At 48.6% G+C, this 115,343-nt stretch carries 112 protein-coding genes and 4 pseudogenes (2 of these 116 cut by a window edge); 96 read left to right on the forward strand and 20 right to left on the reverse strand.

Features of this window, described 5'->3' with window-relative positions:
- From L3D05_RS01220 to spo0A, 6 genes are all read left to right on the forward strand, one after another.
- Positions 1-321, forward strand: partial view of a TlyA family RNA methyltransferase gene (locus L3D05_RS01220; RefSeq protein WP_239613875.1) — the 3' portion only. It extends 537 nt beyond the left edge of the window; the window shows 321 of its 858 coding nt (coding positions 538-858); its start codon lies off the left edge, out of view; the stop codon is at positions 319-321.
- A 183-nt stretch (positions 322-504) separates the two neighbouring features.
- Positions 505-978: a hypothetical protein gene (locus tag L3D05_RS01225; protein WP_239613877.1), complete on the forward strand. Its 474-nt coding sequence runs from the start codon at positions 505-507 to the stop codon at positions 976-978.
- Positions 975-1,424 (forward strand): transcriptional regulator AhrC/ArgR, encoded by a 450-nt coding sequence (gene ahrC, locus L3D05_RS01230; protein WP_239613879.1) that lies wholly within the window; start codon positions 975-977, stop codon positions 1,422-1,424. Before L3D05_RS01225 ends, ahrC begins: the two co-directional genes overlap by 4 nt.
- A gap of 56 nt (positions 1,425-1,480) precedes the next feature.
- Complete coding sequence (gene recN, locus L3D05_RS01235) at positions 1,481-3,166, forward strand: DNA repair protein RecN (protein ID WP_239613881.1); 1,686 nt, start codon at positions 1,481-1,483, stop codon at positions 3,164-3,166.
- Between the two features lie 127 nt (positions 3,167-3,293).
- The gene (spoIVB, locus tag L3D05_RS01240) at positions 3,294-4,622 is read left to right on the forward strand and encodes a SpoIVB peptidase (RefSeq protein ID WP_255807143.1); all 1,329 of its coding nucleotides are present in this window, start codon (positions 3,294-3,296) and stop codon (positions 4,620-4,622) included.
- Positions 4,623-4,862: 240 nt separating this feature from the next.
- Positions 4,863-5,675, forward strand: coding sequence for a sporulation transcription factor Spo0A (spo0A, locus tag L3D05_RS01245; RefSeq protein ID WP_239613883.1), 813 nt, complete (start codon positions 4,863-4,865; stop codon positions 5,673-5,675).
- Positions 5,676-6,066: 391 nt separating this feature from the next.
- Here the strand turns inward: spo0A and L3D05_RS01250 are convergent.
- Positions 6,067-6,315 (reverse strand): annotated as a pseudogene (locus L3D05_RS01250) (tyrosine-type recombinase/integrase); the annotation flags it as partial.
- Here L3D05_RS01250 and L3D05_RS26590 point away from each other — a divergent pair.
- The 4 genes from L3D05_RS26590 to L3D05_RS01275 all read left to right on the forward strand — a co-directional run bounded on the left by L3D05_RS26590 (position 6,202) and on the right by L3D05_RS01275 (position 11,058).
- Entirely contained in the window at positions 6,202-6,696 is a 495-nt protein-coding gene (locus L3D05_RS26590; RefSeq protein ID WP_305037400.1) for a hypothetical protein, read from the forward strand. The pseudogene L3D05_RS01250 and the gene L3D05_RS26590 overlap by 114 nt on opposite strands.
- 2,413 nt (positions 6,697-9,109) lie before the next feature.
- Positions 9,110-9,961: an ATP-dependent DNA ligase gene (locus L3D05_RS01265; RefSeq protein WP_239613886.1), complete on the forward strand. Its 852-nt coding sequence runs from the start codon at positions 9,110-9,112 to the stop codon at positions 9,959-9,961.
- A 79-nt stretch (positions 9,962-10,040) separates the two neighbouring features.
- Entirely contained in the window at positions 10,041-10,628 is a 588-nt protein-coding gene (locus L3D05_RS01270) for a hypothetical protein (RefSeq protein ID WP_239613888.1), read from the forward strand.
- 103 nt (positions 10,629-10,731) lie between these two features.
- Positions 10,732-11,058, forward strand: coding sequence for a YolD-like family protein (locus L3D05_RS01275; RefSeq protein WP_239613890.1), 327 nt, complete (start codon positions 10,732-10,734; stop codon positions 11,056-11,058).
- Here L3D05_RS01275 and L3D05_RS01280 read toward each other — a convergent pair.
- Positions 11,055-11,258, reverse strand: coding sequence for a hypothetical protein (locus tag L3D05_RS01280; protein WP_239613892.1), 204 nt, complete (start codon positions 11,256-11,258; stop codon positions 11,055-11,057). The two genes, L3D05_RS01275 and L3D05_RS01280, sit on opposite strands and share 4 nt — an antisense overlap.
- A 135-nt stretch (positions 11,259-11,393) precedes the next feature.
- On the opposite strand from L3D05_RS01280, the gene L3D05_RS01285 reads away from it, so the two are divergent.
- Positions 11,394-12,260, forward strand: coding sequence for a hypothetical protein (locus L3D05_RS01285; protein WP_239613893.1), 867 nt, complete (start codon positions 11,394-11,396; stop codon positions 12,258-12,260).
- Positions 12,261-12,416: 156 nt separating this feature from the next.
- On the opposite strand, the gene L3D05_RS01290 is transcribed toward L3D05_RS01285, so the two are convergent.
- A complete protein-coding gene (locus L3D05_RS01290) occupies positions 12,417-13,460 on the reverse strand; it encodes a tyrosine-type recombinase/integrase (RefSeq protein ID WP_239613895.1) in 1,044 nt (347 codons plus the stop codon).
- 140 nt (positions 13,461-13,600) lie between these two features.
- Entirely contained in the window at positions 13,601-13,843 is a 243-nt protein-coding gene (locus L3D05_RS01295; RefSeq protein WP_369417938.1) for a type II toxin-antitoxin system HicB family antitoxin, read from the reverse strand.
- Between the two features lie 409 nt (positions 13,844-14,252).
- Here L3D05_RS01295 and L3D05_RS01300 point away from each other — a divergent pair, with 409 nt between their 5' ends.
- The gene (locus L3D05_RS01300; protein WP_239613896.1) at positions 14,253-14,858 is read left to right on the forward strand and encodes a DUF6338 family protein; all 606 of its coding nucleotides are present in this window, start codon (positions 14,253-14,255) and stop codon (positions 14,856-14,858) included.
- Between the two features lie 462 nt (positions 14,859-15,320).
- Here the strand turns inward: L3D05_RS01300 and L3D05_RS01305 are convergent, their stop codons facing one another.
- From L3D05_RS01305 to L3D05_RS01315, 3 genes are all read right to left on the reverse strand, one after another.
- Positions 15,321-15,575, reverse strand: a complete 255-nt coding sequence (locus L3D05_RS01305; protein ID WP_239613898.1) for a hypothetical protein — start codon at positions 15,573-15,575, stop codon at positions 15,321-15,323.
- 639 nt (positions 15,576-16,214) lie between these two features.
- Positions 16,215-17,003: a toll/interleukin-1 receptor domain-containing protein gene (locus tag L3D05_RS01310; RefSeq protein WP_239613900.1), complete on the reverse strand. Its 789-nt coding sequence runs from the start codon at positions 17,001-17,003 to the stop codon at positions 16,215-16,217.
- Positions 17,004-17,053: 50 nt separating this feature from the next.
- Complete coding sequence (locus L3D05_RS01315; protein ID WP_239613901.1) at positions 17,054-17,290, reverse strand: helix-turn-helix domain-containing protein; 237 nt, start codon at positions 17,288-17,290, stop codon at positions 17,054-17,056.
- 165 nt (positions 17,291-17,455) lie between these two features.
- Between L3D05_RS01315 and L3D05_RS01320 the strand changes: the two genes are divergently transcribed.
- From L3D05_RS01320 to L3D05_RS01370, 11 genes are all read left to right on the forward strand, one after another.
- Complete coding sequence (locus tag L3D05_RS01320) at positions 17,456-17,707, forward strand: hypothetical protein (protein WP_239613903.1); 252 nt, start codon at positions 17,456-17,458, stop codon at positions 17,705-17,707.
- A gap of 63 nt (positions 17,708-17,770) precedes the next feature.
- A complete protein-coding gene (locus L3D05_RS01325; protein WP_239613905.1) occupies positions 17,771-18,082 on the forward strand; it encodes a hypothetical protein in 312 nt (103 codons plus the stop codon).
- 319 nt (positions 18,083-18,401) lie between these two features.
- On the forward strand, positions 18,402-18,746 hold the full coding sequence (locus L3D05_RS01330; protein ID WP_239613906.1) for a hypothetical protein: 345 nt from the start codon (positions 18,402-18,404) through the stop codon (positions 18,744-18,746).
- Positions 18,747-18,814: 68 nt separating this feature from the next.
- Positions 18,815-19,102, forward strand: coding sequence for a hypothetical protein (locus L3D05_RS01335; protein ID WP_239613908.1), 288 nt, complete (start codon positions 18,815-18,817; stop codon positions 19,100-19,102).
- 769 nt (positions 19,103-19,871) lie between these two features.
- Entirely contained in the window at positions 19,872-20,726 is an 855-nt protein-coding gene (locus L3D05_RS01340; protein ID WP_239613909.1) for a phage antirepressor, read from the forward strand.
- Positions 20,727-20,757: 31 nt separating this feature from the next.
- Positions 20,758-21,096 carry a hypothetical protein gene (locus L3D05_RS01345; protein WP_239613911.1) on the forward strand — a complete coding sequence of 113 codons (339 nt, stop codon included), beginning with the start codon at positions 20,758-20,760 and terminating at the stop codon, positions 21,094-21,096.
- Positions 21,093-22,004, forward strand: a complete 912-nt coding sequence (locus L3D05_RS01350; protein WP_239613912.1) for a hypothetical protein — start codon at positions 21,093-21,095, stop codon at positions 22,002-22,004. Before L3D05_RS01345 ends, L3D05_RS01350 begins: the two co-directional genes overlap by 4 nt.
- 60 nt (positions 22,005-22,064) lie before the next feature.
- Entirely contained in the window at positions 22,065-22,556 is a 492-nt protein-coding gene (locus tag L3D05_RS01355) for a hypothetical protein (RefSeq protein WP_239613914.1), read from the forward strand.
- A gap of 97 nt (positions 22,557-22,653) precedes the next feature.
- Positions 22,654-22,824 carry a hypothetical protein gene (locus L3D05_RS01360; protein ID WP_239613915.1) on the forward strand — a complete coding sequence of 57 codons (171 nt, stop codon included), beginning with the start codon at positions 22,654-22,656 and terminating at the stop codon, positions 22,822-22,824.
- Between the two features lie 211 nt (positions 22,825-23,035).
- A complete protein-coding gene (locus L3D05_RS01365) occupies positions 23,036-23,671 on the forward strand; it encodes a hypothetical protein (protein WP_239613917.1) in 636 nt (211 codons plus the stop codon).
- A 425-nt stretch (positions 23,672-24,096) separates the two neighbouring features.
- Complete coding sequence (locus tag L3D05_RS01370) at positions 24,097-24,480, forward strand: phBC6A51 family helix-turn-helix protein (RefSeq protein WP_239613919.1); 384 nt, start codon at positions 24,097-24,099, stop codon at positions 24,478-24,480.
- Positions 24,481-24,852: 372 nt separating this feature from the next.
- Here the strand turns inward: L3D05_RS01370 and L3D05_RS01375 are convergent, their stop codons facing one another.
- The gene (locus L3D05_RS01375) at positions 24,853-25,155 is read right to left on the reverse strand and encodes a hypothetical protein (protein WP_239613920.1); all 303 of its coding nucleotides are present in this window, start codon (positions 25,153-25,155) and stop codon (positions 24,853-24,855) included.
- Positions 25,156-25,349: 194 nt separating this feature from the next.
- Here L3D05_RS01375 and terL point away from each other — a divergent pair, with 194 nt between their 5' ends.
- The gene (gene terL / locus L3D05_RS01380) at positions 25,350-27,074 is read left to right on the forward strand and encodes a phage terminase large subunit (RefSeq protein ID WP_369417926.1); all 1,725 of its coding nucleotides are present in this window, start codon (positions 25,350-25,352) and stop codon (positions 27,072-27,074) included.
- Between the two features lie 3 nt (positions 27,075-27,077).
- On the opposite strand, the gene L3D05_RS01385 is transcribed toward terL, so the two are convergent.
- Entirely contained in the window at positions 27,078-27,431 is a 354-nt protein-coding gene (locus L3D05_RS01385) for a hypothetical protein (protein ID WP_239613922.1), read from the reverse strand.
- A gap of 74 nt (positions 27,432-27,505) precedes the next feature.
- Between L3D05_RS01385 and L3D05_RS01390 the strand changes: the two genes are divergently transcribed.
- From L3D05_RS01390 to L3D05_RS01510, 25 genes are all read left to right on the forward strand, one after another.
- Positions 27,506-29,080, forward strand: a complete 1,575-nt coding sequence (locus L3D05_RS01390; RefSeq protein WP_239613923.1) for a phage portal protein — start codon at positions 27,506-27,508, stop codon at positions 29,078-29,080.
- The gene (locus L3D05_RS01395; RefSeq protein WP_239613925.1) at positions 29,077-29,871 is read left to right on the forward strand and encodes a phage minor capsid protein; all 795 of its coding nucleotides are present in this window, start codon (positions 29,077-29,079) and stop codon (positions 29,869-29,871) included. The genes L3D05_RS01390 and L3D05_RS01395 overlap by 4 nt, the downstream gene beginning before the upstream one ends.
- Before the next feature lie 94 nt (positions 29,872-29,965).
- Positions 29,966-30,679, forward strand: coding sequence for a phage scaffolding protein (locus L3D05_RS01400; RefSeq protein WP_239613927.1), 714 nt, complete (start codon positions 29,966-29,968; stop codon positions 30,677-30,679).
- Positions 30,680-30,750: 71 nt separating this feature from the next.
- On the forward strand, positions 30,751-31,839 hold the full coding sequence (locus tag L3D05_RS01405) for an SU10 major capsid protein (RefSeq protein ID WP_239613929.1): 1,089 nt from the start codon (positions 30,751-30,753) through the stop codon (positions 31,837-31,839).
- 58 nt (positions 31,840-31,897) lie between these two features.
- Positions 31,898-32,128: a hypothetical protein gene (locus L3D05_RS01410; RefSeq protein ID WP_239613930.1), complete on the forward strand. Its 231-nt coding sequence runs from the start codon at positions 31,898-31,900 to the stop codon at positions 32,126-32,128.
- A gap of 14 nt (positions 32,129-32,142) precedes the next feature.
- Positions 32,143-32,541 carry a hypothetical protein gene (locus L3D05_RS01415; protein WP_239613932.1) on the forward strand — a complete coding sequence of 133 codons (399 nt, stop codon included), beginning with the start codon at positions 32,143-32,145 and terminating at the stop codon, positions 32,539-32,541.
- The gene (locus L3D05_RS01420; protein ID WP_239613934.1) at positions 32,541-32,858 is read left to right on the forward strand and encodes a hypothetical protein; all 318 of its coding nucleotides are present in this window, start codon (positions 32,541-32,543) and stop codon (positions 32,856-32,858) included. Before L3D05_RS01415 ends, L3D05_RS01420 begins: the two co-directional genes overlap by 1 nt.
- The gene (locus L3D05_RS01425) at positions 32,855-33,283 is read left to right on the forward strand and encodes an HK97 gp10 family phage protein (protein ID WP_239613935.1); all 429 of its coding nucleotides are present in this window, start codon (positions 32,855-32,857) and stop codon (positions 33,281-33,283) included. The genes L3D05_RS01420 and L3D05_RS01425 overlap by 4 nt, the downstream gene beginning before the upstream one ends.
- Before the next feature lies 1 nt (position 33,284).
- Positions 33,285-33,713: a hypothetical protein gene (locus L3D05_RS01430; RefSeq protein ID WP_239613937.1), complete on the forward strand. Its 429-nt coding sequence runs from the start codon at positions 33,285-33,287 to the stop codon at positions 33,711-33,713.
- A 45-nt stretch (positions 33,714-33,758) separates the two neighbouring features.
- Complete coding sequence (locus tag L3D05_RS01435) at positions 33,759-34,805, forward strand: phage tail sheath subtilisin-like domain-containing protein (protein ID WP_239613939.1); 1,047 nt, start codon at positions 33,759-33,761, stop codon at positions 34,803-34,805.
- 20 nt (positions 34,806-34,825) lie between these two features.
- Positions 34,826-35,272, forward strand: coding sequence for a phage tail tube protein (locus tag L3D05_RS01440; protein ID WP_239613941.1), 447 nt, complete (start codon positions 34,826-34,828; stop codon positions 35,270-35,272).
- Positions 35,273-35,341: 69 nt separating this feature from the next.
- Entirely contained in the window at positions 35,342-35,734 is a 393-nt protein-coding gene (locus L3D05_RS01445) for a phage tail assembly chaperone (protein ID WP_239613943.1), read from the forward strand.
- A gap of 173 nt (positions 35,735-35,907) precedes the next feature.
- A complete protein-coding gene (locus L3D05_RS01450; RefSeq protein WP_239613944.1) occupies positions 35,908-37,851 on the forward strand; it encodes a phage tail tape measure protein in 1,944 nt (647 codons plus the stop codon).
- Positions 37,852-37,862: 11 nt separating this feature from the next.
- Entirely contained in the window at positions 37,863-38,549 is a 687-nt protein-coding gene (locus L3D05_RS01455) for a LysM peptidoglycan-binding domain-containing protein (protein WP_239613946.1), read from the forward strand.
- Positions 38,521-39,624 (forward strand): XkdQ/YqbQ family protein, encoded by a 1,104-nt coding sequence (locus L3D05_RS01460; protein ID WP_239613949.1) that lies wholly within the window; start codon positions 38,521-38,523, stop codon positions 39,622-39,624. Before L3D05_RS01455 ends, L3D05_RS01460 begins: the two co-directional genes overlap by 29 nt.
- A gap of 3 nt (positions 39,625-39,627) precedes the next feature.
- Complete coding sequence (locus tag L3D05_RS01465) at positions 39,628-39,966, forward strand: DUF2577 domain-containing protein (RefSeq protein ID WP_239613951.1); 339 nt, start codon at positions 39,628-39,630, stop codon at positions 39,964-39,966.
- A gap of 1 nt (position 39,967) precedes the next feature.
- Complete coding sequence (locus tag L3D05_RS01470) at positions 39,968-40,357, forward strand: DUF2634 domain-containing protein (RefSeq protein ID WP_239613953.1); 390 nt, start codon at positions 39,968-39,970, stop codon at positions 40,355-40,357.
- Between the two features lie 12 nt (positions 40,358-40,369).
- Complete coding sequence (locus L3D05_RS01475; protein WP_239613954.1) at positions 40,370-41,422, forward strand: baseplate J/gp47 family protein; 1,053 nt, start codon at positions 40,370-40,372, stop codon at positions 41,420-41,422.
- Complete coding sequence (locus L3D05_RS01480; RefSeq protein ID WP_239613956.1) at positions 41,422-41,988, forward strand: YmfQ family protein; 567 nt, start codon at positions 41,422-41,424, stop codon at positions 41,986-41,988. The genes L3D05_RS01475 and L3D05_RS01480 overlap by 1 nt, the downstream gene beginning before the upstream one ends.
- Positions 41,988-43,064, forward strand: coding sequence for a hypothetical protein (locus L3D05_RS01485; RefSeq protein ID WP_239613957.1), 1,077 nt, complete (start codon positions 41,988-41,990; stop codon positions 43,062-43,064). The genes L3D05_RS01480 and L3D05_RS01485 overlap by 1 nt, the downstream gene beginning before the upstream one ends.
- Positions 43,065-43,080: 16 nt before the next feature.
- A complete protein-coding gene (locus tag L3D05_RS01490; RefSeq protein ID WP_239613959.1) occupies positions 43,081-43,458 on the forward strand; it encodes a hypothetical protein in 378 nt (125 codons plus the stop codon).
- 18 nt (positions 43,459-43,476) lie between these two features.
- On the forward strand, positions 43,477-43,668 hold the full coding sequence (locus L3D05_RS01495) for a hypothetical protein (RefSeq protein ID WP_239613960.1): 192 nt from the start codon (positions 43,477-43,479) through the stop codon (positions 43,666-43,668).
- A complete protein-coding gene (locus L3D05_RS01500; protein WP_239613962.1) occupies positions 43,668-44,090 on the forward strand; it encodes a phage holin family protein in 423 nt (140 codons plus the stop codon). Before L3D05_RS01495 ends, L3D05_RS01500 begins: the two co-directional genes overlap by 1 nt.
- The gene (locus L3D05_RS01505; protein WP_239613964.1) at positions 44,074-44,688 is read left to right on the forward strand and encodes a glycoside hydrolase family 73 protein; all 615 of its coding nucleotides are present in this window, start codon (positions 44,074-44,076) and stop codon (positions 44,686-44,688) included. Before L3D05_RS01500 ends, L3D05_RS01505 begins: the two co-directional genes overlap by 17 nt.
- Positions 44,689-44,842: 154 nt before the next feature.
- On the forward strand, positions 44,843-45,325 hold the full coding sequence (locus L3D05_RS01510; RefSeq protein ID WP_239613966.1) for a hypothetical protein: 483 nt from the start codon (positions 44,843-44,845) through the stop codon (positions 45,323-45,325).
- 286 nt (positions 45,326-45,611) lie between these two features.
- Here the strand turns inward: L3D05_RS01510 and L3D05_RS01515 are convergent, their stop codons facing one another.
- Both L3D05_RS01515 and L3D05_RS01520 read right to left on the reverse strand, forming a co-directional pair.
- Positions 45,612-46,643 (reverse strand): tyrosine-type recombinase/integrase, encoded by a 1,032-nt coding sequence (locus L3D05_RS01515; protein ID WP_239613968.1) that lies wholly within the window; start codon positions 46,641-46,643, stop codon positions 45,612-45,614.
- Entirely contained in the window at positions 46,630-46,833 is a 204-nt protein-coding gene (locus L3D05_RS01520; protein ID WP_239613969.1) for a hypothetical protein, read from the reverse strand. The genes L3D05_RS01515 and L3D05_RS01520 overlap by 14 nt, the downstream gene beginning before the upstream one ends.
- Here L3D05_RS01520 and L3D05_RS01525 point away from each other — a divergent pair.
- The 9 genes and pseudogenes from L3D05_RS01525 to L3D05_RS26915 all read left to right on the forward strand — a co-directional run.
- A pseudogene (locus L3D05_RS01525) lies at positions 46,765-46,935 on the forward strand (sporulation initiation factor Spo0A C-terminal domain-containing protein); the annotation flags it as partial. The gene L3D05_RS01520 and the pseudogene L3D05_RS01525 overlap by 69 nt on opposite strands.
- A gap of 556 nt (positions 46,936-47,491) precedes the next feature.
- Positions 47,492-48,451, forward strand: a complete 960-nt coding sequence (locus L3D05_RS01530) for an ABC transporter permease (protein ID WP_239613971.1) — start codon at positions 47,492-47,494, stop codon at positions 48,449-48,451.
- Between the two features lie 19 nt (positions 48,452-48,470).
- The gene (locus L3D05_RS01535; RefSeq protein WP_239613973.1) at positions 48,471-49,370 is read left to right on the forward strand and encodes a carbohydrate ABC transporter permease; all 900 of its coding nucleotides are present in this window, start codon (positions 48,471-48,473) and stop codon (positions 49,368-49,370) included.
- Positions 49,371-49,460: 90 nt separating this feature from the next.
- Positions 49,461-51,296 carry a type 2 periplasmic-binding domain-containing protein gene (locus L3D05_RS01540; protein WP_239613974.1) on the forward strand — a complete coding sequence of 612 codons (1,836 nt, stop codon included), beginning with the start codon at positions 49,461-49,463 and terminating at the stop codon, positions 51,294-51,296.
- Between the two features lie 132 nt (positions 51,297-51,428).
- The gene (locus L3D05_RS01545; RefSeq protein ID WP_239613976.1) at positions 51,429-53,189 is read left to right on the forward strand and encodes a sensor histidine kinase; all 1,761 of its coding nucleotides are present in this window, start codon (positions 51,429-51,431) and stop codon (positions 53,187-53,189) included.
- Positions 53,182-54,585, forward strand: a complete 1,404-nt coding sequence (locus L3D05_RS01550) for a response regulator transcription factor (RefSeq protein ID WP_239613978.1) — start codon at positions 53,182-53,184, stop codon at positions 54,583-54,585. Before L3D05_RS01545 ends, L3D05_RS01550 begins: the two co-directional genes overlap by 8 nt.
- A 133-nt stretch (positions 54,586-54,718) precedes the next feature.
- A complete protein-coding gene (locus L3D05_RS01555) occupies positions 54,719-56,416 on the forward strand; it encodes an extracellular solute-binding protein (RefSeq protein ID WP_239613980.1) in 1,698 nt (565 codons plus the stop codon).
- Between the two features lie 149 nt (positions 56,417-56,565).
- Positions 56,566-59,745, forward strand: a pseudogene (locus L3D05_RS01560) (X2-like carbohydrate binding domain-containing protein); the annotation flags it as partial.
- A 36-nt stretch (positions 59,746-59,781) separates the two neighbouring features.
- Positions 59,782-60,501 (forward strand): annotated as a pseudogene (locus L3D05_RS26915) (cellulose binding domain-containing protein); the annotation flags it as partial.
- 77 nt (positions 60,502-60,578) lie between these two features.
- On the opposite strand, the gene yicI reads toward L3D05_RS26915, so the two are convergent.
- The gene (gene yicI / locus L3D05_RS01570; protein ID WP_239613983.1) at positions 60,579-62,903 is read right to left on the reverse strand and encodes an alpha-xylosidase; all 2,325 of its coding nucleotides are present in this window, start codon (positions 62,901-62,903) and stop codon (positions 60,579-60,581) included.
- 127 nt (positions 62,904-63,030) lie between these two features.
- On the opposite strand from yicI, the gene L3D05_RS01575 reads away from it, so the two are divergent.
- From L3D05_RS01575 to L3D05_RS01605, 7 genes are all read left to right on the forward strand, one after another.
- Entirely contained in the window at positions 63,031-63,912 is an 882-nt protein-coding gene (locus tag L3D05_RS01575; RefSeq protein WP_239613985.1) for an AraC family transcriptional regulator, read from the forward strand.
- Between the two features lie 65 nt (positions 63,913-63,977).
- Positions 63,978-65,153 carry a peptidylprolyl isomerase gene (locus L3D05_RS01580; RefSeq protein ID WP_239613987.1) on the forward strand — a complete coding sequence of 392 codons (1,176 nt, stop codon included), beginning with the start codon at positions 63,978-63,980 and terminating at the stop codon, positions 65,151-65,153.
- Between the two features lie 212 nt (positions 65,154-65,365).
- A complete protein-coding gene (locus tag L3D05_RS01585) occupies positions 65,366-66,064 on the forward strand; it encodes a response regulator transcription factor (protein WP_239613989.1) in 699 nt (232 codons plus the stop codon).
- A complete protein-coding gene (locus L3D05_RS01590) occupies positions 66,054-67,142 on the forward strand; it encodes a sensor histidine kinase (RefSeq protein WP_239613991.1) in 1,089 nt (362 codons plus the stop codon). The genes L3D05_RS01585 and L3D05_RS01590 overlap by 11 nt, the downstream gene beginning before the upstream one ends.
- 103 nt (positions 67,143-67,245) lie before the next feature.
- Positions 67,246-68,148, forward strand: a complete 903-nt coding sequence (locus L3D05_RS01595) for a D-alanyl-D-alanine carboxypeptidase family protein (protein WP_239613993.1) — start codon at positions 67,246-67,248, stop codon at positions 68,146-68,148.
- Complete coding sequence (locus tag L3D05_RS01600; protein ID WP_239613994.1) at positions 68,145-68,378, forward strand: hypothetical protein; 234 nt, start codon at positions 68,145-68,147, stop codon at positions 68,376-68,378. The genes L3D05_RS01595 and L3D05_RS01600 overlap by 4 nt, the downstream gene beginning before the upstream one ends.
- Positions 68,379-68,548: 170 nt before the next feature.
- A complete protein-coding gene (locus tag L3D05_RS01605) occupies positions 68,549-70,510 on the forward strand; it encodes a stalk domain-containing protein (protein ID WP_239613996.1) in 1,962 nt (653 codons plus the stop codon).
- A gap of 69 nt (positions 70,511-70,579) precedes the next feature.
- Here the strand turns inward: L3D05_RS01605 and L3D05_RS01610 are convergent, their stop codons facing one another.
- Positions 70,580-70,912, reverse strand: coding sequence for a DUF2627 domain-containing protein (locus L3D05_RS01610; protein ID WP_239613998.1), 333 nt, complete (start codon positions 70,910-70,912; stop codon positions 70,580-70,582).
- Between the two features lie 156 nt (positions 70,913-71,068).
- Here L3D05_RS01610 and L3D05_RS01615 point away from each other — a divergent pair, with 156 nt between their 5' ends.
- The 7 genes from L3D05_RS01615 (at position 71,069) to lipB (ending at position 79,785) form a co-directional block, all read left to right on the forward strand.
- Complete coding sequence (locus tag L3D05_RS01615) at positions 71,069-72,478, forward strand: MBOAT family O-acyltransferase (RefSeq protein WP_239614000.1); 1,410 nt, start codon at positions 71,069-71,071, stop codon at positions 72,476-72,478.
- A gap of 14 nt (positions 72,479-72,492) precedes the next feature.
- Positions 72,493-73,716: a DHHW family protein gene (locus L3D05_RS01620; protein WP_239614002.1), complete on the forward strand. Its 1,224-nt coding sequence runs from the start codon at positions 72,493-72,495 to the stop codon at positions 73,714-73,716.
- Between the two features lie 149 nt (positions 73,717-73,865).
- Entirely contained in the window at positions 73,866-75,296 is a 1,431-nt protein-coding gene (gene lpdA, locus L3D05_RS01625; RefSeq protein ID WP_239614004.1) for a dihydrolipoyl dehydrogenase, read from the forward strand.
- Positions 75,297-75,490: 194 nt separating this feature from the next.
- Positions 75,491-76,519: a thiamine pyrophosphate-dependent dehydrogenase E1 component subunit alpha gene (locus L3D05_RS01630; RefSeq protein WP_239614006.1), complete on the forward strand. Its 1,029-nt coding sequence runs from the start codon at positions 75,491-75,493 to the stop codon at positions 76,517-76,519.
- Positions 76,519-77,505: an alpha-ketoacid dehydrogenase subunit beta gene (locus L3D05_RS01635; RefSeq protein ID WP_239614007.1), complete on the forward strand. Its 987-nt coding sequence runs from the start codon at positions 76,519-76,521 to the stop codon at positions 77,503-77,505. The genes L3D05_RS01630 and L3D05_RS01635 overlap by 1 nt, the downstream gene beginning before the upstream one ends.
- Positions 77,506-77,539: 34 nt before the next feature.
- Positions 77,540-78,931, forward strand: a complete 1,392-nt coding sequence (locus L3D05_RS01640) for a dihydrolipoamide acetyltransferase family protein (protein WP_239614009.1) — start codon at positions 77,540-77,542, stop codon at positions 78,929-78,931.
- A gap of 155 nt (positions 78,932-79,086) precedes the next feature.
- The gene (lipB, locus tag L3D05_RS01645) at positions 79,087-79,785 is read left to right on the forward strand and encodes a lipoyl(octanoyl) transferase LipB (RefSeq protein WP_239614010.1); all 699 of its coding nucleotides are present in this window, start codon (positions 79,087-79,089) and stop codon (positions 79,783-79,785) included.
- Here the strand turns inward: lipB and prli42 are convergent.
- Complete coding sequence (gene prli42, locus L3D05_RS26640; protein WP_369417927.1) at positions 79,757-79,852, reverse strand: stressosome-associated protein Prli42; 96 nt, start codon at positions 79,850-79,852, stop codon at positions 79,757-79,759. The two genes, lipB and prli42, sit on opposite strands and share 29 nt — an antisense overlap.
- A gap of 72 nt (positions 79,853-79,924) precedes the next feature.
- Between prli42 and L3D05_RS01650 the strand changes: the two genes are divergently transcribed.
- Positions 79,925-81,055: a M20/M25/M40 family metallo-hydrolase gene (locus L3D05_RS01650; protein ID WP_239614012.1), complete on the forward strand. Its 1,131-nt coding sequence runs from the start codon at positions 79,925-79,927 to the stop codon at positions 81,053-81,055.
- A 136-nt stretch (positions 81,056-81,191) separates the two neighbouring features.
- Here the strand turns inward: L3D05_RS01650 and mciZ are convergent, their stop codons facing one another.
- Entirely contained in the window at positions 81,192-81,344 is a 153-nt protein-coding gene (gene mciZ / locus L3D05_RS01655) for a Z-ring formation inhibitor MciZ (RefSeq protein WP_239614014.1), read from the reverse strand.
- A gap of 115 nt (positions 81,345-81,459) precedes the next feature.
- On the opposite strand from mciZ, the gene L3D05_RS01660 reads away from it, so the two are divergent.
- The 4 genes from L3D05_RS01660 (at position 81,460) to fur (ending at position 84,497) form a co-directional block, all read left to right on the forward strand.
- A complete protein-coding gene (locus L3D05_RS01660; RefSeq protein WP_239614015.1) occupies positions 81,460-82,029 on the forward strand; it encodes an NUDIX domain-containing protein in 570 nt (189 codons plus the stop codon).
- Between the two features lie 2 nt (positions 82,030-82,031).
- Positions 82,032-83,231 carry an endonuclease Q family protein gene (locus L3D05_RS01665; RefSeq protein WP_239614017.1) on the forward strand — a complete coding sequence of 400 codons (1,200 nt, stop codon included), beginning with the start codon at positions 82,032-82,034 and terminating at the stop codon, positions 83,229-83,231.
- Positions 83,232-83,299: 68 nt separating this feature from the next.
- A complete protein-coding gene (gene spoIIM / locus L3D05_RS01670; protein ID WP_239614019.1) occupies positions 83,300-83,959 on the forward strand; it encodes a stage II sporulation protein M in 660 nt (219 codons plus the stop codon).
- A gap of 73 nt (positions 83,960-84,032) precedes the next feature.
- Positions 84,033-84,497 carry a ferric iron uptake transcriptional regulator gene (fur, locus tag L3D05_RS01675; protein WP_239614021.1) on the forward strand — a complete coding sequence of 155 codons (465 nt, stop codon included), beginning with the start codon at positions 84,033-84,035 and terminating at the stop codon, positions 84,495-84,497.
- Positions 84,498-84,576: 79 nt separating this feature from the next.
- On the opposite strand, the gene L3D05_RS01680 is transcribed toward fur, so the two are convergent.
- Positions 84,577-85,062, reverse strand: coding sequence for a glutathione peroxidase (locus L3D05_RS01680; RefSeq protein WP_239614023.1), 486 nt, complete (start codon positions 85,060-85,062; stop codon positions 84,577-84,579).
- A 175-nt stretch (positions 85,063-85,237) separates the two neighbouring features.
- Between L3D05_RS01680 and L3D05_RS01685 the strand changes: the two genes are divergently transcribed.
- Positions 85,238-85,687 (forward strand): MarR family winged helix-turn-helix transcriptional regulator, encoded by a 450-nt coding sequence (locus L3D05_RS01685; protein WP_239614025.1) that lies wholly within the window; start codon positions 85,238-85,240, stop codon positions 85,685-85,687.
- A 27-nt stretch (positions 85,688-85,714) separates the two neighbouring features.
- Positions 85,715-86,182, forward strand: coding sequence for a glutathione peroxidase (locus L3D05_RS01690; protein WP_239614027.1), 468 nt, complete (start codon positions 85,715-85,717; stop codon positions 86,180-86,182).
- A 32-nt stretch (positions 86,183-86,214) separates the two neighbouring features.
- Here L3D05_RS01690 and L3D05_RS01695 read toward each other — a convergent pair whose 3' ends face one another.
- A complete protein-coding gene (locus L3D05_RS01695; RefSeq protein ID WP_239614029.1) occupies positions 86,215-87,327 on the reverse strand; it encodes a response regulator in 1,113 nt (370 codons plus the stop codon).
- A gap of 167 nt (positions 87,328-87,494) precedes the next feature.
- Between L3D05_RS01695 and ald the strand changes: the two genes are divergently transcribed.
- From ald to L3D05_RS01720, 5 genes are all read left to right on the forward strand, one after another.
- Positions 87,495-88,610 carry an alanine dehydrogenase gene (gene ald / locus L3D05_RS01700; RefSeq protein WP_239614732.1) on the forward strand — a complete coding sequence of 372 codons (1,116 nt, stop codon included), beginning with the start codon at positions 87,495-87,497 and terminating at the stop codon, positions 88,608-88,610.
- 65 nt (positions 88,611-88,675) lie between these two features.
- Positions 88,676-88,909: a DUF4227 family protein gene (locus tag L3D05_RS01705; RefSeq protein ID WP_239614031.1), complete on the forward strand. Its 234-nt coding sequence runs from the start codon at positions 88,676-88,678 to the stop codon at positions 88,907-88,909.
- An 83-nt stretch (positions 88,910-88,992) separates the two neighbouring features.
- Positions 88,993-89,889 (forward strand): site-specific tyrosine recombinase XerD, encoded by an 897-nt coding sequence (gene xerD, locus L3D05_RS01710; RefSeq protein WP_239614033.1) that lies wholly within the window; start codon positions 88,993-88,995, stop codon positions 89,887-89,889.
- A 26-nt stretch (positions 89,890-89,915) separates the two neighbouring features.
- Complete coding sequence (locus L3D05_RS01715) at positions 89,916-91,091, forward strand: phosphopentomutase (protein WP_239614035.1); 1,176 nt, start codon at positions 89,916-89,918, stop codon at positions 91,089-91,091.
- A gap of 23 nt (positions 91,092-91,114) precedes the next feature.
- The gene (locus tag L3D05_RS01720; RefSeq protein WP_239614037.1) at positions 91,115-91,942 is read left to right on the forward strand and encodes a purine-nucleoside phosphorylase; all 828 of its coding nucleotides are present in this window, start codon (positions 91,115-91,117) and stop codon (positions 91,940-91,942) included.
- Positions 91,943-91,970: 28 nt separating this feature from the next.
- On the opposite strand, the gene L3D05_RS01725 is transcribed toward L3D05_RS01720, so the two are convergent.
- The 3 genes from L3D05_RS01725 to L3D05_RS01735 are packed head-to-tail and all read right to left on the reverse strand — an operon-like array spanning position 91,971 to position 101,500.
- A complete protein-coding gene (locus tag L3D05_RS01725) occupies positions 91,971-92,924 on the reverse strand; it encodes a hypothetical protein (protein ID WP_239614039.1) in 954 nt (317 codons plus the stop codon).
- Between the two features lie 49 nt (positions 92,925-92,973).
- A complete protein-coding gene (locus tag L3D05_RS01730) occupies positions 92,974-100,842 on the reverse strand; it encodes an SdrD B-like domain-containing protein (protein ID WP_239614042.1) in 7,869 nt (2,622 codons plus the stop codon).
- Between the two features lie 22 nt (positions 100,843-100,864).
- Complete coding sequence (locus L3D05_RS01735) at positions 100,865-101,500, reverse strand: class D sortase (RefSeq protein ID WP_239614043.1); 636 nt, start codon at positions 101,498-101,500, stop codon at positions 100,865-100,867.
- A gap of 361 nt (positions 101,501-101,861) precedes the next feature.
- Here L3D05_RS01735 and L3D05_RS01740 point away from each other — a divergent pair, with 361 nt between their 5' ends.
- The 12 genes from L3D05_RS01740 to L3D05_RS01795 form a co-directional block, all read left to right on the forward strand.
- On the forward strand, positions 101,862-103,322 hold the full coding sequence (locus L3D05_RS01740; protein ID WP_239614045.1) for a polysaccharide deacetylase family protein: 1,461 nt from the start codon (positions 101,862-101,864) through the stop codon (positions 103,320-103,322).
- Positions 103,323-103,346: 24 nt separating this feature from the next.
- Positions 103,347-104,660 (forward strand): nucleotide sugar dehydrogenase, encoded by a 1,314-nt coding sequence (locus L3D05_RS01745; protein ID WP_239614047.1) that lies wholly within the window; start codon positions 103,347-103,349, stop codon positions 104,658-104,660.
- Positions 104,661-104,691: 31 nt separating this feature from the next.
- Positions 104,692-106,563, forward strand: coding sequence for a glycosyltransferase (locus L3D05_RS01750; RefSeq protein ID WP_239614049.1), 1,872 nt, complete (start codon positions 104,692-104,694; stop codon positions 106,561-106,563).
- Between the two features lie 27 nt (positions 106,564-106,590).
- Positions 106,591-108,354 carry a polysaccharide deacetylase family protein gene (locus L3D05_RS01755; RefSeq protein WP_239614051.1) on the forward strand — a complete coding sequence of 588 codons (1,764 nt, stop codon included), beginning with the start codon at positions 106,591-106,593 and terminating at the stop codon, positions 108,352-108,354.
- A gap of 27 nt (positions 108,355-108,381) precedes the next feature.
- The gene (locus L3D05_RS01760; protein ID WP_239614052.1) at positions 108,382-109,455 is read left to right on the forward strand and encodes a glycosyl hydrolase family 18 protein; all 1,074 of its coding nucleotides are present in this window, start codon (positions 108,382-108,384) and stop codon (positions 109,453-109,455) included.
- A gap of 188 nt (positions 109,456-109,643) precedes the next feature.
- Positions 109,644-110,774: a D-alanyl-D-alanine carboxypeptidase family protein gene (locus tag L3D05_RS01765; protein ID WP_239614733.1), complete on the forward strand. Its 1,131-nt coding sequence runs from the start codon at positions 109,644-109,646 to the stop codon at positions 110,772-110,774.
- 227 nt (positions 110,775-111,001) lie between these two features.
- On the forward strand, positions 111,002-111,355 hold the full coding sequence (gene spoIIAA / locus L3D05_RS01770; RefSeq protein ID WP_239614054.1) for an anti-sigma F factor antagonist: 354 nt from the start codon (positions 111,002-111,004) through the stop codon (positions 111,353-111,355).
- Positions 111,352-111,798, forward strand: a complete 447-nt coding sequence (spoIIAB, locus tag L3D05_RS01775; RefSeq protein WP_239614055.1) for an anti-sigma F factor — start codon at positions 111,352-111,354, stop codon at positions 111,796-111,798. Before spoIIAA ends, spoIIAB begins: the two co-directional genes overlap by 4 nt.
- Before the next feature lie 25 nt (positions 111,799-111,823).
- Positions 111,824-112,582 carry an RNA polymerase sporulation sigma factor SigF gene (gene sigF, locus L3D05_RS01780; protein ID WP_239614057.1) on the forward strand — a complete coding sequence of 253 codons (759 nt, stop codon included), beginning with the start codon at positions 111,824-111,826 and terminating at the stop codon, positions 112,580-112,582.
- Between the two features lie 113 nt (positions 112,583-112,695).
- Positions 112,696-113,346 (forward strand): stage V sporulation protein AA, encoded by a 651-nt coding sequence (locus L3D05_RS01785; RefSeq protein WP_369417928.1) that lies wholly within the window; start codon positions 112,696-112,698, stop codon positions 113,344-113,346.
- On the forward strand, positions 113,339-113,764 hold the full coding sequence (locus tag L3D05_RS01790; RefSeq protein ID WP_239614058.1) for a stage V sporulation protein AB: 426 nt from the start codon (positions 113,339-113,341) through the stop codon (positions 113,762-113,764). Before L3D05_RS01785 ends, L3D05_RS01790 begins: the two co-directional genes overlap by 8 nt.
- Before the next feature lie 65 nt (positions 113,765-113,829).
- Positions 113,830-115,343 carry the 5' portion of a spore germination protein gene (locus L3D05_RS01795; protein ID WP_239614060.1) on the forward strand. 106 nt of this gene lie beyond the right edge of the window, so only the first 1,514 of its 1,620 coding nucleotides appear in the window; its start codon is at positions 113,830-113,832; its stop codon lies off the right edge, out of view.

Raw genomic sequence — 115,343 nt, forward strand, 5'->3', positions numbered from 1 at the left:
CAAACCGTGGCGCTTATCAAACCGCAGTTCGAGGCGGGCAGAGAACAGGTCAGCAAGTCAGCCGGAGTCATTCGAGATCCGGCAGTGCATGCGAGCGTTCTTAGAGAAGTGCTTACGATGGCGCATGATTCAGGCTTCGAGCTTAATGGCCTTACTTTCTCGCCGATTACCGGAGGAGAAGGCAATATCGAGTTTTTGGCCTACTGGCGCTTGTCCAAACCGGATGAGTCGCTGCCTGAGCTTGTAGACGAAGCCTTAACCCAACGAATTAAGATGATCGTCGATGAAGCCAATACGACTTTTAAGCGCAATTCCACATAGTCCGGTTTACCCGGAGCTGCCGAAGAACGGCCGGAGCATAATAAACCGGGTCGTCCGGCATGCTTCGGGTTTTGTTGCGAAAGAGGATAATCAGGGGTCCATCTCGAAAGAAAAGAGAGCACTAGAACATCATGTCCAGACAGCCTATTTTCCTCCGTTATGGAAACTTGGGGAGGTCAGCGTTTGGATAAGCTCGGTGATTGGGTAATTATGCTGGTTGCTGCCGGCTTAATGGTGTGGTGGTGTTTCAGACGGTTCGATCGCTGGCTTCACGAGCCCCCAGGCTCACGGCTTCGCAAGCTTGCGCTAGAAGGAGGCGTAGAACCGGATGAAACTGTTCAGCTTCTGCAAGAGCATGATTACGAGGTGTTGTCCGGAAAGCATCGCGTTCCGCTCGGGGTCGTGTTAGATGACGGCCCGACAATGCCGACTCGCCTATATTTCGATTATTTAGCATTTAAAGAGGATAAGTACTACCTGGTTAAAGTAGAGCGGACAAGACAACCGATCGATTGGACGGCTAGCGGTTTGCGAGAGCGCTTCCTCGTGTACGCTTTGTTGTTCCCGGATTGTGACGGAATCGTCATCGTCCTTGCTCAGGCTCAAGATAGACAAATAAAAACAGTAAGATTCAAGGTGGAGGCTGGCGAGGAATGAAAGGACCACGACAACGTAAAATCCGCGAGTTAATCGGATCAAGGGAAATCGAGACGCAGGAAGAACTCGTAGAAGTGCTTAGCTTGGAAGGCATGCAAGTGACGCAAGCGACCGTGTCGCGCGATATTAAAGAAATGCAACTCATTAAAGTACCGCTGGAAGACGGCCGGTACAAATATTCGATGCCGCAAGATCAGCGATTTAATCCGGCACATAAGCTTAAACGCGCTTTGCTCGATCATTTCGTAAGCGCTGACGCTGCCGAGAACTTGACGGTATTAAAGTGTTTGCCCGGTACGGCCGGAACGATCGCGGCACTGATCGACGGAATGGATTGGCCTGAAATTATCGGTACGATAGGCGGGGACGACACGACGCTCCTTATCTGCAAAACGAAAGCCCACGGGGAAGAAGTACTGAGACGTATTGACGAAATGATGCAATAATTACAACCCCTTTCTTACTCACATTCGTTATGATCAACGATCAAGGGAGGCTATTCATGCTTCGGGAATTATCCATCCACAACTTGGCAGTTATTGAGAATGTATCCGTAACGTTTCACCCTGGATTCCATGTGTTAACCGGAGAAACAGGGGCCGGTAAATCGATCGTCATCGACGCATTAACCTTAACTGCCGGAGGCAGAGGTTCCGCGGAAATGATTCGTCATGGATGCGACAGATCGATAATTGAAGCTGTATTCGATTTGCCGCGGCAACACCCGGTCTGGGAGACGCTTCAGCGACTCGGAATCGAAGCCGATTCAGAAGAAACATTGTTAATTCGCCGTGAACTTCTTACCCATGGGAAATCTTCCGCACGGATTAACGGTCAGAGCGTTACGTTAACGATGCTGAGAGAAGTGGGGGAGCATCTGGTCAATATCCATGGCCAGCATGAACATCAGTCTTTGCTGAGGACGGAGAAGCACTTGGAGTGGCTTGATCTGTTCGCCGGGGAAGAAATTCAACAGAAGAAATCGGAATATCGCACGTTATTCCAGCAGTATCAAGCTATACATAAAGAGCGGCGCGAACTGGACGAGAAATCTCGCCAAGGCATGCAAATGCTCGATTTGTACCGTTATCAATTGGAAGAAATCGCGGCAGCCCGGCTCAAGGCGGGCGAGGATGAATCCCTAGCGGATGAACGACGCAAACTAGCCCATGCGGAGAAATTAGCGGATTCCGTCACCGAAGCTTATGACCTCTTGTACGGCGCGAAAGGGCTAGCGGCGCTCTCGCGGGCTTTATCTAAGCTACAGGACATCGTGAAAGTCGATCCGGTCATCCTTCAGCCGCTAGTCGAGCAATTACAGTCGGCTTATTACGGCGTGGAAGATAGCGCATTTCAATTGCGGGATTATAAAGAAGGAATTGAATTCAATCCGGCACGGCTAGCCCAAATTGAGCAGCGTCTAGACGTTATTCATGGCTTGAAGCGCAAATACGGCGAGACGGTTGAAGATATACTGGCTTATCAAGCTCGAATCAAAGCGGAAACCGATCAGCTTGATAATCGCGACGAATTGCTTAAAGAACTGACCTTACGCGAAGAAGCGTTATTATCGGAACTTCAAACAAGAGCGTCTAACTTAACGGAGATTAGAAAATCAGCCTCGCGTGACCTGTCCCGCCAGATCGAGCAAGAGCTCGCGCACCTTCAGATGGATCGTTCACAATTCGAAGTTAAACTCGGGTCAGCAGCTTTGACGAGCTCTGGCGCGGATACCGCCGAATTCGTTCTTTCGACGAATCCCGGCGAACCGCCTAAACCGCTTGCCAAGATCGCTTCCGGAGGCGAAATGTCTCGGGTCATGCTTGCCCTTAAAGCGATTTTTGCTCAAATCGACGAAATCCCGGTACTTGTTTTCGACGAAGTCGATACGGGCGTCAGTGGCAGGGCGGCGCAAGCGATCGCCGAGAAGCTTTCTTTGCTGTCCAGACACTGCCAAGTATTCGCAATTACCCACTTGCCGCAGGTCGCCTGCATGGCAGATCATCAGTATGAAATTTATAAGCAGGTCACGTCCCAAGACCGAACTCAGACATCCGTGACGGAATTAGCGGATTCACAAAGAGTGGAGGAATTGGCGCGGATGCTGGGCGGTGTGGAAGTAACGGAAAAAACCCGCCATCATGCACAAGAAATGCTTAGTTTGGCTCAGCAACAGAAAAACGCGTAATGACGCGAAAAAACAAACGAAAAGGAAGCTTTTTGGGAACATAAAAGAAGCAAGGCACGGTTACCTTATAGGTACGTTATCGGCGACAAAGAAATAGCCGATTCAGACTGTAGGGGAGCGTGAGAACTTGTACCAGAAGCACTCCAGGAAACGTCGCATTGGACTTGTTGTCGTTCTTATGCTATGTATCGCCGTTTGTTCCGCACCTTTTCAACATTTTGCGAAGTTCCCTAATCAATTGAGGATGTTTCAAGGTCAGGCTGTGTCGCTACATTACGCTATGCCCGTTCATGCCCAGGGTAGCTTGAATACGCAAGTAGCGGAAATCAACGGCAGCAATCACTCTTCGGTACGCGTCGATCTTAGTCAGCCTTTATCCATTCAACCAAAGCATAGCGGCGTTACGGATTTGAAGCTGAAGCTGTTCGGTAAAATTCCGTTCAAGACGGTACGTTTACAAGTCGTTCCCGATCTAAGGGTTATCCCCGGCGGGCAGACGATTGGCGTTAAAGTCAAATCGGCGGGCATTATGGTCGTTGGGCATCATTTGGTCAAAACAAGAGTGAATACGAAGGTTTCTCCCGGAGAAGAAGCGAAGTTGCGTCTCGGCGATCTGATCGTTGAGATCAACGGAGAAGTATGCAACGATATTTCCAAAATAGCTCCATATGCCGAAACGGCTGGACGAAACGGAGCGCCTCTAAAGTTATTGGTCCAGAGAGGCAAAGAAAGATTCCGCACTTCATTAAATCCGGCCTATGACGAGGAAGACAAAGCTTGGCGCTTGGGATTGTACATTCGCGATTCGGCGGCGGGCGTCGGCACGTTAACGTTCTATGCTCCTGATCAAGGCGTATACGGTGCATTAGGACACGTCATTACCGATATGGATACCCAAACTCCGATCGTCGTAGGAAGCGGAGAAATTTTGCAATCGAGCGTCAACTCGATTTCCAAAAGCCAGAACGGTGAACCAGGAGAGAAAAGAGCGAGTTTTCTCAAGGGCGGTCGCATTTTAGGCAGCGTTGAGCGAAATACGCCTTTCGGGATCTTCGGTCAAATGAAGGAAACTCCGGATCATGCGTATCACGCTGAGCCGATGCCGGTTGCTTTCGCGGAAGAGGTAAAAGAAGGGCCTGCGCAAATTCTGACCGTTGTCGAGAAGCAAAAGGTCGAACGGTTCAATATCGAGATCGTGCATGTATCCAAGCAATCTTCCCCGGCGACGAAGGGGATGGTCATCAAAATAACAGATCCGAAGCTCATTGAGCGTACGGGGGGAATCGTCCAAGGGATGAGTGGCAGCCCGATTATTCAGAACGGTAAGTTGGTCGGAGCAGTCACACATGTATTCGTAAACGATCCTTCGTCCGGCTATGGCTGCTTTATTGAGTGGATGCTGCAGGATGCCGGCATAATGCTAAACCCGGAGCAATCGACGTCTAAGGCGGTTTAACGCCTTAGATTTTGCTCATTCACGGAAAGACGAACATTTGTCGAAAATGTACGAAACATATCGGCATTTGACCTATTGTGACGCAAATGAATAATTATATTCGATTTTGCACAATAAATAAAGAAATATTTTTAAAATCGAGAAGGAATACAGAATAGCAATGTCGAAAACGGATAAACAGAGAAACGGTGAGCGTTTTTCGTCAATTAATTCTCGCGTAGAGAAAGGGAGGACCAGACATTGCCACGTATTGAAGTGTTCCTAGCAGACGACAACCGAGAATTTACGAATTTATTATCAGAGTACATCCAAGAGCAGGATGATATGACGGTCATCGGAGTGGCGTACAACGGAGAAGAGGTCATCCGTCAACTGGAAGAAACACGTAGGGTACCGGATGTCATGATCCTCGATATTATTATGCCGCATTTGGATGGACTTGGCGTCCTGGAGAAATTGCGGGATTTAAATTTATCGCCTATGCCCAAGATCATTATGCTCACAGCTTTCGGACAAGAGAACATTACTCAGCGTGCGGTACAACTAGGCGCTTCTTACTACATACTCAAACCGTTCGATATGGATGTTCTGGCTAACCGGATTCGCCAATTGGCCGGCAACTCCGTCGTCAATTCGGTTACATCGTCTTCCGTTCCGAGCAGCAGCAATCGTTCGAACATCGTACAAATCGGTAAACCTAAAAATTTGGATGCCAATATCACGAGTATCATTCACGAGATCGGCGTGCCGGCGCATATTAAAGGCTACCAGTATTTACGCGAAGCGATTACGATGGTGTACAACAACATCGAAATTCTCGGCGCGATTACGAAGACGCTGTATCCCGCGATCGCAGAGAAATTCAAGACGACGCCTTCCCGCGTCGAACGCGCGATCCGTCACGCGATCGAAGTCGCTTGGACTCGCGGCAACATCGATTCGATTAGCCATCTATTCGGCTACACGATCAACATCGCGAAGTCGAAGCCGACCAATAGCGAATTCATCGCGATGGTTGCGGACAAGCTGCGGATCGAGCATAAGGTTTCGTAAATGGCGTAGTGATGCGGGATTTACGGTTCGGTTCCGGTCGCTATAGCGATGAATTATCGGATGCTTTGCGTAGCCGTTCCGATAAACTTTACGTAGCGATTCGGATAAACTAGATCGGATTTCACCTCGATTTCGACGCGAGTTTGTCGGACGTTAACTTGCGCATAGTGTACCGTATGTGTACGTAAAACTCAATAGATTACGAGGAAAAGGGCGCCTTCGGGCGTTCTTTTTCGTTTTAAAGATAAAGGGTCGAACACACGGTGAAGTGATCAGGTGTTAGTGACTTTATGCTGATAAGTTGTAACCGATACGAACTGAAGAGATAATGGTAGTGATGAAATAAAGCGGCCCATGGAATTAAATCCGCGATAGGCCGCATTTTTCACTTCTATATGTGCAGTTTATTATGATCCGGTCCGAAGTTCTGTAACGGTGAAAATTTCTTATGTTCGTTCTTTATCTCATCGGAGAAGAGGTTAACATAAGTTAATACTTGATTTAATGTGGAGTGACCGAGCATACTCTGCAACGCGAAGAGTCCGGCCTTGTTTATTACACTCATACGCGCAAACGTGTGCCTCAAAGTGTGGGGCGAAACTCGAACGTTTGTTGTACCGGCAGATCTACCGTATTCTTTGAGACGGAATTGAACGTCTCTGCGCGTCATAGGAGTATCCGTCCAAGTTGGGATAAACAGTCTATTTACGTGAGGTCGTCCGGGCTGAGGATAACCGTAAGCAAATCGTTAACTGGTGTTGTTACCCGAGGCGGATATGATCGCGACGAGAGGAAGATCGCTATGTGTGCGGAAGGTGGAAAAGGAGCCAGCATAGTATATATCGATGTGAGAGACAACCGAGGTGCCGGAAGCTGGGACGGAAATCAACTGGAAGATTACGCGGACGGCATGCGAGTTCTGTTTGTCGTTGAGAAACCGGAAATTACGGTTCCTAACCAGTTCGCGGAGGAATCGCAGAAACCGTCGAAAGAATCGTCGAAGTCTAGTCAAACCAAGTAGGAGCCAAGTTCGAAATTTTCGGAAGAGAAAGAATACGTGTATTACGCGAACTGTAAGGCGGTGCGCGAGGCGGTGTAGACCCGCTATACGAAGGCGATCCGGGGGTATTCAACGAAACTGGATCGAGACAGAGACGGAGTAGCTTGAGAATAAGCAGTAGGGGTTATCCCTTCTGCTTTTTTCTTTGCAAAATATCAAAAAAATAGAATTTTACAGATAGAAATAATTGTTATATAGTAATAGATGGATGGGCTATAAGTTGGGTTGCAGTGCCTAGCTTACGAAGACTTAACAACCAAAACCTAAAACAACCAAAACCTAAAACAACTAAAACCTCTAAAACAACCAAAACCTAAAACAACTAAAACCTAAAACAACTAAAACAACTAAAACCTCTAAAACAACCAAAACCTAAAACAACTAAAACCTCTAAAACAACCAAAACCTAAAACAACCAAAACCTAAAACAACTAAAACCTCTAAAACAACCAAAACCTAAAACAACTAAAACCTAAAACTCTATAGAGAAGTTAAGTCGAAGTAAAGCTTTCAATCAACTCTCCAATTAGCCCATTTAGATGCATTAAAATGGAGGGTTTATATGTTTAAGTTTATTGGTTTAGTTAAGAGGCGTACTAATTCACCGCACTTCTGGCTGGCGCTCTTTACCAGGGTGTTTGCAGCAATAATCGCTAGTTTTCTTGGATGGTTACTGCACCTGTTCATAAACTAGTAAAATAGTAAGAAGCCCCTTATGTTTGTTGTAAGGGGCTTTTGTAAGTCATAGTAGAACCGGCTTTCAAAATCTATTTAGTGTGTCTGTAAGTAACCAAAATAATTGAATTACCCGCTTTAATGTTGTTCCGCGAGGTGGACTTACTACCGAGCGATAGTATCACCTCCACAATCACCATTTATTTTAATTTATCTTACCGGGATATCTCGTTATTCTCCGATGTTACAATTAACGGGTGAGGGGTCTCGTTGCTAAAAAGAAGACGAGTAATACGTCTGTCGGGGCGAGGAGTATGAGACTTCACAATAGGATTTAAGGCTGCAAATTGGAATGTTGATGGGTGACTTAGAGCGGAGTTTGAATTACTAAGCAATGAAGGGATGAACACAATGGCTCATAAGCTTGAGGGAAATGGATTGTGGGAGTCGTCGCGAATGATACTACTGGAGCATAAAGAACGGATTATCCGCGAATAATTCGAGTTTAAGAATAAGCGCACGCTGACGTTAATCAAGCGGCACTCGATCGATGGGAAACCGGAGGTTGTCGCGGTGAACGGCCGGCTTCACTTCCGCTAGATTGCTCCTTACTTGAGCGACTAGCCGACGCAGTACTAAACGAGGAATTATCCGATACACACCCGGACAAGGTAGCACGCGCCGAGTATCCGTTTTTTAGCGCACATCAATTGGATCTCCGCCGTGACCGGGAGACATCGCTCAAAGCAGCGGAAGAAACCGGTACTGACGGACGAGATTATCGCGTACCTAAACGGAGGAGACGTTCGCGCTACGATAATAACTTCGTTGATGCTAACGCAAAAATACGCAACGCGGCGAGAGCGGTACAGTATAAACGGGATACAGCGGCGGGTCCGATCGTTTCGCATATGACGGCGCCATTCGTTGCGGCAGCGAGCGTGGGGCAAACGCGGCGTGTCCGATTGAGTTGCGTGTACGAAGTTAGTTAACGAAAAAAATCGCGCGGATAACGTTCCTTTTCGTTGGTGTACGAAGGGAGGCGGTATCAAGCGCGATTTCTCGTATAGATACACCGTGGACGTTGAGCGTGTACTGTCGTGGATTTACGCAGATAATCAATAAAATAAAATTATAAATTACTTCAAAATGTATTTACAATTGTAAATACTAATGATATTATTAAATTTTGTTTTAAAATAGTTGAAATTAGGAAATGGAAAATGTTATTATATATTTGTAAGACAGTATAGTATTTTTAACAAAATAATTATTAGGAGGTGTGCTATAAGGGTGGGGGTGAACAATGAACAATGAAAAAGCTTATTAAGAGTACGATTATTTTAGCGATAGTATTAGTTAATATTATTGAGATTTCTTACTTATTTAACATTACGATTAATATTTATCTTTAATTATAGGATCATTTTTGGCAATACATAATGTTTCAACCTAATTATCGAGATCTCAAAACTAATCAGTTAGCCACTGTTAAACATATATGAATGCCCTATTATTGAAATCAACCTCTCTTGGTTTGGCCGACCGAGAGGGGTTTTTAGTTTTATTCGAACTTGATAATTCTGACAGGGACGTTGTTCCCCAAATCAACCTAATATTCAATAACTTACCGGGGTTTACTTATCATTATCAGTGTTACAATCGGTATATCAACTAAGATATACGGATGGTGTACGCAATGTTTCTTTCCCCGATGTTACTCGAAAAACGCGAATCTCCGTTCGACGACGATCGCTACATATTCGAGCCTAAGATCGACGGTCACCGTTTGATCCTTTCGATGGAGAACGGAGTCGCCCGGCTATTCACGCGCCATAATAACGATGTAACACCTCAATATCCCGAGCTCCATAACGTACCGATCGCGGATAACTCTGACGTCGTACTGGACGGAGAGGTAGCATGCTTAAACCCGGAGACGGGTACAATCGAGTTTGAGCTAGTTATGGAACGTTTTATGAAAAAAAAGCCGCTAGCAATTACGGAAGCATCCGTACGACAACCGGTTGTGTTTTTCGTGTTCGATATATTACGGTATCGCGGCGAAGATTTGCGAGGTCGAACGTTGATGGAACGTAAATCGCTACTTACGGAAGTGTTGACGGAGAATAGGCATTTCAGCCGCGTGATTAACGTAGAAGGCGCGGGTAATTCGATGTTCAACGCAATCCGCGAGAAAAAACTCGAAGGTATCGTCGCTAAAAAGAAGACGAGTAAATATGTCGGACGACGCGATGCGAATTGGATAAAGATCATCAACTATACGGATGCCGTCGTTCAGATAACGGGATACCGTAAGAACCAATTCGGATGGCTGACGCAGTACCGGAATAAGCCGACGGGGATACTTGAGCTCGCGGTACCGGTAGCGCATAAAAAGGCGCTATATGGCGTCGCGAAGGCGCTAGTAACCGGTGAGGATCGCGATTACGTCTACTTGGAACCGAAGATAAGTGCGCGGGTAAGGTTCCGGAATTGGACGCGGGCAGGTATGCTGCGGACACCGGAGTTTGTGGATTTTGTTATGTGAGTCCTTATTGACGTACTTACATCGCTAGGATAAGCTATTTTTATTATGGATGAAAAGTAAATTGTTGGGGGTGTATTATTTGAGTTTTGTATCGGTTCTGGCTCGCGAGTCCTTTTTATGCGTAATGTCTGATGGACAAGTTACGAATCTTGACGGTGTAACTATTATTCAAGAAGACTTTCAGAAGTTTACTTCGTTAATGGACGGCCGTGCATTTATTGCATTTGCGGGAACAAAGGATTTATGCGAGATGATAATTAGGGACACTCAACTAAAAGACAGAAACTTTAGCGCGTGGAAAGATTTATTTTTACTAGTTTTTAAAGCTCTGAATCTCACAGAGTTACATAAAACTCATAACTATAAGGTAATGTTAGCCTTTGGTGGAATAAATGAAAGTGATGAAATTGAGGTCTATTCGATCAGTTCTATAGATAAAAATATACTTCACCAAAAACCCAAGGGAGATAATACAGACTACTCGTTTCTAAACAATACTTCACACAGTAATGAATTTTGGGAAAAAAAGCTTATAGAGTTATTTAGAGAAACTGGCTATAATACCCCTTCTGAATTAGTCAGCGCCCAAAAACTATTAAACAACTTTGTTGCGGATAATGAGAATTCAGTTAATAAAAAAACGTTTAAGTTGGTAATTAAAAAATGAATGAAAGCTTTCTGTTAGTGGATTGTTTATTTTAGCCCTTGAATATGATCGTTAGTTCTCGCTATAATGAGAACAAACGTTCTTATATCGGAGGGCTTTTTATATGAAGAATAAACTCGATGCGAACGGTCTATGGCAGACGAAGTTTCTTTTACCGGAGCATAAAGAAGCGCTAATCCGCGACTCGCATCACGTTGAGAATTGGCGCGGTAACCGTCCGGAGATCGATCCGCAGGAGCGCGAATTAATCATGCGTGTGTTAATGGAGTCGCTCGGTCAGCAAACGGTCGCCCAATTCCGCTTATACGATCCGTACGAGGAATGCGCGGTTATAGGCATTGTCGAACGCGTTGATCCGTACACCCGGACGTTTATGGTCGATGGCGAGCGCTTTAAGATGGCGGATATTATCGGCGCGACTGCGGTCTAGAGCATGCCCTTTGCGCAGTAGAACGAACAATTGGCGCGGACAAAGTTGTTCAGAACGCTATCTATCCGCAGTTTTACGTGAAAATCCGTTAACTCTTCGATCGGAGCCGGCCCGTACACCACATCGTCAAAGTAGACGTATATCGGCGTACGGTTAGCGGCGGCTTCGTATAGGTCGCGCGTTGTGATTAACGGCTTCATTGCGGTGTTCACCGTCCATAATTGTTAATATACGTAAATTCTACGAAAGATGTCGTAAATCCTGCGGTTTTTGGATGAAATTTCTTATTTCTTATGTATAATAAATACATTAGAGAACGACTGTGAGGAGAAAGAATGGAACCAGCAGTAATTGCAGCAATAATAACTGGCATCATAGCTTTATTTGGTTTAGTAGTCCAATCATTTATTAGTACATCCAAGAACAAGGTAGATAAGACAAATAACTTTGAAAAAACACTTACGAATAAGCTTGAAAATTTCTATACACCCATCTGTATGTATATCGATCGAAATGTGGATGAGGAAACTTTGGTTTCTGATGATATGGTTGTGATTCTAAATAAATTTAGCCATCTAATTTCGCCGGATCTTCTTCAAGATTATAGGGAATTAATTAGATTTGAGAAGAAACAAAGAAGTAGAAAATCTCTTAATCAGAAAATTGAGATTGAAGAAATAAATGAATATAAAGCACTGAGAAAAAAAGTAATAAAACTTACCAATAATGACTACTTAGAATTGCAATCGCTTTATAATAAAAATTTCCAAGCTGAGAAGAATAAACTTTTTGTAACGAAATCAAGCCGATTATTTAGTATTTTTTGGACGGCAGGCAACTCAATTCTTATTCTGATGACTGTGTTTCTTGTTTCATTATTCATAGTTACAGAAAATAAAACAGATGATTTGATACAGCCAACAATACTCATATTGATAGTTATTTCTGCTTTCTTTGTAGTATTAAACTTCACTAAATACATGAGTATACTATCGACTAAGATATCAAACTACAAGGGAAGAAAACAATTTAAAAGCAAAGATTTCGTACCAAATACTGATACCTACAAATGTAAAAGCTGTGGAGAGGTTACCCGCAAATATCAGTACTCGGAATTTGGTACGTGTCCAATTAAGCATAATAGAAGACAAGCGTGGAAGGAATTTCTTGTATTCCCGTTTTGTTGGGAGAGATCAAAATAACAAAAGAGCTCGCCATAATCGGTGAGCTTTTTTTTATTTCATCGTTATTTTCTTCACTCAGTTACTCCGAGATGCATCATTATACTTTCGTGAAAGGTGGCTGTCTTGTAGTGAAGAAATGCGTTGATTTACGCTAGGCCGCGTCTTTTGCGTTTATTACTTACGTTTGGTTTTACGGTTCAATTGTAACTTTGGAATAATCTGATTCAGCGGTGAGTATAAGTCGTGTTGAAATCTTAGCGCTTGGTCAGAAAGATGCGTGTATTGGAGAACGGAGCGCAGGTCATTGTGACCGAGTAGAGACGCTAAGTGACGCAACTCTCCTCCGTTCTCTAAGAACATTGTCGCACCTGTATGCCTTAATAAATGAGGATGAATGCGAACTCCATCTAAGTTAGCAGATTTCGCATGTTGTTTTAATCTGTTTCTAAATTGATCATGTGTAATATTCATTCCATAGTTAGCTAGGAAGATAAAGTCAGTATCAAACTCTTTGTTTTCGTTAATAAGTTCCTTAAGGAGTCGCGATGTTCTCTTAGTAATCGGTACTCGTCTTCCTACTCGTGTTTTGACTATCTCTTCACGAAAATATACTGTTCCAGCCTTAAAGTCTATATCTGATTCCTTTAACGCTATAACCTCACTGATTCTTCCCATCGTGTCCAAAATTAAATTAATCGCGGTATAATCACGAAAGCCAGCATAGGATTTTCTATTTGGAGCAGCCATAAGTGCTTGTAGCTCATTAACAGTTAGTACCCGTTTTGGTTTAACAGATTCCTTTAATTGACCGACATTAGCAAGCGGATTTGTTGTTATATGTCCTTCATTTAATAAAAATTGAAACATTGTGCGTAGACGGTTTACCTTTGAATTTATCGTTGCAGGAGAGAGACCAACGGTCATATTAGCTTCTACTTTATGTGCATGTCCATCCCATTTGCGTTTCTCGTGACGCATCCAGTTCATATAATTGCGCACAACCACTGGCGTTACGCAGGTCATTGTCGGTTCAAGATTTGCGTCTTTCAAGTACAAACAAAAATATCTAAAATATTCTCGATACTTCTCCAATGTATTTGGGGAACGTCCCTCAGCAGCTTTTGCACTATAGAAAATATCAAATAAATCGTGAAGGGACTTGTCTATATTTCGAGTGCTACGGTCGAACTTGTACCGTTTGCCTATCCGCTTATCCACGTAACATCCTCCTGTTAAATAACAAAAGCCCCCATCGCAAAATTGCGTGAGAGCTTCGTTAATTCTTCGTTATTTTTTTGTTGTTCCGTTTAACCTCGTTATAGTGTAAATTTCGATCTGGCGGTAGCTTCATCGCGGTGTCACCTCCTTACCATCAATACGATTACCTCAACGTGCTCATCCGCTTCCAATATGATACGATCGGCCGCTGTTGGCGCAGGTATCACGTCACCATCGCGTACCATCCCCAATATGTGTAGCGAAAGGCACTCCGCAGCCATACGAAGCGCCTCTTCCGGATCATATCCGCAGGATAACGCGCCTGGTAAGTCCCGAAATGAAATCGTGATACCGTCCGGCGCCGTATGGAATTTTACTGAGATTTAGCCTTGCAGTTGTCCTAGAGACAGAAGAAAGACATTTTTTCCCACGAGGAATACTCCCGCCGAAGACGCATGATTCAAAAAGAACCGCGCATCAGTACGGTTCTATAACATTTGAAAAACTGGCGGCCCCGACAGGAATTGAACCTGTGACCTGCGGTTTAGGAAACCGTAAATTACCCGGTATCGTTCCGCTTGCCTTAGGCTACTTAATTCCGTTCATTCAACGTTGACGGACGGTTTACGTGAAGTCCTACGTTGCTGATAGTTTAACGTATCTTTCATGATGACACAAGTGATTTGTATCTCAGGGATTATTTCTAATTAGCGAATTGTGTAATTCTATTTATATAAATATTGACAATATCTCCTATAATATATAGGTTAGTAGATATAGGTAGGTGGTTCTATGGAACTAAATGGAGATACGTTCTTCTACATAACTTTCTTTATTGTGCCAGGCTTTGTTATGAATGCGGCATATTCAAGCATCATTCCGCAGAGAATCTTAGATCAACAAGTAGCTCTACTTAGATTTTTGACGTTTAGTTTTATAAATTTTATTGTATGGTACTGGTTAATTGTGAAATTAATTAGTGAAAAGTTTTGGAAAGATGAGCCTGTTTATTGGTTGCTTATTTTATTCGGACTGCTTGTTCTAAGTCCATATATCTTAGGGTTTATATCGGGAGTCATTACTTCAAAATCTTGGTTAAGAAATGTATTAACGAAATTAGGGATAAATCCAATGCACTCGGTTCCAACGGCTTGGGATTATGTATTAAAGGAAGGTAACTGGGTAATAGTCACTTTTAAGGATGGAACTTTAGTCTATGGGCTCTACAATGATCAATCTTTCGCATCATCAATTCATGATGAGAGGGACGTCTACATTCAAGCTGTATATGATCGAGATTCAGTAACGGGGGACTGGGAAATAAGGCCAAGAACTAAAGGAATGTGGATAGCAAAGGAAGAAATTAAATCGATTGAGTTTATTAAATTTGAAAACTAGGAGGATTTGAATGGAAAAGCGACCTGCTATAACTAATGGTTATGAACAGAGGGGACACCAACCGTCCAGCGTTCAAAAGGGAATTCAGCCAACTCCAATAAGCAATGTGGGAAAGCCACCATCAACCGGTACGAGTATACATAAACCAAGCAATAATTCTTAAATAAATGGGGAATTAACGTGTACACGAAAAAACCACTACCATTACCCGACAACGGTCATCAACCGAAACCGGGAAGTCCCGGAGTCCCACCAAAAACTCGCTAAAGATGCGAAAGCAGTTAATCGCTCTTATCCGCTGTATAGTACGCAAAGAGCCCGGCAGTTCGGTCCGAAATACACCGGCTAGCGGAAAAGTTGTGGAAAGCGGCAGGTAACATAGTAACGAATAGGCGCGGTTTGGCGTCCGTTTAGTAGCGTGAGGATGCGCTATTTACGGGGCTGAACCGCGCCTTTTTTCGTTTATTTGTTACTGATTTTATGCAGATAACGTAAGATCTCGCCTATACCCATCGTAATAAATCCGAGTGGGATCGCTAAGGCTGCGTAATATAATGTAGTAGTTAACGCGATGATTGCGCCGAGTATTGCGGTAATCATTCCGGATATACCGTAAAAGTTTATAGCAGACTTCTCGTTAATTTGCGCGATTTCCTCTTCGTTTCGTTTCCGCCAATCCGCTAACCGGTCGTTATCTTTTACTTCGGTTTCATTCACGGTATGAACGCCTCCTATACTTATGGTTTGACTCGCCGAGTGTGTTCAATTTACGCTTTCTCCTTCCAATCTATCTAAATGCACTTGTATACTCCTTTTAAACGCCGCCCAACCAACGAATGACCCATCGTCAAATGAGATTTCGGCTCTAAGCTCGGGGCATGGTAATTTCATCAATCTCTGATTACATTCACGCCGGAGCTTCCCGAGGTCTAGCTTACCGTCGAGTAACAGTTTCGCATAATACCCTGCAGTAAGTTGTTCAGGACAATCTGTTTCATTATTGAAATGAACACGCTTATTACCACCACTTATAGCAAAACACATTTCGCCCTCACGGATATCACCATGACAGTAAGCGCATATGTCGTTTGCTATCGCTGTAGCTGATTTAAGCTGGAGACATTTGTACATTGAGCGTACCCCCATGAATTTTCGATGTACGGTATGAAAACGATTTCGACATTCTCCATTAAATTCCTTTTAATAAAAATAAAAGCCGAGCGGATATCGTCCGACATACGTATGGTTTTTACCGTGATAATACACACGTTTTAGGCGCGCTAGGTTCCGCCGAGGGGTAACGGTGCGGGGCGGAGTTGGGGGCGTTAATTCTACGGATGAAATTGTATTGAGTCTTTAATACTCAAGAAGTTTTCGAAATTTTTTCATTATGTCCGTATCAATTAACAACTCTACTTCACAAAGATTTCTTGTGCCGAATGAATCGACTTGTAAACGGGATGGCGAGGCATTAACAGAGATATAATCAGGAATTAGCTTTGCTCCCTCAATTAATTTTTTCGCATTATCTAGTTCAACAGTTCCTAATCCTAAAATAACTTTTGGGGTATGAGGATTATCGTCGATCAACTGGTAAACTTGATTCGTGCTCTTAGCGAACATACGAAAAAAATTGGAAAGCTTATCACCAACTGTGTAATTATCTTCGAAGGCTTGTACTTTGCTTGCTAAATCGGTGAAATTAGTTTTGAGGGAACCTTTTCCTCCAACAGCTTTCTGTATACTATTAAAAGCAAATTCCAATTGTGATGCTATGTTTCCCTGTATTGCATTTAGTTGATTTATTGGCTGGGGCATGGCGTTTAGGGTCATTCCGGAATGACAAAAAGGGATAACAGGAATAGTTTCACTACTTAGTTTGTTTCGAATCCAAACGGAACCGAGCTCGAAGTTTATCCAACTCCTACTTACCGAGTGAGGACTTAATAAAACGATTGCTGCATTGCAGTTCATTAAGCCATCCTCTATTTTGTTTAAAAAGTTAGATCCTGCCGGTATAGATATACCATCGGAGGAAACGAATACATCAACGAACCCACTAAACTCTTCCTCAATTGTACTTTTTATTAGTAAGGCTAGATCTCTTTCCTCGTGAATATGAGATAAAAAAATGATTTTCGCCATATAGCTCATCCCCCATAAATAAATTAAACCGCAAAACTGGCGCGTTGCCGTTAGCGATTCTCTTCGTTGTTGTCCGGTATATACTCGATTATGTCTTCGACGGAGCAGTCGAGCGCTTTACATAACGCGTTCAAAGTGTCGAATTTTATCCCGTCTGTTTTTTCATTATAAAGCTTCGTAATCCCATTTCTATGAAGCCCGTTTCCGTGTTCGTTTGTTATTCTTTCAACATCTGCTATCTTAAGACGACGCTCACCCATTAACCGCGATAAATGTACCTTTATCAATTAAATCCGCCTCCATAAAGCGATTATAACTGTGAGTGTATATAACTTCAATTAGAGTGTTGACAATGCACACTGTAGAGTGTATTCTGTGAATAGCAAAATAAACACTGCAGTATTCATAATCAACACTATACATTACGAAAAAAATCTTAGGAGGTTTCGTTTATGCAAATCCGCTATGTCCGCGATCCCCACACGTTATCCTTTATCGTTAGCCTTCCCGCTCTTGGTCAAAAAATCGCAGTTCTCGCTCCGGTCATGCAACGTATAGTCGGCGTTAGTCCACGCGCGGTTCTCGGTTCTTGGTCGATTAACACGTATCAAGCCGCTAAGCTCGGTTTTCTCGTCAACGGTAGTCATCCGGTCATAACCGCTGACCAATCGGAGGTGAGCGAACGTGAACTTATCCTTGCGTAGGCGTATGATTGTCCGTTTTATCGGCGTTCTATTGGGCGAACTTCTTCGCGGAATGGTGGCGCGATGACCAAGTTAATCCCGATCCAAATCCGTATTGACCACGCTGATGCACTAACTCCGTTCGACCACGGTTTTCTATTACCGGATGGCGAGCATGCAATTTACGCAGCGGACGGCGGCGCGTTCATCGTCGTGGTCAAACCGTTCGCCTTCGATGGCCTATACGCACAGGCCGGTATGTCTACGATGATCGCGCACTGTGATAACGGGGACGAGCGGTCTATGGTGCGACTGTACCGGCGACTGAAACGAATGAACGCCTATGATTTATTGACGCACCATTTCGACGACGATGCGAACTCTTACCTTGTGTAATTCCGCCTGATGAGTCCGAAAAAGGACGAAACGTTGGGGCCGCAGCCTCCGCGTCGCGGATAATCCGTTCTAATTACGCCAATAGTTGGAGCGTGCTTATTCCGTATGTGTTTTTATCCGTACTTGCTCTACGCCAGTGACCACTCGTAGCTCATCGCGAAAGCTATGGAATGGTTCTAGGGGACTGGCGGCTTTAAACCGTTGATTCGTTGCAGCGATTTGATGGTCTTGCTTCACCGCCGTCGGTTTGTGTAACGGAATAGCGCCAACTACTCCGCACACTCCGGCGGCATTACTATTTTATGGGGAGATGGTGGAAATGAAAATCGTTAAGCTTTTCGGCTTTATCTACGATGATGTTATGAAGAGTTGGGACAGATGGGAAACTGATGCGCTCATGTTGGCACCGGATGTATTTGCCACTGTAGAACCTAGACATTCAGAAGTTGAATTACTTCTCGCTAGACCTTCTGACACTTCCTCTAACGGCTATCTCGCATTAAGTCACTTATGTGTCATTACTGTCGCATCCGAAACTATCAACGATGTATCGGAGATTCCTAGCGAAGCGATGCCGTTTCTACTGTGGTCGGCGGAAAGGAAACGGGACCTTGCGCATCTTTACGCGATACCGGAGGAACTGAATATCGCGATACCGGCGTAATTGTGTTACCGCCGTCAATTCGCGGGGAACGTTTCAACGGCGTAATTATTTGAAGAGGTGATGCGGGGATGACAACGGATATCAAAATACTTGGGTATGACGAGGATGGTCGGTACGAGGAAGATGCGGTTTTACTTGCGCCGAGCATCGCGATAATTGCAGACTACGTAGGCAGCACGTTTTACTTCATCCGCGTTGAGCCGTCTAGTGAGACCGGATTCTATGAACAGACGGAATCCATATGCGATATCAACGTGCTCTCGGAGTGTTCCGCTACGATCGACGATATTCCGCCGGAGTCGTTAGCGTTCGCGCTGTGGGCTGCCGGGGTTAAATCACTCGCCGTCGCGGTGTGAAACGTTTTAGTGAGGGGCGCTCGATCGCGGTTCAAAACGTGGTCAAGCGCTTTTGTTATATCTTATAATACGAACTCTTGTTCCCTTGGTTTCAAATACTTTCAATTAAATTTACGGTAAAGTGTGAGAACAACCTCGCAGCATAAGCTTAACTTAATGGGCGGATATATTTGCGCGAAAGTGTACGGGCACGTCATTTTTCGGGATTAACTAATTATGAAACTATGTCCCAATTTGTCCGCAATATGCGGGTATTACTTATGAGAGGCGGTGGTGGGTGATAAATAAAAATGCGCCAAAGTGTGCGAATCGCTATATTTCGTTCGTCAACAAGGTAGGCGGAGTTAATTCGCGCGGAAGTGTACAACCCGACGTTTCCCCTTCGGTTAAATAAATATGAACGCTATGACTCGGTGGAGGCAGGTTTAAAAATATAACTGCTCAAAAATGTGACGCTACCTTTATAGGAGGGGATTACGTGTGTAGGAACGGAAAAAGAGAAAAAGCCCCTTAAAAGCGGAGAAGTTTAATGCGTAGAAGCGCGAAGACATCAGAATAATCCGGTATCCTCTTCCTACCGTTCCGACTACTTTCAGTAGAACCTAGCGCCGTGCGCATCTAAATTTTACCCCAACGTATGGAGGTTAGAAACCTATTACGCCAAGAAACCGAGTTATTAACGTAAGTTAATGAATTTACGTATCCGTTAAATCTTGCGGGATACTCCGCTTAATATAGATAACACGAATTAATGAAAGGGAGGGCTCGAATGGAACAGTTAGCGAGAGTTTTTAATTACGAAGGTGCCGTATTCAGGACGGTTAGTATCGAGGGCGAACCGTGGTTTGTGGCGAAGGATATTTGTAAGATTCTCGAAGTTGGTAATCCAAGTCAAGCGCTATCGAGGCTCGACAATGACGAAAAGAATACTATCACTTTAAATGAGGGTATTCGAGGCAATCCGAATTCCACGGTGGTAAATGAATCCGGTCTGTACTCACTAATACTCGGCAGCCGTAAACCGGAAGCCCGCGCATTTAAACGTTGGGTAACGCATGATGTCCTACCGTCGATCCGTAAAACCGGCGCGTATCAAGCGCCAGTCGCAACGCCATCTTACTCTATTGAAGATCCTATAGCGCGCGCCAAACGGTGGATAGTGGAGGAAGAACAACGCCAGTTACTGTTATCGGAGACTACTCGCCAAGCTGCGATAATCGAGGAACAGGCGCCGAAGATTTCGTATTATGATACCATACTCCGGTCGCCGGACGCAGTAAATATCACGCAAATAGCGAGCGACTACGGAATTACTCCACAAACCCTTAATGAGTTTCTACGTGTGCATGGCGTCCAGCGTAAAACGGGCGGGCAGTGGGTGTTACGGGCGAGTTACGCAAATAGCGGCTTCACTAAATCGGAGACATTCACCGTCGGCGAACAAGGTACTCGCGTGTATACGAAGTGGACGCAGAAAGGCCGGTTGTTCATTCACGATTTAATAACGGAACACGGGACTCCAGCGCTGATAGAGCGGAAGAAAGGCCGCAGAAACCCGCGTAAGCGCACGCCACCCACGCAAAAGCCGCTCTCAGCCACGTTAACTTTAACCTTTAATCGCTAGGCGCTTTACTACATCAAACGGAGGCGATACGGTGGGCGTATGTAAGATCGACCGCTTGAGTAAACTGCGCGAACTCGATGCTAGGTACAGGATGGAGACGGCGGATGGCGTTAAATCTGCGATTTCCGAGGCACAGCAACTTGAGTCAGGCGCCCTTAAAGGTACCTATGAGAACGTTAATCTACTCGTCGACATCCAATCCGCGATAGAAGAGTGTGAGTTTAACCCGGAGGAAATCCACGCGATACAGGTAGCGATGGGAAGTGGAGTAATCAGGTGGGAAAATAACGTTGCGTTTGATTCTGCGGCGGAGAAGCTGGCGGCGGTATTCCGGGGATGGAGGTATGACAGCGGGGAGGTGGCCGCTTGACACGGGATAACGATAGATTCCGCGAGTTAGTATTGAGGTTCCAACAGGAAGGCGATCGGTCTATCATCGAGAAGATTCGAGATTACATGCGGATTAAGTTTCACGTACTCCGTCGCGGTACGGTCTATCCGGAGCACGCAATGTATATCGCGTTCGCGATTAACGTTCTCATAGGAGGTAAGCTAAAGACCGCCAAATACTTCCGTACGCCCGCGAATGCTTACGCCAAGGACGATTTACATTATTTCCGTAAAGGGATAATGGACGGACTTGGCGTAGATATCTTCGAGAAGCCCGCTTTCGGTACGGTACTAGACCACTGCAAGGAAATCGCGGAGTATCTCGGTTCTGACGTATACGAGAGTTTAATCTGCTCAATGGTCCGCCACCGATCACACAATAATGCCTGGGCGGACGAGACATACGAGAGAGTAATAGCGGAAATAGAGTCGACTCTGATTATTCCGGCGCTAGAGTACGCCCTTTTCCGAGTAGATACTTCGAAAAGTGAGCGCGAGATTGTTCGTTATACTAATCGCGCCTTCCGCTCGGAGTATATCCGATTGCAAATGGCAGAATCCGGGACAAGGCGCTTAGGTCGCAAGGACGCGGACGGGCGCTACAGGGCGCTTTACGTACAGCCGCGCACTACCGACATCGCGCGAATCGTATTCGGTAGGCAGGCGGATTTAGGCGGTGTGGCGCTCCGAAGTAGCCAGCGTAGGTTTGTCGACCGTATCTATGAAACCGTAGGTACTGACGTCGTGGCCGGTAATATGAGCGCATATCGATTGGGAGAAGACGGAGGATATAGAATAAAAAACCGCTATATTGCGGACAAGCTCGATATGGAGGAGTCCGTTTTCTCTAGGGGACTCGGTCGAATTGCGCAGAAATTACGAATTTAAATCTTATCGAACGTACAAGTTTTTGCATATTGATTAGATACATGAGGAGGACGAAACAATATGACAGCAGTTCTTCAATTAAGTTCACAAAAAACACCATTTAAGCAAGGTACCCGAACGGTTAGGGATATATGGAGAAACGGTTATGCGTGGCGCGGGCAATTTTACTCGTACGTAGATAACCGGATCGTTTTACGCAGGGTAATCGACCAAGTCGTTCAAGTATCCGCAACAATGGCGGAGAAGCAGACGGCAGCTGCCGACCTAGTTCGGTATTACGAACACGTATCGGGTCAAACGGTCAAAACGGCGCAGTTAGAACGCCTTAACGACTGGGTACGCGGTGACTACGATATCGCCGATTATCCGGTGTATACGGAGAAGCAACTCGATAGAATGTCGTTCGAATTTGAGAAGCAGACGGACGACTACGGTCTCAATATGGCGGGTCAAGCTTCGGACGGTTCCTTGATTCATGGTAGGGTTACGTCGTCAGAACCGTTCGATATTGACGCCGAGTTCGAACGTAAGAACATAAAAGTTCGCTATTAATCTACGCAGGGCAACTCACGTACGGGTAAACTCCGTCGGCCCCGCGTTATTTTTTTTTGTCTTTTTAACGTTTTAAATACGAAAGGGGACGTTGTGAATGGCGCAAGATAAGCGCGTATTAGACGGTATAACGGTAAAAGTTAGCGTAGACGTATCGGAAGCTCTAACGGGGCTTAAGGCGCTTCAGCGTGAGGCGAAGAAAGCTACGCAGGCTATAGCGGAACTAAATGCCGCACAGGAAGCGGTGAATATGACTGAACTCAACTAACCGCAAGTACACGCCAGAACACATATCATTTACCGGTACAGGCTCCGCATATCATCCAGAAACAGGCGAGGCCCTTGTTTACGCACCGGCTGAGACGCACTACCTACGCTCGAAGGCACAGGCTACGGCGTACGAGCGACGCGCGACATTTCACGGACGACAGGCGGAATTTACTTTCGCCGCAATGGAAGCGTTAGGAGAAGTTACCGCGGTGCTATCAACGGCACAATGCGGTTTCTTGACAGTACTACAGTGTTACGTGGACTACGATTCTAACATGCTCATTAACTCGAACAGTACGCCAATGAAGACGGCGGACATGATAAGTACACTTCGCCTGGAGCGTAAGCGATCGACCTTCTATGCGTTTCTAACTGCTTGCATAAAGCACGGCATCATTACCGAATCCGACGGCAAGCACGCGGTTAATCCTCGTTATCATTTTCGTGGAGCTGCGCGAAACAATTCCGTCATCCGAATGTACTCTGCGCGAATCAAGCAGTCATATGATAGCGCGGCAAAGGCCGCTGATCTCGGGTTAGTCTATCGAATGTTACCGTTCGTTAACTACGAGTTGAACGCGCTATGCTCTAACCCGACGGAACGTGATCCTTACGAGATTAACTGGCTTAGCGGAAAGGAACTTGCGGAGGCAATCGGCATAGGTGAAACGGAACTATCGCGGCGCATCCGACGCATTACCGTAGGTGAGGAATACGTAATCGCGCGTATATCCATTGGCGGGATTACCCGGTATATGTTTAACCCGCTCGTCTTCAAGCGCAATAGTCGCCCAGTAGATGAGACAGCACAGGCGATGTTTAACGTAAAATACCGCAAACGGTGACGTCAGAGTTGCGCTTATTTGGACAAAACGACGAAAAAGTTGCGCTTATTTGGACAATGGAAAACGCCGAAGTCGCACGTAGGAGTAAGTGAATCGGCGTTTATGTGCGTAAATTATATCTTAGTCTTCTTCTCTACGTCTCATTACGTTGAGTGAGCGAGCGTTAGGATACGGAGTTATAACGTTACTTCGGGGGAGAACGCCCCGACACTTCGGGACAGAAACCGCGTCCCTTGTGTATCGACTCATTTATCGCGTTGCTTTTTAAGGTTATAAGATCTCGCGGTACCAATATAGTCTAGACGCGCACGGTTTTGGCGCGGATAGGACGAGGGGCGGTTTTCCCCGAAGTCAGCACTTAAGCTCTAGCGGAATGTCCACATTCCCCGTGAGCAAACGTAATAGAAACGGAGGTTTACGTAGATATGGCGAACTTAACCGCTGAACAAACGATCGCGATCGAATGGTTATCGTTACCGCGTAAAGGCGGTAAGACGTACGAAGAGATTGCGGCACTATGCGGAGTAACAGCGCGTACACTCGAAAACTGGCGTAAGAAACCGGAGTTCGAAACGGAGTATAAGCGCGCGATTAAACGGAACAATGACGCAAGGTTACCGGAGCTAGTCGAATCGTTAACGGATATTGCGATTACGGATCGTAACGCGGCAATGGCGAAACTAGCGCTACAAGTTAGCGGCATGTTAACGGATAGAGTCGAAGTGGATGCGAAAGTAAGCGAGGGAACGGATATCGAAGCGCTGAAAAACCGTATCATGGCGCTGCGGAAGGGCAATACGGAGGGGTAACGGACATGCGCGCATTTAGATGAAGCGAGAGATAACGTAGGGAGTTCGGATACTTTCGGATGGGGTACGATTATCCTGCACGGAGCTCCTGGCGCGCACCCTTCCGGAAACTTTTCGAAAATAAACGTTATTTAACGTGAAACCAATCGCTGTTTATGCGGAATAGTACAAATAGCGGATGGGCCGCGGATCGGGACGGAACAAGAACCGCATAGCGGCACGGTTTCTACGTGGTGTCAACGTATAGTACTTTACGTCAAAATACGCCTTTTGCGAGGTAGTACCGGGGATATCCGCTTACCCCCAAGGCGGGGTACGAGGGAGACCGTTTTAGGTCGGAAACAAATCCGCGTATCAAAAATAACGTTTAGACTATACGAACGCGGTTAGGATTTTTAACCATTCGTGGTTTTCGATCGATTGGTAAATCCGTTCTTTAAGCGCATTCACTTTTCCTAATACGCTTTGGTAACGTGGGGTTTCTTTTCCGGACGGATACGTAAAGGATACGTAGAGTGGTACGGGCTGTGCTAGCAGACACTCGACGTGAAGGGTATACGATATACCATCGTAGTCGAATAGTATTGCGTAGCCCGCAACGTCTAGATAAACGTTCTCGATCGTGTTTGGTTGGCTTAACGCATCAACCGTAATTTTATTCGCAAAATATTTCAACGCTCATCACCTCGTAATCACTATACCATTAATTTCCGTAGTTTCTCCGTGAAATTACGGTTATTTGCGTTGTCCGGTAGTTTTACCCTAGCGGACTCCTAGCGCGCTAATTAGACGGGAAAATCACGGAAAGGAGACGGTCACTTATCGCATGGATTAATGGCGCGTGGGTTAGTCGTGATATTCGAGCGGAAATGATCGCCCCTTTACGTGAGTTACGCGATGTTGCTGCGGAGTCGTTCGATTGGTATTCCGTTGGTGACGAAGATATCACGGAGATCGAGCGCAGTATAAGCGAGCTTGAGCGGTTGGAGCGGATACACGCCGGCGAAACGGATCTTATCGCGTTCGCACTCGAATACTTTTCGGAAGCCAAGAATCCGGGTAACGCCGGTAACTGGGACGGCTTCGACATCGAAGATATTGCGGATGCGCCCGAGTTTCACCGCGAGATTAGCACGATTATGGACGATGTCTCGAACGTTGAGGTTAACGCAAAGGTCGCAGTCGCGGCGCCCCGTTCACACGCGAAATCAACGTACTTATCAAAGGCGTTCCCTTTACGCGAGATCGTTTATCGCAAGCGTAAATACGAGATTATCATATCGGAGACGCCGGCGGTCTCGTCCGGTAACCTCGACTGGATCGCTATGCAACTGAAACATAACGAGAAGCTCCGGCGCGACTTCGGTCCGCTATTATCGCCGAAACAGCAAGAGAACCCGAAGGATAACTCTACGGAGTTTATCGCGTGGGAGCCGCGGGAGAACGGTATACCTCGCCTAATCGCGAAAGTGGAGGCGGCAAGTACCGGACAAGCGCTCCGCGGACGTAACTGGAACGGTGTGCGGCCGGATCTCATCGTGTGTGACGATCTCGAAGATATCAAATCGAACGCAGCCACACCGGAACTCCGCCAAAAGATGCGCGACTGGTTCGCTCAGACCGTTGTACCGCTCGGTGATCCGAAAGGCAAAAAGACCGCGATGGTCTACATGGGAACAACGGTACATCACGAAGCGCTGCTCGTTAACGTGCTGCATAAGCGGTCGGACTTCAAGAGCCGAGTTTATCGCGCAATCATACAGTGGCCGGAACGGATGGACTTATGGGAAGCGTGCCGACTCGTATATGTTGACCGCGATAATCCGAACCGGGCAGCGGAAGCGCGCGCCTTGTACGAACTCAACCGAGCGGAAATGGAGCGCGGGTCAATCGTATTGTGGCCGGATGCGCAGCCGTTGTGGAAGTTGATGGCGTGGAAATGGGATAACGGTTCGAAGGCGTTTAACACGGAGTACATGAACAATCCGGTCGACGAGGAATCGATGATATTCAATCCGGAGACGTTCACGTATTGGGACGGTAAGCTTTCGGGCGTCTTAGACTGTTATCCGCTGACTAATCCGGGCTACGACGTCTACATGGGCGTTGACTTCGCGATGGGGAAAACGCGGGGCGACTATAGCGCCATCGTAACCGTAGCTCGGCACCGACAAAGTGGCGCCATTTACGTAATCGATGCGTTCGGTGAGCGTGTGCATCCTGACGTATTTCTACGCGAGATTGTTGACCGTGTGTTACGTTTCCAGCCGGCAGGGATCGCGGCAGAAGCGCAGGCGGCGCAAGAATTCTTCGTACACAAACTAAAAGAAGCGCTACGAGCCGCGAGGTATCCCGCTAATAACCGTGTGAAAGAGATTCACCAACGGTCGCGGAAAGACTTACGGATCGAAGCGCTTCTTCCGGATATCGAGAACGGAACTATACAGTTTACGCGGAAACATGCGCTACTTCTCGAACAATTTGAGCTATACGGATCAGGCGCACATGACGACCTTCCGGACGCGCTCGAAATGGCGGTAAGCATATCGAAAAAGGGACGACGGGTGCTCCGGAATAAACCTACGTGGATGTAAAATTTAAATATTTGCCTTTAGCTTTTCAATAATAAGATTTTTTATAACGTCTCTATAATCATTGTCCACTAAGCTTTGAAGGAGCGCATCTTCTGGGTTTCCACCAATTGTCGCGTAAACTAATTCGTCTCGAGTTAATTTAACAGGGTGTCCGTTTACTTCAAAAGACCACGCATCAGTGCCAGAACGGTCGTACTTTGTAAGTTTAAACTTACCTTGTAGGTTATTTATTACACTGATAATATCGTCCGACATTTTATCCATGATAAATACCCTTAGTTGTTTTGCTCGACTTTCCTGAATTTCTTTGTCTCTTAATTGCTGTAGAACACTACTAAGCTCTTGTTCAAACTCCACCCAATCACCGCCTAAAGTTAATATATTCCATTCTACCATAATTAGGTCTAATCAACTAGGAAGGAGGACGAAATTTGACGAAACTATTCTTTCCCGGCGCTCAGTACCCACCAGCCGCCGACATTCCCCGCTTAGCGAAGTATAAACGCGGCAAGGCGGTATTCGACGGTCGCCATCCGGAAATCTACGATCGCGCATCCGCACTTTTGAAAGATACGCCGCACGCCGCGCAACTTAAGACGCTGTTTATCGCGGTTAACTTGATGGACGTGTTGTTAACGAAGCCGGCGGACTTAATGGTCGGCGATCCGCCTACGTTTGATAGTGGGAAGCCGGATGATACAACGGAACAGTCCGCGCTAAGTCGGATCGTTGAAGAGAACGACGTAACTCAGCTCATCCATGAATCGGTTATCGGTGCAGGCATCCGAGGTGACTCGTTTATTAAGACGGCTTATGCACCGCGGGCAGACGTAAGTGAAACGGAAGCGATCGGGCTTGACGCGATTAGCGACCCGGAACCGATTATCGAATCCGTTGACGCGCGTTTCGTATTTCCGGAGCTATCCCGCGGATCACGTAAACGGTTCAAGGCCGTGAACATTGCTTGGATCGAATGGATCGAAGAACCGTATAGCCGTTTCATTGCGAAAGTGGCACGGTCGGTTTCGACGGAGGTTCCGTACCTTAACGTTGAACGGCACATTCCCGGTTACATCATCTACGAAAAGTACCGCTTATCGGAAAACGGCGTCGACACTTCGGAAGGCGTACCGATCGAAACGTATATCGTCGGAGAACAAGTCGCAACCGAACGTGTGGAGAACGTAGTCGAAACGGGAACATCGCGATTCCTCGTTCATCACATTCCGTATAAGTCAGTCGATAACGATTGGCGCGGTATCTCCGGAGTTGAGAAGATCGAGTCCGTACTGGCCGCGATTAATGACCGTCTCGTACAGATCGATTATATTCTGTGGAAGCACGCGGACCCGACGGCATACGGGCCGGATATTACGGAAGATAACGGCGAGGGCGCGCAAGTCCGATTCGGCGGTAAATACATACCGGTCGGAAAGGAAGACCAAACGCCGGGTTACATGGTATGGGAATCGCAATTAGAGGGCGCGTTTAAGGAACTCGATATCCTAATCGGACTTATCTTCCAAATGAGCGAGACGCCGCAATGGTTATTCGGTACAACGCTCGCTTCCGATAAGGGCGGTACTGGTACTTCACATACGGATGCTGGCGCAATCAAAGCGCGCTTCATGCCGATTCTATCGAAAGTCAAACGTATCCGCGTACACGTCGATAAGGCGATTCGGGATGCGTTATGGACGGCAATGGAGCTCGAAAACTTCGCGAATAAAGGCGTTGAGGGTTTCGTTCCGTATACGCCGATTTATCCGAAGATTACGTGGCAAGACGGCATCCCGCGCGATGAGAAATATGACGCAGAAGTTGCGCAGATTCGTACCGGCAACAAACCGACGCTCGATGTACATTCCGCGATTAAACGGTTGGATAACGTTGACGACTCGCACGTTTCCGAGATTATTACGCGGATTGACGGTGATGAGATTCGCGCTAACGGCACCGTCGACGGTTCGGTTTTTAACGCGAGCCCCGGCGGTGAGGCTGCGTGAGTCAAGTCGATAAGTTAACGCTAGCTTACAAGACGGCAGTGGCGAGAATCTTAGCGGAACTTGAACGGATTGACCTTACGGATATGTCTCGCGCATCCTCCATCGCTGTGCTGGCGGAAGTATCGAAGATACTCGTGGGTCTTAACGAAGAGTCAGCGGCTTGGGTCGCGGAGAACGTACCGCTTGCCGCTAGAGATGGCGTACTTACCGCGCTCACATCGCTCGGGATTAGGAATCCGGAACAAGTCGTCAGATTAACGCGATTGAATCAAGAAATGGTCAAAGCGGTAATCGAAGATACTCAAGCGGATTTACTCGCGGTTACACAAAACGTTGAACGCCGCGTTAGAGCCGCCGTCCGCCAAGTAACCGGAGATGCACTGCGTACGAACATGGCGGCGGGCATCAACGGAAGGCGAACGAATACGCACGATATTATGGCGGGACTCCGGAAGAAACTCGGAGACTCGGTAAATACCGGAATTATTGACGCATCGGGGCGGCGATGGCGTCCGGAAGTTTACGTCGACATGGTCGTGCGTACGAAGATGGCTTCAGCTCACCGTGAGTCAACGATTAACGAGGCGGTTGGTCGCGGCGCATATTACGGCCGGATATCCCGCCATGGTGCGAAAGATGCGTGCGCAAGTTGGGAAGGTAAGATCGTGAAGTTAGTGCCGGATGCGCCCGGTCCGTTTCCGTATATCGGGGACTTACCGCGGCGCGAGATTTTTCACCCTTGCTGCCGCCACCTCGTAAGTCCTATACGTGTTCCACCTACCGACGTTTAATCGCGTCGGTTTTTCTATGTCCGAACGTACACGACATTAAACTGCTACGGCTCGCTATACGACAGTCGACGGACTTTAACCGGAGGTAACGAAAATGAAACGATTTATTAACGCTTTATATGGATATACGCCAAGCACTCCGATGTTCGAAGCAGATGACGGAAGCGGCGGCGGTGGAAGTAACGATGACGGTGACGAAGAAAGCACGGACAAGCGTACCGTTACCATGACCCAAGCGGAACTCGATGCGTTGATTGGACGTGAAAAAGGACGCGCAACCAAAAAATACGCAGATTATGACGATTTGAAAGCCGAGCGCGACCGTCTGAGAGCGGAAGAGGAAGCCCGCAAACAAGCGGAATTAACGGATAAAGAACGAGCTGACGCGGAGAAAACCGAAGCATTACAACGGGCAGCCGACGCGGAAGCAGCGAGCGCAAAAACAATTGAAGCCGCTAACCAACGCCTCATTAAAGCGGAGTTCCGGGCAGTTGCTCGCGAATTGAACGTACGTCCGGATGCGCTAGACGATGCGCTTAAACTCGCCGACCTTACAGCGGTTACGGTTGACGAAGAGGGCAACGTTGTCGGCGTGAAGAATGCGGTTCAGGCGTTGATTACAAATAAACCGTACCTCGTCGAGAAAACGAAACCGCGCAACATCGGCGGAGGGGGAACGGAAGATCAGCAAAAACCGGACAAGACGAAGGAACAACTTCTGGCGGAAGCCGCCGAGAAAGCGCGGAAGTCCGGACGGATTGAAGACCGAATCGCTTACGCGGACTTAAAAGAAGAACTAAGCAAGTAAGAGCAAGCAGACGCGAGGGCTCCGAAAATCGGGGTCTTTTTTAGTTTTAAAAACCAAGGAGGAATTACCTAGTGGCAAAAATTTATAACGCATCTCTTATCGGTAAACGTGAATCGGTTGTCGACGAAATCCTATTGCTTAATCCGCATCAAACACCGTTGATTAACGCGCTCGGCTTTAGTACGCCAGTCTCGCAAGTCGAACACGTATGGTTTGAGGACGAAATGATCGGCGATGAGTCTACGGTTAGTGGTGCAGTAACTAACGCTGCTACTTCCGTAGTAGTTGCGGACGCAGAACCCTTCCGCTCCGGTCACGTTGTTAAAGTTGGCGATGAGTTGTTGAAAGTAACCGCGGTAGATACTGGTACTAAAACGTTGACTGTATCGCGTGGTTACGCAAGCACTACGGCAGCGGCGATTACTGACGGCACGAAAATCGAAGTGTTGTTCGTTGAGGGTGCGGAAGGTGCGGATGCTCGAGCATCTCGTTTCAAACAGCGTGTACGTAAATCGAACTTGACGCAAATCTTTGACGACACGGTTGAAGTCAGTGGTACGGCGAAGGCTGTTACACAATACGGCATCGAAAACCTTTATGAGTATGAGAAGCAAAAGAAACTTCTCGAACTTGCACTTCAGTTAGAGAAAGCTGTTATAAACGGTATTTCATACGAGTCAGGCCAGGTCCGTCAAATGAAAGGGATTCGCCAGTGGATTACAACAAATGTGACTAATGTAAACGGCGGGGTTACAGTCGGTGCAATCAACACACTTGCACAAAAGATTTACGATGCTGGCGGTTTCTCTACAGGCGGAGACTATAAAATCATGGTCGCAGCTAAACAAAAGATCGCTCTATCCGGAACTGACGCGAATAAAGTGGCATTGACCCGCGGAGATAACAAGCGGGGCCAACGAGTTGACTACCTAGTAACTGATTTTGGCGAGTTCGAAGTCGTACTTAGCCAAAACCTCGCATCGGACGAGTTGTTCTTGGTTGACGCCAACCGCATCGCTATTAAACCGCTGAATACGCGCGAGTTCGGTCATACGTACCTCGGCGTTAAGGGTGACTACGATACCGGAATGGTTGTCGGTGAGTACACGCTGCAATTCGAGCAAGAGAAGGCGCACGGTCGCTTGAAAGGCTTGAACTAAGGAATAATTACGGAGCTCGCGGCGTAACTGTCGCGGGTTCTCTTTACGAGGTGTTGACGTGGAATATACATCGCGATACCCGGCGCTCGGTTTTTACGTTAACGATGAGGTTCACTACTTTAGCACCGGCCGCTACGTAACCGATGACCCGGAGACTATAGCGGTACTTGATTCGATTCCCGACGCAATCCGCGTTGAATCGGAAGTAACGAATGTACAAACGGAGGCAAGCGAAGCGCCCACGGACGAAAAGCCCGTAGCAAAACCGCGCAAATCCTCCGCTAAATAACGGAGGTGGCGCATATGGCGCAAAACGTAACGCTTGCGGACTATTACATTAACGTGAACTGTATCGATATCGAGGACTGGGCGGACAGCGACGCGGCGAAAAAACAACGATTGTTAACGGTCGCCGAGCGAACGCTAAACGTGACTTATCCGAAATATACGATACCTGACACGGCGGTGTACGAGTTTGCGAACGTGCTGGCGATTGTCTTTAACGATACGAACCGGCTGGCTCAACACGGGCTAACCGGTTTTTCCGTTGATAAGGTCGGATCGTTCAACTTCAAGGACGCACGCGTCGGAAGTCCGAGCGATGATTTACGGAAGTTTATTCCGCAAGTTGCTCGTGACATTATCGGGGCTGAAAACGGCGTTAATCTTGCGGCTCGGCGCGTCGGATGGACGGTGCTGTAATGGCGATTATTCCGTTAAAACAAAAAGTCGTTATTACGAAGCCTGGCGCGGATACCGGTTGGGGACACGCAGTTCCCGACGTTGAGATTACGCTTAAGGCGCGCGTTGTCGAGGAGACCCGCATCGTTAAGAACGCGGTAGGCGACGAAGCAGTATCGAGTATGAGCGCTATTTTCGGCGGGCTCCCGAATGTTGCGTATGACGATATTCTAACGTTTACGAACGAACTCGGCGTCATCATATCGCGGAAGCCGCTATCGATCGAACCTCGGCGTGGTATCGGTGGGAAGACGCTTCTTACGGAGGTGTACGTGTGACATCGCGCGGATTAGATATCGACTTATCGCGGTTTCGACGCGCTATACGAGCGATGCCGACCGCGTTGTTAGCGGGCGCTAAACGTGGAATGCACGATGTTCTTGACGATTGGGAGGCGGAAGCGTTTGACGTAGCGCCAATCGATAAGAGTACGTTACGGCAGTCGATCAATGCGGGAGAAATTAAGCGGCGACGCGGTATGAATCTCGAAGGCGAACTCTCCGCCAATGCGATTGAAACGTATAGCGGCGGACGTTTTAACTACGCCTACTATATTCACGAAGAGGATGCGGGCGGTAAGAATCTCCGAACGGGAGGCACCGAAAAGCAATTCCTTGATGTACCGCTTGAGCGGAATAAGCACGAATGGGTGCGGCATATCGAGAGCGAGATTCATTCGGAGTTGAGGCGGAGGGGATGGTAGTTTGTCGGTAATAAACGAGATTATCGCGATTGAATCGTATATCAAATCGTTCTCTCCAGCGTCGACGACCGGTAAACAGATCGTACCGGAGAAACCTCCGAATGACTCGTTCTACGTCCGCTTAATTGGCGATGGTCGCGAAACCGAGACGCTTTACCATTTCCGAGCAACGCGCGAATACCAAGTCGTTTATTATGCGGAATGGCCCGAAAGTGTGATCGCGAAAATGGACGCGTTATCGACGGCTCTCTATCAAACGGAAGTCGTTACGCCGGGAATGCGGATGAACTCGTTTGGGTACTCGCAACCGGTGAAAATGAGAAACGGCGAAATATATGCTTCAGTCGGAGTACTGGAGGTAAGCGTGCGTGAGGCGCGGAATCAAACGATGTGGCCGAAAATCAATCATGTAGGCATTAAGCAAAACTAGGCGCTCCATTCGGGGCGCTTTTTCTATTTTAAAGGAGGTTTCCGCATGGCAGGAGGTTCATGGGATGGTACGTCCCTGCCGATACAACCGGGTTTGTACATTAACTTCGTCCAAGCAGCGGCAGCGCAGATTCGCGGAGGTGCTCGCGGTACGGTCGCTATTCCGCTTCTGACTTACGCGAATACTGCGACAGCTAAGACGTTTTATACGGTCGAAACGGAGAAACAGGCGGTAGATTTATTCGGCGCGGCAAATATCCAATCGATTCTATTCGCTTTACAGGGCGGCGCCAAAGAAGTGCTCGTCTACACGATGCCAGATACGCCAGCCACGAAGGATTATACGGATATGCGCGATGCGTTCGATGCGCGTCCGTTTAATGTATTCGTGTTTGACGGTGAATTTAGTGCGGTACAACAAGCCGCTACTAAAACGTGGGTGGTCGCTAATCGTAACGCAGGCAAACACTTCGCAGTCGTTATCGGTGGGGACGCGACAACTGACGCAACGCCAACGCAAGGGGATACGCGCTCAACGTTAAACAGCGACGACTATATCGTCAACTTGATTAACGGCGTAACTATTCGCGGCGATTCGTTCACTTCTTCGGAGTTTAGTCCGTGGGTTGCGGGCCTTATCGCAGGCACCGCAATTAACCGTTCGATTACGTACACAGTGGCGCCAGTTGACGACGTGACGAAACGGCTGACTAACACGCAGATCAATACGTCACTCGCGGCGGGATCGCTAATTCTCGTTAACGACGGTGAAAAGGTGAAAATCGTCCAAGGCGTCACCACTGCGAAAAGTAAGATCCGTTCAATTCGCGCACGCCAAGCGATCGCGACCGACGTTTCCCGTACAGCCGAGGACAACTATATCGGCAAGCTGAACAACAACGCTGACGGACAAGCAACTCTCATTGTCGCAATTAAAGCGTATCTCGAAAACCTCGCAACTAACGGAGTACTCACGGCACCAGTCGTCGGACTTGATCCGCAACGACCAAGCGTAGGGGACTCCGTTTTTCTTTCGATTAGCTACGTCGAAGTCGATAGCATCGAGCGGATCTTTATCACGGTGAACATCTAACGGAAGGAGTGAGCGCATAAATGGCAACGGCACTTGACGCACGGAAAGTAATTAGCGGCACATTCGGTCAGCTATACGACGAAAATGGCGAATGGTTATCGAATGTAACCGGAGTCGACGCGTCCATCGAAATTGGACTCGAAGAGATTAAGCTGGCCGGTACGCGGTGGCTCGGAAATAAGACGACCACACTTAAGGGCTCCGGGACGATTAACAGTTATATGGTGACATCGGAGTTCGTCGAAAAAATGCTTCAGGTTACGGACGATCGGAGCTCCCCGTATACAACGGAACTCGTCGTTAAACTGGACGATCCAGAATCATTCGGCGCTTATCGTGTTCGATTGAAAAACGTTACCTTTGACAAAATCCCGATCGTTAACTACGAGGTCGGCGCGATTGTCGAACAGGAATTAACGTTCGTTTTTAGCGGCTCCGATGTCTTGGACAAGATTCGACCGATCTAATTACGCAGGAGCCTTCGGGCTCCTTTTTATTTTCGAAAATTACGCTCAATTAAACGGAGGTTTTTATAAATGGGAAACACAACTAGCGGACTTGACGCACTACTCGGCGCAACGATCGATCAAACAGCGCAAGTGTATATCGCGCGGCTTAAGGCGAATTTTACGGTGCGTGCGCTAAGTAACGAAGATTTACGCAAAGCAAACGAACGGGCAACGGTGCCGGGTGCGAAGGGTACGAAGACACTCGATAACCAGTTGTTTAACGCGGCCGTGATTACGAAGGGTTGCGTTGATCCGGATTTCTCCGATAAGCGGCTACTCGAAAAATACGAAGCGAGTGACGCCAGCGATTGTATTGCGAAGGCACTGCTACCGGGCGAACTCGCGAAGGTGATTCAGGCGATTCTCGACCTTTCCGGCTTCGGCGATGAGGACGCGTTAATCGAAGACGCAAAAAACTAATACGGGCGGGCGGTGTCCCGTATCTAATGCACGCGATATTTACGCGGCACCATATCCCGCCCCACGAAGTTTACGCGATGGATCAGCGCCATCGCTTATTTATGTTTGCGTCCGTACTCGTCACGTTAGAGGACGAAGCGAAAGCACGGAAGGCAGCGGAAAGGAAGTAAGTTATGGCGTTTGACTTAACGGCACGACTTCGGTTAATCGACGGTATGTCCGGACAGTTGCGGAATGCTACGTCTAGTTTAGCGGGATTCGGCGCCAGAGTTGCGAAGACCTCGCTTATAGTTGGCGGGCTAAGCGCCGCTATCGCATCGACTGCGGTGGCGGTGTCATCCGTTAAGAAGGCGATGAACTTCGATTCACAAATGGCGTCTATCGGAGCACTCGATAAAAGCCTCGCTAAAGGTACGCAGGGATATGAGAAGATGCGCGATCTTGCGCTTGAGATGGGTCAGTCGACTGCGTTCGGAGCTACGGAAGCTGCTTCCGGGATAGAGGCTTTGTTGAAGGCTGGACTATCCCCTGCGGCGGTGCAAGCTGGCGGACTTGCGGCTGCGCTGAACCTCGCTACAGCAGGTGAACTAGACCTTACATCCGCTGCGGAAATTATGTCGACCGCATTGAACGCTTTTAGTAAGGACGGAATGACCGCCGCACGAGCATCGGATATACTCGCAGGTACCGCTAACGCGTCCGCAGTAGACGTCGATGAGCTACGCCAATCACTTGCGGCTGTATCAGCGGTTGCGGCTGGCGTAGGGCTAACGTTTGAGGACACGAATATCGCGTTAGGACTATTCGGTAATAAAGGCGTTAAGAGTTCGGATGCGGGTACGTCGCTTAAAACGATGTTACAACGGTTACAGCCGACGACGAAAGAGCAGACGAAACTATTCCGCGCGCTCGGCCTCGTCACGAAAGATGGAGCCAACGAATTTTACGATGCAAACGGGAACATCAAGTCGATGCAGTCTATAGCGGGGTCTTTACGTAAGTCTCTCGGCAAGTTGACGAATCAGCAACGATCTTTAGCGTTAGAGACGATGTTCGGGACGGACGCGATTCGTGCGGCGAATGTCCTTTACGAATCAGGTGCAGAAGGCGTCGCTGACTTCCGGGAGGAAATGCTGAAAGTATCTGCGTTAGACGTAGCCGTAGATAAGATGAATTCCGCCGAGGGAGCGACGCAGAAGTTCAGCCGCGCAATCGAAACGTTGCAGATATCCGCGTTATCACCGACTATGCCTCTCATACAGAAGTTTGCTACGAAGGCTGCGAATATGGTTAAGGAGTATACTCCGCAAATCACCGCGGCTATGCAACGAATGACGGATAAAGCGACCCAATACTTAAAAAACCACTTCACCAATAACCCGGAGTTTCAGAAAATCACTACACTTGAAGGCAAAATCAAGTTCGTATACGAAGATATTATGCAGTCATTTAACAGATGGCTGGATGATGGTGGTCGTGCAAAGATATCAATAATTTCCTCAGATATAGTAGACTTCATGTCCGAAACGCTAAAAGCCTCTCAACCGCTGATTGACGCTGCTGTTGAAATCGGGAAGTCTATCGGGGCAGGAATGTTAAAAGGTTTAAAAGAGTTCGCAAAAGAAAATCCGGAGCTATCCGCACTCTTAGCGTTCGTTGCTACGCCTGGACCAATTCAGGTAAAGTTGGCCGCAGCAGCCGCAACAGCAGCACTGCCGTCGATCGATAAGGAAGTGGAGTATTGGAATAACCCTGATAAATCGATTGGAAATAAGATGCTTGAGTGGCCTGGACACAGTCTCGATGGGCTACATGAAATGGCTCGTGTGGAGATTCCCGAGAATGATGTTATTAGTAAGATGTTAAAAGAAAGAGGTACTGTTAAGCCTGACGGTTCACATGCTTCCGGACTCGACCGCGTTCCATACAACGGTTACGTAGCGCGACTTCACGAAGGCGAAGAGGTTCTTACGAAAACGCAGGCGGCGGATAATCGCGAGAATGGTGGTAACGGTTCGAAGCATTCCGTACTCGTAACGGGTAATACGTTCCACGTCCGTAACGATAGCGATATCGACGCGATTGCCGGTAAATTAGCGCACTTGATTGCGCAGTAAGGAGGCGTTATATGGAGTTTTGGCTTAAGTACAATAACGGCGCGGAGACGTTGCAACTTCCGGTTAATCCCGCAGAGATCACGATTAACTCTCCGTTCGGATTCGAAGATGTTTCCGTTTCGAACCTCGGAGAACGGGCGATAATCGGAAACAATCAGTTAAATACGCTCTCCATCGCGTCGTTTTTTCCTCGCGACTATAACGGCTCCTACTGTGCATATTCCGGCTTACCCGACCCTTGGGGCGCGGCGCGTACGATTGAGCGGTGGCAAAAATCCGGTAAGCCTGTCCGATTCGTCGTAACGGGTAGCGCCGGCATTAATCTCGCGGTAACTATCCGTAATTTTACGTTTGGTGAACGCGGAGGTCAGCCGGGCGACGTTTATTTTACGTTGGAATTAAAGGAGCACGTATTCGCCGGCTTATCCCGTAAATCAAATACCGTCGCGAAGAATAAAGGGCCGGAGGTTCGGATCTCGTCAGTATCCCGCCCATCAACGAAAGAGACTCCGTCGTCATACGTAGTTAAGCGCGGTGATTCTCTATGGCGGATTTCGGCGCGGGTTTACGGTAGCGGTGACCAGTGGCGGACGATCTACGAAAAGAATAAAGCGGTGGTCGGCGCTAATCCAAACCTGATTTATCCGGGACAGAAGTTGGTGATACCGAGTGTCGGTAAAAATAAAGCTACTATATAATAACGATATTTTCATCGAGGCATTGGCGAAGTCTGTAACGTGGTCAGGCGAAGACGGATTGCCACATCGTACCCTTATGGTCACGTTGTCCAATACGTTTAATGCGGATGATCAGGCGGTTTACTTCGAACTCGGTAAGGAGCTCCGGTTCTACGCGGAGGAAAACGGTGCTTATGTCGGATTATTCCGCGGAACAATTTTTTCATATGATATCGACTCGTCGGGTAACGGGATGATCACCGCTTACGACGAAAACGTATATCTCACGAAAAACGCAGATACGCGCAAATTTACCGCAATGACAGCGGCGGCGATTATCCGCGATATTTGCAAGTCGTACGATATTCCGATCGGTACGATAGCGGATACCGGTTACGTGATCCCCCGCGTTATCTTCCGGGAAGCAGACGTCTGGGCGATGGTAAGCGCGTGCCTTACGGAGACTCGTAAGCAGAACGGAAGAAAGTTCCGCCTATGGACGTCGAATGGCGCGCTTCATCTAACGGAGAAAAAGGACACAGTTGTCCGTTGGATGCTCGAAGACGGCGTTAATATTCTGAGCGCTAACCGGTCGCGGTCGATCGAGGACACGCGCACATCCGTTAAGATTATCGGCGGGGACGAAGAAAAGAACCCGATAACAGCTCTCGCGAGGGATAGTGGACTTGCGGCGAAGTACGGAACGATGCAGTACGTCGAACGCGCGGATATGTCGCTCAATAAATCGCAAATTGACCAACTCGCGAAACAGCGTCTTAAGGAGCTCGGTAAAGTAGCGGAAGAGGTCAGCGTTGAGGCGCTCGGCATATCGGAAGTTATCGCGGGAGTCTCAGTTTACGCGTTCGAGTCTATGACGGAAATCGTCGGCGGCTATTACGTAACGGCGGATTCACATACGTTTGAAGACGGCGTACACCGGATGGAAGTTACGCTTTCGCGTACGGACGACTTACCGAAACTTGGGTACGAGGACGCGTTCGATGAAGTGAAGGCCGCGAAGAAAAAGAAGAAGATAAAAGAAGAGAGTGTAGTCGACCAACTAGTAAGGCAGATTAATGCGGCGAACGGAGGTTAGCGGATGGCTATCGAAATACCGGAAGGAAGCGGTCGGGCAAAGTTGCGCGGCGTATTAGATGCGCTTGGCAAGCTCGGAGGTATGCGTTTTGAGTTCGCCACCGTTACCGCGCCCCTGCCGTCAATCCGCGTTAAAGTCGATAACTGCCCGATCGAGCTCGACGCGGACGACCTCGTTATCTGCGAACACTTGACGCAACATAAACGGACGGCATCGATAAACGGCGGCGCTCCGGTTGAAATCGAATACGAGGCGTCATTGAGCGCAGGCGATCGCGTTGTCGTAGCGTCTATAAATGACGGACAACTTTACGTAGTAATTGATCGAATAGGGGGCGGATAAATTGGCGTTTAGTCCGCTTGAACCGGAAGACGATAACGGCGAGATTACCGCAGTCCTTCCGTTAAAAACATACGCGCTTGATCTCAGCGGGACGATTGACGGACGCGATGCGATACTCCAACTCGTAGATAAGGCGGTACGTACAGCACGCTACCGATTTCCGATCTACGACTGGGACTACGGGTGTGAGCTCGAAGATATCATCGGTCAGGACGTCTCAGTCGCGTTACTTGAATCGGAGATACCGCGGGTGATCCGCGAGGCACTAATTTATGATGACCGGATTGATAGCGTAGGCGGTTTCGATATACGGAGAGAGGCGGACGCATTGTACGTCTCTTTTTTTGTGACCGTCGATGGCGAAAACATACCGGTTGAAATTTCGATATAGGGCGGTGATTTAATGTACGAAAACCAAACGATGGGCGCGATATTAGAACGGATGCTCGACGCGTCGCCGGCGGATATTGATAAGCGCCAAGGGAGCGTAACCACAGACCTACTCTCGCCGGCATCGATCGAGTTAGCGCAGGCTTACGTTGCTCTCGACAATGTTCTCGCCGCAGGATTCGCTCCTACATCTTACGGCCAATATCTCGAGATGCGCGCAGACGAATACGGACTAACCCGTAAGCCTGCGGTTAAATCGATCGGCGCGCTTACGTTTAGCGGTCCTGTCGGAACGGTTATACCTGCGGGTACAGTTGCGTCAACCGGCGGTTCGGCTCCGACTTATTTCGTCACAGATGTAGTAACAACGGTAATCGGCGGTTCGGTTACGGTGGTGGCGAAGTCACAAGAGGCGGGCGCTTCCGGTAACGTATCGATGGGCGCGATTAACGTTTTACTCGGTGACCTTGTCGGAGTCGTAACGGTGACGAACGCCGTTAACTTCGATGGGGGCGCGGACGAGGAATCGGAAGCAGCGCTATTGGCGCGCTATTTAGAGAGAGCGAGGCGGCCGGCTACGTCAGGAAACGCGAATCAGTACCGCCAATGGGCGCTTGAGGTTCCGGGCATATCCGACGCGAAAGTGTATCCGGTTTGGGCGGGTGGCGGCACCGTTAAAGTTGTATTGCTTGATGATGAGAAAACCGCGCCCGCACCGTCGGCCGTAACGGAAGCCGCCGCTTATATCGAGAGCCAGCGTCCGATTGGCGCAACGGTAACGGTAATAGGTGCGATAGAGGTACCGATTAACGTCAGCGTAGACGTAACGCTCGCACCTGGCGCCACAATTCCGGAAGTAAAGGCGCAGATTGAGGCGGGCGTTTCCGCGTATTTAGCCGGTCTTGCATTCACTGATCCGCTAGTACGTTGGACGCGCGTATCTAACGTAATCCTCGATATACCACCCGTTGTGGATTTCGCGACGCTTACGGTAAATGGCGGCACATCAAACATCGTGATCGCGGATGGTAGCGTGGCGGTACTCGGGACGGTGACGGTTACTTAATGAGGACACAGGCGGATATACAACGCGCGATGCACGATTACTTACCGCTTTATTACACGGACGTGACGCCGGCTAATAACGTAATCGACCGCGAGGCGGAAGAGATCGCCGCGCTAAATATCGCTATTAACGATGTACTCGCGCAGTTTTTCATCGTGACGGCTACGTGGGGACTGGCGCGATGGGAGCAGATTTTCGGTATTCCGACGGACGAGGCGAAACCGATCGAGCAGCGTCGCTCCGTCATAAAGTCCAAGTTACGCGGAGTCGGTACGGTTACACCGGCACTCATCGAACAGGTCGCGGAAGCTTACGACAATGGTGACGTAACAGTGACGGAGGATAACGCGAGTTACAACGTGACGATTACGTTTGTGAGCACGCTCGGGATTCCGCCTAACCTTGGTGATATCAAGGCGGCGATTCGCGATATTCTACCCGCACATTTAACGGTTAATTTCGTGTTCCGCTACTACTTATACGCGAACTTAATAGCGATTGGGAAGAAATACGCGGAGATTGCAGCGATAACATATGACGATTTATATAACGGGAGGGGCGTATAATGGCTACGACAAATAACGGATTTCCGACGATTAGCCCGTCCGATACGGCGAACGTACCGCGCGACTTTAACGCGTTGGCTACCGCGATTGATACGGTGGTTGGCGATATGAGTGCGGTACCCACTACGGCAAAGAACGCGGCCGGGGCGATCGCGGAGTTGCATGCGGAGGTATTAGCGGCAAAGCAATCAGCCAGTAACGGTAAAATAGCGGTGGCCGCCGCGATTACTGGCAAAGGCGTACCAACGGCGGCAGGCGATACCTTTGCGAAGATGGCTACGAATATCGGAGCGATTCCAGTCGGCCCGGATACGAGCGATGCAACTGCGGTTGCAGGGGATTTGCGGGCTGGTAAAACGGCTTATGGACCAAGCGGCAAAGTGATGGGTAATGTTCCTGTGCAAGCGGGAGGTAACGTTGTTCCAGGTGCATCCGATATCGTCAAACCAGCGGGGATATACGATACGGCGATAACCGTTAAAGGCGTTCCGGTTGATCCGTCTAAGGTATTAGCGGGGACGACGATTGCGGGTACGGCAGGAACGATGCCCCTCGGAGTTACAGCACCTATCGGCGTCAGGGCACAGAAAAATTATGTTATTTATAAGCCAAAGCGTGGGTATTACGATGAACAGCAAGAGATTTTCAGTTATGACGGTAATTTTATCGCGGAGAATATACCTGAAGATATTATTATGTATGGTTTGCAAGGGGCTCTAAAGCGCGGCAAGAAGTTTGCATCTGGAGTCGTTACGACAGGTAGCAGTTCTTCCAATTTTACTGTTGACGAGAGTGGTGGCACATTTAGCGCATACCCGTTTACTGTAAACAGCTTGGCGTTTGAGCCCAAAACGATTGCTATTTATTATCAATTATCGAGTACACAGAGTAGTCCAGCGTGTTTAATTAGTGCTGAGGCTCCAGTGAGTGCTAGCGGTTTTAAGACTGGTTTGTATCGCCAGGTAAGCTATTATAATGTCTTTAGATTGTCTGGTAATGCATGGATTAATGCCTCTGGATTTACGTTGCCTGTTGGGCATTCAAACACATCTTACTTTTGGTACGCCATTGGATAATTGAGAGGAGTCTACTATGCAAATCGGGCGCAAGATTTATTATGATTTAGCAACCGGGAACATCATACAAGATATAGGCGATTGCTCTGACGACGTTATCGAAACAACAGTTGAGCAAGACTTTGCTGCTTACGCATCTCTCGCAGAACGCGTTCCCGAAACAGTTGGATGCCTACAGCTCGCATACCGCGAGAAGGAACAAGATTTCGAAGCCTGTAGTGGTTATAGGGTAGACGTGAGCGGCGAAACTCCTTCGCTTCTTTTTTTATACCACGATCCGAACGCGCCGGAGGAACCGCCAGTCTACCGTAAACCATTGTCGGAAGTTATCGCGGAACAAGACGCGCGGATTGCGGACGTTGAGCTCGCACTAGCGGAATTATTTACGGTTTAAATATAAGGAGGCGCTACTATGGCGATGGCAATGTATAAAATCCGAATTATCTCGAACGCATGTATCACGCGCTACAATTCCGGCGAGGGCGCAGTTAATACGATAGTTTCTTCGTACAATATGGCGCAGGATGATCACGACTTAGTTCTCGCGGAAATCTACGCAAAGCGACCGGACATCGCGGCAACAACGGAGGGAGTGGCGGCATAATGAACGGTCAAACTATAATCAACGCAGGCGCCGGGCTCTCGGGCGCTTTTTTAACGTTCGCATTCGGAGGTTGGAGCGAAGCGATGACGTTTCTTCTCGTACTATTTGTCGTCGATATCGTTTCCGGCGTTAACGCGTCGATACGTGAGGGGCGCGGTCTTAGTTCCGCAGTAGCGTCGATAGGTGCCGCGAAGAAAGGGCTTATGCTTCTCGTTATCATTATCGCTCATAGGGCGGACATACTACTCGGATTAGATTCGGTAATAGCGGCAGGCGCAACCTTCTTTTATATCGCGAACGAGTTACTTTCTGTCATCGAAAACTACGGACGCGCCGGATTACCTATACCGGACAGGCTTAAGCAGCTTGTTACGGTGCTACGCGATAGGGCGGGTGATACCTTAGATGACAATGTTAAGTAAAGCGCAATTCATCACTAAGTTGGCGCCGGATGTCGTAAGGGCCCGCCGCGAGGGGAGTCCGCTATTTCCCTCCGTTAGGCTCGCGCAGAATCTACTCGAAACGGGCGGCGTTATTCATTCGTGGTTTAACCTCGGCGGAATCAAAGTAGGCTCCGGCAAGCCTAACGAATGGTGGGACGGTTCGAGCGTTAATAAAGGCACATGGGAAGTAATCGGAGGCCAGACCGTTAATACGTCCGCTAACTTCCGCGCGTATAAGTCCGTGTACCACTTTTACCGCGACCAAGACCGCTTTTTCACGGTCGACCGATACACGCGCGTTAGATCCGCTAAGACACCGGAAGCACAGGCGGAGGCGTTACGTTTATGCGGCTACGCGACTGATCCGAAATACGGGGCGAAGATAATCGCGTTGATAGATTCGTACGGGTTGCGGAAATATGACGTAGAGGAGAAACCGAAAATGAACGTTAAGGATGCGGAAAAGGTGATCGCGCATTTATCTGCGGCTTGGGCAGCGGCGAGTAAAGCGGATAGACCGGAGATACACCGGTTGGCGAATGAGGTGCGGAAAGCGGCGGGAATTAAAGAAACGTAAAGTGGCGCGGTTTGATTACGGTAAGATTACGTAGTCAGGCCGCATCTTTTTGCGTTTACTATAATATGTTGGTATAAAGGTTAACATTATGTAATAATAAAGCCAAATATATCAAGCGACTCTAAGATTGGGTGCTTTAGGAGATTTAACTAGAGTGAAAAAAATAGTGCTTTTTTTGTTCATTGTTCTCACTTTTTTAACAGCTTGTAGGAATGACCCTGTTCGAGATGACCTGTTGAATTATTTAAACGATATGAACCCTTACTTTAAGGAATGGAAACGACTGAGTGAGGCCCAACTTAATGCGACCGGTGATAAGCATTTAAATATTGAAGACAAACACAGAGCGATGGATGAAGCGGAGGTAGTACCGGGGTTTAAAAAATATTCTGAGAAGATTAATAAAATCAGACCTAAAACAAAGGAAGTAAGAGAGTTGCATGAGTTACATATTCGCGCGGTTGACCTTCAATACAAATTTATGAATCTGTTATTTTTATCTCTCGATGATCAAGATAACAAGCTCTTAACAGAAGCAACAGAAAAACTCATAGAGGCTCAAAAATACATAGAAGATTATGAAATTAAATTATATGATATGGCGGAAGATCATGGTATTAAGATAGAGAGAAAATAGTGATATGAATCAAGGAACCTGTTCTAAAGTACGGATTTATTAATGCGGTATGACGCGAAGGATGCCAGAAGTGGCCCAGCTAAAAACAAATTCGTTAAAACGTGGAACAAGGGACCGTTCAAATCCCGTATAGAATACGTTATCTTCGATAAGATATTAACGTTTGACGTCGATGAGTACGACGTTGTAACGCCATAAAATAGCAACGAAAAGGCGCGGTTTGGCATCCGGATGGTAGCGTTGGGTTACGCTATTATTACGGGGTCAGACCGCGCCTTTTTTTCGTTTACTTAAACTTTAATTTACCACGTTTCTTTTCGTTACCTTCATCTAATAAACTCGTAACCGGGGAGGCCCTATCGTGTTGATCGCGCAAATCAGCTCCGGAGAATTTAACATACACTTGCGTCATATTTAACGATGAGTGTCCAAGTATGCGCGCCAAGGCAATCGGATCGCCTCCGCCGCGTAAGAACTTAACCGCGAAGTAATGGCGAAAGGTGTGCGGACTAACTCGCGCGTCCGTTACACCGACTCGTTTAGCGTAAAGCTTCAGCATCTTTGCAAACGTATCGCCGAAATATCGGTTTCCAAATTGCGTGAGCCAAAGGTAGTCATTATCCTGAACGTTCATATAGTTGATTAGCGTTTCTAATTCCTTAACAGTTCGTTGACTAATCGGAACAATCCGCGTTGTCCTCGTTTTAGCAACCTCTGCACGTACCGTAATTTGCCGCAGCTTAAAATCAATATCGCTAATCCGCAAGCTTGTCATTTCTTTGATTCGGAGTCCCCCGTCACAAAGGACGAGCATCATACAGTAATCTCGTTGACCGGTGTACACACGTCTATTCGGCGCACTCAATAGTTTTAATACGTCATCATCCGTAAATAATTCGAACGTTTCTTTGTCCTCCGTTTGGTATCCGATCGCGTCCATCGGAGATCGACTAATTATCCGTTCCCGTACGAGATCATTGAAAAATATTTTCATATTACGTATCACGTTATTTACCGTTCGCGTAGAGAGGCCAGCCGCTCCATTAGGGCTCGTCGGGTGATCGTCCCATTGCGTCTTATCGAACGTAAGATATCGAATGTAATCGCGCATAACTTCGGTTGTTATCGGCGGACGCGATTTCTCATCGTGCCATTTACGGAATTGCGCCAAAACTTGAAGGTATGCGGAGATTGTTCGGGGCGATCGTTTTTCGATCCGCTTCGTTTCTAGAAACCGGAGTGTCTGCGCTTCAAGGTTAATATCAGCGGAACCGCTCCGTTTAGATAGGAACGTAAACTTCGGACTATTTCGCTGCATTTGTTGGCTTTCCCCTTCGCGATAAATTTACGCTAAGCATTCCGACAAACTTTCGCGTGTTTTCTTTATCGCTATAGCGAGTGCTTGCGCCTGAATTTTCGTATGCTTTCGTAGTAAATCCGTCGAACGCGCGATCCGTCACGCGATCGAAGTCGCTTGGACTCGCGGCAACATCGATTCGATTAGCCATCTATTCGGCTACACGATCAACATCGCGAAGTCGAAGCCGACCAATAGCGAATTCATCGCGATGGTTGCGGACAAGCTGCGGATCGAGCATAAGGTAAGCTGAGGAAACGGGGAGACATAACGTATCGATTAACTAACTTTCTAGCGAAAACCACACCACTATTGGGTTCCAATAGCGGTGTGGTTTTTTTATGTCCGGGCTAAATTTGTGCTGACGGACATGAGAGCCGTTATTCGCGACAATTTGTAAGTTTTCGGAGTTACGCGGACATGAGAGCCGTTATTTGAGCAAAAACGTCGCTTCTTCCTCGGATTTATTGCAAATAAAGGCTCTCATGTCCATAACCCTCCTAAATACGTGGTCAATCATGCAAATAAAGGCTCTCATGTCCGCAGGAGTCAGGAATCCGTCGTCGCAGCAGTTAGGTAACCATAACCACACCAGCCAGCTAACCATAGCCGCAGCAAACAACTAACCAAAAGCCCCAAATGCCTCGCTCGCCAAAAGTATAGAGAGAAAACGGTTCGATGAGGTATGAATTTCGTTTGTTGATTGCCAACCATTGTCCACCGCGAGGGGGCTCTTTTCGCTCTCGGTATCGAACAATTATCTCTTACAATGAAAGCGTGAACAATTCGATCGACAGGAGACGACAGCCATGGCCTTACCAACCACACCCATCGAGAACCCTAAGAGCTTCGGAGCGAGCAAACGCTGGACGCTGCCCAACAAGTACAAGCTTTTTCTGATGGCGCTCCCTTTTCTCGTAACGACTTTTATTTTCTATTATTTGCCGATTAGCGGGTGGATTTACGCCTTCTATGATTTCACGCCAGGTATTCCGTTGTCCGATACGCCTTACGTCGGGTTGAAGTGGTTCAAGTCGATCGCGCAAAATCAGACGCAGATGGAAGAGGTATTGCGGGTGTTGAAAAATACGGTCGCCATGAGCACGCTCGGCATTATCACCTCCGTATTTCCCGTAGCATTCGCGATCTTGTTGTCGGAAATCAAATCTTCATGGTTTCGCAAAATCGTCCAAACGTTAACGACGATTCCGAACTTTATTAGCTGGATTCTAGTTTACGCGTTAGCTTTCACTCTATTCTCCGTAGATAACGGGGTTGTCAATACGATTCTGATCAAACTCGGCTTCATTGATGAGGGCATTAACTTCCTAGCAACGAATTCGAACATATGGCTAACGATGATTGCTTGGTATTGGTGGAAATCGCTAGGCTGGGGCGCGATTCTGTATCTGGCTGCCATTACCGGGATCGACCAGGAGTTATATGAGGCGGCAGAAGTGGACGGAGCTAACCGGTTCCGGAAAATATGGCACATTACGGTGCCCGGCATTATCCCGACGTTCTTCGTTCTTCTCGTCCTGTCTATCGGTAATTTCATCAACAACGGCGTCGATCAGTATTTCGCCTTCCAGAACGCGATGAACAAAGATTCGATCGAGGTGTTGGACTTGTACGTGTACAATATCGCGTTCGCTAACAACTTCCCGTTCGCAACGGCGGTCAGCATGCTGAAGTCGGTAGTCAGCGTTATGCTGCTGTTCATGGCCAACACGTTGTCCAAGGTCGTGCGGGGCGAATCTATCATTTAACGGAGGGACGAGGGACCGTATGCGAAAGAAATCAAAACATAGCACGAGCGGGATCGCGTTTCAAGCGATTAACTATACGCTGTTCGGATTGTTTACGCTGACGTGCATTTATCCTTTTTACTATTTGTTTATCAACACGATCAGCTCCAACGATCTAAGCGCTGCTGGGTATATTACCTTCTACCCCAGGGAAATTCATTTCGACAACTATGCGAATGTGCTGAAGATCAACGGATTGGCCCAAGCTGCATACGTCTCTATTTATAGAACGGTAGTCGGAACGTTGCTTACGGTAGGGGCATCCGCTTTCCTTGGTTACTTGTTTACGAAGAAAGAAATGTGGCTGCGCAAGGTTTGGTATCGGATGCTCATCGTAACGATGTATTTCAGCGCGGGGCTTATCCCGTGGTATATCACGATGAACAATCTGGGCTTGACGAACAATTATTTGGCCTACATTCTTCCTACGATTATTACGCCTTTTAATATCATTCTAGTCAAAACGTTCATAGAAGCGCTTCCTCCATCGTTGGAAGAATCCGCCGCGATTGATGGCGCGGGATACTTGAAAATTTTTGGCAGCATTATCGTTCCGTTAATTACGCCGATCTTGGCTACGATTACGATATTCTCCGCGGTAACCCAATGGAACTCCTTCATCGATACCGCGTTCCTAATGACGGATACGAAGTATTACACGTTGCAATTTTTACTCTGGCGCTACTTGAATGAATCGGCGTCCTTGGCCGCCCTCATCCGCAACTCGCAGGATATGGCTGCCAGCATGCAGCATATGCAAACGCCGGGCTCCGTCCGAATGACCGTCACGATGATCGTCGTGTTCCCGATTCTCATCATCTATCCGTTCTTCCAGCGTTTCTTCGTTAAAGGCATACTGATAGGCGCTGTTAAAGGATAAGGAGATAGGCCGATGATCGCAACAACGGGTTTACACCCTTACCGGGGGTTGAACTAATACAGCACTTAAATAAAGGGAGGCACTTCCGAAATGAGATTAAAAAAAGCGCTTATTGTCATGCTTTCGATCATGATCGTTGTTGTCATGGCCGCATGCAGCAAAAGTAACGACAAATCGAACTCCTCGCCCTCCAGCTCGGCTCCCGCATCGAGTTCATCGTCCACGGAGCCATCAGCGTCTGAGTCGGCTAGTCCGTCGGACACCGGCCTCGATCACTCCAAGACGCTGAAGCTGACCGTATTCTCAACGACGGCAAATTACGCCGGGCCGCAAATCGGATGGTTCGCGAAAGCGATCAAGGACAAATTCAACATCGAATTGGACATCGTAGCTTCTAACCTTACAGGCGGCGATACGAAAATCGCGGCGATGATGGCTTCCGGGGATATGGGAGATATCGTCATCTGGGGCGACGACAAAAACAATTACCCGAACGCGATCAAAGGCGGTTTACTGCTTGATCTAACGAAAGACGGGCTTCTCGATACGTATGGCAAAGATATCGTAGGCAAATATCCTAAGGCGATCGAGAAAGCGAAAATCGCTTTCGGCAGCGGGAATGCCGTCTATGGGATCGGTAACAACGTAGCCAGCAACCCGAGCGGTCCTTCCGAAGGGAAAGACATGACATGGGGACCTGACTTGCGCTGGGATTTGTACCAGCAAGTAGGCGCGCCGGAAATCAACACGCCATCGGATTATCTTCCTGTGCTTAAGAAAATGCAGGAACTCGAACCTAAGAACGCGAACGGTAAGAAAACATATGCGTTCTCGTTATGGTCCGACTGGGATGGCAACTACAAGATGACGCTAGCGAAGCAATTCGCGAACATGTATGGCTATGACGAGATCGTAGATACAGCGCTGTACACGAAAGCGGATGAAGAGAAATATTACGATTTCCTCTCCGACGAGAGCTGGTACATGAAATCCCTTAAGCTCTATTTCGACGCTAATCAAATGGGTCTGCTCGATCCCGATTCTTTGACCCAGAAGTTCGATGACGTTGTAGCGAAATATAAAGACGGACGCTTGTTGTTCTCTTGGTTCCCGTGGTTAGGCGCTGCCAACTACAATACCGAGGAAAACAAAGCTGCAGGAAAAGGATTCCAAACGGTTCCGTTCAATGAAGAAGTCATGTATTCTACCGGATTTAACGTCTATGGCGGTAACGGAATTATTTCCATCGGCGCGAAAGCGAAAGATCCTAAACGGGTTATGGAATTCATTAACTGGATGTACACGCCGGAAGGCGCGATGTTATCGGCAGGTAGCGGTACGGCTGTTCCGAACGGTCCTAAAGGCTTGACTTGGGATATCGGCGCGGATGGCAAACCAATGATTACAGATTTCGGAATTAAAGCTTTCGCTGATCAACAAAATACGAAAATACCTGAAGAATTCGGTGGCGGCGACTTCTATTACGGGCAAAACCAAATGAACTTCTCTTTCGTTGTACCTGCCGAAGTAAATCCTGAAACAAATGAGCCATACGACCACAACCTGTGGGAAACATCGCTCAAACTGAACCCGAGCAAGCTGGAAAGCAGCTGGCGCGAGAAGTACGGCGTACTGACGGCTAAAGAATATTTCGTAAAGAACAACAAAATCGCGGTCGCTCCTCAAGGCTTTACGGGCAAAGAGCCGCTCGTTATGGACAAAACGCTTGAACAGAAAAACAAATTGATCGGTACCGTCATTCAACAATATTCTTGGAAGATGGTATACGCGAAAAACGAAGATCAATACAACAAAATTAAGCAGGAGATGCTCGACAAAGTTAAGGGCTTAGGCTATGACGAAGTCATCGCGTTCTCCATTAAGAAAGCCGAAGAATTGTACGAAGCGCGTAAGAGCGTAAAATAATACGCTAACGTGAGATGACAAACGGATCTGGCAGAGGGGGGAATGCCCTTCTGCCAGATTGTTGTCTAAGCATCCATAAGCTAGGGAATATGATATAATTACGAGCATTATGGAGCTATCGAGAGGAAGAAGATGCGCGGGATGCTACGACAACTCGTATCGCGGAATCGCTTTGCCGCCCGTTCCTTAAGGCAAAAGCTAGTAATCTATTTAATGATCGGATGCTTGCTGCCTCTTCTATTGGTAGGCATCGTTACTTACTCTTCCATTTATTCCATCCTCACCGGTAAAATTCAAAGCGGGATCAGCGCTAGCTTGCAACAAGAATCGGCAAGCCTGGAAAATACGATCAACAACCTCGACTTCGCGTCCAAGCAATTTGCTCTCGACGGTCAGATCGTGCAGGAGGTTTCTTCGTTCCTGCAGGAAAAGCAAATCTACAAGAAATCGCAAATTATGGCCTCCATTAACGAGAAGATGAATCTCGTCAATTTCACGAACCCTTACCTCGGTCTAACGGCTTATTTGCTTCCTGGAACCGAGGACCAAATCTTATTCACGAATCTCAGCATGGAATCCGACTTCGATAGCAATAAGCTTCCTTCTTTTATTACGTATAACGGAGCGAAGTATTTCGGCCCGCACAAGACGATGTACAAGGACAGCACGAATATCGTCTTCTCGGGTCTAAGAGTCGTGCGCGTCTCCGGCAAACAAGAGGTTTATATTTATTTAGAGACGAACTACAATCTGTTCCGCAATATTCTTAGCCAACAATCTTACGGCATGAAAGTCAATCATCTTCTGGTGAACGAGCAGGGGAACATCACCTACATGGAAGATAAAGACCTTCCGGAAGGGATCGAGAAGTTAACTTGGGATCACTCCGCAAGCGATCATAGGGAATACAAAGGGTACCATTTGTTTCGGTACGACAGTCCGCAAGGGTGGCAATTAATCGCAGCGGTGAAGAAATCGACCTTCAATAGCGAGATTTATTCCTGGATTACGAAAATGATCGTTCTAGCTTTATCCACTTTACTGTTTGCCGGATTATTAGCGTATCTCATATGGAGGCAGGTGTATCGGCCTCTTCGCAAGGTTAATGTGGAAATCGTCCGCATGGCGGAAAATCGCATGACCCCGGTATCGTTCACGAACGTAGAGGAGTTCGACCTCGTTCTGAACAACTTTCAGATGATGAAAACCCAAGTCAATGATTTGATCGACGCCGTTGCGCATAACGAGAAGCAGAAAAGCCAATTCGAGATCGAGAAACTGCTTAGCCAGATCAATCCTCATTTTCTTCACAATACGTTGAATACCGTCCAATGGCTGGCGCGTCTGAACGGCCAGAAGGAAATAGATAGATTAGTTACGTTGCTCGTAAAAGTGCTCCATTACAACTTAGGTAAACAAAGCCTTATCGTAACAATAGGCGATGAGATAGAAGCGCTTCATCATTATATGGAGCTTCAGAGAATCCGATATGACTACGAGTTCGAATTTACGGTCGATGTCGATAACAGTGCATTATCCGTCGCCGTTCCGAGATTCCTTCTGCAGCCGATCGTGGAAAATGCCATCTATCACGGCGTAAGCGAGAGGAATGGAAGGGTGACAATCCAGATTCGTACCGTCGATGGAGATAACGTTTCGCTCAGCGTAGAAGATAACGGAGCAGGAATCGAACCGGAGGCCGTCGAGAAGTTGCTCAACGACGATGAAGGCTCTAAGCGAAGAGGGTTAGGTATAGGGCTGTCCTACGTGAATCGGATGTTAAGAAGATATTATGGAGATAACGTCCAGTTTACTATCCAAAGCGAACTGGGTTCGGGGACGAAAGTATCTATCGTCATCCCTAGGAAAGGAAAGGAGGAGTTCGATGATTAGGGCGGTTGTCGTAGACGATGAGAAACTGGTCCGCAAAGGCTTCATTTCCCTGATCGATTGGGCTCGCTTCGGAATCGTAATGGTCGGGGAAGCAGCCGATGGCAAGTCGGCTCTGGAATTGCTGGAGCGGGTAGAAGCGGATTTGATGTTCACGGATATTACGATGCCTGTCATGTCAGGATTTGATCTGATCAAGCAGGTCAGGCAACGATTCCCAAGGGTGAAGTCGGTAGTCTTGACTTGCCACCATGAGTTCGATTTCGTGCAAGAGGCTCTTCGTCTCGGAGCAATCGATTACATCGTTAAAACTTTATTGGAAATGGACAACGCGGACGACGTGATATTACGTATCGTTGAACGTTTTGAGTGGGAAGCCGGTAATCGCGCGACTTTCATGGCCGACGTGAATCCAAAGCGATTAGCCGCTCCGTCTGCGATCGTGTTTGTTCCGCAAACACAGGGAATGGATAACGGCCCCTTATTCCAACTTGGCGTTGTCCGTCGCAATCCTCTGGACCAGCTTGATCGAATGTGGATGGCGCAACTCGTTCATCCTCCTACTCAAGATGAACTGAACCGGGAATTAGGCGGTGAACATCTTTCGAAATGGCAGATTGCGATTGTATCCGGGCTTGTTAATCAGTCGATTGATGAAGTCAGATCAACACTGAACGATAAGCTGCCGAAATGGCTGTTCTACAATGCGGTGAAGGGGGAACCGTCGCGTCTGAGTTATGACGAGCTTACGTACAGGGAGTTGAACACATCTAAGCCGGCCGAAGATTGGTTGCTTGTAGCATACGAGATGAAATGGACGCTCTATGCGACTGGATGGGATTACTTCTTGGGCAAGATTAGCGAGCTGATGCCAGCACCGGAGAAATTGATTGCTTTCGCCGAGTCGTTATGCCGAGATTGGAGCGGTATGATCGTGAAGGCTGCCGATGCTGACGTTCTGTTGTCAGGTATGGCGAGAAATCGCAATTGGTCCGATTGGCGAACCTGGCTGAAGAGATTCTCGGATTTCGTCCAACTCCGCATGGTTGAATTGTCTTTGTCCAAAGAAGTGATGTTGTGCTTAATCCGAGCCATTCGGTATATGAAGGAAAGCACGGGAGATAAGATTAACCAAGCGGACGTGGCAAGTTATGTGAACATGAGCCGAAGCTATTTCAGCCAATGCTTCGCGAAGCTGGCCGGAGAAGCGTTCGGAGTCGTGCTTCGGAATATTCGAATCGACAAAGCTAAATCATTGCTCGTGGAATCGAAGCTACCGATCTATGAGATTGCTTCCATGGCTGGTTTCGAGGACGATAAGTATTTCAGCAAGCTGTTTCGCGAGCGAGTCGGGAAGCTGCCGACGGAATATCGGATCGAGGGTGGGAAATCGGTTTGAACGGGATTGAAATCGGTTTGCAAAGGGAAGACGATTGTCCGGCAATCGGAGTTCGTTTTCTCTCTATGAAAACCGAATCTAGCGTATAAAATGAAAGCGTGAATGAGTCGCTTTCCGAAATGAGGGTCCATTCATGAATGCGAGATTAGCATTGGTCTTACTCTCGATTTTACTGTTGTTTAGCGCGTGTTCTAGCAATAGCCAACGAGACAAAGGCAATAAAGTAAGAGAGGCCAAGGAGGAGCTGAAGTTCGCCACCATCCCCTCGATTGAAGAAGATCCGGCATATGGAAAATACAATGAACCCGTTACCGTTAGGATCGGCTTCAAAATCCCGGACGAGAAGAGCGCGACGGGTGAAACGAATGATAACAATCCGGTATCTCGTTACTTCGAGAACATTACCAATATTAAAGTCGTACATTCATGGGAGGCGAAAAGAGACGATCCTTTTAAGCAAAAGGTAGATTTGGCTATCAATAGCAGCGATCTCCCGGACGCCATGGTTGTCGACCGCAATCAATTAAGGAAGCTCATCGAGAATGACATGATCGAGGATCTCACAGACGTCTATAACAAATACGGTTCAAGCTTAGTTAAGGCAATGTACGACTCGACAAAAGGAATTGCCCTGCAAGATGCCTCATCTGGCGGAAAGTTATATGGTTTGCCGAATGTGGCGATCGAAGCGGATGCCCCTTCGTTGTTATGGATCCGCCAGGATTGGCTGGACAAATTGAATTTGCAGCCTCCGAAAACTTTCGCAGACCTTGAACGGATTGCCCTGGCTTTCATCGAGCGGGATCCCGATCGTAACGGCAAGAGAGATACGATCGGACTTCCCGGAGACAAGAAGGTCGTGCATGGTCAAGACAAAGCGGGACTTAACGATTTCGATGCGTTATTCAGCGCGTTTCACGCGTTTCCGAAAAACTGGATAAAGGATAATGACGGACAAGTCGTATATGGCTCGATCACTGCCGAAAACAAGGAAGTATTAGCGATGCTTTCCGATTGGTACAAGCGTGGAATCATCGATAACGAATTCGTTCTTTACAAGGAAGCCGAAGAACCGATCAGCACGAATAAGGCAGGAATGTTCTTCGGTCCATGGTGGGCTCCGTATTGGCCGCTAGCGGGTGCCGTATCCAACGATATGAAGTCCGAATGGCGGGCGTACGCCGCACCGTTAGATAAGGATAGTAAATTCATAACCCACATGTCTCCGACAACAGATCGTTTTCTCGTCGTACGCAAAGGCTATGAACACCCCGAAGCCGTCGTGAAAATGCTGAATATTTTTACCCGGCTTGAACGTAGACAGGATCCGAATACGACGGAAGTCACGAAACTAGATGAATTTTCCGCTCAAACCGGAATACAACTACGAAGCTATTATCCATTCGATTTGTTGCTAGACTATGCGGATGCCATTACCCAGAGATATGTGAATGTCCAGAAGGCGATGCGCGGAGAGATCGATCCTGTTTCTCTTGATCCGGATACGAAACAAGTGTATGAGCAATCGGTTGCGGAGAAAGAAAACCCTAAGAAAAACATGGATGGCTGGAAAGCGGCTAAAGCTTCCGAGTATGGCGGAGGGGTGCTTTACACGACGGATATGGTTCAAGTAAGAGGGATTTTCTATGGGACGACCAAGACGATGGAGACGAAGTGGACGGAGCTTCAGAAGCTGGAGAACGAAACGTTCCTCAAAATTATCGTGGGGGATTTGCCGGTTAGCGCTTTCGATGATTTTGTCCAACATTGGAAAAGTTCGGGAGGGGATCAAATTACAACTGAAGTGTCGCAGATCGTTAACGGCAAATAATGCATCTAACCTATGAAAGGGGGTGAGTTTGATGAGCTGGTGAAAATGCGTCCGTAGCGACAACATGAATCGACTCGCTGCTGAGCTTTTTCCCTTGTTTTATGTAAGCGGATACAAAATTCTTTGAAACCTGAATAGGAGGCTTATTTATGTCAAGAAGGTTGATACGCACCGCTTATGCATGCATTCTATCCTTTTCGTTAGTAGGCAGCTCCCTCATTGGAATGCCCTCGAAAGCCGCGGCGGCGGGCAGCGAGGCCTATAACTGGGCCAACGTTGCCACCGGTGCCGGGGGTGGATTCGTACCAGGTATTATTTATAATGAGACCCAACCCAATCTCATCTATGCACGTACCGATATCGGAGGGGCTTACCGCTGGAATCAAGCGACGAGCAGTTGGGTATCCATTTCGGATTCGGTAGGTTGGGTGGATTGGAACAAGAACGGCGTCGATGCGCTGGCAACCGACCCCGTAGACCCTAACAAAGTGTACATGGCTACCGGAACGTATACGAACAGTTGGGACACGAATGGTCAGATTATGCGCTCTAGCAATCAAGGAGCAACATGGCAGACGACTCCGCTGCCGTTTAAAGTCGGAGGAAATATGCCGGGCCGTTCCATGGGAGAACGCCTTGTCATTGATCCGAACAAGAACAGCATTCTTTACTTCGGAGCACGTAACGGCAACGGTTTATGGAAAAGTATAGATTCCGGGGTTACTTGGAATAAGGTAACTAGCTTTACGAATACCGGAACCTATATTCAAGATCCGACGAACGATTACGCGAACGGAATCGTGGGCTTGGCTTGGATCACGTTCGATAAATCGACGGGTACGGCGGGAAACGCGACGCAGACGATCTATGTTGGAGTAGCGGATTTAGGCAATAGCGTTTACCGCAGCAAGGACGGCGGAGCAACCTGGTCGGCCGTTCCCGGCCAACCGACGGGAATGCTGCCGCATCATGGCGTGCTTGCCTCCACTGGAAAGCTATATATTTCCTATAGCAATGGAGTCGGTCCTTATGACGGTTCCAAAGGGGATGTATGGAAGCTGGATACGGCTACGGGAGTTTGGACGAAAATCAGCCCTTTCCCTAGCACCAGCTCGGACAATTACTTCGGCTATGGAGGGTTAGCGGTGGATGCCCAGCATCCGGATACGCTCATGGTTGCGACCTTGAACTCTTGGTGGCCGGACGCGAACATCTACCGCAGCACCGACGGAGGGGTAACCTGGTCGGGCATATGGGAATGGAACGGTTATCCGACCCGGAACTTGAAATACACCCAAGATATTACCGCGGCGCCATGGCTCAATTCGGGCGGCGTCGATATCCCTCCGGTCCCGGCTCTGAAGCTAGGCTGGATGATCGGCGACTTAGAGATCGATCCGTTTAACTCCAACAGGATGATGTACGGGACGGGCGCAACGATCTACGGAACGAACAATCTTACCGCCTGGGGGACAAGCAGTAAGGTCAATATTTCGGTTATGGCCAAAGGGATCGAAGAGATGGCTGTGTTAGGCTTGATCAGTCCGCCATCCGGCGCGCATCTGCTCAGCGCGGTAGGCGATGTAACCGGGTTCCGGCACAATGACATCACGCAGCCGCCGACAACGACTTTTACCAGTCCGACTTATGCGACGACTTATGGAATTGATTTCGCTCAATCGAATCCAAGTCAAATGGTAAGGGTGGGTATGGCTGATTATGAGGCGGATGCATCGGCGAAGTCGGTAGGCATTTCCAACGACGGCGGATCCAATTGGTATAAAGCAAATGCCGAGCCGCCTGCTACGAAAGGCGGGGGAACGGTAGCTGTCGCGGCTAACGGCAGCTCATACGTATGGAGCACATCGGATGTAGGTGTGTATTACTCCAAATCGAACGGCAATACATGGACGGCCAGCGCGGGCGTTCCGGCCAAAGCGGTCGTCGCGTCGGACCGCGTGAACTCGAACAAGTTCTATGCCGTATTCGAAGGCAAGTTCTACTTGAGCACGGACGGCGGCGCATCGTTCGCCCAAACCGCTGCAACCGGGCTGCCTACGAATGTCGTTTCGTCGTTGCTGCCGAACGAAGCTTCGATCAGCTTTAAAGCCGTACCGGGAATCGAGGGCGATATTTGGTTCGCCGGGGGCAATAGCTCTGAAGGGAAGTACGGGATCTGGCATTCCACCGATTCCGGCGCCAGCTTCACGAAGCTGACCAACGTGCAGGAAGCCGATTTAATCGGTTACGGTATGGCGGCTCCCGGCCAAACCTATGTGGCATTGTATACCGTCGCTAAAATCGACGGCGTACGCGGTGTTTTCCGTTCGGATAACGCGGGAGCGACCTGGGTAAGAATTAACGATGACCAACATCAATATGCGCGGATTAACATGGCGATTACGGGAGATCCTCGCATCTACGGACGCGTCTACTTAGGATCTAACGGAAGAGGGATCTTGTACGGCGATCCTGTGAGCGTCTCAAGTAATTCTTCCATCACGCCGACAAGCGCAACGTTCGACAAGAAAACGGCAAACCAAGCGGATGTGACCGTTACGTTAACGCTAAACGGAAACACGCTTAGCGCGATCAAGAACGGAGCGGCGACGCTCGTGTCGGGAACGGATTATACGGTCTCGGGAAGCACGGTCACCATTAAGAAAGCGTATTTGGCAGCGCAGGCTATCTGAACGACAAGCTTGATGTTCGACTTCAGCGCGGGAAGCGATCCGGCGTTGGCGATCAGCGTCGTAGATACGAGTAGCGTCTCCAATTCCTCCATTACGCCGACAAGCGCAACGTTCGACAAGAAAACGGCAAACCAAGCGGTTGTGACCGTTACGTTACCGCTAAACGGAAACACGCTTAGCGCGATCAAGAACGGAGCGGCGACGCTCGTGTCGGGAACGGATTATACGGTCTCGGGAAGCACGGTCACCATTAAGAAAGCGTATTTGGCAGCGCAGGCAATCGGAACGACAAGCTTGCTGTTCGACTTCAGCGCGGGAATCGATCCGGCGTTGGCGATCAGCGTCGTAGATACGACTAGCGTCGCCAATTCCGCCATTACGCCGACAAGCGCAACGTTCGATAAGAAAACGGCAAACCAAGCGGATGTGACCGTTACGTTAACGCTGAACGGAAACACGCTTAGCGCGATCAAGAACGGAGCGGCGACGCTCGTGTCGGGAACGGATTATACGGTCTCGGGAAGCACGGTCACCATTAAGAAAGCGTATTTGGCAGCGCAGGCAATCGGAACGACAAGCTTGCTGTTCGACTTCAGCGCGGGAATCGATCCGGCGTTGGCGATCAGCGTCGTAGATACGACTAGCGTCGCCAATTCCGCCATTACGCCGACAAGCGCAACGTTCGATAAGAAAACGGCAAACCAAGCGGATGTGACCGTTACGTTAACGCTGAACGGAAACACGCTTAGCGCGATCAAGAACGGAGCGGCGACACTCGTGTCCGGGACGGACTATACGGTCTCGGGAAGCACGGTCACCATTAAGAAAGCGTATTTGGCCGCGCAAGCAGTAGGCACGACAAGCTTGCTGTTCGACTTCAGCGCGGGAATCGATCCGACGTTGACGGTCAGCGTCGTAGATACAACAACGGTCACACCGGGAGCCGTTAAAACGCAAATGTACAATGGTTCTTTGACCGCTTCGCTGAATACGATCAATCCGAGATTCAAGCTTGTGAATACAGGCACTTCCGCAGTCGCCTTATCCAATGTGAAGATTAGGTACTACTACACGATTGACGGAGAAAAAGCGCAAAGCTTTTTCTGTGACTGGTCGCAGGTTGGCGGCAACAACGTTACAGGCACTTTCGTCAAGCTGACGACCGCCAAAACGGGAGCGGATTATTATTTGGAGATCGGCTTTACGAGCGGAGCGGGAAGTCTTGCCGCAGGACAGAGCATCGATATTCAAACCCGATTTGCGAAAAATGACTGGACGAATTATACGCAAACCGGCGATTACTCCTTCGATGCTACCGATACGAATTACGTAGATTGGACGAAAGCACCAACCTACGTCTCGGGAAGCCTTCAATGGGGCATCGAGCCTTAAACACTAAGGAGAGGAAAGGAAAAGAGCTTGCGGAACCCTCCTGGGGGACCGCAAGCTCTTTAAGTTGCTTATGGGGATTACAGCGAGATGATCACCGATGCCGCGCCGCTAGCTGGAACGATGAGCGTTCCTTGCTCGTGCGAGCTGGCTTTACCGTTCGTGACGCCGGAGACGCCGTTGATTCCGCGTAACAGTATGCTCCAGTTTTTGGAGCTTCCGGTTGCTTCAACCGTAATTTTATTGTTCTCGCGAGTCGCCGCTACCGACAGCTCGGGATCGCCTTTGATCGTAGGTACGATCGCCGAAGCCGTTGCTCCGTCCTGCAAAGCGAACAATTGGAAGGTGACGCCGTCCGCGTATTCATAATCCGGGCGGTTTTCTTCGTTCCCTACCGGGATTAGGCTATTCTCGCGAGCGTACAGAGGTAAGCTGAAGTAGTCGTAGCGGTCTTTCCGCCACACTCCGCCTTGAACTTGTTCGCCGGTCAAGAAATGAGTCCAAGTTCCATGCGGGAGATAATAAGTCGATTCGCCTTCTGGATTGAAGATCGGCGCGACGAGCAAGGAATCTCCGAGCATGTACTGGCGATCTACGTAATCGCAAGTCGGATCGTTACCGAATTCAAGCACCATCGCTCTCATCAGCGGAATGCCGATGCGCGAGGACTCAACCGATTTGCCGAACAAGTAAGGCATTAAGCGCATCTTGAGCTTCGTGAAGTAGCGAAGAACATCGACCGCTTCCTCGTCATAGAGCCAAGGCACCCGATAGGATGTGCTTCCATGCAAGCGGCTATGGCTGGATAACAAGCCGAACTGTACCCAACGCTTGTAAACGTCAGGAGGCGAGCTTTGCTCGAAACCGCCGATATCGTGGCTCCAGTAACCGAATCCGGACAATCCGAGGGACAATCCGCCGCGAAGGCTCTCCGCCATCGATTCATAAGTCGCCTCGCAATCGCCGCCCCAGTGGACGGGGAATTGTTGGCCGCCGGCCGTTGCGGATCTGGCGAACAGCGCCGCTTCGCCTTTGCCGCGTTTCTCTTCGAGAAGCTCGAACACGACTTTGTTGTAGAGTTGCGTGTAGTAATTGTGCATCTGCTGCGGGTCCGAACCGTCGTGATAGACGACGTCCGTCGGAATCCGTTCGCCGAAGTCGGTTTTGAAGCTGTCCACGCCCATATCGAGCAGGGCCCCGAGCTTGTCCTTGAACCATTGGCATGCCGCCGGATTGGTGAAGTCGACGATGCCCATGCCGTACTGCCACAGATCCCATTGCCATACGCTGCCGTCGGCGCGTTTTAGCAAATATCCTTTTTCCATGCCTTCGTCGAACAGTGCGGAACGTTGAGCGATATAAGGGTTAATCCATACGCAAATTTTCAGGCCTTTGGCTTTCAGTCGCTCAAGCATGCCAACGGGATCAGGGAATACGCGCTCATCCCATTCGAAGTTGCACCACTCGTATTCCTTCATCCAGAAGCAATCGAAATGGAATACCGCTAGAGGCAAATCGCGCTCGGCCATGCCTTCAACGAAGCTAGTTACCGTAGCTTCATCGTAGTTGGTCGTAAAGGAAGTCGTTAACCACAAGCCGTAAGACCAAGCTGGCGGCAACGCGGGTTTTCCTGTTAACGAGGTGTAGTTTTGCAGGACGTTTTTGAGATTTTCTCCGCCGAGCAGGTAATACTCTAAGCTTTCGCCTTGCACGCTGAATTGGGTTTTGGATACGATCTCCGAACCGACCTCGAATGATACGAGTTCGGGGTGATTAACGAATACTCCGTAACCGCGGTTCGTGACATAGAACGGAATGTTTTTATAGGCTTGCTCGGAAGCGGTACCCCCGTCTTCGTTCCAGATGTCGACGACTTGTCCGTTTTTCACGAACGGAGTGAATCTTTCTCCCAGACCGTAGACCGTTTCACCGACGCTTAGGGACAATTGCTCGCGGAAATGATGATTTCCGTTTTCGGCTTTAACGTAAGCGGTGGAACGAGTTCCGCTGCTCGTTAACGATTTTTCTTTATAGGTGTAGCTTATTTTAACCGGGTTTTTTTTCGTAATCGTGACTTTAGTATCTCCGCTAGCTAGGCTGACGAATTCATCGTTATTGTCGATCACGACCGAGACATTGCCTTTTGGAAGAAGATCGAAGGAGGAAGGGCCTTTACGTACCGTACCTTTGTGATGATAGAACTTTACGCGGATTACGTCTGGCATTGGCGAGGAGAATTCCATCGTCATTAACGGCTCGTTAAGCGTATTTTCTCTACCTGCAAGGTGACGATGCGTTGCGTAAACGGTAATGGAATCTGCTTGGGTTCTTACGTCATGAATTTCGTAAGGGCTCAATAGCTGATAACCTTTTCGTGTCATCCAATACCCATCCGTAAATTTCAATGGAGATCATCCCTTCATATCATTTTCTTGATTCTCGTTCTAAATAACATTATATTGATGTTCATGGCTGTTATCTTGCATTATCATGCTCATTTATAACATTATTATGATAAAACGGAGAATTGATATGGATCAGAGACATTTGCGCGAGAATCGAAGGCACGGAAACCCGCAGTTTCCTCTAGCGACTTACTTGCAAGAACAGGGGATAAACGAAACGATCCTAGACAATCATTGGCATGACGAAGCTGAATTTTTGTGGATGTTAAGCGGACAGGCAGTATTTCAGATTGGTCTAGCGACCTTTGAGCTTCAGGCTGGCGAAGGGATTTTTATTCCTTGCGGCGAGGTGCATGGGGGATATGCGCTTTCCGAAACCGCCTGTACTTTTAAAGCCATCGTGTTCCATATGGACTGGCTAACGGAAGCACGGGACGGAATAGCTACCCGATTTCTCCAGCCGTTGCAGAGAGGGGACGCCGTAATTCCTTCCGTATATCGTAATGATACGTCTTGGGGAAAGCTCGTCCTTCGGCGTCTCGCCGAGATTCATCGGCTTCACGATACGACGGATTCGGCTAAGGAATTAAGGATCAAGGCCGAGCTCTATTCGTTATTTGCGGACTTGATCGGCGATGGACAATGGACGCGTAGGGATCCGGCTAATTCCGTCGATACCCAAACGATGGACAGGCTGAAAAGCGTAGTCACTTACATCGAGAATCATTGCAGCCAGCCACTGACCGTACCTCTATTAGCCGCCGTTGCGGGAATGAGCGTCGGCCATTTCAGCCGCGTATTCAAATCGTTCATGCGCAAGACGCCGATGGATTACGTCAACCATTATCGTATACAACAGGCGGCCTATTTATTGCAAAATACCAAAATCTCCGTCGCGGAAGCCGCCCTAGAAGTCGGATTGTCGAATTTTAGCTACTTCAGCAAGAAGTTCAGGACGACATACGATTGCACCCCCTCGCAATTTCGCAAAAAATTTAGGAGCCTTTAAGGTATTATTGCGAAATTCTGATATAGTGAATGAGTCGATTGTAAAAACAAGGAGGAAATTGGATAATGAGCGAACGTAACGAAGATGAATTGAACGATAAGGAACAACAAACTAGCAACGAGGATATTGAAAGAGAGATAGAAGAGACTGTGGAGCTGAACTCCGTTCAAGATAAGGACACTTACTTGGACAACGAGCAAGCTGATGCGGCAGCGCCTGCCGAAGCGCCTCACGAAGCACCTACGAAAAACAATTCCGCGGTTGCCGTGCCATGGATCATCGCAGTTATCGCTGTTGCGGCTTTGGTTTTCGTTCTATTTAAGTATCAATCTAGCGATAAAGGCCTTAACGAAACAGTCGCCGAGATGGATGGAATTAAGATCAAACAATCCGATGTTTATACGGAGATCACGACAAAACAGATGAGCGAGGATCAGTTGATTTCTCTAGTCAATAACGTCGCCCAAACCAAAATCGTAGATTTAGAGTCCGATAAAGCAGGCATTAAGATCACGGACGAAGATGTTAAGAAGGAACTCGAAACCTTGAAGAAACAGTACGGCTTTGCTACGGATGATGATTTGAACGCGGCTCTTCAACAGTCCGGTATAACATTGGAGGACTTTAAGGATAAGCAAATCAAACCGGACTTAAAGATCAAGCTATTGTTCGAAAACCATAATCCGGTAACGGATGACGCTCTTAAGGCTTATTTCGACAAAAACAAAGATACATTCGCGACGACTCCGAAAGAAGTAAGGGCTTCGCATATTCTTCTGCCGACTAAGGAAGAAGCGGATGCCGTTCTTGCTGAGCTTAAAGCCGGCAAAGATTTCGCGACTTTGGCGAAAGAGAAGTCCCAGGACGGCTCCAAAGACAAAGGAGGAGACCTCGGATTTTTCGGAACCGGCAAAATGGACGCCGATTTCGAAGCGGCTGCATTCGCGCTGGCCAAAGGCGAAATGAGCGATGTCGTGCAATCGCAATTCGGATATCACATTATCAAGGTGACGGACGTGAAGGAAGCGGTCGTTCCCGAATTCGACACGGTGAAAGCCGACGTCAAGGAAGCTTATTATAACGAGAAGCTTCAAACGGAAGGACTGGCTTGGGTTGAAAGCTTGAAAAAAGCAAGAAATTACAAAAATCTGTTGGAGAAAAAGCCTGAGCCAGCCGCTTCGGCAAGCCCTGAAGCGTCTCCAACGGCAGCTCCTAGCGCTACAGCGTCCTCGGTACAATAACCCGCATCATATTCAAAGAGCAGCTTGCTCCTTTCCGTTCGGATCGACGGAAACGGACAAGCTGTTTTTTTGTTGCCGGCCAATAGAAACCAAAGCTAAAGTATATTTTAAGTTTTCCTTAAGAAGTGTGAAACCTGTTCCGATCGAAGGACAGGATGATAAGGATTAGGGTATAGTGGAGAGATTAGGGATAACGTAAAGGAGTGGCAAAGTTGAGCAAATCAATCCTTATCGTTGACGATGATCGCGAAATCGCCAACCTTATCGATATTTATTTACGGAATGAAGGGTTTCATACGGAACAAGCCCACGATGGGGTTGAAGCGATGGAGAAATTAGAGGGCCAGGCCTTTCACTTGATCGTACTCGATATTATGATGCCTAAGATGGACGGAATGGAAGTATGCAGGCGAATTCGCGATACGGCATCGATTCCTATTCTTATGGTTAGCGCGAAGGCTGAAGATATGGATAAGATTCTCGGGCTCATGACGGGGGCCGACGATTATTTGGTGAAGCCGTTTAATCCTTTGGAATTGGTCGTTCGGGTGAAGACGCTGCTTCGCCGTGCTTATCAGTATGGAACGCAATCCGTCGCTTCGCCGGATGAGGAGGGCTTGTTGAAGATAAACGAGCTTACGATCAACAAATCCACGCATACGGCGGAAGTGCATGGACAACCCGTTCATTTGACATCGACGGAATTCGGCATCCTCTACTTACTGGCGAGCAACCTCGGCCGTGTATTCAGCGCGGAAGATATTTTCCAGCAAGTATGGAAGGAAAAATATTTCGAATCCAACAATACGGTCATGGTGCATATCAGCAAGCTAAGGGACAAGCTCGAACAGGAGATGGGCCGGAAGCTGATCACGACCGTCTGGGGAGTTGGCTACAAAATTGAGAGCTAATATCGCGGTGCGCATGGCGTGGCGTCTCATATGGCAGATTGTATTAAGCGCTATTCTTTCGATCATTTCCTTCTACTTATCGATCATTATTATTGAACGGATGACGCGAAACGATTATACTTCACGATCGTTTCTAAGAGACTTGTACGATACTTTCGGCGAGATGCCGCTTATTTTGTTTGGTTGCTTTGTATTGTTTATCGTGTATATGGTGTTATTCAACTGGAGGCGATTCAATTACTTCGCGAAGCTAAGCCAAGCCGTCGAGCATATATCCAAAGGCAACTTCGATGATACAGTTCCCGTTAGGCAGAACAATGAAGTGACCTTGCTCGCCGAAAATATGAATTCGCTCGTACTTGAGCTTAAGCGGTCGCTCGACGAGGAGAGGAAGACGGAGCAAACGAAAAACGAGCTCATTACGAACGTGTCCCATGATCTGCGTACGCCTTTAACTTCGATTCTAGGATATTTAGGCTTAATCGAGCAGGATCGTTATCGCGATGAAGTGGAAATGCGCCATTATGTTCAGATTGCTTACGCCAAGGCGGAACGGTTAAACGTGCTTATTCACGATTTGTTCGAGTATACTCGGATGCGCCATGACGTCATTCCCCTAAACAAGAAGAAATTTAATCTCGTCGAAATGATGAATCAATTGCTCGTTCACTATCGGCTTTCATTAGAGACGGCCAAAATGAAAGGGAATCTCATCTCGAACGAGAACGATATTACGATTGAGGGAGATCCCGACAAGCTTGTTCGCGTGTTCGAGAATTTGCTCTCGAATGCGATCGCTTACGGAAATACCGGCGGAAAAGTCGATATTTACTTAAATAAGCACAATCATGCAGCCATTGTTGAAATCGTGAATTATGGCAATGCGATTCCGGCAGGCGATTTGCCCCATTTGTTCGACCGGTTCTACCGGGTAGATAAGTCCAGGACGGAGAACAAAGGAGGAACAGGGCTCGGATTGGCCATCGCCAAAGGTCTAGTAGAGAAGCATGGAGGGACGATCTCCGTGACTAGCGATGGGGACAGCACGAATTTCCGGGTATGGTTGCCGCTGAACTAAACCGGATTCGCTATTTTAAGGTAATCTTATGATTTGCTTTCAGAATGCTTAAAAAGTTCCCTTTACAATGAACGTATAGGAAGTCGTTCAGGAGGAAAGGGAAATGAAGTGGAAGCGGTTATTCGTTGTGGTAATGCTGCTTGTCGTCGTTGGTTGGGCATTAGACATTAAAGATAAGTTAAGTTTCTCTAAAGCGCCCGGACCGAGCTTGGCAGTCGTTTCCGCGGTCATGATGGATGCCGATAACGGGAAATGGCTGTATATGAGTAATGCCAAGGAGGCGCTGCCTCCGGCAAGCATGTCGAAGATGATGACGGAAGTGCTCGTGCTGGAGAGCGTACACTCCGGCTCCCTATCATGGGATGAACCTGTTCCGACTAGCGATTATGCAGCTCATGTGGGCGGCGCGGGAGTGGGATTGTCCAGAGGACAATCGGCAACGGTTAAGGAGCTATTTAACGCAATGGCTATTCATTCCGCTAATGACGCGTCTGTCTCTTTGGCGGAATACATAGCCGGCTCAGAGGCTGAATTCGTAACGCGAATGAACGCTAAAGCGCGGGAGATCGGATTGTCGAAAGACACGGTTTTCGCTAACGCGACTGGCTTGACCAGCGTTGACCTCGACGACTTCGCAACGGCGGCCACCGATGGAGAAACGGTGATGACAGCAGAGGATGTGGCGTTGCTAGCGCGATATTTGATCGAAGCCTATCCGGAAGTGTTGAAGATAACTAAGAAAAGCTCGGCTTCGGTCGTAACCGGTAACGGAGAGATAAACGAACTGAAGACAACGAACGAGATGCTTCCCGGCCAGCGCTTCGGTACGAAAGGCAACGATGGCCTAAAGACCGGATATACGGAACGGGCGGGCTATTGCTTCACGGGAACGACAGTCGTTGACGGACGGAGATATATTACGGTCGTAATGGGAGCGAGCACCCCGGAAGCGAGGTTCGAGGAAACGAAGAAGCTGCTCGCTTACGCGAAGGGGGACCTGTTATGATCGATTATCGTAATCGTATAGATAGATTGAAGGCAGTCGAAGTTCTATGCTATTCGCTCTGCATTCATCTTCTGACAGAGGAATTGTTGGCGGTCCATGCGGCAAAAGCTGCTTTGCTAGATTTATATAAGGATGAACAGTTCTGGTTGTTAGAAGATTCCGAACGGGATCAACGAGTTCGGAAACAAGCGATAAGAAGATCGCTCGAGTGCCTAGCTAAAGCACAGTAATCGACTAGAATGATATTAAAAGGATTACAAGGTTCTGGCTCCAACCGAGGAGCTAGAACCTTAATTTTATTTAAATTTAATATTTATAGCAACCTTTGGCTGGTATTCTCGTTAATACATATGATTAAATATACCGAAACGAATATCAACTAGATTAGAAGGAGTATGAGATGAACAAGAAGCTTGTGCAATTATTGCTTTCCGCTCTGCTGTTGTTCTCGTTTCAGCTTCCGGCTTACGCGGAAGGAAGCGTGGACGGACTTGAGAAATTGGTGTTGACGCAAGGCTCGAAGGAAATGGTTCATAACGGTAAGAAAGTCACGGCAACGCAGCCTCTTACCGATACTAAGAATGTTACATATGTGGCGGCCAAATCTTTCATGACGGAGATTTATGGAAAGATTAACTATGATGCCAAGAGTAAGCAGTACACGCTGACAAGCGGTAATACCGTGATGGTTCTCCGCAGCGGTTCCGCAACTTATACGTTGAATGGAGTCGCCAAGAGCAGCTCGCCGGGCATTCCGTACACCCTTAAAGGTACGCTTATGATCCCGCTGCGCACAGCGACACTAAGCTTCGGTTTAAACATGGTAAATGTTCCGAAGGAGAAAAAAATCGAACTGACTTGGGAATCCAAGCCGGTCGCGAAGTTCTCCGTATCCAATACTAATCCGTATGCCCAGCAAACGGAAGTTACTTACACGAACGAGTCGTATCATCTTCGCGGCCTCAAAATCGTCGATGATCGTTGGGAGAATAACTACAGCACCTTTGATCAGGCAGGTACGTATACCGTATCGCATTGGGTTCAAGATGAAACCGGAGTTTGGAGCGATCCTTATACGGTGACGATCACGGTGAAACCGCCGAATCAACCGCCTGTAGCCAACTTCAGTATGGACCAAGACACTTATAGAATCGGTGAATATATAACCTATACCGATCTAAGCACCGACGATGAAGATCGGATCGTGACTCGCAAGTGGACGAATAACGAGAAAGGTTTCTTCGTGCCGGGACCACAAACGATAACGCTGCAAGTGACGGATGCCAATGGCGCCGTTAACGAAATCACGAAGACGATTACCATTACCGAAGATGTTCTGTATACGAAAGAACAATTTGACTTGCTCTATACGGAAATCGGTGACAAATTCTCATATGACGGTGCTTCGGTATTATCCTTACCTAAGATTCCTTACTCGATCAATGACCGCGAGCAAACGTTAATTCGGGCGAATAGCCCGGAAACGATCATAGATGAAGGAATTTATTACGAGGATACGGTTACGGGTAATGTTAGATTCCTTCTGCACAATTACAATAAACGCACGAACCCAGTTAGAATCTACGTTGTTCTGACGAACGAGAATGCGGAGCCAGCAACCGTAAGAATGGGCGCCAAAGGGATGGCCGGACCTAATCCATTCGTATCGACGGTCGGCAAAGCGGTTACCGGAAGGTTTCTGGAGTCGGTATTAGACCCGAAATACTCGTATGTGCAAATTCCGGCTGGGGAAAGCCGTTTGATCTTTGAAGAATACAGCGCGAAATCCGTACGTCCAGGCGACGTCTACTCCATGTACGGTGACGTCCAAATGAATGCCGATCTTAAATTTCAAGTTGTCGTAATAGACGATAAACAAGATATTATGACCATGCTGCCGAACTTGCCGTTATTGCCGAGCAATGACAGGCACATTCGCGGAACTTTCGAGAACGCTAATCGAATGATGTATGTGAATCAAACGATCGGAAACGAGAAAAGCCGGATGATTCTAGCCGACAACATAGAGGATACTCGGCTGAGCGGTTTCGATAAGACAACGGGAATACCGGTTTTAAACATGGGGAACTACGGAGTATTGTACACGATTAAGTTCAGTAACGTTCAACCTCATACGGCAATCGTTGTTAATCCTCGCGGGGGACATTATGCAGGAGCGTTTACCGTAAACGGCAATGTTGTTTATACGACGAATAGCGGAAATCTCTCTAACCCAAATGAGGTAGGGATGCTCTATAAGTCGGGAGATACCCAGGAAACGGTGACGATTACCTTCACTCCGGCTAACGGTAGCATGTTGCCTATCAATCTATTATTTTTACCGATGCCTGATCGTAATTAGTTCATTTAGAAACGAAAAGGTAGTGGAGCAAGGATTGTCCTTCTCCACTACCTTTTCTTTGTCTTAAGCCTATTCCGATTTGCCGTCTTGCGATTGGTGCGCAGCATCCGTATTCGTTGGCCGCGGAGGTCGCGGAACTTTCGGACGGAATCGTGACGACAAATAATTATGTTTGCGATCCCGGAAAAAAGTCCAACCGCCTATAAAGCCGATTCCAATCAGGAATAGAACCGCGCCGCCGATAAATTTGAGCCAATGAAAATCGGGAGTAAAATCTGTAATTCCCATTTGAGCAAAATAATCGAACAGCGCGTTCTTCATTAACAGAAAACCGTATGCGGCCAATAGACCAGGGATTACGAGAAGTAGAATGGCAATCAGGCGTTGAAAAACCAATTTCATATGATGATTAAGCCCTCCTTCCAATTCTCTTATCATAAACGATTTCCCGAAGTATTGTCCACGAATGCCATCAATCACCTGCCAATTTCACTATGATCCGACATAAACCTATGGTATTATGACACAAGAAAAAGAGAGAGAGAGGAGATACTTGCAGTGGTATTTTCCAGTTTGTTCTTCTTGTACCTATTCTTACCCATACTACTTATCGCTTATTTCGTATTTAAGAATACGACATATCGAAATTGGATATTGATCCTCTTTTCCTTCGCTTTCTATGCTTGGGGAGAGCCGGTTTGGATAGTTCTGCTATTATTAGCCTCGATAATCGGTTATTTCTTCGCACTCGGTATCGACAAATATAGGGGGACTTGGCTCGCCAAGGCACAATATGTCGCAGCGATAGCGGTAAACATAGGGATCTTAGGGTTTTTCAAATACGCCGGGTTTCTCGTGGATAACGTGAATGCGGTGCTTCCTTTTAATATTCCCCATCCTGAGGTAACTTTGCCCATCGGGATTTCTTTTTTTACGTTTGAAATCATTTGTTACTTGACGGACGTCTATAAAGGGACGATCAAAGCTCCTAGATCTCCCAAAAAGCTATTGCTCTATGTGTCCTTCTTCCCGCATTTAGTTGCGGGACCGATTATCCGTTACTCCGACATCGAGCATCAAATCGATAATCCGCGGGTAACGATGGCTGGCTTCAGTGAAGGAATTACCCGCTTTATGATCGGGTTAGGCAAAAAAGTGATTATCGCCAACCTGATAGGGGAGAACGTATCGCAGTTTCTGAATCCAAGCTCGGACTCCGCTTCCGTGCTCGGCATTTGGTTCGGCGTATGTTTGTTCGCGCTGCAAATTTATTTTGACTTCTCGGGTTATTCCGATATGGCGATCGGATTGGGCAAGATGTTCGGATTTAATTTGCGAGAGAACTTCAACTATCCTTATATCTCGAAATCGGCCGGAGAATTTTGGCGACGTTGGAACATGTCCCTTGGCGGCTTTTTTCGAGACTACGTCTATATCCCGCTTGGTGGGAACAGAAGGTTTTATCTACGCAACCTGTTCGTCGTCTGGTTCCTCACGGGGTTCTGGCACGGCGCGAGTTGGAACTTTATCATTTGGGGACTTTATTTTGGTTTATTGATCTACATGGAACGGATGTTTCTCGGCAAATGGTTGGAGAAGGCGGGCGCCTTCGTCTCGCACGTATATGGAATACTGATGATGCTAGTTGGCTGGGTCTGGTTTTACTTTACGGATCTATCCAAGGCAATCGATTCCCTTCTTATCATGTTCGGGGTATCTCATAAAGATTTCACGAACATAGAGTTGAAGATTTACTTCAATAACAACGCATTGTTGCTCGTTGTCGCGATTATCGCCTCGACTCCGTTAATGAAATGGTTATTCACACGTTTGTCGGAATCTAATCCAAAGCTTGGGGTTGGCCTGCAAACCGTAGGCGTTCCTATGATGAACATCGTCATACTCATCGTGGCTACTATTCTGTTGATCGGTAGTACCTATAATCCGTTTCTTTATTACCGCTTCTAGCAAGGAGGGAAACAATGAAATTTCAAGCGAAGCTCAATCTCCTGTTGTTCTTGGCGTTTATATTCGGATTTGCCGCCATTAACTTGTTGCGCCCGCATTCCGAGGAAAAATCCAATCTCGAACAGCGCGACATTATGAAACAGCCCGTTTTTACGGTCGATCGTTTTTTTGACGGCGAGTACACTCGCGATTTCGATAATTATTTCGCCGACAATTTCGCGTTCCGTACGAAGTTAGTCCAAGTAGGCACGAATATGAAGGAGCTTAAAGGGATCCCGTTCGTGGATCAGTTGTCGATCGTTTTCCAAGGCGGCGACAATATGAACGTTGAACAGGGGAACGCCGCGGCTACTAGCTCCAGTATGTATCTCCTTTTGAAGGATCGTGCTTTTACGGCTTTTAATTATTCTGCTTCGGCGGCCGAATATTATGCAGACACCCTTAATCGATTTAAACAGTCCATCGATCCTAATGTCCGGGTTTACTCGTTGCTTGCGCCTACGTCGGTGGAGTTTACGTCTAATAAGGACGTTAAGAAATTTTCGGATTCGCAGAAGGACGCTTTTGCCCAAGTGAACGCGCGTCTGAATGACGACATCGGGAAGATTGACGCGTATAGCACGCTCGCGGATCATAAGAATGAGTATATTTATTTCCGCACCGATCACCACTGGACGGCTCTCGGCGCTTATTATGCTTATACGAAGCTCGTGGAACAAATGGGAGAAACTCCGGTGCCGCTTGATCAATATGAGGCAAGCGATATCCCTGATTTTCTCGGTACCGCCTATAAACAGACATTAAGCCCTAAACTTAAATCTCATCCGGATACCCTTACGTATTACACGCCGTTTATTCCGTATACTTATACCATGTATACGTCGGCTAACAAGCCGGTTGCAAGAAACGTCGTCGATCCGAAATACGCAAAGCTTAGCAGCACGTACTATGCGGCATTCCTTGGAGGAGACTTTCCTTGGGGAGAGATTACGACGGATAACAACAACGGCAAGCGGATCGTCGTGATTAAGGATTCGTACGCGAACGCGTTCGTCCCATTCTTATTGCCTCATTTTTCTAAAGTCTATTATTTAGATCCACGTTACTACAAAGGAAATCTGATAGACTTCGTGAAAGAACAGCAGATTACGGACGTGCTATTCCTGAATAACTCAACCGTTGCCCGTAATACAGGGATTTCCAAAATTTTGAACGAAAAGATGGATGTCGTTCAGTAAACGTGCGATATTTTTAAGCGCAGCGGCCTTTAATAGGTCGCTGTTTTTTGTTTGCACGACTGAAATGATAAACTTCCAGGCGTAAGTTTTGTTCCGAGCGCTAAAAAAAGGTACAATGGGAAAGTGAGTTTACATACGGAGGGGAAACTATGCCAATCGAAGTCGATGTCGCTATTGTGGGCGGCGGGCCGGGAGGCTATACGGCAGCGGTTAAAGCGGCGCAAGCCGGCCGAAGCGTTGTTATCGTCGAACAGGACAAGCTAGGCGGGACGTGTTTGCATCGCGGATGCATTCCTAGCAAGTCTTTGCTTAGAAGCGCGGAAGTATACGCTACGATCGGAGAGGCTGCCTCTTACGGCGTTTCGCTATCGGAAGGAAGCGCGTCCGTCGATTGGAAGGCGGTCCTTCATCGCAAGAATAGCATCGTGGAACAGCTACACAAAGGGCTGCAAGCGCTCATGAAGCAGCATCGCATTGAAGTCATTAAAGGAAGCGGTCGAATTATCGGACCTTCGATCTTCTCTCCTCGCAGCGGAGCCATTGCTGTCGAGCTCGCTAACGGGGAATCGGAAACAGTCGTGCCCAAGAACGTCATTATCGCTACGGGATCGCGTCCGCGCCGATTGGAAGGTCTCCCTTACGATGGGGAACGTATCGCGACTAGCGACGAAGCTCTGGATTGGACAAGCAAACCAACATCCATCCTGATCGTGGGCGGCGGCGTAATCGGTGTTGAATGGGCTTCGATGTTAAGCGATTTCGGTACGGCGGTGACGATTATTGAAACCGCGGATCGAATAGTTCCGACGGAAGACAAAGACATCAGCGCGGAAATCGCGAAAGCTTTGCAAAAGAGAGGCGTCAAGATTATTGTTGGAGCTTCTTTGCAGGCAGATAAATGTAAATTAACAGATTCAGGAGTTCAGGTGGAAGTTAGCGTCAAAGGCGATTCACTATCGCTTCAAGCGGAGAGAATGCTCGTATCCGTTGGCCGGCAAGGCAACGTGGACAACCTCGGATTGGAAAATACGGATGTCAAAGCAGAAAAAGGGTTTATCAAGGTGAGTCCTAACACGCTACAGACGGGCGAGTCGCATATTTATGCGATTGGCGACTGTATCGGCGGCGTTCAGCTTGCGCATGCAGCCATGCATGAAGCAGCCGTTGCCGTGGAGCATTTGACCGGAAGCAAGCCTAAGCGTGCCCCTGATCGCGATATTCCCCGTTGTATTTACTCCCGTCCGGAGGCGGCTTCAATCGGCTGGACGGAAGCGGATGCGAAGGCGGAAGGGTTTCAAGTGAAGACGGCAAAATTGCCTTTGCGTATTTTCGGTAAAGCGCTCGTATACGGAGAAAGCGAAGGCTTTGCGAAAGTGATATCGGATACGGCTACGGGAGATCTGCTAGGCGTTCATCTCGTAGGCGCTCATGCAACCGAGATGATTGCCGAAGCTTCGTTGGCGAAATTTCTCGATGCCGTTCCATGGGAAATCGGCCGCACGATCCATCCTCACCCGACGTTGTCGGAAGCGTTGCAAGAAGTGATGCAAGCTCTGGATGGCGGAGCTGGACACAGCTGACAATAACACATTGGATATGCTCAACCCGGGAGACGTAGTCTTCAAGTTGGCGGTTAATTTGCCTAGTTAGGTAAATTCATTCGCTCAACGATGGGTTGAGCGTTTCTTTTTGCTTTCAAGCGGAGTATAATAGGTTTTAAGTTCAAGTATTAAGACCAGGTTATAAAACTAAACCAAAGCAGGAGGACGCGCCTATGAAACAACCCGGTTCCGTCCAGCAAACCCTTCGGCATACCGCGCTTGGCTTGTCAGACGAACGCGCTGTCGAGATGTATAAGACGATGATGCTTGCCCGTCGTTTCGATGAGCGGGGTCAATTATTGCAACGAGCAGGTAAAGTTAACTTTCATATTTCAGGTATTACTCAAGAACCGTCGCAAGTTGCGATGGGTTTTGCCATGGATCTAAAAAACGACTGGTTCCTACCATACTATAGGGATTACGGCTTCGTCTTATCTCTGGGCATGACGGTTAAAGATTTAATGTTATCCGTATTCGCCAAAGGGGAAGACCCGAATAGCGCCGGCAGGCAGATGCCTGGACATTTCGGCAGCAAACGGCTGCGGATCGTAACGGGATCGAGTCCGGTAACGACGCAAGTTCCGCATGCGACAGGACTTGCATTAGCCGCGAAGATGAGAGGCGAGCCGTCCGTTGCTATCGTGACTTTCGGAGAAGGTTCAAGCAACCAAGGAGATTTCCATGAGGGCTGTAACTTCGCCGGGGTTCATCAACTTCCGGTTATTTTCGTATGCGAGAACAATCAGTATGCGATTTCTATGCCATTGGCTAAGCAAACGAGAGGACGGATCTGCGACCGCGCGCTTGGATACGGTTTTCCGGGAATTCGGGTGGACGGCAACGATCCGCTGGAAGTTTATCGCGTCGTGAAGGAAGCTCGCGACCGCGCGATTGCGGGAGAAGGTCCTACCTTAATCGAAATCATGACTTATCGGGTTACGGCCCATTCGACTTCAGACAACGACATGGCTTACCGGACGAAGGAAGAAGTCGATCTGCATAGAGGCAAAGATTCATTGCCTGTGTTCAAGAAGTATCTCGAAGAAGCGGGTTTATGGTCGGATGACCAGGAAACGAAGCTCCAGGCAGACATTCGCGCAATGATCGATGAAGCGAACGAGTATGCCGAGAAAGCGCCGTTCCAGTCAACGGACGACGCCTTCCGCTACGTCTATGCGGAGCAGAGCGGGGAGGAGCTATAATGCCGGTTATTGAGTATATCGATGCCATTCGTTTGGCGATGAAGGAAGAAATGGAACGGGATAACGACGTGTTCGTCTTAGGAGAAGACGTCGGGCTTAAAGGCGGCGTATTCGGTACGACGAAAGGTTTGCAGTTGCAATTCGGCGAGCAACGCGCGCTCGATGCGCCCCTCGCGGAATCCGCGATAGCCGGCGTCGCGATCGGAGCGGCGATGGCGGGAATGAAACCGATAGCCGAGATGCAGTATTCGGACTTCATGTTCCCGGCGACTAATCAAATCATTAGCGAAGCGGCTAAAATCCGTTACCGTTCCAATAACGACTGGGATTGTCCGATCGTCATTCGCGCGCCGATCGGCGGCGGGGTATTCGGCGGATTGTATCACTCCCAATGTCCGGAATCGGTATTCTTCGGAACGCCGGGACTCAAGATTGTCGCTCCGGCTACCGCCTACGATGCGAAAGGGTTGCTGAAAGCCGCCATTCGGGATCCGGATCCGGTTATCTTCTTCGAAAATAAAAAATGTTACCGTCTTATCTCCGACGAAGTTCCGGATGAGGACTATATCGTACCTATTGGCAAAGCGAACGTCATGAGAGAAGGAAGCGACATTACCGTTATCGGATACAGTATGCCGCTCCACTTCGCAATGCAGGCGGCAGAAGACTTGTCGCAGGAACATGGCATCGAGGCCCATATTCTTGATCTTCGCACGATTCAGCCGCTGGATCGGGAAGGCATTCTTGAAGCAGTTTCCAAAACAGGCAAGGTCCTTATCATACATGAGGACAACAAAACAGGCGGAATTGGCGCGGAAGTCGCTGCCATAATCGCCGAAGAGCTGCTGTACGACCTTGATGCGCCTATTCGTCGGCTTTGTGGTCCTGACGTACCGGCGATGCCGATCAATCCGCCGGGCGAAAAACATTTCTTGCTGAACAAAGAAAAAGTCAAAGCGGCGATGTTGGAGCTTGCCCGTTACTAAACCGGTGATGGGTACCGGGAGGAGAATGGTAGAAATGGCAAAACAAATAATCGAAGTCACGATGCCGCAATTGGCGGAATCGCTTGTCACTGCGACGATAGACCGTTGGTTAAAGCAACCCGGAGACATTATAGATATGTACGAGCCTATCTGCGATCTGATTACCGATAAAGTCAACGCGGAGCTTCCTTCTACGGTTAGAGGGAAACTGGTCAAGCATTTGGCCGGCGCTGGCGAGACGGTTGAAGTCGGAACGGCGATCTGTCTCGTGGAGATTGAAGTTGCGGATGCCGTGGAAAGCGCCGTTACCCCCGATGAGCATAAACCGGACTCTCGCGGATCGGCGGCTTCCAGCGTTTCTTCGCGCCCTGCTGGCGTTGGAACAAGCGGAGGGGCGGTTGATGCCGGGTCACCCATGCGTCATCGTTATTCTCCTGCGGTACAGATGTTGGCCGCAGATAACGGAATCGATCTGAATCTCGTTGCCGGAACGGGAGAGGGCGGACGGATTACGCGGAAAGACGTGTTGGCCGCTGTAGCCGCAGGCACTGCGTCCGTTCGCTCAGCGACGGGCGGGGCACCGGCTAAGCCAGTTGCTGCACCGGCATCCGCACAGGCGCAGATGGCGCCGATGGATCCGACCATACCGGTTCGTTCTTCGGGAATGCACTTGTCCCAATCGCCGCGTATCCCTTCCGTCGAGGTGGAAGGACAAGAACTGCCAGGACGCGGAGAGTATTTTATCGATGTGACTCCGGTTAGGAATACGATCGCGACGCGTATGCGTCAAAGCGTCAGCGAGATTCCTCACGGCTGGATGATGATCGAAGTCGACGTGACGAATCTGGTCGTTCTGCGCAATAAGCTGAAGGAAGAATTCCAGAAGCGGGAAGGCATTAACCTGACTTATATGCCTTTCTTGATCAAGGCGGCAGTTAACGCGATCAAGGACTACCCGATCATGAACTCCGTCTGGGCTGTCGATAAGATCATCGTGAAGCGGGATATTAACATCTCGCTCTCGGTCGGAACCGAGGATTCGGTCGTTACTCCGGTCATTCGCAACGCGGATCAGAAAAATATCGCCGGCATCGCCCATGAAATCGATGATCTGGCACGTCGCACGCGGGATAAGAAGCTGAAGCTGGACGATATCCAAGGCGGAACCTTCACCGTGAACAATACGGGATCGTTCGGATCGATCTTGACGCAACCGATCATCAACTATCCGCAAGCTGCGATTCTTACGTTCGAATCGATCGTCAAGCGGCCTGTCGTCATTAACGACATGATCGGCGTACGCTCGATGGTGAACTTATGCTTATCGCTGGATCACCGTATTCTTGACGGCGTCATTTGCGGTCGTTTCCTGCAACGGGTGAAGGAAAATTTAGAAAGCTACAACATGGATACGAAACTTTATTGAACCAATCATGCCCGGTACGGCGCGATGCGCAAAGTGCCGGGTTTTCTCTGCGGATGTAAGTTGATTTGCCTTTCACAGGCAATCGGTTTGCAGTGGATGTTTTCAATAAGCTACAATAGTGAATTGAAAGGGAAGATGGGAAGGAGGTTCTTAGCATGCTTAAGCTAGCGCCTGAGTGGTTGTCCAGATTGGACTATGGGGAAGCTTGGGAGCTTCAGAAAAAGCTCGTTAAGGAAATCGACCGCGAGGAACGTTCGGAGTCGTTGCTGCTCTTGGAGCATCCGCCGACGTACACGATCGGTTCCGATCGCCATCCGGAACACTTGTTATACAGTAAAGATGAATTGGCCCGTAGAGGAATTTCGCTGTATGAAATAGATCGAGGCGGCGACATCACTTATCACGGACCAGGACAGTTGGTAGGCTACCCGTTGTTATATTTGGATGCGATAGGGCTGGATCTGCACAAATACTTAAGAAACCTAGAAGAAGTCATTATCAGGCTGCTTGCGGAATTCGGCATTGAAGGCGGAAGGAAACCGGAGTACACCGGGGTCTGGGTTGGAGATTCGAAAATCGCGGCGATAGGCGTGAAGTTCAATAAAGCCCGTTCCCGTCGGGGATTCATAACGAGTCACGGGTTCGCTCTTAACGTTAAGGCTAACGTGGAGCAAGAGGGTTTCCAAGGTATCATTCCTTGCGGAATCAAGGAGTTCGGCGTCACTTCGCTGGAGACGCTTACCGGGAAACCCTTGCAGGTAGAAGAAATCGGGAGAAGGATTCTCCCTTATTTCTCGGAAGTGTTCGGGTACTCCGTTGCTCCACCTACTGCATCAGAGATCCTAAGCTCATAAGCAATGTAGATACGAGCATGACGATCAAAGTCGTGTAAACAATGATTTTAAACAAACGTTTGTTCATGTTAAATCATCCTTTCCATTTGGGCTTGTCCACAATACTATTGTAACGAATGCTTCGTCAGGAGGAAAGATTATGGTGCAAAGAGACAGATTAATAACGGAATTTATGGAATTGGTGCAAATTGATAGCGAAACGAAATTCGAAACGGAAATCAGCAAAGTGTTAAAAAGCAAGTTCGAAGCTTTCGGACTTGAAGTGTCGGAAGATGATGTCGCGGAGAAGATCGGACACGGGGCGGGTAACTTGTTTGCATGGTTGCCTGCTTCGGAAGGTAAAGAGGCTGTTCCTCCTATATTATTCACCTCGCATATGGATACCGTATCGCCAGGTAAAGGGATCAAACCTCGCCTTGATTCCGATGGCTACATCCGCAGCGACGGAACGACCATACTAGGTGCCGATGACAAAGCGGGATTAGCCGCGATATTCGAAACCTTACGCGTAATCAACGAACAAGGATTGGCGCATGGAGGCATCCAATTCGTCATCACGACCGGCGAAGAATCAGGTTTGCTTGGTTCGCGCGCTATGGAAGGCTCGCGCCTGCGGGCGAAATTCGGCTACGCGCTCGATTCTAATGGCGCGATCGGAGATATCGCCGTTGCCGCTCCGACGAATTCCCGGCAGTATATTACGATTCGAGGCAAAGCCGCTCATGCCGGCGTAAATCCGGAAGACGGAATTAGCGCGATTCAAGTCGCTTCCAAAGCGGTGTCCCGCATGAAGCTCGGCCGGATTGACAGCGAGACGACCGCGAATATCGGACGTTTCGAGGGTGGCGGCGAAGTGAACATCGTTACGGATTCGATTAAGATCTACGCCGAGGCTCGCAGCCAGGTGCAAGAGAAAATGGATCGTCAGATCGAATCGATGCGCGAAGCGGTGGAAAGCGCGGCTAAAGAATCCGGAGCTGAATTCGAATTCGAAACGACAACGATATATCCAGCCTACTCTTACGGCGACGAGGATGAGGTTGTTCAAGTGGCGAAAGCGGCGATCGAGGCCATCGGCTTGACCCCTCGTACGTTCTCGTCCGGCGGCGGCAGCGACGCCAACATGTTCAACGGAAACGGCGTGCCTACCGTCAACCTAGCCGTTGGCTATGAGCACATCCACACGACGAAGGAACAGATCAAAGCGGATGACCTCGTGAAAACCGCAGAGCTCGTCTTGTCTATCGTTAAGGAAACGTTGAACAGATAACCGAATAGAAAACGAAAGGCAGCCTCCCGAGCAAAAGCGACTTTTGCCTGGGAGGCTGCCTGTTCGTTATCTTGATATCGCTATTAGTGTCCCACGGGAGTTTGATTGCCTTCCACTTTAGCTTGCAAGCGAGCGTTCAAGATTCCAAGTGGATAATTTTCCTTGAGAGAAGCTCGGCAAGAGGCACGTTTCCTCCTTGGCGTTTCTTCTCAAGACGGAGCGCGTGACGAATTTCCCAAGCTTTGCCGACGAACTGTAGCTTATTTGGCGAGACGTATTTTTTTAACATAGCTAACGACCTCCTCTTAGTGCCGTCCTCCTGCTTTAAGGTTGCATTAGGAAGGACAAGCCTATATGTTGATCATATGAGCTATTAATCGAAATCATGTCTGGAGGCTTTCGAAATGAAAGATCACAATCAGCCCTCGCAACATCCGTTTTACGAGGAAACACTTGAAACGAAGCCGATATTCGAAGGGAAAATCATTTCCTTGCAGGTCGATACGGTACGCCTGCCGAACGGGGAAACCGCAACAAGAGAAATCGTGCGCCATCCAGGTGCGGTTGCCGTCGTTGCCTTAATAGACAATAAGATGCTCGTGGTTGAACAATTCCGCAAGCCGTTGGAGCGAGTTCAAGTTGAAATTCCCGCCGGTAAGCTGGATGCGGGAGAGGAGCCCGAGGCGGCCGCTAAGAGGGAGCTGGAGGAGGAGACGGGATATCGCGCGCGAAGCATCGAACACTTGCACTCGTTCTCTACGTCGCCGGGATTCGCGGAAGAAGTCGTACACTTGTATTTCACCGATGATCTGGAGCAGGGGAGCGTTCATTTGGATGACGAAGAATTTCTGACCTGCGAGGCGATAACGCTTGAGCAGGCTATGGCTTATATTAAGGAAGGGCGAATCAGCGATGCGAAAACGTTGCTGGCCGTCTATGCTTGGCGCATGCGCACGTTAACGGGGTCATTCTAACGATGAGCCGACCAGAAGAGGCCGGGTTAAGATCGTGTTATGCGGATTTACATGTGCATATCGGCCGCAGTCGAGACGGTCAGCCGGTCAAAATTAGCGGCAGCAAAAATTTAACCTTTCGAAATATTGCAAAGGAAGCGTCGGAGCGCAAAGGAGTCGAACTGATCGGAGTCATCGACTGCCATTCTCCTGCCGTTCAAAGAGATATCCTGGATTGTTTGAATTCCGGGGAGATGGAAGAGATCGAAGGCGGAGGAATCCGTTATCGGGATACGACCCTGCTGCTCGGAATCGAGATGGAAGTGAAGGAAGAGGGCGGAGGCCCGTTCCACTTGCTCGGCTTTTTGCCGACATTGCAGCGCATGTTGGAATGGACGGAGTGGATGAAGCCGCGCGTAACTAACATTATGCTAAGCTCGCAACGAATACGGGTTACGGCAATGGAATTGCAGGCCGAGCTGGTAGCTCGTGGAGGTTTACTTATTCCTGCCCATGTATTCACTCCGCATAGAGGTTTGCTTGGCTGCTCTGCGGACCGATTGTCCGATCGGCTGGATCCGAACGGGATTGCGGCGATTGAGCTTGGGTTAAGCGCGGATACGACGATGGCGGGTTTACTGTCGGAGTTGGATCGCTATCCTTTCTTAACGAATTCCGATGCGCATTCAACGGGTATGATCGGAAGAGAATGCAATCAATTGTTGCTGAAGGAGCCGAGTTTCGCGGAATTGGAGATGGCGTTGAAGGGGCAGGACGGCCGACGAATACTTGCTAATTATGGGCTTCATCCGCAACTGGGGAAATATCACACTACCTTCTGCAACAATTGCAAGAAAGCAATTCCGAACGGGGAGCAGGTCGCCGGCAGTTGTCCGTCCTGCGGCAGCATCAAGTTAACCCGCGGCGTATCCGATCGGATTCATCAGCTTGCCGATAGATTACAATCGGTCTCTGCGGAAGGTAGGCCTCCTTATCGCGCACAGGTTCCCCTGACCTTCTTTCCGGGTATCGGACCAGCTAAGCTTGAACGATTGTTCGCGGAAATCGGAACCGAGATGGATGTGCTGCATCATATTCCGCGCGAACGGATTGCCGTCGTAACGGGAGACAAAGTCGCCGATCTCATCGTCGGCGTAAGAGAGGGAAAAGCGCTCTTCACTTCGGGGAGCGGAGGGAGCTACGGTAGCATCGTCCAATCATAATTCCTCCTTGTTCCACATACACATAGGCACGGGACATGCCGTGATAGGTGGACAAGGAGGAAATCTCTATGAACTTTCGGTTATGGAATTTATCGGCTCGCGAAAATTTGAACCTGTACGTCTTTGTCGGCGTTCTTGTCGTCGTGGGAGCGATATTCGGAGCGATGCTCGTCAATGCGTTAACATTGGAGCAGCAACAGGAGCTGTCCGACGAAATCGGCGTATATATGACGGCCGTTAAGGGGGCGCAGCACGGTTTTTCGGCCGCAACGTTCTGGGACAATTTCTGGTTTTACGGAAAATGGCTGCTGTTAATGTGGTTTCTGGGCTTGTCCGTCATAGGTCTTCCGTTCGTATTAGTGCTCGACTTCCTTAAGGGCGTGCTCCTAGGCTTCGCCGTCGCCTTGCTAGCGCAGCAACTCGCCTGGAAAGGCGTATTCTTCTTCCTAATCGCGACGGCTCCGCAGAATGCGATTGTCGTTCCGGCATTAATGATCGCTAGCATCTCGGCGGCCAGATTCGCCAATTTTGTCGTTAGAGAACGCCTGTTCCGTCGTAAAGGACAATTGCTTCCTCCGTTCCTGGCACATACGGCGGTGACGGGCCTAATGTTAATAATGATAGTGCTTGCGTCATTATTCGAGGCGTTTTTCACTCCGATCATCTTAGAACGACTCACTCCAGCAGTCGTATCCTCAGAAATTTCTTCCCTTTCTTCTAAATTTTGATATGAGGTTTGACTTATCGATTAGGCTCATCCTATAATGGAAGGAAGTGCAAAAGCGACCGGAGGGGGAAACCATGGAAGCCCGCATTGATAAAATCAAACAGCAATTGCAGTCTCAGGGCTACAAGCTAACCCCGCAAAGGGAAGCGACAGTCCGAGTTCTGCTAGAGAACGAAGAAGACCATCTTAGCGCGGAAGACGTCTTCATGCTAGTTAAGGACAAAGCTCCGGAAATCGGGCTAGCTACCGTCTATCGGACGTTGGAACTGCTAAGTGAAATGCATGTCGTGGAGAAAATGAATTTCGGCGATGGCGTGGCCCGTTACGATCTTCGAACGGATAGCAACAAGCATCATCATCATCATTTAATTTGCGTCAAATGCGGATCGATGTCGGAGATAATGGAAGATTGGCTAGGGCCTCTGGAAGAGCGCTTGGACAAGGAGTACCAGTTTACTGTACTCGATCATCGTTTGGATTTTCAGGGGATATGCGCGAAGTGCCAGGCCGATACACCAGCCGATACGAATAACGAATAATAACAGTTCCTAGACATAGAGGCTAATCCACAAGTTGGATTAGCCTCTTATTGATGTCTTTTTTTATTTGTTGCGAGCTCTATTTTTGCTGCAGTAATTTCTGGATTTGGCTTTCGATTTTCTCGGGAGTAACGGTAGGAGAGAACCGTTTGACGACTTTACCGTTCCGATCGACGAGAAACTTGGTGAAATTCCACTTAATGCTTTTTAAGCCCAGGAAACCAGGGGCAGACTTAGTGAGATGCTGATACAGCGGATGAATGTTGCTGCCTTTGACATCGATCTTGGCATAGAGCGGGAACGTAACTCCGTGGTTAATCTGGCAATGCTCCGCGATAGAATCGCCTTCTAATGGTTCTTGATTGGCAAATTGATTGCTAGGAAATCCAAGGACGGCTAAGCCTTGCTTGGCATAAGTTTCATGCAGGCGTTGCAAGCCTTTGAATTGCGGGGCAAAGCCGCATTTGCTAGCCGTATTCACGATTAGCATCACCTTGCCTTCGTAATTGCTAAGCTGTATCTGCTCACCGCGCGGTGATTTGACTTGAATATCATATAGTGTCATAGCTAAACGCCTCCTAGGATAATTACGATAAATATATATCAACAAATTCAATTGTATACAATCTAAATGCTTGAAGTCAAGCCTTTGACACTGCAATTTACGAGTGTTATAGTAATACCGATTCAATTGCATGCAATTTATTTGAGCGAGCTTGTTCGAAGATAGGGGGGTGCAAATGGATATCCGTTCGACATTGAAATTGGACAATCAGCTCTGTTTCGCGGTGTATGCTTGCTCCCGTGAAATCACAAAATTGTATCAGCCTCTCCTACGGGAGCTAGGGTTAACCTATACGCAGTATATTACGATGCTTGCGTTGTGGGAGGAAGACCATGTATCGGTCAAACATCTGGGGCAGCGATTATATTTGGACTCGGGCACGTTAACGCCATTGTTGAAGAAGCTGGAGCATTTGCAGTTGATTACCCGCGAGAGGGATAAGCAAGATGAACGAAGCGTCATTATTGCTTTGACCGAGCAAGGCGTTCAATTACAAGAACGTGCCCTGAACATTCCCGAGAAGCTGTTCTGTCAGGTTGGCGTTCCGACTCGACAATTGGACGCGCTGAGAACGCAATTAACGGAAATTATGAACAAAGTACAGCTGATTCCGCAAAATCCATAAAACATGCCCTTTAGGAGGCCAACAGTAATGTCCATTTATTCATATTCAACACGTAAAGCGAACGGCGAGTCCGTAAGTCTAGAGCAATACGAGGGTAAAGTATTACTGATCGTCAATACGGCAAGCGAGTGCGGATTTACGCCGCAATACACGGATTTGCAAGGCTTGTACGATACTTACGGAGACCAAGGATTCGTCGTACTCGGATTTCCTTGCAACCAATTCGGAGGGCAAGAGCCTGGCACGGCTGCGGAAGTGGAATCGTTCTGCAGTTTGAACTTCGGAGTTAACTTTCCCCTCTTCGAGAAAGTAGAAGTGAAAGGCCCGGGCGCGGATCCGCTCTTCAACTATTTAACGGAACAGACGGGCGGAGAGATCAAGTGGAATTTCACGAAATTTCTAGTCGACCGCCAAGGCCGAGTCTTACAACAGTTTGATTCATCGGTCAAACCGTTAGAAATCGGACAGGACATCGAGAAATTGCTCGCGGAATAACTAAGCAAAGAAGGGAGGCCTCTGGCCTCCCTTTAACGATTGATCTGTTCAAGCCATTGTTGAAGGGCAGGAGATGGGGCAATGCCGTACTCCTCCTGGAGCATGGAACATAACTGTTCGAATTTTTTGTTGACCAAATGAAGATCCCCGTTATTGGCATGAAGCTTCATGGAGAGGACATAAATCTCTTCGAGGAACGGAAACCTCTTCTCGATCATTTCATATAGCTTAAGCGCTTCTTTATCATCCCCGGCTTGTTGGTATAACCCGCCGACTTCGATGGCGTGGCCATACCAAATATCGCGTAATCTCTGCTTCTCGTTCTCCGCCCACAAATACTCGTGCTCATGTAAGTAATCGCCCTTGTTGTCTTCAAGCCATTGAATATGCTGAGGTGCCGTCTCCAATGTCAATTCAGGCAACCTCTCGCGAGCGTTCTCCCATTCTTGAACGTCGTATACGTTGTTGCCCATATCCAAGTAATAATCGCTGCCGCTATTGGTGAGCCGAATCGTGATTCCTGCGCTCTCAAGCGATTTGCGGAGCTGATAAATCGTCGTATATAGCTGAGTGTACGCTTTCTTATACTCCGTATCCGGCCACATGAGATCGAGAAGAATATCTTTCCGGACGGGCTGATTTCTCTTATAGACCAAATAAGCGAACAGTTCTTTGGTACGTACGGTACGCCAAGCAAACGGTTCGGATTTGCCATATTCGAGATGAAGCTTCTGAAAACAGTTTACGGTAGTGATGGTAAGTTCCGATGCATCTTCAGCCAGGTTAGGTTGAACTTGCATAAGCCTTATAATCGTCTGTTGCAATCGTTCCGAATTGATCGGCTTGAGGATATAGTCAAGAGCGGCCAATTCGAAGGCTTTCACGGCATACTCGGCATACGCTGTAACGAAAACGATATTGATCGAGGGATCTATTTTCTGAATTCGCTCGGCAGCTTCAATTCCCGAAATTTCCGGCATATCGATATCCAAGAACACGACATCGGGTTTTACGCTATGGAGTTGTTCTAACGCATCGCTAGCCAAGCGATAGGTGCCTGCAATCTCTATGCCGTTGATTTTACTTAATTGTCGTTCTAAATCTCTTAGCGCCAAATTTTCATCGTCTATCACTATCGCTTTCATCCGTGCTTCCTTCCTTCGTTGCGTTTACTCTCTTTCATTTATCGACGTAAAGGATCGTCAAGTTTAGTATTTCAGGGCGTCTTTTGCAACTTGTAACAATCCGCACATAATTTTGTTAGCCGGGGAAAATGTAATGGAGATAGATATCGGGATGGGGTGGGATGAAGATGATTATCGGATTGCCTAAGGAAATCAAGAAACAAGAGTACCGCGTCGCGCTTACTCCAGCGGGCTGCGAGATGATCGTCCAGCAAGGGCAGAAAGTTATCGTTCAACGGGGAGCCGGATTAGGAAGCGGCTTTGCGGACGAGGAATATGAAATAGCTGGAGCGAGCCTCGCTGCCGAAGCAACCGAAGTATGGACAACAGCGGACATGATCGTGAAGGTGAAAGAGCCGCTTCCCGAGGAATTTGCTTATTTCCGCAATGGTCAAATCTTGTTTACTTATTTGCATCTGGCTGCCGCTCCTGAACTGGCGCAGTCATTAGTGGATAAGAGGGTAACGGCGATCGCATACGAGACCATTCAAGCGCCTAATGGCAGCTTGCCTTTATTAACCCCGATGAGCGAAGTGGCAGGCCGCATGTCCGTTCAGGAGGGGGCTAAATATTTAGAAGCGTTTCAAGGAGGCCGAGGAGTGCTTCTGGGCGGCGTTCCCGGCGTACCTCCGGCTGAAGTCATCATTCTGGGCGGAGGCATCGTCGGAACGAATGCCGCCAAGATGGCGCTTGGTCTTGGGGCGGAGGTTGTCGTGCTGGAGAAAAGCGGAGACCGTATGCGTTATTTGGATGACGTATTTCAAGGCCGTCTCCGCACCTTGATGAGTAATCCTTATAATATCGCCCAAGCGGTCCGTAAGGCGGATTTGCTGATCGGAGCGGTACTCGTGCCGGGCGCCCGGGCTCCTCGGCTTGTTACGGAAGATATGGTCAAGACGATGAAAAAAGGAGCCGTTATCGTTGATGTAGCCGTGGACCAAGGAGGTTCCATCGAGACGATCGATCGCGTGACGACCCACGAGAATCCGATATACGAGAAACACGGGGTTATTCATTACGCCGTCGCCAATATGCCCGGAGCGGTTCCGCGCACTTCGACTCTAGCGCTTACCAACGTGACGATCGACTACGTTTTGCAGCTTGCGGCTAAAGGCTTCCAGAATACGGTTCATACCAACTCCATGCTGGCACTGGGCGTGAATGTTTACCGGGGCGCGATCACCCACCCGCAGGTCGCCGATGCCATAGGTCAACCCTACACGCCGCTCGAGAGCTTGTGGTGACATGATTTGGTGCTTCTTCTCATACGGATAAGAAGGGAAGGGATGGACAAGAAGGGGAGAAGCGGATGAAGCAGCCTATGGATAAATGGTGGGAGCGATTGCAGTTTACGCTCCTGTTTCTGGCGTTGACGGTATTCATTCATGGCTTTATAGGGTGGTTTCATAGCTGGTTGAAGCCGTCGGATCCTTATCGGGTACCGGAAGGAAAAGCTTCTAAAGTGTTCCGGACTGGAGAGGGAAGCAATCCGGACGATTCTCCCGGCGACCGGCTTCGGTTATTTTATTGGCTAGGAGAATGAAGGGATTCGGAAGGAATTCGCTCTTCTCGTGTGGAATACTGAACGAGTCCGGAATCCACGAGAGTGATAGGTAGGTAATGTTCATGGAATTGAGAAGGTGGCTACAATCCTATCTCTCTAATCTAATCGAAGAACGAAGGATTTCCCGTAACACCGAGCAAAGCTATTCCGGCGACTTGACGGATTTTATCGATTACTTGGAAAATAACCAGATTGTTCATCCGAATGAGCTCAGGGCTCATCACTTAAACTCGTACTTGAACGATTTACGAACGGCAGGGCGATCTACGTCCACGATCACTCGTAGAATCGTGTCCATCCGATCTTATTGCAAGTATTTGACGATACAGAGAGCTGTCGATTATAATCCCGCTATTCAGCTTGAAGCGCCCAAAGCAGAGAGAAAACCTCCTAAAGTAATCGAGGTTAGCGAGCTGGACAAGCTGATGGAAATGCCGGATACGACGAGTGAAATCGGGATCAGAGACCGGGCGATGCTGGAGTTGCTCTACGCGACAGGTTTAAGGGTGACCGAGCTTATGATGCTGGACATCGGCCATGTTAGACTGGACATGGGATTTTTGCTATGCTTGGGATCAGGGGGCCGCGAACGAATGGTGCCCGTTGGAGATCAGGGCACGTCATGGGTGGCTAAGTATTTGGAGGAAGTTCGTCCGCGGCTTGCTAATCCGGACAAGCCGAATGAAGCGCTGTTCCTTAACCATCTCGGTTTGCGATTGACTCGCCAAGGTTTCTGGAAAGTCATGAAGAAATACGCGAATCAGATGGGCATCGCCATTTCCCCTCATACGCTGAGGCACTCCTTCGCCGTACATCTGTTGGATAACGGGGCTGATATCCGTGCGGTTCAGGAGATGCTCGGACATTCGGATCCCTCAACGACACAGATGTACCAAACTTCCGCAAAGTTGAAAATCAAGGAAGTGTACGAACGAAATCACCCTAGAGCAAGAAGCTAATCAACTATCGAGAGGGGGAACGAAGAATGGCATATCAGAAAATTACCGTTATCGTTTTGGATAGCGTGGGTATCGGTGAGTTGCCAGATGCACAGCAATATGGGGACTTAGGCTCGCACACGTTAGGACATATCGTGGAGAAGGTTCAAGGGCTAGCATTGCCGAACCTGCGTCGTCTTGGACTTGGCAATATCGCGAAGTTAGGAGATTGGGAGCCGGAATCTTCCGTTCAGGGCTATCATGGAAAAATGGCCGAAGTTTCCGTCGGTAAGGATACGATGACAGGGCATTGGGAATTGATGGGCTTGCGGATCGATACTCCCTTCCGAACGTTCCCGAACGGATTTCCTACAGCATTGCTGAGGGAGTTCGAAGACCAAACCGGAAGATCGGTCATTGGCAATAAGCCAGCATCCGGCACGGAAATATTGGATGAGCTCGGCGCGGAACAAATGAGAAGCGGATCATGGATCGTCTATACGTCAGCGGATAGTGTCTTTCAATTAGCTGCCCATGAAGACGTCATCCCGCTGGAGGAGCTATATAATGCTTGCCGCATCGCTCGCAGGTTAACGATGAAGGACGAATTCTCCGTGGGCAGAGTTATTGCCCGTCCATACATAGGACAGCCCGGCGCCTTCAAACGGACCTCGAACCGCCATGATTATGCCGTTAAACCGCCGCAACCAACGGTGCTTAACGCATTGAGCGCGAAAGGTTTGGATGTCGTTGCGATAGGGAAAATCAATGATATTTTTTGCGGGGAAGGCATTACGCGATCAACTTCGACTAAGAGCAATGAGGATGGAATCGCCGTTACTTTGAAGGAGATGCAATCCGATTTCCGTGGACTGTTGTTCACGAATTTGGTCGATTTCGATTCGCTTTACGGGCATAGACGCGATCCTGAGGGTTATGGCCGAGCGTTGGAGGAATTCGACCGTGCTCTTCCCGACCTCATGGGCGCAATGAAGGACGAGGACTTATTGATCATCACGGCCGATCATGGGAATGATCCGATACATGCCGGAACTGATCATACTCGGGAATTCGTACCGATTCTCGCCTGGAGCCCTAGTTTTACCGGGGCGGGGCAGATGGCCGACAGGGCTAGCTTCTCGGATTTAGCCGCTACGATAGCCGACAACTTCGGAGTGACATTCAATACGCACGGTACAAGTTTTCTCGAAAAATTAAAATAACGGGATGATGAGGAGAGGTCTTAATGGCACACGTAACATCGAAAGCGATTATTGAAGAAGCAGCAGCGTTCATCCGTTCGACGACGGACGTTCGTCCGGAGATCGGTCTTATTCTCGGGTCCGGCCTTGGCGTTCTAGGGGACGAGCTGGAGGATGCGGTTACGATTCCTTACGAGGATATTCCTCATTTTCCCGTATCGACGGTCGAAGGGCATGCGGGGGAGCTGTTAATCGGTAAGCTGCAAGGTCGTAGCGTCGTCCTGATGCGCGGACGGTTCCATATGTACGAAGGATACGAGCCGGAACGGACAGCATTGCCTGTACGGGTCATGAAGGCGCTTGGCGTAACTACGTTACTCGTCACGAATGCCGCTGGCGGAGTGAACTTGGGGTATAAACCCGGTAACTTAATGTTAATATCCGATCATATCAATATGACTGGGCGCAATCCGTTAATCGGGCCTAACGATAACGCACTAGGCGTTCGTTTCCCGGACATGTCCGATGCATATAGTTCTCGATTGCGTAAGATCGCCAAAGAAACGGCCGCGGAGCTGGGCTTCCCTGTACAAGAAGGCGTATATGTCGGCTTGCTCGGTCCGAATTACGAGACGCCAGCGGAAATTCGCATGCTCCGGACTTTGGGAGTCGATGCTGTCGGTATGTCTACCGTATCGGAAGTCATCGTCGCCAGACATTCCGGAATTGAAGTGCTCGGGATTTCCTGCATCAGCAACATGGCGGCAGGCATTCTAGATCAACCGCTCTCCCACGAAGAAGTTATGGAGACGACGGAACAAGTGAAAGAACAATTTTTGTCACTCGTGTTGACGGTAATTCCGAAAATGTAACACTCATAACCAAAGATTATGTCTAAATCTAAAAATGGCGGTGCAGGAGCATATTCCTGTCCCGCCTTTTTAGATTTTTGGATAACTTTCTGAATGCGCCTCGCCATAGTCGCAAAATGCGATGATGAGGAGTAGAGAAAGGGAGCGCGCCTCGCCATAGTCGCAAAATGCGAGGATGAGGAGTAGAGAAAGGGAGCGCGCCTCGCCATAGTCGCAAAATGCGAGGATGAGGAGTAGAGAAAGGGAGCGCGCCTCGCCATAGTCGCAAAATGCGAGGATGAGGAGTAGAGAAAGGGAGCACGCCTCGCCATAGTCGCAAAATGCGACGATGAGCAGGAGAGAAAGGGAGCGCGCCTTCGCCGTAGTCGCAAAATGCGACGATGAGGAGTAGAGAAAGGGAGCGCGCCTCGCCATAGTCGCATAATGCGACGATGAGGAGTAGAGAAAGGGAGCGCGCCTCGCCATAGTCGCAAAATGCGACGATGAGCAGTAGAGAAAGTGAACGCGCCTCGCCATAGTCGCAAAATGCGACGATGAGCAGTAGAGAAAGTGAACGCGCCTCGCCATTGTCGCAAAATGCGTCGATGAGGAGTAGAAAACGTGAGCGCGCCTCGCCATAGTCGCAAAATGCGACGATAAGCGGGAGAGAACAGGAGTGCGCCTCGCCATAGTCGTAAAATGCGACGATAAGCGGGAGAGAACAGGAGTGCGCCTCGCCATAGTCGCAAAATGCGACGATGAGGAGTAGAGAGCGGGAGCGCGCCTCGCCATAGTCGCAAAATGCGACGATGAGCGGGAGAGAACAGGAGTGCGCCTCGCCATAGTCGTATAATGCGACGATGAGGAGTAGAGAAAGGGAGCGCGCCTCGCCATAGTCGCATAATGCGACGATGAGCAGTAGAGAAAGTGAACGCGCCTGGCCATAGTCGCAAGATGCTGGCAAGATAAGTGAAGCGTCGGGATAATAAAAAGACTGACTCAAAAGTAAATTACTTTTGAGTCAGCCTTTTTGCATTAATGTAAGAATTAGATTATTTCGTTAGTCTTCTACGGATGTACCAACGGCAAGAGAGAAGGGCGATGGCTGTCAGCGTGAGCGCATAACCTGCGATCGGCATAAGCGGCATCGATTCTCCGGTTTTAGGAAGTGCATTCTTACCGTCTTTACTGTCCTTACCGTTGTTCGTAGTGTGTTTGCCACCCGTTGTTCCTGATTTTCCGTCGCCTTTCGGCTTATCTTTGTCAGGGACGGTGCCGCCTTTACCGGAACCTGAGCCGCCGTTGCCAGCGCTGCCAGTCCCCTTATCAGGCTTGTCCGTTTCCTTACCCGGTTTTTCTTTTTCTTCTTCCGGTTTCGGAATTTTCTTAAGAACAAGTCCCGCATCGATCGTTAAGTTGCGTTCACCTGATTTCAGTGTGAATTTCGCCGTATTCCCGTTCGCATCGGCATCCGAATCCGTCGCGGTAGAGCTGCCTGCATGTTTTTTCGTGAACAAGTAGCCTGTTGGGAGTTCGAATTTGATCGAATAGGTGCCCGGTAATAGTTCGTTGAATTCATAATAGCCTGGGAAACCATTGCTTCCATTAGAAGTAAGGGTGGAAGCGATTTGCGATCCCGACGAATTGAACAAAGTCACCGCAATGCCATTCTGTCCTACTTCCGAGCTTTCTTGAATTCCGTTTCCGTTGCTGTCAATCCAGACGTAGTCGCCCACTGAAGCTAGGGGAATGAGTCCCGCATCGAGTGTCAGATTGTTCTGTCCCGACCAGAGGTCGAAGGCTGCTGTTTTACCATCTTCGTCCGCATCCGAATCCAGTTCGTCATTTTTTCCTGCTTTTTTAGGCGAAAGCATATATCCGTTAGGGACAATGAATTTTACGGAATATTTGCCAGGTATCAAGTCTTTGAACAGGTAGTAACCTGGCTTCTTGGTATCGGGATGATTAGCGGTAACTTTGGTAGCGATTTTAGCATTATTGATGTTATAAAGCTCAACCGTTACTCCGTTTAGTCCGCTCTCGCCGGCATCCTGTATTCCATCGGCGTTGCTATCGATCCAAACGTAATCTCCAATCGATGCCAATGGGAAAGCTCCGGCTGGAATATAGTATACATACATGCCCGCATCGATTGTCGTGTTGTTCTCTCCCGGTGCGAGGGTGACGGGGTCAGTCGTACCGTCAAGACCGGCATTGGAATCAAGCGCAACGTTCGTTCCCGAGCTTTTCATCGTAAAAATGTTGCCTGGAAGAACTGTGAACTTGACCGAGTACGTTCCGGGAACGAGATTCGTAAAGCTATAGTAACCCGGCGAACCTGCGTTATCCGCTGTCTTCGTAGTGGCGATCAGTGTCCCACTCTCGTTAAACAGATCGACTTGAATGTCGTTTATTCCGGGTTCTCCAGCATCCTGAATTCCGTTCGCGTTCGTATCGTTCCATACGTAATCGCCTAGCGATGCCGGCAATACGATCCCAGCATCTACGGTTAAATCGTCCGAACCGGCTACTAGCGTGATGACATCGGATAATCCCGAAGCATCGACATTAGAGTCGTTTGTCGCGTCCGCACCATTCCCGCTTAAATGCGATCTTGTGAATAGATACCCGGCAGGTAGATCGAATTTGACCCTGTATTTGCCCGGATATAGATTCGAGAACAAGTATTTGCCTTGTGCGTCCGTTAATGTCGTTGCTGCCGTTCCTCCGATCAACACCGGAGTTACTCCATCTTCGTTGAGCAAGCTCACTTTTACATTAGCGACCACCGGATCGACTGCTTCGCCGTCTTGCTGGCCGATAACGCCGCTATCAACCCATAACGTGTCGCCAAGGTTGACAAGTTCGATCAATCCGGCGTCTAACGTATGGTTGACGTCCCCGGAAGACAAGGTGACGACACCTGTCCAGCCTTGCGTTACGCCAGCGTTCGGATCCGCGTCGGAGTCGAGCGCGATGGAAGATCCGCTACCTTGTGTTGTATACAAATATCGATTGGAAGGGAGCTCGAATTTCACCCGATATTTGCCCGGAACCAAGGATTTAAAGGCGTATTTACCGTCAGTGTCCGTAATCGTCGTTACATTCGCGCCGTTAGATTGAATAGGGACTCCGTTTTCATCCAACAATGTGACAAGCACGCCTTGCACGCCGGTTTCCCCAACGTCTTGAATGCCATTGAGATTACGATCCATCCATACGAGGTCGCCCAATTCTGCGAGCTTCACGAGGCCTGCGTCGATCGTCACGACGTGATCTCCCGGAGTGAGCGTAACCGGACCGGAAATTCCGGTTACCGTGTTCGCGTCCGAATCGGTAGCAGGCGTTCCGGCGCCTGTTTTCGCGCGCATGTAGCCGCTAGGAAGATCGAATTTCACTTGATACGTTCCCGGAAGGAGCTTGTCGAACAGGTATTCGCCGTTTGCGTTCGTTGTAGCCGTAACGGGTGTACCGCCGTTCATGACAGGATCGCTGTTCTGATCGAGTAGATGAACCGTCGCACCTTCGTATCCGGGTTCTCCCGGGTCTTGGATTCCGTTGTCGTTGGAATCAACCCAGACGAGATTGCCGATCGAAGCGAGCTCGACGATCCCGGCATCGATCGTATCGATGACGTCGCCGGAGTTGACGGTTATCAAGTCAGTCTTGCCTGTTGACGTATCAGCGTCTGAATCGTTTGCCGTCGCAACGCCTGATACGTTTTTCGTTGTCAGAATGTAGAGATCGTTTGGAAGAATGAATTTTACGTAATAAGTGTCCGGCCATAGCTGATTAAATTCATAAATTCCGTTAACATCCGTCTTCGTCGTCTTGAGAAGAGTATTCGCTGCATTATATAGCTCTACCGTAATGTCTTTAACACCCGGTTCAAGGACGTGATCCGTATCCTGGATGCCATCGCCGTTCTTATCGTACCAGACCCGGTCGCCGATTTTCGTCCGCAGGACGATCCCCGCGTCGACGTTCAAGTTCTGGGCACGGTTTAATGTAACCGTATCTGAAATTCCGGTCGTTTTATCCGCAGCGGAACCGGTTGCCGCGGTACCTTTGCCTTTCTCCGTAAATTCGTAGTCGGCTGGTAGATTGAAGAACTTCACCCGATAATTGCCCGGAAGCAAGTTTTCGAACAAGTAGAGTCCGTCAGAGCCAGTCGTTTGGATCGTAATCGGGTCACCGTATCCGTCGATCGTGACCGGTACTCCGGTGCCGTCCAACAGTTGTACTTCTACGCCGCTGACATCGGGTTCACCGGAATCTTGAATACCGTTTCCGTTCGTGTCCTTCCATACTCGGTCTCCCAAGGAAGCGAGCGTTAGCACGCCTGCGTCCACCGTGAGGATGTCGTCGCCCGCAGCCAACGTAACTGCCGCGATTCCGATTTTCGTATTTGCGGTTGGAATGGCGTCGGAATCGGTGCTATTCGTGGCGGTTGCGACTTTAGGCTTCGCGAACCAATGTCCGGCAGGAAGCGTAAACCTTACTTGATAATTGCCGGGCAGAAGGTTGCTAAACTTATATAATCCTGTGCTAGTCGTCGTAATTTCGCTGATTGCAGTTCCGTAAGCATCCGAGGTGACAAGATTACCGCTGGAGTCGAGCAATGCGACCTTAATGCCTGCGATTGGATCTTCGCCTGCATCTTGTATGCCGTTATCGTTGGCATCGAGCCAGACTTTATCTCCGACCGCAGCCAATTTCACTAACCCGGCATCTTGAATTAAGTTGTCCGTTACTTTCAATGTCACTTGATCCGTCTTGGCGGTGTTGACGTTCGCCGCCGGGACATTTACTTTAGAAGTCAGCGGATCGGCGACATTGCCTTTGGCTGTAAATAAGTATCCGCCCGGTCTGACGAACTCGACCGTATATTTACCCGGATACAAGTTATTAAATTTGTAGTCTCCGTTTGCATCCGTTGTGGTCGTGCGATGCGCGACCGTAGTCGAAATATCGTCGTAATATAATTTAACCGATACTCCGCTAACGCCATCTTCGTCCGTATCCTGGATGCCGTCCCTATTTTTGTCCATCCAGACTTTATCGCCCAAGGAAACTAGCTTCACGATACCCGCATCGATATCGAGGTTGCTATCTCCCGGATTCGGGAGGCTATAAACATCCGTCCGGCCAGAGGTTTGAACCGTTGGCGCATTGTTGGCGGACCTATTGACATCGGAGTCCGTTGCCGATGCTCCTTGCGCTTTCTTCGTGAATCCATATCCTGGTGGAAGCGCGAATTCGACTTTATAGGAGCCGGGAAGCAGATTATCGAACAAATACTTGCCGTTCGCGGCTGTTGTTACCGTCCTATTCGTCGTTCCGTCGGTTTCTTTGACCGGATTGTTCGAGGAATCTAATAGATTAACGACGACTCCGGCACGCGGAGAATCGCCTGCACCGCCTTGCTGGCCATCTACGTCGCCGTCTTCCCAAACATAGTCGCCGAGTTTCACCGGAACCACGTAACCCGCGTCGATCGTATCGATGATCTCGCCGAGTCTTAAATTAATATCATCTGTATATCCGTTCGCATTGGCATTGGAATCCGCGTTGCGGTCGCTTCCTTTGCCTTTAAACGTCAGAATGCGAGTTCCCGATGTTTCTGGGAATTTGACCCTGTATTTGCCCGGAAGCAAACCCGTAAATTCGTAATAGCCCGGGTTACCTCCTTTATTTGCCGTGAGCACGGTTGCCCCTTGTTTAGTCCATGCGCCGGGAGCCGTCTCTTTATAAAGCTCAACAGGAACTCCGTTCAAACCGTTCGTCGCGGCTTCGTCTTGGAGTCCGTTACCGTTGACGTCATGCCACACATAGTCGCCGATCGCGCCTTTAGGAGGGACAAGTCCCGCATCCCAAGACAGATCTTCCACCGTCGTTAGGGTGATTTGGTTCGTTACTGTCGTAGGGGAATTTCCACCTACATCAGAGTCGTTGTCGGCCGTGCTGCCCGGGCTGTTCTTCAGGGTCCAGCTCGAGAACTGATTTGCGGTATAGCCGCTCGGTAAAGTACTAGGCATATGGAACCTGACTTTGTATTTGTGGTTAGCCGTCAAGTTCGAGAACTTGTAGTAACCCGGATTGCCGTCTTTGTCGTCGCCCGTTACTGTGAATACGGGTTGACCGAACTTCTGCACGGGCGCGTCGGCGTTCTCCGCGTCGAGCAGATCAACTCGAACGCCGTTGACGCCCCATTGCGCGCCTTCATTTTGTATGCCGTTTTCGTCAAGATCGACCCACACATAGTTTCCGAGCGAAGGAGTGTTCGGCGGGATCGGTACGATGTTCACGCCGACCTTCGGAGGTTCTGCGGCCAGGATCGCTGCGCCGTTGTTCACCTGCTTAGCTTTATAGCCGAACGAGTTCCAAGCGATTTTGGTCGTCGGCGTTCCGACAGGCGCTTTCATCGACCAGACGATGTCGGTACTGTCCCCCGGTTGAAGGATGTAGCCGGTATTGAATATGAACTTCAAAGCCGTTACAGTCGTCAGATCGGCAGGAGGCGTTGTAGTCCAAACGCCAGTTTCCATCTTGACGTTGTCGCTGACGCTATACTGAACAGCGACGTTCGCAATGGCCGGCACGGCATCGATCAGCACTGTACTCCACTCGGTTCCGCGGGATGAATTATCGATAACCCCGCTGTCGCCTTGTTTAGGGAGAACGTCGATGATCACGATGTCAGTAACCGGGATGTTACTTTCGTTCTTGACGGTCAGTTTGTAATCGACCCGTCCGCCTTCGGTCGTACGGGCAAGATTGGCCAAATCTCCTTTACGCCAACCGTTGTCGATAAGAGGGTCGTCAAGCTCGCCTCTAACCATTTTGACCGACGATAACTTAACGGATTCATTTACCGTGAACGGCACCATTCTCGTGACGAGAATACCGGTGTTGTTGGAATCACCTGCACGGTTCTGAGTGTCGTTATCGACCGGATTAAAGTAATAGTCGTTGAAATAAGGCTCGGTAAGGCTAGTAATTTGCGCAGCATTGTTGTAATTACCGGGACTCGTATACATTTTGATCTTGGCTTCAACGTTGATGGCGTAAGATTTCCCGATCGGCAGCGTAACCGGTCCTGAGAATTTCCAACGCAGCAACGTTTCGTTTCCGCCGGCGAAGCTAGGCGTATTGGCATCTAGCGTCAATGCGGGTAAGCCTAGACCTTGGAAGTCGTCCAAGCTCCAAACAACCGAAGCGGGATCGAGTTCTTTCGGTAGCATATCGATGACGATCGGATCACGGAATACCGAGGAGCTGAACTCTTGGTTATTTTCGACCGTGATTTTAAATTTCACCGTGTCGCCGTGTTTGTAAGAGTTGCCCCCGACAATGTCCTTCTCCAGCTTGATGAGAGGACGTGCTCCCCATACACCGATGTCGGCATAATGGCTGTTATGCTTTGGAACACCCATGAACGTATAGCGAGAGTCCGCTACATTTCGAATGATTTGGCCATTAGTTCCATCAAAATTACTGAAGCTATTCAAGGTATAAGTCAGTTGGAAATGGGAACCGGGCACCTGCGAGAAGGAGACCGGCAAACCGTTCGGGAACATGAATTTAACTCCCGTTATTTTGCTGCCCCCGACCCAAGTCGTCAAATTATCGAGCAATACAGGATTATTAGCGTCAATAATCGGTCCGGGCTGCCAATCCCCGGAATTGCTCCAAACCGGATTAGCTACGGTCGAGAACCATGCTTGGTACGTGTCGTCTGCTAAACTCGGCGTTGTGTTGATGTCGTCGAATTTAGCGGGCATGATCGATTTCAGCGTCATGTTCACGGCATTACCCGATTGCGTCTGAGTAGGTACGAGATCGATGACTTGCAAATTGTCCAAAGTGGAGTTGGATTGATTACCGATTCCATTGATGTAGAAAGTGACATCTTGGCCTGGGGAAATTTCCCTTTGGCGCTCATTCACCCATTTGTGGATGCCAATCCCGTAAGGGTCTTCAGGGATTTTCGTAAATCCATGCATAATCGAATCTTGTAACTGCGGAGCAGGAGGCTGGCCAATCGGATTGTAATCCGCCGTCGCAAGATTGATTACTTGTTTATTGTCAATGATGTCTTGATCCGTAATCGAAGGATAAGCGACATTGACGTAGAAGAGCTGGTCGTCATGGATCGGTCCGGGGATCGTCCAAGTCACCGTACGATATACGGCGTCGTATACGCTTGAAGGACTGGAGTTCAAATAGACGGCTTCGGGTGGAAGGACGTCTTGGATGACGACGTTCTCGATGTCGAGAATGCCGCGATTGGCGTTATTCCCGGTCATCAGATTATTGAAGAAAATTTCGTATTTTGCATTGCCGGAATTGCCGGCTCCGCCAAGCGGAAGAAGCGGAGTATGCGGCATGACCATTTGTTTGGTCAGTTCCCATACGGCGACTGCAGTCGCCGTATAATCGACTGGATCTGTTTCTTGGATGAGCGTGCCGCCTTGCACGAACTTGGCGGTGGTTATCCCTTTTGTTCCGTCTTTGGTCGTAAAATGCGGATAGTGCGCATTCACTTGAAGCGTATATGTCGTTCCGGCTGCCGGCTTCGAGTAAAAGTTAAACACAATCTCGGAGCCGACCAATGAACCGGAATTAATAATGTCCTCCGGGTACACCGCATCCTCGAATACGACGTCGGCGGGTAGCGGCAGGACGATTTGCAAATCGTTGAACGTCGCTGCGGGGTCTACGCTGGAGAAGCTGAAGCTGACTTTGTAAGTAAAAGTCGACCCGGATGGACCGGTATCCGACACTTTGTTGTTCACGCTAAGATCCATCGAGATGCCGCTTACGGGAGCGGCACTGACAGTCTGGCCCGACAGCCATGGGATGTTCCAGGCTATCGTAATTGCAAGGAATAATAAAAAGGAAGATTTCAAAATTTTCATTATTGCGTTCATGCTCCTTTTCCTAGTTGAATGCTTGAAGTTTAGCTTTCACGATTAATCTGTGGGTCGGGTTACGCTTAGGGTGACAAGTAATGAGCGTTAATTCCGAATCGTTGCCGTCGTTCTCGAGAACAGTTAAGTCGTCTGGCGTCACGAGCAACGTTTCCGTTACCGAGTAGCTGTACGTTCCCGCAGTGGTTTCGATGTCGATGTCGTCTCCAGGCTTAAGTTCGCCTAGCCGATTGAAATGTCGCCCAAACGTCCAGCTGCGGTGTCCGGCAAGCACGAAATTGCCGGCTTGGCCAGGCAGCCGCGACTCCACTACCGAACCTGCGCCTTTCTTGAGAGAAGAATCGTCTGCCCCCTGAACGATCGGTTCTTTGAGATCGATTGCCGCGATATTCACAGAGCCGAGCAAATGGAAGCCATCGACCTCTTTCCATTCCGGAAGCTTAACGGATTCGTCGGAATCGGTTTTGAGAGTCGTTCCCGTTGTCGCTAGTGAAGGCGCTTGTCCGCCAGGGGAGGGGGATCGAATTTCCTCGCTCCATTCGGCCAGGAGCTTGTTTTGTTTGTGGACTTGAATCTCGGAGTCTACTCGAGGAAAAACGATTAACCCTATCCCGATCAATAGCAGCAGCCATAAAGCGATTCCCATAATCCGACCCTTAAACACAAATTTGTTAATTAATTTCAATTTGTCACATCACGCTCCCCGCGTCGAAAAGTCGAAGTCTGGATATATCTACTACTATAGAATATGTTTCTATACAATTTCTGAAAAAGCGGGATTATGACACGATAAGATCAGAAATTGTTCAGTTTATTTTGGTAAGATGAGTTTTGTTTCATAAATAATGGGTTATTGGTACTAAATTTCGAGTATATTCGACAAAATATGCCATTACCATTTAGTTACAAAGTAGTGGTATCATATCTTTAATAGGAAAACAGATAAAGAAGTCATAGAGTTGAGCGTAGGAATGAGTCTTTTTTGGTTATTAAAGGAGTAGAGAACAATGAAGATGTTCGACGGGGATCGCGCCAAAAATGGAGTAAAAATTGTGATTTTTGCGTTAATACTGGCTGGGCTTACGGGTTGCAACTTTTTTGGCGGTACGGGAAAATCTACCGGACAATCGAGTGCGACTAACGAGCCAAGGAAACCTAACGTCGAGTTCAACGGAGAGATGAGCAAAGTCATTCCTAACGTCTACACGGCTAGGAAGGAACTGAGCCTCACGTTCAACGGATTAGGAGACAAAAAGACAATTTTAGCTTTGTTGGACGAACTAGACAATTATCACATTAAAGCTACTTTTTTCGTTCCGGGGATGAGGGTTGCGGAAGAGCCCGATCTCGTTAAGGAAATTGTAGCCAGAGGCCATGAGATCGAAAACAATACGTTGAATAGATTGGACATGACCAAATTAAGCTATGAGCAGATGGTAGATGAAATCGGATTAAGCAACGACGTCATCAAGAAAAATACCGGTATCACTCCTAAGTATGTAAGAACCAGATCGGGCGATTATAACGACAATGTACGTTTGGCGGCAGCCTACAATGGAATGGATGCTGTAGTCGTTTACAGTATGTTCCTGCATAACTGGCAACAGGAAAGCGACGACGAAAAGGAGTTATACGTTCGCAAGTACATAAATCGTGGCGGCATTATTACGGTAGATACGGAAGAAAACAACAACGTTGTCGAATCGATTCCTATTCTGGCGAGGGCGGCGGCCGAAGTCGGATACGGCTTTATCCCGCTTAGCCAACTGATCGAGCACGGCGGTATAAGAAAGCCTTACACGGAAATTAAAGGGTACGACGCGGTCAAGATTAACCCTAATTACAAAGACGCGAAATATAACCTGATATACGATAAGGAAACAGACAAAAAAGAGATCGCGCTAACGTTCGACGATTGGGGCACGGATTATACCATAACGAAAATTTTGGATATATTGGCCGAGCATGACGTGAAGGCGACCTTCTTCTTGCGGGCGAAGGGAGTCGAAGCGAATCCGAATTTGGCGAGAGCGATGATCGAGGGAGGTCATGATGTAGCCAATCACTCCTACACGCATCCGGTCGTAACGACATTATCGGCGGAAGCTTTGCAGGAAGATGTCGTCAAAGCCCATCAAGTGATTACGGAAGCTATCCAACAGCAACCAACGATGCTGTTCAGGCCGCCGACCGGAGAAATCGACGATCAAACGGCTAAAGTTATCGCAGCGATCGGTTACCCGGATATCGCCTTGTACGACGTCACGACGTTCGATTGGGATTCGAAAAACAGCGCGGAAGATATCGTGAACAGCATCATGAAGCAAACCGAGAACGGAAGCGTCATCCTACTGCACATGTTGGACGATATTCATACGATCGAGGCGCTGCCTACAGCAATCGAGCGGCTGAAGGAGAAAGGTTTTACGTTCGTTAAAATGGCGGATCTGATCGGTTTGAAGAAGTAATTGCAGGTCTAGGGGGAACGGAAAATGGGGCTATATGACAATATCGTTGATCGGTTAGAAGCGATTGCCGTCATCGGACTAGGTTACGTGGGCTTGCCTTTGGCAGTCGCTTTCTCGAAGAAAGCACGGGTTATCGGATTTGATGTAAGCGAGAAGAAAATCAACGATTATCTCGAAGGGAAAGATTCCACCGGAGATCTAGGAGATATGGCGATCAGAACATGTTCAGTAGCTTTCACATCCGATGAGTGCATGCTGGAGGGAGTCCGATTTTTCGTCGTTGCGGTGCCTACGCCGATCCAGAGCGGGAACGTTCCCGACTTGAGATACGTTCAAAGTGCTAGCCGCACGGTCGGACAAAAGCTAAGCAAAGGTTCGATCGTCGTATATGAATCTACCGTATATCCGGGAGTAACGGAAGAAATTTGCATCCCGATCCTTGAAGCGGAATCTGGATTGCGATGCGGAACGGATTTCAAAGTAGGCTATTCGCCGGAACGGATTAACCCGGGCGACAAGGTCCATCGGTTGGAGAACATCGTGAAGATCGTCTCCGGAATCGACGAAGAGACGACCGATACGGTAGCGAAGCTGTACGAGTTAATCATTGACGCAGGCGTCTATCGAGCGGAGAGCATCAAAGTGGCGGAAGCGGCCAAGGTTATCGAGAATGCGCAGCGCGATATTAATATTGCATTCATGAACGAACTATCGATGTTATTCAACCATATGGAAATCAACACGAAGGCCGTACTGAAGGCTGCTAGCACCAAATGGAATTTCCTCAACTTTAGTCCGGGCCTCGTAGGCGGGCATTGCATCGGAATTGATCCCTATTATTTGACTTACAAAGCGGAGGATACCGGGTATCGGTCGAAAATCATTCTCGCGGGTCGCCATATCAATGACGGTATGGGGAAATACGTCGCGCAAAATATCATTAAAATACTAGTGAAGAAAAAACTAGATTTTAGCCAAGCGAGAATCGGATTTCTAGGATTAAGCTACAAAGAAAATTCCGCCGACATAAGAAATACGAAAGTGACGGACATTCTTCAAGAATTGAATGAATACGGCATTGTTCCATACGTATCCGATCCGCTTGTTGACAAGCATGAGGTCTATCGGGAATACGGAATCGAAATGACAGAGCTATCCGAGATGAAAGATTTGAACGTGGTGGTTGTTACCGTTCCGCACGAGCCGTTCGCGATGATGAAAATCGGCGATTTCGATAAGCTGTACGGGAACGCGGAAATGAAGATCATGATCGATATTAAAGGGATTTATTCGAAATCTCTCTACGAGAGCGAAGGTTACCATTATTGGAGCCTTTGATTAAGGCCAGATCAGAGTGGGGGCAGTACCTTTGTTTAAGCTGAAGAGAAAAAAGAAAAAAATCGTAGAAGTACTGACCGTACCTCGGGAGGATAGGCGTACGTTATCCAACGTACCGGATCCCGAGAATATCCGATCCGCGGCCGACAGAAGAGGCGCTAAAGGGGATAAGGCCGATAACCTCGATGAGGACGCCGATTATCTAAACCGGCTACGCTTGCTCAGCCTTAGATACGTAGCGGATTTCGACGTAAGCGTCGTCGAGGAAGGCAAGAAGCATCGTAAAGGCATTAAAGGCAGCGCGGTCGATATTTCTTCCACGGGATTGCTTGTCGGTATTGAGCCCGGGATTGATCGATTTGAAGTCGGGGATCGGGTGAGTGTTCGTTTCAACATTCCGCCCGGAACGATGCCGGAGGGCTTCGAGCTAGCGGTTAATACTTACGCGACAGTGGTCAGAACCTTTAGCCGCGAGCATGACGGCCAAGAAAAGCTAATGCTGGCTGTTGAATTCATTAAGCCGTTAACCGAATATTTCCAAAGAAAAAGATGGGGCTATTCCGTGTACACAGCTAGCGGACTGTTGTTCGTAGCCGTTATCTTCATCATGTTGATGAGGGTCGAGAGCGTCATTTATTTCAAATATAATTTTTTGCTGTATTTATATAGTATGACCGCGGCCGCTTTCCTACTAAGCCGGTATTTGTTCGGGGCGTTATATAGGGAAGTTCCGGTTAATCCGGAGTATACGCCAGGGGTATCCATCATCATTCCTTGCTTTAACGAGGAGGAGTGGATACATAGGACGATTCTTAGTTGCGTGAATCAGGATTATCCGCTCGATAAGCTGGAAGTCATCGTCGTCGATGATCGCTCCACGGATAAATCCGTCGAACGGATTCAAGAAGTTCTGGATATGGTTCATCGAGAAGCGGAACGGTTTGAAACGAAGCAACGGTTGAAAATGCACGTGCTTGAAGTTAACGGAGGTAAACGAGTCGCATTGGTGAAGGGCGTGGAAATGGCCAAGCACGATTTGGTCGTGTTCGTCGATTCCGACAGCTTCCTCGAACCGACGGCCATCAAGCATCTGGTCCAGCCTTTCCAAGATCCGCGTATGGGCGGCGTAGCCGGCCGTACCGATGTCGAGAACAAATATACGAATTCGATTACCAAACTTCAGACGGTTCGTTATTATATTGCCTTCCGCATCATGAAAGCGGCGGAATCCTGGTTCGACTGCGTGACATGCTTGTCCGGACCGTTGTCCTGTTATCGGAAGGACTTGATTCTGAAACATTCCGAAGCGTGGCTTAACCAGAAGTTTCTTGGACAGCCTGCCACGTTCGGCGACGATCGGAGCATGACTAACTTCATTCTGAAAACCCATCGCACGGCTTATCAGGATTCCGCAATCTGCTCCACGATCGTGCCTTCGGATACGGGTGTGTTTTTGAAGCAGCAGATGCGTTGGAAACGTTCCTGGCTAAGGGAATCACTGCGGGCGGGCACGTTTATCTGGCTTAAAGAACCTTTCATGGCCTTGTTTTTCTATATCGGCCTTGTCGTACCTATCGCCGCTCCGGTTATCGTCCTGTACAACTTAGTTTACGTTCCGATATTCCATCATGTTTTCCCGGGCACATTCCTCATGGGATTGTTAATGATGGCCATGTTAATGAGCTTAGCCCATTTATTGTTCCGCAAGAGCAAGCTGTGGATTTTCGGGTTGGTGTTCTGTGTTTTCTACGAGCTGGTATTGCTCTGGCAAATGCCTGTCGCTTGGGTGACCTTCTGGAAGTCTACATGGGGAACAAGGGATACGCCGCAGGATATCGAAGCAAGAAATAAAAAAGAAGCTAGGAAACAAAAAAACAAAGACAGAATCGGGTTGCCTTTATAAGCAGTTCTTTGGGTGAGGGATGCAGGGATGAAGAAGAACAAGAACAACGCTCTGAATTACCGCAAAAAAAATCGAATGAAAGTCGTCAAGTCGATCTCTCAATTCGCTTTTTTGCTATTCGTGGGCTTCATATTGTTCCAAGTGCTCGTAGACATTAAGAAATACGAGGAACCGGATCGGTCAAAATGGACGAACGATAAAGGGTTTATCGCCATTTCCTATTTCGGGGTGAGCAGAACAGGAACGCCTAAGCTGATCGCCAAGCAACAGCTGGATCAGCAGCTTAAGGCTTTGAAAGACCAAGGATACGTCGCGATCTCTCAGCAGGATATCCTTGATTACTACGACAAAGGCAAGAAGCTTCCTGACAAAGCCATGTTCCTGAGCTTCGAGGATGGACGTAACGACTCCAGCTTATTTGCCCAGCCGTTGCTCGAGAAATACAACTTCAAAGCGACCTTCCTGTCCTACGCGAACAAGATGGGCAATAGCGACCGTAAATTCCTGCAGCCTGGCGACATGAAAAAAATGATGAAAAACGGATATTGGGAATTGGGGAGCAATGGTTATCGCCTTTCGTATATCAATGTCATCGATAGCGATGGCCAGTTTATCGGTATGAAAGACGAGAACGAGCTGAGGAACAAAATGAATATCGATTACTATAATCATTATTTAATGGACTTCATCCGTGATAGCAACATGATTCCCGTAGAGAACAGAGCGGAGATGGAAGCACGGATTACGGCGGATTATACCCAAATGAACAAGATCTATACCGATAAGCTCGGATTCGTGCCGAACGTCTATATGATCATGCATGCGAACGCGATGAACGGAAGCATGAATAGGCTCGTGTCGGACGTGAACTTGGCGAATATCCAACAAATCTTCAAAATGCACTATAATAGAGAAGGCGACTCTTTTAATTCCCTCTCGGATAGTAAATACGATCTGACGAGAATTCAACCTGCATCTTATTGGTTTACGAACCATTTGCTCATGAAGATCCGCGAAGATACGGCGCAGGAGATGAATTTCGTCCTCGGCGACGAATCCCGCGCGAAGGATTGGACGGTTGTCCATGGCGCTGCCCAATATATCGATAATAGAATCGCCCTGACTTCAGAGCCATCCGGCAAAGGGCTTCTCGAATTGAAGAACAGCGAGAAATACGAGGACATTCAACTTTCGACGAGCTTAAACGGCAATGTTGTCGGTAAGCAGACGTTGTATGCCCGATATAACCGGCAACAGGATTCCTATATCAGGGCGACAGTTAGTAACAATAGGCTTATCGTCGAACAGAAATTGCCCTTTAAATCCGCCGAGAAACTGTATGACGAGGAATTGGATGAAGTTCATTGGAACGAATCCGAACTCGCTTTGAATAAGGCGACGGTTTATTCGAAGGAACAAACATCCGTGATCGATCTGACGGAAGAACAACAGTATCCCGTGAATATCAACAACACAAGGAAGATTACCCTTTCCTTAATTGGCGATAAGATTAGCGTTACGGTGGACAAGCAGCAACTGTTGGCCGATCGGGTAATCGATGGTTCCATTCGAACGGGCTCCGTGGCCATCGAATCGGAGTATCACGAGCAGAACGAGAAAGATGATATCTATGATGGGGTGTTCGATGACGTAAAAGTCGTTGCGTTAGGAACGAACGGACAACAGCAAGCTACTCTATATAGCAATAGCTTCGTCGGCGTCCAGAAGTTCGTCAGCAGAATGCAGCGCGCTTTCGATACGACCATCGATTGGATGATCGATACTTTCTAATTCACCTATCAAGGAGTGCAGCGCACCATGTTTAATAAGCAGCCACCGCGCAAACGCGTTGCTCTAGGCATCATCTTAGTCGCTTTTATATCGGCGACTATTTTTCTTTATCTTATTAAGTTGGAAGCTTTCGGAGCGGGTAAGAAACCTCCGGTTACGGAACACGTGACCGAGCGTTCCGCATGGCTCGCCGACTGGCAATGGGAAACGGGGATGAAAGATCTTGAGAAGATCGCGGGTAAGCTGACCAGTTTACAAATGTTCGCCGCTTATTTCGACGGAAACGACCGCCTAATGTTTACCGAAGAGTTTCATGAAGTTCAGCCCAAATTGCTTGAGCTTGCGAACGAGAGCGTTCTGAAACATGTTGATTTAACCCTTGTTAACGATATCAAAAAGTCGGACGGAACCTCCGTCGCTCAGAAAGACACTTCATTAGTTGCGAGATTAACGGGTACGGAGGAAAGCAGGAGCAGCCACATTGCGGATATCGTAGCGGCTGTCGAGGCATATGGCTTTGGCGGAGTGGAAATCGATTACGAAAGAGTAGACAATGCCGATTGGAACAACGTTTCGTTGTTTCTATCGGATTTACAAACGAAGCTTCAGTCGATGGGGAAGACGCTCAGAGTCGTGCTTGAGCCTCGCGCGCCGATAGAGGAAGTGAAGCTGCCAGAAGGGCCGACTTATGTGCTGATGGCTTATAACCTGTACGGCGGGCATAGCGAGCCTGGTCCGAAAGCGGATCATGACTTTATTAAGAAGCTTGCCCTTCGCTTGAAGCATCTTTCCGGTAACCCCTATCTTGCTTTGTCTACGGGGGGATTCGACTGGAATGAGCAATCAGGCAAGGTTACTTCTTTGACGGAGAAACAAGCCGCTGATCTATCAAAACTTAGCAGATTTTCGCCCGCGAGAGATGCCGACAGCGGGAGTCTCTATTTCGAATATACGGACGCCGATCAAGCGAAGCATACCGTATGGTACGCGGACGAAGTAACCCTTGCGGATTGGATCGATACCGCTAAGAAGGCCAAATGTTATAATATCGCGATTTGGAGACTCGGCGAATTGGGAGAGGGTACGTTACAAGCGGTTTGATCCGCTTCTAACGTGCCTTTTTTGTTTTGGAATATTTTTCATCGGGAAAGGACAAACTAAAGGGAAGATAAAACTTGGCCGTATTTCGGCCGTAGGAGGGGGAGCCACTTTTGGCCTGTAAAGATACGCATAGATCAGGTTTGCGCTCGTTGTCTTGCCTATTAGTTTGGTCATTAACGGCAGCACTGATGATTCCGTCTATTGCTTTGGCGAAAGAACCGACGCCAAGCAAAGCGATCACCGACATGGCAGCAAGCGCCAGATCCGCTATTCTAATGGATGCGGATAGCGGGACTATCATTTACGAGAAGAACAGCAACGCTGCCTTGCCGCCTGCCAGCATTACGAAAATCATGACGATGCTGTTGGTGATGGAGGCCATCGATGAAGGCAGGCTAAAGTTAACCGATAAAGTACAAGCAAGCGAATATGCGGCATCCATGGGCGGATCGCAGATCTTCCTGGAACCGGGCGAGGAGATGAGCGTCGACGAGATGCTGAAAGGCGTCGCTCTCGCTTCTGGTAACGATGCCTCCGTTGCGCTTGCGGAGAAACTTGGGGGAAGCGAACAGCAATTCGTTGCGATGATGAACGAAAAAGCTGCCGAGCTCGGGATGAAAAACACGAAATTCATGAATTGCAACGGACTACCCGCCGAAGGCCATGTTTCTTCAGCGCACGATATCGCCCTCATGTCGCGAGAGTTGCTTAAATACGAGAACATCACGAAATATACAGGGCTTTATCAAGACTATTTGCGCAAAGGAAGCCCAAAGCCGTTCTGGCTCGTCAACACGAATAAGCTTGTCCGGTTTTATAGCGGAGCGGATGGATTGAAGACCGGGTTCACAAGCGAAGCGAAGTTTTGCCTATCGGCTACGGCACGTAGAGATAATTTGCGCCTGATCGCTGTCGTCATGGGCGAGCCGAATACGAAAACCCGCAATGCCGAGGTTTCCCATCTGTTCGACTATGCTTTCGCTCAATATACTAACGTACCGATCTACAAGAAAGGCGATCCAATCGGAACGTTATCCGTGGAGAAAGGCAAGATAGACAAAATTCCTCTTACCGCCAAGCATTCTTACAGCGTGCTGCTTAAGAAAGGCGATGCCGGCAAAGGAATTCGCCATGAGCTCGTGCTTAATCCTGACGTCAAAGCGCCGATAGAAATCGGACAGCCCGTCGGGAAGCTTATTGTATACCGAGGTAACGACGTATTGACGGAATTTCCGGTGGAGTCGCCTATGGCGGTGAGCAAAGCCGGTTGGTGGACGCTGCTCCGCAGAACAACAGGGCAACTTTTCTTCTCCAATTAGCGGTTTCGTGGCGGTTAGACGGTGTTTGCGTCGCCGCCTCTTTGCCGTATTTTGTCGAATTGGGCAACGTTACTTCTAGTTTTGTCGGGTGGCAGGAATGGGAGAGCTATCCGTAGAATTGGAGACGATGCAAAGGATTGGCGATCGATCCCCGAGCTTCATGTTCTTCGGATCGGTCTAGCTAGCGTGACGAGCATAGCTCGCACTATGGGGAAGGGGAAATGGGCATGAGCTTACAGGTCGAGCTGGAGCAGCATCGTAACGTATTAATCGTTCGTCTGAGAGGAGAGTTGGACCATCATACGGCGGATATCGTCCGGTTTAAGATGGAAGATGCGATATTAAGAGGCCGGTGCGATCACGTCGTTCTGAGCTTGAAAGATTTAACTTTCATGGATAGCTCAGGGCTCGGTGTCGTCCTCGGGAGGTATAAACTGGTCAAAAGCCGCGGCGGCAGAATGGTCGTGTGCGATACCCAGTCTAGCGTTAAGAGGTTGTTCGAGCTATCGGGATTGTTCAAAATCTTATCTTTCTACGATAACGAACGTTCTGCCGTTGCCAGTCTGGAGGTCGTATCATGAGCGGACATAATCACATGAAGCTATCGTTTGCGAGTCGATCCGAGAACGAGGCATTCGCCAGAATAACCGTTGCCGCTTTTATCACCCAAATGGATCCGACGATGGAGCAATTGGACGAGATCAAGACGGTCGTATCCGAAGCGGTGACCAATGCCATCATACACGGGTATGACGGAAGCTCTGAGGGAATCGTTTACGTAGAAGCGGAGATAGACGGAGATACGGTCACGATTTCCATTAGCGATCATGGCAAAGGAATCGAAGATTTGGAGCTTGCGCGTCAGCCGCTGTTTACTTCCCGTCCGGAGCTGGAACGCTCGGGGATGGGATTTACGATCATGGAAAATTTCATGGACGCTTTCGAAGTGGTCAGTACGGAGACCGGCGGAACTTCTCTGAAGATGAAAAAACGGATCGAGTCCAAAAAAGCTTTATTTAATTAAAAACCGTGCGGCAGGGGTTGGAGGCATGGAAACGGAATGGAAACGATCGTCTCCGCCGGCTTACTTGGATGACAGTGAAGTTAAGCGCTTGATAGCGCTTAGTCAATCCGGAGATACGACCGCGCGCGACACGCTCGTAAACAGTAATATTCGATTAGTATGGTCGGTCGTCCAGCGGTTCTCGAACCGGGGGTACGATAGCGATGACCTGTTTCAAATCGGGTGTATAGGGCTGCTTAAGTCTGTCGATAAGTTCGATCTCTCGTACGACGTGAAGTTTTCAACTTACGCCGTTCCGATGATTATCGGAGAGATTCAAAGATTTCTTCGCGATGATGGCACGCTTAAGGTAAGCCGTTCGCTTAAGGAAATGGCAAACCGCGTGCGCAAGGTTAAAGACGAGTTGTCGAAAAGAAACGGGCGCGCGCCAACGATCAGCGAAGTGGCGGAGGAAATCGGCGTAACTCCGGAGGAAATCGTGTTTGCCCAAGAAGCGAATAAACCGCCGGCTTCGATTCACGAGACGGTGTTCGAGAACGATGGGGATCCGATCACTCTCATGGATCAGATCGCCGATGAATCCCAGGAACGATGGTTCGACAAGCTTGCCTTGACGGAAGCGATCCAAGGGTTAAGCGAACGCGAACGCCTCATCGTCTATCTCCGCTACTTCCGCGATCAAACGCAATCCGAAGTGGCCGGTCGTCTAGGCATTTCGCAAGTTCAAGTCAGCCGTCTGGAGAAAAAAATTCTTCAGAACATCAAGGATCAGATCGCCCAGTAACTATTCTTCAATTTCTAAGGTTGCCTCGTGCAACCTTTTTTCCGTTTTCCGACTATATTGGACGATTGTTCCCCATACTAAGCAAACTGAACGCAAGGGGGAGGGAGACGTAAGTGGAGCTTTCACCTTCGGAATCCAAGGTCGTATATGTTCGAATGCGCCGTAGAGCCGTCGTTCGCCCTCGTGCCATCGTATCTCTAGGCGATGTCGCGAGACTGGTCACCGAGGATCAGTTGCAGCAAAGGCTTAGAAGGCTTCCGCTGCACCGGATTACCGACAAAGACGGCAACCTGCTACTCATCGATATGCTGCAAGTCGTAAAAGCGATCCGCGAAGCCGAACCCGGCATGATCATCGAGACGTTCGGCGAGCCGCACGTGCTGCTCGAAATTTCTCCGGGAGGAGAAGTGAAACCCCGTAAAGTGGTACTGGTACTGGCGTGGTTGTTGCTTTTCTTCGGATCGGGAATGGCGATGATGAATTTTCATGCCGACGTGAATATGCCCGCCGTACAGCGCCGGATTACCGAATTAATTACCGGGCATGCCAGTTCGCATCCGTGGCTCTTTCAGATTCCTTATTCCATCGGCGTAGGGATGGGGATGCTTCTATTCTTCAACAGGCTGCTGCGCAAACGGCTCAATGACGAGCCAAATCCGCTAGAAGTCGAGATGTTTATGTATCAAGAGAACGTCAATCATTACGTCATTACGGAAGAATATCGCAAAAAACATGAGAATCAGGTGGGAGGAGACGGTGACTGAATTATTGCAGGGCATACTGGTGGGGGTTGTCGGATTAGCCGGAGGTTTTTCGGTTGGAAGTGCGTTTGTCGCCTTGTTAATCGTGTTGGATCTGATCCCGAGGCTTGTTCAGTTAACGCGGGCGTATCGCCGATCTTCGATATTCGAGTCTAGTATATTGTTGGGATCGCTCTATTGGATCTGCGCGGATTTATTCGATTGGTCCTATAGGCTTCCGGCGAAGCTGCTGTTACTCCCGGCTATTTTCCAGGGTTTATTCGTGGGCATGTTCGCGGCGGCATTGACGGAAGTACTGAATGTCATTCCGATCGTCTCGAAAAGGTTCAAGCTTAAGCCGTATTTATTGCCTTTGTTGATGGCGATGGTGCTCGGGAAAGTGACCGGTTCGCTAGTCGACTGGTTATGGCTGCACCCTTAGAAGGTTACCAATGACCGGCTTTAGTCAAGCTGGAATTGTGCGTGAAATAGAGGAGCGTGAGCGAGATGGAAACGACAGAGCATGGCAGCATGGATTTGGAGCATGCCATACATCCCGGCATCGGCCAGCCAGGCGAACAAGATCAAGAGCAAGATCGGCGGAATAAGAAAGCCGAGCCTGCAACGCCCAAAGAAGATCCCAACGCCTCCGAGCAGGCTCGCAAATCGCAGCAAAAAATTCCGAGCGACATAGACAGTTGGAAAGAGTCGCTCAAGAAGTCGATCGGATTGGATAAGAGCTTCGAGGTTCAGGTGCGCGAGATGGTGTTCGGCGGCAGAAGGGTCGCTCTCCTGTTTCTGAGCGTCTTCGCGAAAGATACCGCGCTCACGGAAATTATTAAGCGTCTTACTTACGTTGAGCCGGATAGCCAGATGGATCACGATGCGATGCACGCCTTCCTCGAACTTTATTTGCCCGCCATCCAGATCAGGAAAACGACCTCCTTCCCGCAAATGATTGACGATGTATTAGTTGGGAACACAGCTTTCTACGTGGACGGAGAGCCGGCTGCATTGCTCATTGACGCGAAGTCGTTTCCCGGACGCAATCCGGAGCAGCCTTCGCTCGAGAAGGTCGTGCGCGGAAGCCAAGACGGGTTTACCGAGACTTTGCTCGTCAACGTAGCGCTCATTCGGAGAAGGCTTCGCGACCCTAATTTGCGCTTCGAGATTATGAAGGTCGGCCGTCGTACGCAAACGGACGTCTGTATCGGATATATCGATGATATCGCCAACACGGAGCTAGTGGAATCTATTCGGGACAAAATCAAAGCGATTAACATTGACGGGATTCCTCTAGCGGACAAACAATTGGAAGAGATGACGGTTAGCAGCAGTTGGAGTCCGTTTCCGCTCGTTCGATATACGGAAAGACCGGATGTCGTCGCCGCGCAGCTTCTCGATGGGAGCGTTACCCTTATCGTCGATACCTCCCCAAGCGCTATGTTGCTTCCGACAACCTACTTCGACCTTGTCCAGCACGCAGAGGAAAATCGCCAAAATCCTTTCATGGGAACGTATATGCGCTGGGTAAGGTATTTGGGTATGCTGGCCTCGCTTTTCTTGATGCCGCTCTGGTTTCTATTCAATGAGAGGCAAATGCTGCGACCGGAATGGCTATGGTTCGTCGGCGCGGATAAAGTCGGGCAAATCCCGTTGATCCTGCAATTTCTAATCGCCGAGATCGGCGTAGATCTGCTTAGGCTCGCCGCCGTGCATACGCCCGCTCCGCTCGTTACCGCAATGACTTTGCTATCCGCTATCTTGATCGGAGATATCGCGGTCAAGACGGGCTTGTTCATTAACGAGGTTATTTTGTATATGGCAGTGTCTGCCATCGGGATGTTCGCGACGCCGAGCTACGAGCTTGGCCTTGCTAATCGGATCGTTAGGCTTGCGTTGCTGCTCGCCGTATTTTTCTTCCATGAGATCGGTTTCGTCGTCGTAACGACTTTCGTATTTTTATTTCTGGCTCTGGAGAGGTCGTTTAACGCCCCCTATTTGTGGCCGTTCTTGCCATT

It is taken from the genome of Cohnella mopanensis (assembly GCF_022352055.1).
GTDB classification, from domain to species: Bacteria; Bacillota; Bacilli; order Paenibacillales; family Paenibacillaceae; genus Cohnella; species Cohnella mopanensis.

Excerpts from the sequence above, each read along its gene's own strand:
- mciZ (WP_239614014.1), bottom strand. The coding sequence starts at position 81,344 with ATGTTAAAAAAATACGTCTCGCCAAATAAGCTACAGTTCGTCGGCAAA.
- L3D05_RS01605 (WP_239613996.1), top strand. The coding sequence starts at position 68,549 with ATGAACAAGAAGCTTGTGCAATTATTGCTTTCCGCTCTGCTGTTGTTC.
- L3D05_RS01535 (WP_239613973.1), top strand. The coding sequence starts at position 48,471 with ATGCGAAAGAAATCAAAACATAGCACGAGCGGGATCGCGTTTCAAGCG.
- L3D05_RS01665 (WP_239614017.1), top strand. The coding sequence starts at position 82,032 with ATGAGCCGACCAGAAGAGGCCGGGTTAAGATCGTGTTATGCGGATTTA.
- L3D05_RS01495 (WP_239613960.1), top strand. The coding sequence starts at position 43,477 with ATGGCGATGGCAATGTATAAAATCCGAATTATCTCGAACGCATGTATC.
- L3D05_RS01360 (WP_239613915.1), top strand. The coding sequence starts at position 22,654 with ATGGCGCAAGATAAGCGCGTATTAGACGGTATAACGGTAAAAGTTAGC.
- L3D05_RS01480 (WP_239613956.1), top strand. The coding sequence starts at position 41,422 with ATGAGGACACAGGCGGATATACAACGCGCGATGCACGATTACTTACCG.
- L3D05_RS01300 (WP_239613896.1), top strand. The coding sequence starts at position 14,253 with ATGGAACTAAATGGAGATACGTTCTTCTACATAACTTTCTTTATTGTG.
- L3D05_RS01660 (WP_239614015.1), top strand. The coding sequence starts at position 81,460 with ATGAAAGATCACAATCAGCCCTCGCAACATCCGTTTTACGAGGAAACA.
- L3D05_RS01765 (WP_239614733.1), top strand. The coding sequence starts at position 109,644 with ATGATTCCGTCTATTGCTTTGGCGAAAGAACCGACGCCAAGCAAAGCG.
- L3D05_RS01635 (WP_239614007.1), top strand. The coding sequence starts at position 76,519 with ATGCCGGTTATTGAGTATATCGATGCCATTCGTTTGGCGATGAAGGAA.
- L3D05_RS01640 (WP_239614009.1), top strand. The coding sequence starts at position 77,540 with ATGGCAAAACAAATAATCGAAGTCACGATGCCGCAATTGGCGGAATCG.
- L3D05_RS01595 (WP_239613993.1), top strand. The coding sequence starts at position 67,246 with ATGAAGTGGAAGCGGTTATTCGTTGTGGTAATGCTGCTTGTCGTCGTT.
- L3D05_RS01720 (WP_239614037.1), top strand. The coding sequence starts at position 91,115 with ATGGCACACGTAACATCGAAAGCGATTATTGAAGAAGCAGCAGCGTTC.
- L3D05_RS01705 (WP_239614031.1), top strand. The coding sequence starts at position 88,676 with ATGAAGCAGCCTATGGATAAATGGTGGGAGCGATTGCAGTTTACGCTC.
- L3D05_RS01370 (WP_239613919.1), top strand. The coding sequence starts at position 24,097 with ATGGCGAACTTAACCGCTGAACAAACGATCGCGATCGAATGGTTATCG.
- L3D05_RS01515 (WP_239613968.1), bottom strand. The coding sequence starts at position 46,643 with ATGCAGCGAAATAGTCCGAAGTTTACGTTCCTATCTAAACGGAGCGGT.
- L3D05_RS01755 (WP_239614051.1), top strand. The coding sequence starts at position 106,591 with ATGAAGAAGAACAAGAACAACGCTCTGAATTACCGCAAAAAAAATCGA.
- L3D05_RS01650 (WP_239614012.1), top strand. The coding sequence starts at position 79,925 with ATGGTGCAAAGAGACAGATTAATAACGGAATTTATGGAATTGGTGCAA.
- L3D05_RS01695 (WP_239614029.1), bottom strand. The coding sequence starts at position 87,327 with ATGAAAGCGATAGTGATAGACGATGAAAATTTGGCGCTAAGAGATTTA.
- xerD (WP_239614033.1), top strand. The coding sequence starts at position 88,993 with ATGGAATTGAGAAGGTGGCTACAATCCTATCTCTCTAATCTAATCGAA.
- L3D05_RS01545 (WP_239613976.1), top strand. The coding sequence starts at position 51,429 with ATGCGCGGGATGCTACGACAACTCGTATCGCGGAATCGCTTTGCCGCC.
- L3D05_RS01540 (WP_239613974.1), top strand. The coding sequence starts at position 49,461 with ATGAGATTAAAAAAAGCGCTTATTGTCATGCTTTCGATCATGATCGTT.
- L3D05_RS01265 (WP_239613886.1), top strand. The coding sequence starts at position 9,110 with ATGTTTCTTTCCCCGATGTTACTCGAAAAACGCGAATCTCCGTTCGAC.
- L3D05_RS01550 (WP_239613978.1), top strand. The coding sequence starts at position 53,182 with ATGATTAGGGCGGTTGTCGTAGACGATGAGAAACTGGTCCGCAAAGGC.
- L3D05_RS01690 (WP_239614027.1), top strand. The coding sequence starts at position 85,715 with ATGTCCATTTATTCATATTCAACACGTAAAGCGAACGGCGAGTCCGTA.
- L3D05_RS01740 (WP_239614045.1), top strand. The coding sequence starts at position 101,862 with ATGAAGATGTTCGACGGGGATCGCGCCAAAAATGGAGTAAAAATTGTG.
- L3D05_RS01580 (WP_239613987.1), top strand. The coding sequence starts at position 63,978 with ATGAGCGAACGTAACGAAGATGAATTGAACGATAAGGAACAACAAACT.
- L3D05_RS01320 (WP_239613903.1), top strand. The coding sequence starts at position 17,456 with ATGCAAATCCGCTATGTCCGCGATCCCCACACGTTATCCTTTATCGTT.
- L3D05_RS01445 (WP_239613943.1), top strand. The coding sequence starts at position 35,342 with ATGGGAAACACAACTAGCGGACTTGACGCACTACTCGGCGCAACGATC.
- ahrC (WP_239613879.1), top strand. The coding sequence starts at position 975 with ATGAAAGGACCACGACAACGTAAAATCCGCGAGTTAATCGGATCAAGG.
- L3D05_RS01745 (WP_239614047.1), top strand. The coding sequence starts at position 103,347 with ATGGGGCTATATGACAATATCGTTGATCGGTTAGAAGCGATTGCCGTC.
- sigF (WP_239614057.1), top strand. The coding sequence starts at position 111,824 with ATGGAAACGGAATGGAAACGATCGTCTCCGCCGGCTTACTTGGATGAC.
- L3D05_RS01420 (WP_239613934.1), top strand. The coding sequence starts at position 32,541 with ATGGCGATTATTCCGTTAAAACAAAAAGTCGTTATTACGAAGCCTGGC.
- L3D05_RS01435 (WP_239613939.1), top strand. The coding sequence starts at position 33,759 with ATGGCAGGAGGTTCATGGGATGGTACGTCCCTGCCGATACAACCGGGT.
- prli42 (WP_369417927.1), bottom strand. The coding sequence starts at position 79,852 with ATGAACAAACGTTTGTTTAAAATCATTGTTTACACGACTTTGATCGTC.
- L3D05_RS01630 (WP_239614006.1), top strand. The coding sequence starts at position 75,491 with ATGAAACAACCCGGTTCCGTCCAGCAAACCCTTCGGCATACCGCGCTT.
- L3D05_RS01505 (WP_239613964.1), top strand. The coding sequence starts at position 44,074 with ATGACAATGTTAAGTAAAGCGCAATTCATCACTAAGTTGGCGCCGGAT.
- L3D05_RS01620 (WP_239614002.1), top strand. The coding sequence starts at position 72,493 with ATGAAATTTCAAGCGAAGCTCAATCTCCTGTTGTTCTTGGCGTTTATA.
- L3D05_RS01285 (WP_239613893.1), top strand. The coding sequence starts at position 11,394 with ATGGAACCAGCAGTAATTGCAGCAATAATAACTGGCATCATAGCTTTA.
- recN (WP_239613881.1), top strand. The coding sequence starts at position 1,481 with ATGCTTCGGGAATTATCCATCCACAACTTGGCAGTTATTGAGAATGTA.
- L3D05_RS01355 (WP_239613914.1), top strand. The coding sequence starts at position 22,065 with ATGACAGCAGTTCTTCAATTAAGTTCACAAAAAACACCATTTAAGCAA.
- L3D05_RS01715 (WP_239614035.1), top strand. The coding sequence starts at position 89,916 with ATGGCATATCAGAAAATTACCGTTATCGTTTTGGATAGCGTGGGTATC.
- L3D05_RS01335 (WP_239613908.1), top strand. The coding sequence starts at position 18,815 with ATGACAACGGATATCAAAATACTTGGGTATGACGAGGATGGTCGGTAC.
- L3D05_RS01275 (WP_239613890.1), top strand. The coding sequence starts at position 10,732 with ATGAAGAATAAACTCGATGCGAACGGTCTATGGCAGACGAAGTTTCTT.
- fur (WP_239614021.1), top strand. The coding sequence starts at position 84,033 with ATGGAAGCCCGCATTGATAAAATCAAACAGCAATTGCAGTCTCAGGGC.
- L3D05_RS01485 (WP_239613957.1), top strand. The coding sequence starts at position 41,988 with ATGGCTACGACAAATAACGGATTTCCGACGATTAGCCCGTCCGATACG.
- L3D05_RS01455 (WP_239613946.1), top strand. The coding sequence starts at position 37,863 with ATGGAGTTTTGGCTTAAGTACAATAACGGCGCGGAGACGTTGCAACTT.
- lpdA (WP_239614004.1), top strand. The coding sequence starts at position 73,866 with ATGCCAATCGAAGTCGATGTCGCTATTGTGGGCGGCGGGCCGGGAGGC.
- L3D05_RS01520 (WP_239613969.1), bottom strand. The coding sequence starts at position 46,833 with ATGGCTAATCGAATCGATGTTGCCGCGAGTCCAAGCGACTTCGATCGC.
- terL (WP_369417926.1), top strand. The coding sequence starts at position 25,350 with ATGATCGCCCCTTTACGTGAGTTACGCGATGTTGCTGCGGAGTCGTTC.
- L3D05_RS01490 (WP_239613959.1), top strand. The coding sequence starts at position 43,081 with ATGCAAATCGGGCGCAAGATTTATTATGATTTAGCAACCGGGAACATC.
- L3D05_RS01685 (WP_239614025.1), top strand. The coding sequence starts at position 85,238 with ATGGATATCCGTTCGACATTGAAATTGGACAATCAGCTCTGTTTCGCG.
- L3D05_RS01600 (WP_239613994.1), top strand. The coding sequence starts at position 68,145 with ATGATCGATTATCGTAATCGTATAGATAGATTGAAGGCAGTCGAAGTT.
- L3D05_RS01465 (WP_239613951.1), top strand. The coding sequence starts at position 39,628 with ATGGCTATCGAAATACCGGAAGGAAGCGGTCGGGCAAAGTTGCGCGGC.
- L3D05_RS01610 (WP_239613998.1), bottom strand. The coding sequence starts at position 70,912 with ATGAAATTGGTTTTTCAACGCCTGATTGCCATTCTACTTCTCGTAATC.
- L3D05_RS01575 (WP_239613985.1), top strand. The coding sequence starts at position 63,031 with ATGGATCAGAGACATTTGCGCGAGAATCGAAGGCACGGAAACCCGCAG.
- L3D05_RS01330 (WP_239613906.1), top strand. The coding sequence starts at position 18,402 with ATGAAAATCGTTAAGCTTTTCGGCTTTATCTACGATGATGTTATGAAG.
- L3D05_RS01735 (WP_239614043.1), bottom strand. The coding sequence starts at position 101,500 with ATGGGAATCGCTTTATGGCTGCTGCTATTGATCGGGATAGGGTTAATC.
- L3D05_RS01280 (WP_239613892.1), bottom strand. The coding sequence starts at position 11,258 with ATGAAGCCGTTAATCACAACGCGCGACCTATACGAAGCCGCCGCTAAC.
- L3D05_RS01760 (WP_239614052.1), top strand. The coding sequence starts at position 108,382 with ATGTTTAATAAGCAGCCACCGCGCAAACGCGTTGCTCTAGGCATCATC.
- L3D05_RS01680 (WP_239614023.1), bottom strand. The coding sequence starts at position 85,062 with ATGACACTATATGATATTCAAGTCAAATCACCGCGCGGTGAGCAGATA.
- L3D05_RS01730 (WP_239614042.1), bottom strand. The coding sequence starts at position 100,842 with ATGAAAATTTTGAAATCTTCCTTTTTATTATTCCTTGCAATTACGATA.
- L3D05_RS01530 (WP_239613971.1), top strand. The coding sequence starts at position 47,492 with ATGGCCTTACCAACCACACCCATCGAGAACCCTAAGAGCTTCGGAGCG.
- L3D05_RS01475 (WP_239613954.1), top strand. The coding sequence starts at position 40,370 with ATGTACGAAAACCAAACGATGGGCGCGATATTAGAACGGATGCTCGAC.
- L3D05_RS01555 (WP_239613980.1), top strand. The coding sequence starts at position 54,719 with ATGAATGCGAGATTAGCATTGGTCTTACTCTCGATTTTACTGTTGTTT.
- L3D05_RS01340 (WP_239613909.1), top strand. The coding sequence starts at position 19,872 with ATGGAACAGTTAGCGAGAGTTTTTAATTACGAAGGTGCCGTATTCAGG.
- lipB (WP_239614010.1), top strand. The coding sequence starts at position 79,087 with ATGCTTAAGCTAGCGCCTGAGTGGTTGTCCAGATTGGACTATGGGGAA.
- L3D05_RS01450 (WP_239613944.1), top strand. The coding sequence starts at position 35,908 with ATGGCGTTTGACTTAACGGCACGACTTCGGTTAATCGACGGTATGTCC.
- ald (WP_239614732.1), top strand. The coding sequence starts at position 87,495 with ATGATTATCGGATTGCCTAAGGAAATCAAGAAACAAGAGTACCGCGTC.
- spoIIM (WP_239614019.1), top strand. The coding sequence starts at position 83,300 with ATGAACTTTCGGTTATGGAATTTATCGGCTCGCGAAAATTTGAACCTG.
- L3D05_RS01500 (WP_239613962.1), top strand. The coding sequence starts at position 43,668 with ATGAACGGTCAAACTATAATCAACGCAGGCGCCGGGCTCTCGGGCGCT.
- spoIIAB (WP_239614055.1), top strand. The coding sequence starts at position 111,352 with ATGAGCGGACATAATCACATGAAGCTATCGTTTGCGAGTCGATCCGAG.
- L3D05_RS01415 (WP_239613932.1), top strand. The coding sequence starts at position 32,143 with ATGGCGCAAAACGTAACGCTTGCGGACTATTACATTAACGTGAACTGT.
- L3D05_RS01325 (WP_239613905.1), top strand. The coding sequence starts at position 17,771 with ATGACCAAGTTAATCCCGATCCAAATCCGTATTGACCACGCTGATGCA.
- spoIIAA (WP_239614054.1), top strand. The coding sequence starts at position 111,002 with ATGAGCTTACAGGTCGAGCTGGAGCAGCATCGTAACGTATTAATCGTT.
- L3D05_RS01310 (WP_239613900.1), bottom strand. The coding sequence starts at position 17,003 with ATGGCGAAAATCATTTTTTTATCTCATATTCACGAGGAAAGAGATCTA.
- L3D05_RS01400 (WP_239613927.1), top strand. The coding sequence starts at position 29,966 with ATGAAACGATTTATTAACGCTTTATATGGATATACGCCAAGCACTCCG.
- L3D05_RS01440 (WP_239613941.1), top strand. The coding sequence starts at position 34,826 with ATGGCAACGGCACTTGACGCACGGAAAGTAATTAGCGGCACATTCGGT.